This is a genomic window from Rhizobium sp. M10 (assembly GCF_002531955.1).
In the GTDB taxonomy this organism is placed as follows: domain Bacteria; phylum Pseudomonadota; class Alphaproteobacteria; order Rhizobiales; family Rhizobiaceae; genus Rhizobium; species Rhizobium etli_C.
The window spans coordinates 279977-371515 of sequence record NZ_NWTA01000006.1 but is presented as its reverse complement, the minus strand read 5'-3'; the positions used below and the strand labels follow the sequence as shown (position 1 = coordinate 371515).

General features: G+C 60.8%; 85 protein-coding genes. 46 read left to right on the top strand and 39 right to left on the bottom strand.

Annotation, left to right across the window (positions count from 1 at the left end; translation table 11 throughout):
• The first annotated feature begins 179 nt into the window (after positions 1-179).
• A complete protein-coding gene (locus CO671_RS13215) occupies positions 180-2042 on the top strand; it encodes an ABC transporter transmembrane domain-containing protein (RefSeq protein ID WP_245424981.1) in 1863 nt (620 codons plus the stop codon).
• Between the two features lie 16 nt (positions 2043-2058).
• Here CO671_RS13215 and CO671_RS13210 read toward each other — a convergent pair whose 3' ends face one another.
• Positions 2059-2262: a hypothetical protein gene (locus CO671_RS13210; RefSeq protein WP_097606293.1), complete on the bottom strand. Its 204-nt coding sequence runs from the start codon at positions 2260-2262 to the stop codon at positions 2059-2061.
• 127 nt (positions 2263-2389) lie between these two features.
• Between CO671_RS13210 and CO671_RS13205 the strand changes: the two genes are divergently transcribed.
• Positions 2390-2953, top strand: coding sequence for a threonine transporter RhtB (locus CO671_RS13205; RefSeq protein WP_097606324.1), 564 nt, complete (start codon positions 2390-2392; stop codon positions 2951-2953).
• A gap of 40 nt (positions 2954-2993) precedes the next feature.
• Here CO671_RS13205 and CO671_RS13200 read toward each other — a convergent pair whose 3' ends face one another.
• From CO671_RS13200 to CO671_RS13175, 6 genes are all read right to left on the bottom strand, one after another.
• Entirely contained in the window at positions 2994-3452 is a 459-nt protein-coding gene (locus CO671_RS13200) for a pyridoxamine 5'-phosphate oxidase family protein (RefSeq protein ID WP_097606292.1), read from the bottom strand.
• Between the two features lie 193 nt (positions 3453-3645).
• Positions 3646-4560: an SMP-30/gluconolactonase/LRE family protein gene (locus CO671_RS13195; protein WP_097606291.1), complete on the bottom strand. Its 915-nt coding sequence runs from the start codon at positions 4558-4560 to the stop codon at positions 3646-3648.
• Positions 4561-4574: 14 nt separating this feature from the next.
• The gene (locus CO671_RS13190) at positions 4575-5525 is read right to left on the bottom strand and encodes an ABC transporter permease (RefSeq protein WP_097606290.1); all 951 of its coding nucleotides are present in this window, start codon (positions 5523-5525) and stop codon (positions 4575-4577) included.
• Positions 5522-6469 carry an ABC transporter permease gene (locus CO671_RS13185; protein WP_097606289.1) on the bottom strand — a complete coding sequence of 316 codons (948 nt, stop codon included), beginning with the start codon at positions 6467-6469 and terminating at the stop codon, positions 5522-5524. The genes CO671_RS13190 and CO671_RS13185 overlap by 4 nt, the downstream gene beginning before the upstream one ends.
• Entirely contained in the window at positions 6466-7917 is a 1452-nt protein-coding gene (locus CO671_RS13180; RefSeq protein ID WP_097606323.1) for a sugar ABC transporter ATP-binding protein, read from the bottom strand. The genes CO671_RS13185 and CO671_RS13180 overlap by 4 nt, the downstream gene beginning before the upstream one ends.
• 71 nt (positions 7918-7988) lie before the next feature.
• On the bottom strand, positions 7989-9005 hold the full coding sequence (locus CO671_RS13175; protein WP_097606288.1) for an ABC transporter substrate-binding protein: 1017 nt from the start codon (positions 9003-9005) through the stop codon (positions 7989-7991).
• Between the two features lie 275 nt (positions 9006-9280).
• On the opposite strand from CO671_RS13175, the gene CO671_RS13170 reads away from it, so the two are divergent.
• A complete protein-coding gene (locus CO671_RS13170) occupies positions 9281-10525 on the top strand; it encodes a sensor histidine kinase (protein WP_097606287.1) in 1245 nt (414 codons plus the stop codon).
• A gap of 120 nt (positions 10526-10645) precedes the next feature.
• Complete coding sequence (locus tag CO671_RS13160; RefSeq protein WP_064825976.1) at positions 10646-11368, top strand: response regulator transcription factor; 723 nt, start codon at positions 10646-10648, stop codon at positions 11366-11368.
• A 43-nt stretch (positions 11369-11411) separates the two neighbouring features.
• Here CO671_RS13160 and CO671_RS13155 read toward each other — a convergent pair whose 3' ends face one another.
• The 5 genes from CO671_RS13155 to CO671_RS13135 are packed head-to-tail and all read right to left on the bottom strand — an operon-like array spanning position 11412 to position 16682.
• Complete coding sequence (locus CO671_RS13155; RefSeq protein WP_097606286.1) at positions 11412-12137, bottom strand: ribonuclease activity regulator RraA; 726 nt, start codon at positions 12135-12137, stop codon at positions 11412-11414.
• Between the two features lie 13 nt (positions 12138-12150).
• Positions 12151-13887 carry an L-arabinonate dehydratase gene (araD, locus tag CO671_RS13150; protein WP_097606285.1) on the bottom strand — a complete coding sequence of 579 codons (1737 nt, stop codon included), beginning with the start codon at positions 13885-13887 and terminating at the stop codon, positions 12151-12153.
• Positions 13888-13926: 39 nt separating this feature from the next.
• Positions 13927-14796 carry an ABC transporter permease gene (locus tag CO671_RS13145; RefSeq protein WP_097606284.1) on the bottom strand — a complete coding sequence of 290 codons (870 nt, stop codon included), beginning with the start codon at positions 14794-14796 and terminating at the stop codon, positions 13927-13929.
• Between the two features lie 4 nt (positions 14797-14800).
• Positions 14801-15619, bottom strand: a complete 819-nt coding sequence (locus CO671_RS13140) for an ABC transporter ATP-binding protein (protein ID WP_010030576.1) — start codon at positions 15617-15619, stop codon at positions 14801-14803.
• A 58-nt stretch (positions 15620-15677) separates the two neighbouring features.
• Positions 15678-16682, bottom strand: a complete 1005-nt coding sequence (locus CO671_RS13135; protein ID WP_097606283.1) for an ABC transporter substrate-binding protein — start codon at positions 16680-16682, stop codon at positions 15678-15680.
• A 143-nt stretch (positions 16683-16825) separates the two neighbouring features.
• On the opposite strand from CO671_RS13135, the gene CO671_RS13130 reads away from it, so the two are divergent.
• Positions 16826-17518, top strand: a complete 693-nt coding sequence (locus CO671_RS13130) for a GntR family transcriptional regulator (protein WP_064686547.1) — start codon at positions 16826-16828, stop codon at positions 17516-17518.
• 117 nt (positions 17519-17635) lie between these two features.
• Here CO671_RS13130 and CO671_RS13125 read toward each other — a convergent pair whose 3' ends face one another.
• On the bottom strand, positions 17636-18586 hold the full coding sequence (locus tag CO671_RS13125) for a GlxA family transcriptional regulator (RefSeq protein ID WP_245424978.1): 951 nt from the start codon (positions 18584-18586) through the stop codon (positions 17636-17638).
• A gap of 233 nt (positions 18587-18819) precedes the next feature.
• Here CO671_RS13125 and CO671_RS13120 point away from each other — a divergent pair, with 233 nt between their 5' ends.
• The 4 genes from CO671_RS13120 (at position 18820) to CO671_RS13105 (ending at position 22650) form a co-directional block, all read left to right on the top strand.
• On the top strand, positions 18820-19815 hold the full coding sequence (locus tag CO671_RS13120) for an ABC transporter substrate-binding protein (protein WP_097606322.1): 996 nt from the start codon (positions 18820-18822) through the stop codon (positions 19813-19815).
• A 71-nt stretch (positions 19816-19886) separates the two neighbouring features.
• Positions 19887-21938 (top strand): FAD-dependent oxidoreductase, encoded by a 2052-nt coding sequence (locus tag CO671_RS13115; protein WP_097606281.1) that lies wholly within the window; start codon positions 19887-19889, stop codon positions 21936-21938.
• A 105-nt stretch (positions 21939-22043) separates the two neighbouring features.
• Positions 22044-22319, top strand: a complete 276-nt coding sequence (locus CO671_RS13110) for a type II toxin-antitoxin system ParD family antitoxin (RefSeq protein WP_097606321.1) — start codon at positions 22044-22046, stop codon at positions 22317-22319.
• Entirely contained in the window at positions 22306-22650 is a 345-nt protein-coding gene (locus CO671_RS13105; RefSeq protein ID WP_010028042.1) for a type II toxin-antitoxin system RelE/ParE family toxin, read from the top strand. Before CO671_RS13110 ends, CO671_RS13105 begins: the two co-directional genes overlap by 14 nt.
• 307 nt (positions 22651-22957) lie before the next feature.
• Here CO671_RS13105 and CO671_RS13100 read toward each other — a convergent pair whose 3' ends face one another.
• The 6 genes from CO671_RS13100 to CO671_RS13075 all read right to left on the bottom strand — a co-directional run bounded on the left by CO671_RS13100 (position 22958) and on the right by CO671_RS13075 (position 30583).
• A complete protein-coding gene (locus tag CO671_RS13100) occupies positions 22958-24646 on the bottom strand; it encodes a glycoside hydrolase family 32 protein (RefSeq protein ID WP_097606280.1) in 1689 nt (562 codons plus the stop codon).
• 186 nt (positions 24647-24832) lie between these two features.
• Entirely contained in the window at positions 24833-26185 is a 1353-nt protein-coding gene (locus CO671_RS13095) for a NosD domain-containing protein (RefSeq protein ID WP_097606320.1), read from the bottom strand.
• Between the two features lie 103 nt (positions 26186-26288).
• Positions 26289-27431 carry a sn-glycerol-3-phosphate ABC transporter ATP-binding protein UgpC gene (gene ugpC, locus CO671_RS13090; protein WP_097606279.1) on the bottom strand — a complete coding sequence of 381 codons (1143 nt, stop codon included), beginning with the start codon at positions 27429-27431 and terminating at the stop codon, positions 26289-26291.
• Positions 27432-27441: 10 nt separating this feature from the next.
• Positions 27442-28278 (bottom strand): carbohydrate ABC transporter permease, encoded by an 837-nt coding sequence (locus tag CO671_RS13085; protein ID WP_097606278.1) that lies wholly within the window; start codon positions 28276-28278, stop codon positions 27442-27444.
• A complete protein-coding gene (locus tag CO671_RS13080) occupies positions 28271-29152 on the bottom strand; it encodes a sugar ABC transporter permease (protein WP_097606277.1) in 882 nt (293 codons plus the stop codon). The genes CO671_RS13085 and CO671_RS13080 overlap by 8 nt, the downstream gene beginning before the upstream one ends.
• 171 nt (positions 29153-29323) lie before the next feature.
• Positions 29324-30583: a sugar ABC transporter substrate-binding protein gene (locus CO671_RS13075; protein WP_097606276.1), complete on the bottom strand. Its 1260-nt coding sequence runs from the start codon at positions 30581-30583 to the stop codon at positions 29324-29326.
• A 170-nt stretch (positions 30584-30753) separates the two neighbouring features.
• On the opposite strand from CO671_RS13075, the gene CO671_RS13070 reads away from it, so the two are divergent.
• Positions 30754-31770, top strand: coding sequence for a LacI family DNA-binding transcriptional regulator (locus CO671_RS13070; RefSeq protein WP_097606275.1), 1017 nt, complete (start codon positions 30754-30756; stop codon positions 31768-31770).
• A gap of 152 nt (positions 31771-31922) precedes the next feature.
• Here the strand turns inward: CO671_RS13070 and CO671_RS13065 are convergent, their stop codons facing one another.
• Both CO671_RS13065 and CO671_RS13060 read right to left on the bottom strand, forming a co-directional pair.
• Positions 31923-32783 carry an alpha/beta hydrolase gene (locus tag CO671_RS13065; RefSeq protein ID WP_097606274.1) on the bottom strand — a complete coding sequence of 287 codons (861 nt, stop codon included), beginning with the start codon at positions 32781-32783 and terminating at the stop codon, positions 31923-31925.
• On the bottom strand, positions 32780-33361 hold the full coding sequence (locus CO671_RS13060) for a glutathione S-transferase C-terminal domain-containing protein (protein ID WP_097606273.1): 582 nt from the start codon (positions 33359-33361) through the stop codon (positions 32780-32782). The genes CO671_RS13065 and CO671_RS13060 overlap by 4 nt, the downstream gene beginning before the upstream one ends.
• Positions 33362-33700: 339 nt before the next feature.
• Between CO671_RS13060 and CO671_RS34505 the strand changes: the two genes are divergently transcribed.
• The 13 genes from CO671_RS34505 (at position 33701) to CO671_RS12995 (ending at position 50293) form a co-directional block, all read left to right on the top strand.
• The gene (locus CO671_RS34505; protein WP_097606272.1) at positions 33701-36577 is read left to right on the top strand and encodes a helix-turn-helix transcriptional regulator; all 2877 of its coding nucleotides are present in this window, start codon (positions 33701-33703) and stop codon (positions 36575-36577) included.
• A gap of 257 nt (positions 36578-36834) precedes the next feature.
• On the top strand, positions 36835-37836 hold the full coding sequence (locus CO671_RS13050; protein WP_097606271.1) for an IS30 family transposase: 1002 nt from the start codon (positions 36835-36837) through the stop codon (positions 37834-37836).
• Positions 37837-38189: 353 nt separating this feature from the next.
• Positions 38190-39422, top strand: a complete 1233-nt coding sequence (locus CO671_RS13045; RefSeq protein WP_097606270.1) for an HlyD family efflux transporter periplasmic adaptor subunit — start codon at positions 38190-38192, stop codon at positions 39420-39422.
• Complete coding sequence (locus CO671_RS13040; RefSeq protein ID WP_097606269.1) at positions 39404-41398, top strand: glycosyltransferase; 1995 nt, start codon at positions 39404-39406, stop codon at positions 41396-41398. Before CO671_RS13045 ends, CO671_RS13040 begins: the two co-directional genes overlap by 19 nt.
• 304 nt (positions 41399-41702) lie before the next feature.
• Complete coding sequence (locus CO671_RS13035; RefSeq protein ID WP_097606268.1) at positions 41703-42008, top strand: acylphosphatase; 306 nt, start codon at positions 41703-41705, stop codon at positions 42006-42008.
• 119 nt (positions 42009-42127) lie between these two features.
• Positions 42128-42769 (top strand): Rieske 2Fe-2S domain-containing protein, encoded by a 642-nt coding sequence (locus CO671_RS13030; protein WP_097606267.1) that lies wholly within the window; start codon positions 42128-42130, stop codon positions 42767-42769.
• Positions 42766-43608 (top strand): aromatic ring-hydroxylating dioxygenase subunit alpha, encoded by an 843-nt coding sequence (locus tag CO671_RS13025; protein ID WP_097606266.1) that lies wholly within the window; start codon positions 42766-42768, stop codon positions 43606-43608. Before CO671_RS13030 ends, CO671_RS13025 begins: the two co-directional genes overlap by 4 nt.
• Positions 43605-44264: a glutathione S-transferase family protein gene (locus tag CO671_RS13020; protein ID WP_097606265.1), complete on the top strand. Its 660-nt coding sequence runs from the start codon at positions 43605-43607 to the stop codon at positions 44262-44264. The genes CO671_RS13025 and CO671_RS13020 overlap by 4 nt, the downstream gene beginning before the upstream one ends.
• A 1-nt stretch (position 44265) precedes the next feature.
• Entirely contained in the window at positions 44266-45645 is a 1380-nt protein-coding gene (locus CO671_RS13015; protein WP_097606264.1) for an amidohydrolase, read from the top strand.
• Between the two features lie 21 nt (positions 45646-45666).
• Complete coding sequence (locus tag CO671_RS13010) at positions 45667-46767, top strand: BMP family ABC transporter substrate-binding protein (RefSeq protein ID WP_097606263.1); 1101 nt, start codon at positions 45667-45669, stop codon at positions 46765-46767.
• A gap of 3 nt (positions 46768-46770) precedes the next feature.
• Positions 46771-48291: an ABC transporter ATP-binding protein gene (locus CO671_RS13005; protein WP_097606262.1), complete on the top strand. Its 1521-nt coding sequence runs from the start codon at positions 46771-46773 to the stop codon at positions 48289-48291.
• A complete protein-coding gene (locus CO671_RS13000) occupies positions 48288-49385 on the top strand; it encodes an ABC transporter permease (protein WP_097606261.1) in 1098 nt (365 codons plus the stop codon). The genes CO671_RS13005 and CO671_RS13000 overlap by 4 nt, the downstream gene beginning before the upstream one ends.
• Positions 49382-50293, top strand: a complete 912-nt coding sequence (locus tag CO671_RS12995; RefSeq protein ID WP_097606260.1) for an ABC transporter permease — start codon at positions 49382-49384, stop codon at positions 50291-50293. Before CO671_RS13000 ends, CO671_RS12995 begins: the two co-directional genes overlap by 4 nt.
• A 143-nt stretch (positions 50294-50436) precedes the next feature.
• Here CO671_RS12995 and CO671_RS12990 read toward each other — a convergent pair whose 3' ends face one another.
• The 9 genes from CO671_RS12990 to CO671_RS12950 form a co-directional block, all read right to left on the bottom strand.
• Positions 50437-51231 (bottom strand): HAD-IIB family hydrolase, encoded by a 795-nt coding sequence (locus CO671_RS12990; protein ID WP_097606259.1) that lies wholly within the window; start codon positions 51229-51231, stop codon positions 50437-50439.
• Positions 51228-52013 (bottom strand): DeoR/GlpR family DNA-binding transcription regulator, encoded by a 786-nt coding sequence (locus CO671_RS12985; protein ID WP_097606258.1) that lies wholly within the window; start codon positions 52011-52013, stop codon positions 51228-51230. The genes CO671_RS12990 and CO671_RS12985 overlap by 4 nt, the downstream gene beginning before the upstream one ends.
• A gap of 9 nt (positions 52014-52022) precedes the next feature.
• Positions 52023-52772: a glycerophosphoryl diester phosphodiesterase gene (locus tag CO671_RS12980; RefSeq protein WP_097606257.1), complete on the bottom strand. Its 750-nt coding sequence runs from the start codon at positions 52770-52772 to the stop codon at positions 52023-52025.
• Positions 52773-52832: 60 nt separating this feature from the next.
• On the bottom strand, positions 52833-53879 hold the full coding sequence (locus CO671_RS12975) for a sn-glycerol-3-phosphate import ATP-binding protein UgpC (protein ID WP_097606256.1): 1047 nt from the start codon (positions 53877-53879) through the stop codon (positions 52833-52835).
• A 1-nt stretch (position 53880) separates the two neighbouring features.
• Positions 53881-54729: a sn-glycerol-3-phosphate ABC transporter permease UgpE gene (gene ugpE, locus CO671_RS12970; protein WP_097606255.1), complete on the bottom strand. Its 849-nt coding sequence runs from the start codon at positions 54727-54729 to the stop codon at positions 53881-53883.
• 12 nt (positions 54730-54741) lie between these two features.
• Positions 54742-55626 carry a sn-glycerol-3-phosphate ABC transporter permease UgpA gene (ugpA, locus tag CO671_RS12965; RefSeq protein WP_097606254.1) on the bottom strand — a complete coding sequence of 295 codons (885 nt, stop codon included), beginning with the start codon at positions 55624-55626 and terminating at the stop codon, positions 54742-54744.
• Positions 55627-55687: 61 nt separating this feature from the next.
• Complete coding sequence (gene ugpB / locus CO671_RS12960) at positions 55688-57010, bottom strand: sn-glycerol-3-phosphate ABC transporter substrate-binding protein UgpB (protein WP_097606253.1); 1323 nt, start codon at positions 57008-57010, stop codon at positions 55688-55690.
• Positions 57011-57446: 436 nt separating this feature from the next.
• Positions 57447-58169 (bottom strand): ribonuclease activity regulator RraA, encoded by a 723-nt coding sequence (locus tag CO671_RS12955; RefSeq protein WP_097606252.1) that lies wholly within the window; start codon positions 58167-58169, stop codon positions 57447-57449.
• A 72-nt stretch (positions 58170-58241) separates the two neighbouring features.
• Complete coding sequence (locus CO671_RS12950; RefSeq protein WP_097606319.1) at positions 58242-59027, bottom strand: IclR family transcriptional regulator; 786 nt, start codon at positions 59025-59027, stop codon at positions 58242-58244.
• 202 nt (positions 59028-59229) lie between these two features.
• Between CO671_RS12950 and CO671_RS12945 the strand changes: the two genes are divergently transcribed.
• From CO671_RS12945 to CO671_RS12925, 5 genes are read left to right on the top strand one after another with little or no spacing between them, the layout of a single operon-like run.
• Positions 59230-60747, top strand: a complete 1518-nt coding sequence (locus CO671_RS12945; protein ID WP_097606318.1) for an ABC transporter substrate-binding protein — start codon at positions 59230-59232, stop codon at positions 60745-60747.
• 29 nt (positions 60748-60776) lie between these two features.
• A complete protein-coding gene (locus CO671_RS12940) occupies positions 60777-61697 on the top strand; it encodes an ABC transporter permease (protein ID WP_097606251.1) in 921 nt (306 codons plus the stop codon).
• A complete protein-coding gene (locus CO671_RS12935; protein ID WP_097606250.1) occupies positions 61694-62611 on the top strand; it encodes an ABC transporter permease in 918 nt (305 codons plus the stop codon). The genes CO671_RS12940 and CO671_RS12935 overlap by 4 nt, the downstream gene beginning before the upstream one ends.
• Positions 62611-63582 carry an ABC transporter ATP-binding protein gene (locus CO671_RS12930; protein WP_097606249.1) on the top strand — a complete coding sequence of 324 codons (972 nt, stop codon included), beginning with the start codon at positions 62611-62613 and terminating at the stop codon, positions 63580-63582. Before CO671_RS12935 ends, CO671_RS12930 begins: the two co-directional genes overlap by 1 nt.
• Entirely contained in the window at positions 63579-64565 is a 987-nt protein-coding gene (locus CO671_RS12925) for an oligopeptide/dipeptide ABC transporter ATP-binding protein (RefSeq protein ID WP_097606248.1), read from the top strand. The genes CO671_RS12930 and CO671_RS12925 overlap by 4 nt, the downstream gene beginning before the upstream one ends.
• Before the next feature lie 49 nt (positions 64566-64614).
• On the opposite strand, the gene CO671_RS12920 is transcribed toward CO671_RS12925, so the two are convergent.
• Positions 64615-65130: a prepilin peptidase gene (locus CO671_RS12920; RefSeq protein WP_097606247.1), complete on the bottom strand. Its 516-nt coding sequence runs from the start codon at positions 65128-65130 to the stop codon at positions 64615-64617.
• A gap of 260 nt (positions 65131-65390) precedes the next feature.
• On the opposite strand from CO671_RS12920, the gene CO671_RS12915 reads away from it, so the two are divergent.
• The 14 genes from CO671_RS12915 to CO671_RS12850 all read left to right on the top strand — a co-directional run bounded on the left by CO671_RS12915 (position 65391) and on the right by CO671_RS12850 (position 78292).
• Positions 65391-65585, top strand: coding sequence for a hypothetical protein (locus CO671_RS12915; RefSeq protein ID WP_040112809.1), 195 nt, complete (start codon positions 65391-65393; stop codon positions 65583-65585).
• 100 nt (positions 65586-65685) lie between these two features.
• Complete coding sequence (cpaB, locus tag CO671_RS12910; protein WP_097606246.1) at positions 65686-66603, top strand: Flp pilus assembly protein CpaB; 918 nt, start codon at positions 65686-65688, stop codon at positions 66601-66603.
• A gap of 55 nt (positions 66604-66658) precedes the next feature.
• Positions 66659-68149 carry a type II and III secretion system protein family protein gene (locus CO671_RS12905; protein ID WP_097606245.1) on the top strand — a complete coding sequence of 497 codons (1491 nt, stop codon included), beginning with the start codon at positions 66659-66661 and terminating at the stop codon, positions 68147-68149.
• A complete protein-coding gene (locus CO671_RS12900) occupies positions 68133-68438 on the top strand; it encodes a hypothetical protein (protein WP_097606244.1) in 306 nt (101 codons plus the stop codon). The genes CO671_RS12905 and CO671_RS12900 overlap by 17 nt, the downstream gene beginning before the upstream one ends.
• 93 nt (positions 68439-68531) lie before the next feature.
• Positions 68532-70136 carry a TadE/TadG family type IV pilus assembly protein gene (locus CO671_RS12895; RefSeq protein ID WP_097606243.1) on the top strand — a complete coding sequence of 535 codons (1605 nt, stop codon included), beginning with the start codon at positions 68532-68534 and terminating at the stop codon, positions 70134-70136.
• On the top strand, positions 70133-70612 hold the full coding sequence (locus tag CO671_RS12890; RefSeq protein WP_097606242.1) for a TadE/TadG family type IV pilus assembly protein: 480 nt from the start codon (positions 70133-70135) through the stop codon (positions 70610-70612). Before CO671_RS12895 ends, CO671_RS12890 begins: the two co-directional genes overlap by 4 nt.
• Complete coding sequence (locus tag CO671_RS12885; protein WP_097606241.1) at positions 70606-71229, top strand: TadE/TadG family type IV pilus assembly protein; 624 nt, start codon at positions 70606-70608, stop codon at positions 71227-71229. The genes CO671_RS12890 and CO671_RS12885 overlap by 7 nt, the downstream gene beginning before the upstream one ends.
• Positions 71230-71256: 27 nt before the next feature.
• Entirely contained in the window at positions 71257-72399 is a 1143-nt protein-coding gene (locus CO671_RS12880; protein ID WP_097606240.1) for a pilus assembly protein, read from the top strand.
• Positions 72396-72968 (top strand): L,D-transpeptidase, encoded by a 573-nt coding sequence (locus tag CO671_RS12875; RefSeq protein ID WP_097606239.1) that lies wholly within the window; start codon positions 72396-72398, stop codon positions 72966-72968. The genes CO671_RS12880 and CO671_RS12875 overlap by 4 nt, the downstream gene beginning before the upstream one ends.
• Positions 72969-72984: 16 nt before the next feature.
• Positions 72985-74433 carry a CpaF family protein gene (locus CO671_RS12870; RefSeq protein ID WP_097606238.1) on the top strand — a complete coding sequence of 483 codons (1449 nt, stop codon included), beginning with the start codon at positions 72985-72987 and terminating at the stop codon, positions 74431-74433.
• Positions 74430-75383, top strand: a complete 954-nt coding sequence (locus CO671_RS12865; RefSeq protein WP_097606237.1) for a type II secretion system F family protein — start codon at positions 74430-74432, stop codon at positions 75381-75383. The genes CO671_RS12870 and CO671_RS12865 overlap by 4 nt, the downstream gene beginning before the upstream one ends.
• Before the next feature lie 7 nt (positions 75384-75390).
• Positions 75391-76335: a type II secretion system F family protein gene (locus CO671_RS12860; protein WP_097606236.1), complete on the top strand. Its 945-nt coding sequence runs from the start codon at positions 75391-75393 to the stop codon at positions 76333-76335.
• A 15-nt stretch (positions 76336-76350) separates the two neighbouring features.
• Positions 76351-77655: an AAA family ATPase gene (locus tag CO671_RS12855; protein WP_097606235.1), complete on the top strand. Its 1305-nt coding sequence runs from the start codon at positions 76351-76353 to the stop codon at positions 77653-77655.
• 67 nt (positions 77656-77722) lie between these two features.
• On the top strand, positions 77723-78292 hold the full coding sequence (locus tag CO671_RS12850) for a hypothetical protein (protein ID WP_097606234.1): 570 nt from the start codon (positions 77723-77725) through the stop codon (positions 78290-78292).
• A 177-nt stretch (positions 78293-78469) separates the two neighbouring features.
• Here the strand turns inward: CO671_RS12850 and CO671_RS12845 are convergent, their stop codons facing one another.
• Positions 78470-78994 carry a tetratricopeptide repeat protein gene (locus tag CO671_RS12845; protein ID WP_010033834.1) on the bottom strand — a complete coding sequence of 175 codons (525 nt, stop codon included), beginning with the start codon at positions 78992-78994 and terminating at the stop codon, positions 78470-78472.
• 257 nt (positions 78995-79251) lie between these two features.
• Between CO671_RS12845 and CO671_RS12840 the strand changes: the two genes are divergently transcribed.
• The 3 genes from CO671_RS12840 to CO671_RS12830 all read left to right on the top strand — a co-directional run bounded on the left by CO671_RS12840 (position 79252) and on the right by CO671_RS12830 (position 82072).
• A complete protein-coding gene (locus tag CO671_RS12840) occupies positions 79252-79755 on the top strand; it encodes a hypothetical protein (RefSeq protein ID WP_097606233.1) in 504 nt (167 codons plus the stop codon).
• A 123-nt stretch (positions 79756-79878) separates the two neighbouring features.
• The gene (locus CO671_RS12835) at positions 79879-81282 is read left to right on the top strand and encodes a nodulation protein NfeD (protein ID WP_097606232.1); all 1404 of its coding nucleotides are present in this window, start codon (positions 79879-79881) and stop codon (positions 81280-81282) included.
• A gap of 28 nt (positions 81283-81310) precedes the next feature.
• Entirely contained in the window at positions 81311-82072 is a 762-nt protein-coding gene (locus CO671_RS12830) for a slipin family protein (protein ID WP_097606231.1), read from the top strand.
• 47 nt (positions 82073-82119) lie between these two features.
• On the opposite strand, the gene lpdA is transcribed toward CO671_RS12830, so the two are convergent.
• The 7 genes from lpdA to CO671_RS12795 all read right to left on the bottom strand — a co-directional run bounded on the left by lpdA (position 82120) and on the right by CO671_RS12795 (position 90196).
• A complete protein-coding gene (lpdA, locus tag CO671_RS12825; RefSeq protein ID WP_097606230.1) occupies positions 82120-83517 on the bottom strand; it encodes a dihydrolipoyl dehydrogenase in 1398 nt (465 codons plus the stop codon).
• Between the two features lie 3 nt (positions 83518-83520).
• Positions 83521-84762, bottom strand: a complete 1242-nt coding sequence (locus tag CO671_RS12820; protein WP_097606229.1) for a dihydrolipoamide acetyltransferase family protein — start codon at positions 84760-84762, stop codon at positions 83521-83523.
• Positions 84763-84765: 3 nt separating this feature from the next.
• Positions 84766-85779, bottom strand: a complete 1014-nt coding sequence (locus CO671_RS12815) for an alpha-ketoacid dehydrogenase subunit beta (RefSeq protein WP_097606228.1) — start codon at positions 85777-85779, stop codon at positions 84766-84768.
• Between the two features lies 1 nt (position 85780).
• Positions 85781-87013, bottom strand: a complete 1233-nt coding sequence (locus CO671_RS12810; protein WP_097606227.1) for a 3-methyl-2-oxobutanoate dehydrogenase (2-methylpropanoyl-transferring) subunit alpha — start codon at positions 87011-87013, stop codon at positions 85781-85783.
• Positions 87014-87076: 63 nt separating this feature from the next.
• Positions 87077-88204, bottom strand: a complete 1128-nt coding sequence (locus CO671_RS12805) for an acyl-CoA dehydrogenase family protein (protein WP_097606226.1) — start codon at positions 88202-88204, stop codon at positions 87077-87079.
• Positions 88205-88220: 16 nt separating this feature from the next.
• Positions 88221-89408, bottom strand: a complete 1188-nt coding sequence (locus CO671_RS12800; protein WP_097606225.1) for an acetyl-CoA C-acyltransferase — start codon at positions 89406-89408, stop codon at positions 88221-88223.
• Between the two features lie 20 nt (positions 89409-89428).
• On the bottom strand, positions 89429-90196 hold the full coding sequence (locus CO671_RS12795) for a 3-hydroxyacyl-CoA dehydrogenase (RefSeq protein ID WP_097606224.1): 768 nt from the start codon (positions 90194-90196) through the stop codon (positions 89429-89431).
• A gap of 83 nt (positions 90197-90279) precedes the next feature.
• On the opposite strand from CO671_RS12795, the gene CO671_RS12790 reads away from it, so the two are divergent.
• On the top strand, positions 90280-91347 hold the full coding sequence (locus tag CO671_RS12790) for an AraC family transcriptional regulator (RefSeq protein ID WP_097606223.1): 1068 nt from the start codon (positions 90280-90282) through the stop codon (positions 91345-91347).
• Positions 91348-91539 lie beyond the last annotated feature (192 nt).

Below are 91539 nucleotides of genomic sequence, written 5' to 3'. Positions count from 1 at the left end.
TCCGACGCCGATATCGCCCATCTCGTCGACGCCCTGCACTCGCTCTGGTCGCGCTGCGCGCTGGCAAGGATGGTGGCCTGACCACAGGCGAAGATATCGAATATTGATCGCGATCAAGGACATAAGGCTCCTCTCGCGGGACAAAAAACGAAGCAAGCACCGAGGAGACAACGGCGTTGATGATAGCCCCGCACGACCGGCCAGCCGCGATTTCACCAGAAGAAACCTCCGGTATCGGCAAGGAAAGCGAGACCGCATCCTCTTTGCGACATCGAACGCTCGCCCCGCTCTTCAGCCTGCTGCCGCGTCTTCGCCGACATCGGTCGCTCTCGGTTTGCGCTCTGCTGGCGCTCACATCCGCAGCGCTGATCTCACTCGCCCTGCCGATGGCGGTGCGGCGCATGGTCGATCACGGCTTCAGCCAGGCGGACGGAGCTTTCATCAACCGCTACTTCCTCATGCTGATCGCGCTCGCCGTCGCGCTGGCGATCGCAAGCGCCATGCGCTACTACTTCGTCACCACTTTGGGAGAGCGTCTGGTCGCCGACCTTCGCCTCGAGGTCTTCCAACATATCATCCGGCTTCCGGCGGCATTCTTCGACAGAAACCGATCGGGCGAAATTGCCTCGCGCCTTGTGGCGGATGCGACCCAGATCAAATCCGCAATCAGCCTCACCGCATCGGTGGCATTGAGAAATTCGATGCTCTGCCTCGGCGCCCTGGCGATGATGTTCGCGACCAGTCCCAGCCTGTCGGCCATCGCTCTCGGGGCCATTCCGCTGGTGGTGGCCCCGCTCGTCCTGTTCGGTCGCTCGGTGCGAAAGAAATCCCGAATTGCCCAGGATGCGCTTGCCGAGGCATCGGCCTATGCCAGCGAGATCATCGCGGCAAGCCGCACGGTGCAGGCATTCAACGGCGAGGACGCTGCGCGGCAACGATATGGGCGCGATGTCGAACTTTCCTTCGAGCGCACGGTCGCGGCCTCCCGGGCAAGGGCCTTGCTGACGGCTATTGCCATCACGCTGGTCTTCGTCAGCATCGTCGGCGTGTTGTGGCTCGGTGCCCATCAGGTGCTGGCCGGGACGCTTTCGCCCGGCGGCCTCAGCCAATTTCTCATTTACTCGGTCATCGCAGCCGGCTCTCTCGGCTCGCTGTCGGAAGTCTGGGGAGAACTCTCGCAGGCAGCCGGCGCCGCCGGACGGCTGTTCGAGCTCCTGAACGAAAAGATCTGCGAGCGCCAACCGCAAACCTATTTTCCGCTTCGCACGCCTGTCCAGGGCGGCATCGAAATGTGCGACGTGCGCTTTTCCTATCCGGGCGCGCCGGAAAAGGAAGTTCTGAGCGGCCTTTCCTTCCGCGTTTCGCCGGGCGAAACCGTTGCCCTGGTCGGCCCCTCCGGCTCCGGAAAGAGCACGGTTTTCTCCCTGCTCCTCGGCTTCTACGAAAACCAGGCGGGCAGTATTTGCATCGATGGAAGGGAAGTTGGCCTGATCCCCCCGCAGGCGCTGCGCAAGGAGATCGCCATCGTTCCGCAGGACGTGACGATGTTTGCCGCCTCGGTTTACGACAACGTCGCCTTCGGCCGGCCGGACGCGCTGGGCGAGGACGTCACCGCCGCATCGATCCGGGCGCAAGCGCATGGTTTCGTCACGAAGCTGCCGAACGGCTACAACACGGTCCTCGGCGAGCGCGGCCTGACGCTGTCGGGCGGGCAGAGGCAGAGGTTAGCCATCGCCCGGGCCATGCTGAAGAACGCCCCGATCCTGCTGCTGGATGAGGCAACCGCATCGCTCGACGCCGAAAACGAGGCGCTCGTCCAGCGCGGCCTGGAGGAGTTGATGCAGGCGCGCACCACGATCGTCATCGCCCACAGGCTCGCAACCGTATTGAAGGCGGACAGGATCCTGGTGATGGACAAAGGCCAGATCGTGGAAGAGGGGACTCACGCCTCGCTGATGCGCCAGGGTGGCCTTTACACGCGCCTGGCGGAGCTGCAGTTCAAGCTTCCCGCCGGTATCGAACCGGAACAGGACGCAGCGTGAGGGCGAGCATCCTGTGCTATTCCTCCAGGAGGAGAGCCGTCGCGAGATAACCCATGCTGATGGTGCTTGCAAAAAGGTAGATGAACAGAGCCTGCGCGAGATAATTATCGAGCGTGCCTGCCACGGCAAAACCATTCTGCCAAACGAAGAATCCCACGGCGCATCCGATTGCGAACCCCGTGGCCAAGCGCGTGAGCATGAACCTGATCATGCGAGGCATAGCACCACCTCAGACTTAGCCATGATCAATGTCCGGCCGCCGGGAATGTTCCGGCCACAAAATGATTTTTGTCAACGACCGGCGGGAGCGGTCATGCAAGAAGCGGAGGAAACCGGAGACCGTAACAGTGCATCTTCTGCCTTTCGCCGCGGGCGTTTTCACGCTTCTCATCCTGCCTGGGCCGACCAACGCGATATTGGCGATGGCGTCCCAGGGTCTGACCGTCGGGCGCGCGATCGTGCTGCTTGCCACCGTGCTATCCGCCTATCTTGCGATCATCTTTCCGACATCCGGACTGGCTGGCTCTTTTCTCCGCGACTACCCTCTGGTATCGCAAGGCGTTAAACTTGTCTCGGCGACCTGGGTGCTTTACCTGGCGCTTCGGCTCTGGGGCGTCGGATCGAGCCACATCGAGGCCGTGTGTCTACGGCAATTGGCGGTGACGACGTTGTTGAACCCGAAGGCGCTGATCATCGGACTGACGATGGTTCCTCCGGCACAGGACATCACGCCGGCGGCCTCTATCGCTGCCCTCACATCCGCAGTCCTGGCAGCTTCCGCGATCTGGCTATCGGTCGGCAGAGTTATCCTAGGAGGTGAAAAACGGATACCTCTCTTAGCCCGGCGATGCGGATCCTTAACGCTGGTTGCATTCTCCGCCATGCTGACATTCAGCGCCGTTAGCGGATGAAACCTGCGGCACGTGCGCTGCGCGGGAAACCGCTGCCGCGTCACACCGTGCGGGCGCTGGTACCGGAGAGGGTGATTTCCCCATTCTCTTCGCCATCCCAATAGTGAATTGAGACCGCCGACACTTTGATCAGGACGATCCCCGGGGTGTCGGTCCCGTTGGGAAACCAGCGCTTGAGATCCGCAACCCAGTGTTTTTCAAAGGCTGACTTGTCTCGCACCAGAGCGGCGACGCCATTGATTGCAACAAAGATGCCGGGCTTGCCGAAGAGGCTCGGAGGCGCCGTGAACGTCAAGGACACGTTTTCCATGCGCTCGATCTCGGTAATCTTGCGGCTGTCCTCATAGGAGAAGAACCACGAGTTCCCGTCGTACTCGACGTCGCCATTGTTGCTCATCGGCCGGCTTGAGATCCGGCCGGAGCCGGCATTCGTCGAGAACATGCAAAAGTCGATCTTCTTCAGGTGCGAAGAAAGGTCTTCGAGTGTCATGGACGCCATTGTCATCTCCCATGTTTGAATGTGGGGAAATAGCGTGCAGGCTCGCTGATTGTTCCGGCAAGGCATGATCACCAAAACAACTGATGTCCGATTCCACGCCGAATGAGAAAATTCGCCGCGACTGCGGCTCTTCGAAGCCTGCGTCGAGACGCGCCTCTGATGTGTCAATCTCCGCTAAATCGAAGCGGCAAGCTCACAGCATCTGAGCGCCGGTCGTGGCGACATATACCGAATAAACCGAACGTGTCGCGGCGATGAACAGCCGGTTGCGTCTGGGGCCGCCGAAGGTGAGGTTCGCGACAGTCTGAGGCACGCGTATTTTGCCGATCAGTTTCCCCGCCGCGTCGAAGCAATGCACGCCATCACCCGCACTCGACCAGAGGTTACCCTCCACGTCGGTGCGGATTCCGTCCGGAATGCCGTTGTCGATCTGGCAGAAGACCCGGCCGTTGGCGAGCCTGCTGCCGCCGACGACGTCGAAGGCGCGAATGTGACGCGGCAGATGTTCATCGTGGCTTGCTGCCGAATCCGCAACATAAAGCACCGTCTCATCCGGCGAAAAGGCGAGGCCATTCGGCTGAGTGAAATCCGTGACGACAGCCGTAAGCTCGCCGGTCGCCGGATCGAGGCGATAGACATTGCGCGTCGCCTGCTCGGGTTCGGCGCGATAGCCTTCATAGTCGGACATGATGCCGTAGGTCGGATCGGTAAACCAGATCGTGCCGTCCGACTTCACCACCACATCGTTCGGCGAATTGAGCCTCGCTCCCTCGAAACGGTCGGCAAGCACGGTGATCGAGCCGTCGATCTCGGTGCGCGTCACCCGGCGCCCGCCATGTTCGCAGGAGATCAGCCGGCCCTGCCGGTCGCGCGTGTGGCCATTGGCGAAGTTGGACGGGTGCCGGTAGACGGAGACGCCGCCCTCGGGCGTCCACCGCAGCATGCGCTGATTGGGAATGTCGCTCCACAGAAGCTGGTTGGCATCGTTGAACCAGACGGGACCCTCCGCCCAGCGGCAGCCGGAATAGAGTTCGTCGAGGCCGGCGCTCGTCACGATCATCTGCCGGAAGCGGGGGTCGTGAATTTCGTAAATGCTGGCCTCTGCCATGATGGTCTTTCCGTTTATCGCATACCGGCCCGCCGGCCGCCGGCAAGCATGATGACGCTGATGATGATGAGGCCGGTCATGATGAGGCGGATGCCGGCGCCGAGCCCGTAGGTGTTGAGCATGGAAACAACCAGGAACATGAAGAGCGATGCGCCCCAGATGCCGGGTACGTTGGAATCGCCGCCGGCGACCGCCGTGCCGCCGATCACGACGACGGCAATCGAGGTCAGCAGATATTCCGAGCCCATGTTGAGCGCCGCGCCGCCGGAGAAGCAGGCAAGCAGATAACCCGCGACGGAAGCGAGCACGGCACAGAAGAGGTAGGTGACGAAGCGCGTGCCGTCGACCGGTATGCCGGCCATGCGCGCAGCCGGCATGCTCTGGCCGATTGCCGAGATCCAGCGACCGTAGATCGTCTTCTCAAGCAGGAACCAGGCGATCAGCGAGATGAGCAGAGCGACGATCGCCACGTTCGGAATGCCGAGCGTGTTCGACGTGGTGAATTCCGCAAGCAAGCTCGGGGGTTTGATGCGCAGTCCGCGGTTCGTCCAGATCGCCGCGGACTGCACGATGAAGCTCATCGACAGCGTGGCGATGATCGGCGGAATCCTGAGCGCCTTGATGAGCACATAGTTGCCGATGCCGACGGCAAGGCCGATGACGATGGCAATGAGGAGCCCCGGCAGGATCATCCCGTTTTCGACATTCATCAGTTTCAGCGCCACGGTACCGGCCAGCGTCATGGTGGCGGGAACCGAGAGATCGATGTTGCCGGGACCGAGCGTGATGACGAACATCTGGCCGATGCCGACGATGACCGAGAAGGCGGCGAAGGTGAGGGCGGCCTGCGACAGGCCGAGCGTGCTGGCGCCGAAGGTGACCATGATCGTCAGGAACCAGACGACGAAGGCGGCGAGCCATGACCAGATCCAGGGTCTGCCGATAAGGTTGAGGCGAGACGTCATCGGCGTTTCTCCCGCTTCTCCAGGCGGTTCAGCATCAGGCGCAGCGCGAGCACGATGATCAGGATCGCGCCCTGAGCGCCGATCTGCCAGTCGGGCGAGATGCGCAGGAAAGACAGGAAAGAGCCGGCGAGCGTCAGTGTCAGCGCGCCGATGACGGCGCCGATCGGAGAGACGCGGCCGCCGATGAACTCGCCGCCGCCGAGGATGACGCCGGCGATCGACAGAAGCGTGTAGCGCAGCGCGATGTTGGCGTCGGCCGAGGTTGTCAGACCGACGAGGGCGATACCGGCAAGCACGGCGAAGACACCGGCGAGCCCATAGGCGGCGGCGCGGGCGGCGACAATCGACCAGCCGGCGCGCTCAACCGAGCGCTGGTTGCCGCCGATGCCGCGGATCAGCACACCGAGCGAGGAGCGCGTGACGAGAAGATGCGCGACGGCGGCAATGACGATGCTCGCAACGATCGCCATCGGCGCCAGCGGCGGTTTGACGGTCATCAGCCAGCGCACCCAGTCCGGCGCTTGCCCGCCCGGCGCCGGCAGCAGCATGACGGCAAGGCCGCCCCAGACGAAGCTCATACCGAGGGTCACGACGATGGATGGCAGATTGCGCAGATGGATGACGACCCCGAGCGCCGCATAGGCCGCAATCGCGCCGGCGAGGATCAGGATTCCGATGACTGGGGTATCGCGCAGAAACGTGGCGCTGACACAGGCGACGAAGCTGACAAAGGTGCCCATCGACAAATCGAGATCGTTGACGGCCATGACAAGCATCTGGGCGATCGTTGCCAGCGCGATCGGCACAGCCAGATTGAACAGCAGGTTGAGCCCGACATAGCTCATGGCGCGCGGCTGCAGCCAGAAGACGGAGCCAAGCAGCAGGGTCAGCGACAGGGCGGGAATGGTAAGACGCATCGCGTCCGAGGAGAGCCGGAACGTCATGCGGCGACCCCCTCGAAGGAGGCGGCGATGATGTTCGTCTCGTTGACGGCATCGCCGGCGAGTTCCGCGGTGATGCGGCCTTCGCGGAAGACGTAGACGCGGTCGCAGAGGCGGACCTCGTCCATCTCGGTCGAATACCAGATGAAGGTGCGCCCGCGCGACGCTTCCTCGCGGATGATGGCGTAGACTTCCTGCTTGGTTCCGACGTCGACACCGCGCATCGGGTCGTCCATCAGAACGACCGGCGCACGCGTCGAAAGCGCGCGCGCAAACAGCACCTTCTGCTGGTTGCCGCCGGAAAGCGACAGGATAGGGTTCGCCATGTCGGGTGTGCGGATTTCGATCCGCCGCTTCCAGTCGGCGCCCTTCGTCTGCTCTGCGTCCGCGAGGATCAGCCCCCGTCGCGACAGATCGCCGAGCGAGGCGATCGAAAAATTGCGCAGGACGCTCCACAGTTCGAAGACACCGTTGAGACGACGGTCGCCGGCGACGAAGGTGACGAGCGGATCGCGTTCGGGCAGCCAGTTGCTGGCCTGGGCGGCGTGCAAGGCGAGAAGAAGTTCGGTCTGGCCGTGGCCGGCCAGCCCCGCCAGTCCGATGATTTCGCCCTTGCGGGCGGCGAAAGGCCGGCCTGCCGTCTGATGCGACAGAATGAGAGGAGCGTCGGACTGTACCCGCGCCGGGCGATCGCTGGTGTCTTCCCGCGCAACGGTGCCCATGGCCTCCACAAGGCCATGATGGTCAAATTCGCGCGCCGGACGTTCGGCAACAACGCGGCCGTCCTTCATGACGATGATGCGGTCGGCGGTTTCGAGGATCTCGTGCAGGATATGCGAGATGAAGATGACGGAGCCGCCGGCGGCGACGAAGCGGCGGACATGATCCAGCATCTGGCGGGCGAGGCTTGCGTCGAGCGACGAGGTCGGTTCATCGAGGATCACCAGCCGCGGCGCAATACCGGCGTCGGAAAAGGCCATTGATATCTCGACCATCTGCCGCTCGGCGATCGAAAGGTCGCCGACGGCGCGGCCGCTGTCGATGCCATGGCCGGGAAAGACGGCGTCGAGGCTTTTCTCGATAATCCCCGCCGCCCGCCTGCGCCAGCCGAAACCACCGAGATGGCGGTGCATGATGCGCGTATTTTCCGCGATGGAGAGGTTGGGGCAGAGGGACAGTTCCTGGAAGACGCAGCGCACGCCGCGAGCGCGCGCGGCGTTGATGCCGTAACGCTCCAGCCGCTCGCCATCGCTTGCCACGCTTCCTTCATGCGGCGTCAGCCCGCCATTGATCACGCTGACGATCGTCGATTTGCCGGCGCCGTTGTGGCCGACGAGACCGACGCATTCGCCCGGCATGACGCGGAGCGTGACGCCGTCGAGTGCCCTGACGGCGCCGAAGCTCACCTTGGCGTCATCGACGGCGATCACCGCCTGCAAAACGTCATCCATGCTTGCCCGCCACACCTGATCGCAAGGAATGCCGCGCAGCCATTTGCGGCCGCGCGGCAATCGCCGGGAGATTACTTTGCCGACTCGATGACCTTGATCGCGTCTGCCTGCGTGTACTCGACGTTGGCGACGCCGCCGGCCTGGGTATTGGCGAGGTTGGTTTCGAGGTTGTCCTGGTCGATCCGCAGGAAGGGCACGACAAGGTCCTTCTTGACCTGCTTGCCGTCGAGGATCTGCTGGGCCACCCAGAAAGCGAGCGTCGAGACGCCGGGCGCGATGGACACGGACATCGTCTCGTAGCCTTTGGCGTCCTTCTGCTCCTTCCACCACTTCAATTCATCTTCGCGGTTCCCCATGATGATGATCGGCATCTTCCTGTCGGTCGCGGCAATCGCCTGTGCGGCGCCATAACCGTCGCCACCCTGCGTCACCACGCCGACCACGTCGGGCAGGCTCGGCAGGATGCCCGCAACAGCCTTCTGCGCCACGTCCTGCGCCCAATCGCCATGCACGGAGCCGACAATCTTGAACTGCGGGAACTGCTTGACGCCCTCGTGGATGCCGGCCGAGATCTCGTCATCGACGAAGACGCCGGCAAGGCCGCGGATCTCGAGCAGATTGCCGCCCTCTGGGAGTTTCTTCGACAGATACTCCACTTCGCTGCGGCCCATTTCCTTGAAATTGACGGCAATGCGCCAGGCGCAGGGTTCGGTGACGATGCCGTCGAAGGAAACGACGGTGATGCCGGCGTCGCAGGCTTCCTTGACCGCGCCGTTCAGCGCCGTCGGCGAGGCGGCGTTCAGCACGATCGCATCATAACCCTGCAGGATCATGTTCTGAATCTGCGCTGCCTGTTCCGTCGCTTGGTTTTCGGCGGTGGTGAAGGGATCGGCTGCGGCGACGACGCCTGATTTCACGGCCTCGCCCGTCACCTTGCCCCAGCTCGTCAGCATGGCTTGGCGCCACGAGTTGCCGGCATAGTTGTTGGAAAGGGCGATCTTCTTGCCCGAGGTATCGGCAAAGGCAGAAACGGGCATCGCGGCGCAAGCAATAGCGGCCGATGCCAGAAGCATCTTACGAATTGTCATGTCTTCCTCCCTCATGATCGCGCCGGTCGGCCGATCGCTTCACTCCGTTGGACCCAAGGGTCCGAGTGAAAATTGTTCTTGCACTGAGCTTCCTCCTCTCAGTAAGGGCAGGATGGGGGAGATCGGCAGGCCTGTACAGGGGCAAGGCGGCAAGTCGTTTGCGGGATTTGCGCAACAAGCTGCGGGTTTACGCAAGACGGCGGCGTTTCCGCGGCGCTTACTGGGAAAGGATCATGGCAGGTTGAGGAGCCTGTCGTGACGGGGAGGAACTGACAATGCTGCAACATGCACCCGCAGCCCTGTTCGACCATTATCTCGGCATTTCCCGGCTGCTTGCCGGCCAGCTCGATTTCCGCTCGGCGATCCGCTCCGTCGCCGCCGAGGTCGCCCATATCATCCCGCACGATCATCTCGATGTCTGCGTGCTGCTTGAGGGCGGCAACTACCACACGGCCTACGAGACCGGCATCGAGACCGCCTGGGGCGAGATCGCCGGCGCGCCGGTGGTCAACAGCCCCATTCGTTCGCTGCTGTGGGGCGAGGTCGACTTTCTGCTTGCCGACGATGCCATGACGGATCCGCGCTTCCATTTCGAGGGCGCGTTCAAGCGGCCGATCGTCGAACAGTCTCTGAGAAGCCGCCTGCATGTCCCGATGAAGGTGCAGGGCACGATCATCGCAGCGCTGTCCTGCTCGTCTCACAAAGCCGGCGTCTATACGATGGAGGATATCGAGCGCGCCCGCATCATCGCCGATCTGCTGACGCCCTATTTCTTCGCGCTGCAAACGGCCGAACAGGCGCAACGCTCGGCGATCGTGGAGGCGGAGGCCCGCGCCCGTGAGGAGGGGTTGCGGCAAGGCGCCCTGAAACTGACGGAAGCGCTGGAGCAGGAGCGTCAGAGGATCGGCATGGACCTTCACGACCAGACGCTTGCCGACCTGACGCGGCTTGCGCGCCGGATCGATCGGCTGTCGCGCAATGGCGAGGTGACGGCCGAGGCGCTGGAGCCTGTTTCACGATCGCTGCAGCACTGCATGCAGGATCTGCGGCAGATCATCGAGCAGGCCAAACCCTCCGTTCTCCAGCTCTTCGGCCTCGCCCAGGCGATCGAACATCATCTCGATCGATCGACGCGCGATACCGGATCGGCGATCGAATGGGGCCTGGCCGATGAGACGAATGGCGCGCTGGAGCAGCTGGAACCGACCGTCACCGTCGCCTTGTTCCGGATCGCCCAGGAGGCGATCAATAATGCCGTGCGTCATGCCGCGCCCCTGGCAATCATGGTGAGGCTCGAGGCCGACAAGGAACAGCTGTCGATCGAAATTTCCGACGACGGGACAGGGCTCTCCAAGGTCCGGGGACGGATCGGCGGCGGTATCGACAATATGAAAACCCGCGCCCGGCTGATCTCGGCGCGCTTCACGACGGGACCCGGCCATGACAACCGCGGAACCGCGGTCCGCGTCGTGCTGCCGCTAGAACAGGATGATTTTAGGCCGGGTCGGTCTAAAATCTGAATCCTGTTCTAAATTAGAGAGTTAGAGCATGATGTCGTCCGAAAACCGCTCACACTTTTCGGCATCATGCTCTAGCGCCAAATGGGCCGGCGGGCGAACCAAACTGAGGAGCAAGACGAAATGAAGGTTCTGATCGTCGAGGACGACCCGCTGCACCGGTCCTACCTGCACGAGGCGGTCAATGCGGCCCTGCCGGAATGCGATACCGTGATCGAGGCGGAGAATGGAACGGCCGGCGAGAAGCTCGCCCGCGACCATAAATCGGCGCATATCGTTATGGACCTGCAAATGGCCAATAGAAACGGCATAGAGGCGGCGCGTACGATTTGGAAGGAGCGGCCGGAGACACGCATCCTGTTCTGGTCGAATTATTCGGATGAGGCTTATGTGCGCGGCGTCTCGCGCATCGTACCGGATGGCGCGGCCTATGGTTATGTGCTGAAATCCGCTTCCGACGAGCGGCTGAAGCTTGCGCTGCGCTCGATCTTCATCGAGAGCCAATGCGTCATCGACCGCGAAGTTCGCGGCCTGCAGCAGAAGAGCCTCGGCCAGACGAACGGCTTTACCGATTCCGAATACGAGATCCTCGTCGATATCGCGCTCGGCCTGACGGACCGTGCTATCGCCAAACGCCGTGGCCTGTCGCTGCGCAGCGTGCAGAACCGGCTGCAGCAGCTCTATGACAAGCTCGACGTCTATCAAACCGCCGGCGACGACCACGAAGATGGCCGCTTCAACCTGCGCGCCCGCGCCGTGACCATCGCGTTTTTGCGCAAACTGCTGAATTACAGTGCGCTCGAACGGGCCGAGGCGGAGCTGCAGGAGTGGCTCGACGGAAAATAGCCCGGGGGCGGGGCCGATTGAAACGCGGCCCCGTCCGGCTAATTCAGCGGCCGTTTTCCTTTCGCCAGGCCTGGTATTTCTGCTGATGTTCTTCCTTGGTACAGGGGTAAAGGCCGATGATCGTTTCCCCAGCCTTGACCTGCTCGAGGACGAAGTCCTCGTAGCTTTCCATATTCGTGCATTCATCCGCGAGTTCATCAGCCAGATGGGACGGGATGACCATGACGCCGTCGCGGTCGCCGACCAGGACGTCACCGGGAAACACGGCGACATCGCCGCAGGAAATCGGCACATTGATATCGAGCGCCTCGTGCAAAGTGAGATTGGTCGGCGCCGACGGCTTGGCGTAATAGGCCGGCATGTCAAGCGCCCCGATCCCCTCGGCATCACGAAAACCGCCGTCGGAGACGACGCCCGCCGCGCCGCGGAGCGCCAGCCGGGTGATCAGGATGGAACCCGCCGTCGCCGCCCTTGCGTCCTTACGCGCATCCATCACCAGCACTTGCCCGGGAGGGCAGGTTTCCATCGCGACTCTTTGCGGGTGATTTGGGTTCTGAAAAACCGTGATCGGATTGCGGTCCTCGCGAGCGGGAATATAGCGCAGCGTGAATGCCTGTCCGACCATCACCTCGGCTTTGGGCGCCACCGGCACGACCCCCTGGATGAACTGGTTTCGAAGGCCGCGCTTGAAGAGGGCGGTGGCGATCGATGCGGTCGAAATCTTCTTGAACTTCGCCCGGGTCGCATCGCTCAGCACGTAATCGGTCATTCTCATTCCTCCCTCAATAAATATCCGGTTCGCCGGCGCTTTTGCCGAAACCCGTTTCAAGAAAATCGAAGTCACAGCCCTGGTCGGCCTGCGTGACATGGCGGGAAAACATCCAGCCATAACCCCGCTGGAAATGCGGCTCCGGCGCCTTCCAGGCATCTCGGCGGCGGACGAGTTCGGCCTCGTCGACCAGCATGTCGAGCCGGCGGTTGGGCAGGTCGAGGCGGACGATGTCACCGGTTCTCAGCAGCGCCAGAGGTCCGCCGATATAGCTCTCCGGCGATACATGCAGAATGCAGGCGCCGTAGGAGGTGCCGGACATGCGGGCGTCGGAAATGCGCAGCATGTCGCGATGCCCCTGTTTGATCAGCGCCTTCGGGATCGGCAGCATGCCCCATTCCGGAAAACCGGGACCACCGAGCGGCCCGGCATTGCGCAGCACGAGGACGTGGTCGGGCGTGACGTCGAGATTTTCGTCATCGATCGCCTTCTTCATTTCCGGATAGCTGTCGAAAACCAGCGCCGGCCCCTGATGCACATGAAATCTCGGATCGCAGGCCGCAGGTTTCATCACGGCGCCGTTCGGGCAGAGGTTGCCGCGCAGGACGGCGAGTGATCCCTCGTGATAGACCGGATTCGAAAGCGGCCGGATGACATCGTCGTTATAGACCTCGGCACCGATGAGGTTTTCGCCCATGGTCCTTCCGGTGACGGTCATGGCCGTCAGGTCCAGCCGGTCCTCGAGCTGTTTCATCAGCGCCCGCAACCCGCCCGCGTAGAAGAAATCCTCCATCAGATAGTCCTTCCCCGAGGGGCGGACGTTGGCGATGAGCGGCGTCACCCGCCCCAGCAGGTCGAGATCGTCGAGCGTCAGGTTGATGCCGGCACGCCTGGCCATCGCTATCAGATGGACGACGGCGTTGGTGGAACAGCCTGTCGCCATGGCGACGATCGCGGCGTTGCGGCAGGCGGCTTCCGTGACGATCCGGTCGGGCGTCAGATCCTCCCAGACCATTTCGACGGCACGGCGGCCGCAGGCGGCCGACATCCGCTGGTGATTGGCATCGACGGCCGGAATGGATGAGGCGCCCGGAAGCGTCAGCCCCATCGCATCGGCAATCGCGGTCATGGTGCTGGCGGTGCCCATCGTCATGCATGTGCCGGCCGAGCGGGCGATGCCGCCCTGAACGCCGAGCCACTCGGCATCGGTGATGTTGCCGGCGCGGCGCTCGTCCCAATATTTCCAGGCATCCGAGCCGGAACCGAGGATTTTGCCGGCGTAATTGCCGCGCAGCATCGGCCCGGCCGGCAGGTAGATCATCGGCACGCCGGCCGACAGCGCCCCCATGACGAGGCCCGGCGTGGTCTTGTCGCAGCCGCCCATCAGTACGACGCCGTCGAGCGGGTGCGAACGGATCGTCTCCTCCGTCTCCATCGCCAGCATGTTGCGGTAGAGCATGGAGGTGGGCTTCGTGAAACTTTCGTCGACCGACAGCGACGGCATTTCAACCGGGAAGCCGCCGGCCTGCGAGACGCCGCGCTTCACATCCTGCACGCGCTCCTTGAAGTGGGAGTGGCAGGTATTGAGCTCCGACCAGGTATTGAGGATGCCGATGATCGGCTTGTCGCGAAAATCCTCCTCGGCATAACCGAGCTGCATCATGCGCGAGCGGTGGCCGAAGCTGCGCAGGTCATCCGGCGCGAACCATCGCGCACTTCGCAGCGTATCCGGCGTTTTTCTGTGTGTCATGAGGATACCTTCTCGGGATGGGGAAAACCGTTTTCGCGGCTATTCCTTCATTCCCCATTTCTGGATGGTGTGGCGCTCGATCGTCTGGAAGACGAGGTTCTCGACGATCAGGCCGATGATGATCACGGTCAAGAGGCCGGCGAAGACTGCCGGAATATCGAGAAGGTTGCGGTTCTCGAAGATGAACCAGCCAAGGCCTCCCTGGCCCGAGGAGACGCCGAAGACGAGCTCGGCGGCAATCAGCGTGCGCCAGGCGAAGGCCCAGCCGATCTTCAGGCCGGTGAGGATGGAAGGGAAGGCGGCCGGCACGAGGATCCGCAGCACATAGGAAATGCCCGTCAGTCCATAGTTTGCACCGACCATGCGCAAGGTGCGCGAGACCCCGAGGAAACCGGAATGGGTATTCAGCGCCACCGCCCAGAGAACCGAATGCACGAGCACGAAGACGAGGCTGGAGGCGCCGAGGCCGAACCAGATCAGCGCCAGCGGCAGAAGCGATATGGCCGGCAGCGGATTGAACATCGCCGTCATCGTTTCGAGAAAATCCGTGCCGATGCGGGTGTTGATGGCGAGCACGGTCAGGAGTGCGGCGAGCACCGTGCCGAGCGCGTATCCCATGAATAGGATCTGCAGTGTCGTCCAGATGCGGGCCGGCAGCGTGCCGTCGGCGAAACGGTCGATCAGCGTGATGATCGTGTCGCTGAGCGTCGGGAACAGAAGGGGATTGTCGAGATAGGAGGCATAAACCTGCCAGACGATCGCCAGCGTGACGATCAGCAATGTCTTGCGCAGGGCGCCGATGCCCCAGAGCGTTTCGAATGCACTGAGCCTCTGTTCGACCGGTTTGACGTTGTCGTAGGGCTTGGCGGCCTCGACATCGGTCGCAAGAATGATGTTTGCGGACAACATGGCTTTATTCCTTGTGGCCGGGTTCCGAGGAGAACAGCAGGTTATGGATGTCACGCTCGAGGACTGCGGCGCTGCCGTCCTCGTGGCTGACCTTGTCGACATCCACCACTTCCGCCTTGACCCTGCCCGGGTGCGGCGACAGGAGCAGGATCCGGTTCGAGATCTTGATCGCTTCGGCAATCGAATGGGTGACGAAGATGACGGTGAACTTGGTGTCTTCCCAAAGCTGGAGCAGCTCGTCCTGCATCTGCCGGCGGGTGAGGGCATCGAGCGCTGCGAAAGGCTCGTCCATCAGGAGGATATCCGGCTGCATCGCCATGCCACGGGCGATCGCGACGCGCTGCTTCATGCCGCCGGACAGCGTGTGGGGGTAGCTGTCGACGGCGCGGGTCAGCTTCACCTTGTCGATATATTCGCGCGCCAATGCTTCCGCTTGACCCTTCGGCAGCTTGCGGGCGACCAGCAGCGGGAACATGACGTTCTCAAGCACCGTTTTCCAGGGCATCAGCTGGTCGAACTCCTGGAAAACCATCATGCGGTCAGGCCCCGGACACTTCACCTGGCGCCCGTTGATATGGATGGAGCCTGCCGACGGCGTCATGTAGCCGCCGACGGCTTTGAGAAGCGTTGACTTGCCGCAGCCGGACGGTCCGAGCAGCACGAACCTGTCGGATTGGCGGACGGAGAAACTGACGCCCTCGGTGGCGGTGACCAAGAGGTTCGGGGTCTTGTAGCGCAGGGTCACATTGTCGACCTTGAGGAGGGGCTCTCTCTCGGCCGCCGGTGCGGTCTCGTTGCCCGTGCGGGCAATGGCCTGAAGCATTGGAATTACTCCTTGAAGAGGGGGAGCGGCGGCTCTGAAGCGCCGCTCCCGGGTGCCGTCAGTTGCCGTTGAGATAGGCGGAATCGGCCAGGTAATAGTCGGTCCAGGCCTTCGGCATGGTCTTGAGCGTACCGATCTTGTGCAGGTGCTCGGCGAATTTCATCGTGCCCTGCGGGTCGGTGCGCCATTCATCCATGCCCGGCTCCTTCAACATGGCGAGCAGATCATCGAGGCTGGTCTTGTCGCCCGACACCGTCTTGTAAGCTTCAAGGGCTGCCTTGGGGTCTTTCTTGATGAAGGCGACCGCTTCTTCCGTCGCCTCGCGCAGCGCCTTGACGATCTTCGGGTTGGCATCGGCGAATGTCGTGGTGGTGAAGAAGGTCGCCTGCGTCAGCGCGCCTCCGAGGATCTCCTTGGAATCGGTTACCCTGTGCACACCCTGCTGCTTCAGCTCGATATATTGGAAAGGCGGCGCCGCGAAATGGTTCTTCACTTCGTGGTTCGGGTTGGCGATTGCCGCAACCGCGTCCGGATGTCCGAGCTGAACGGTGTTGGAATCGAATGTCTTGACCTTGTCCTCACCGAACATCTTCGCCGCCGCCATCTGCAGCAGGATGGCCTGGGTGGACACGCCGACCGTCGGCACGGCGATCTTGTCGGACGGCGTGATGTCCTTCAGCGACTTGATGCGCGGATCATTGCTGACCATGATCACCGGCTGCGCGGAGCTGGTGATGATCCCCTTCACCTTTCCTCTGGTGCGATCCCAGAGCAGAAGCAGGTTGCCGGTGCCGGTATTGACGATGTCGACGTTGCCGGCAAGCAAGGCATCGGTCTGAGCGCCGCCGCCGCTGAAGGTCCGCCATTCGACAGTCACATCGGCCACACCATCGGCAGCCGCATGTTTTTCGATCAGCTTCTGCGTCTCCATCACATGGCTGGCGAGATAGAGGATGCCCGGCTGGCGGGTGATCGAAATAGCGGTCTTCTCCTGCGCCTGGCTCGCCGAGGCAAGGCCGAGCGTGACGGCCGCAGCCACAAGACAATGTTTTAGAATTTGCATCTGGTCCTCCCAAAGGATGCGGGCATCAGCCCTCTGCCGCCTTTCCCGAGGCGGATTTCGTCATTGAAGCACTAATGCATCAGTGCATCAACCCAAAAAATGTGATTTAGTCGATTTGCACGACGCGAAAACAGGGCAGGGACATGAGCGGAATGGTTCGGGAAAGCCAGTTGGATCGGTCACGACAGGTGGCGCTGCAGATCCACGAGATATTGCGGGCAAGGATATTGACGGTGGAACTTGCGCCGGGGACGGTCCTGTCGCGCGCCTCGCTACAGCTGGAATTCGGGGTCAGTCAGACGCCTGTGCGCGATGCCTTGATGCGGCTTCAGGAGGAAGGACTTGTCGAAGTCTATCCGCAATATGCGACGGTGGTCGCCAAGATCGACACCGACCATGCGCGGCAGGCGCAGTTTCTGCGACTATCAATCGAGCTTGAGGCGGTGCGGCGGCTGACCGAGGAGACGCCGGCTGAGACGGCGGCGGAATTGCGCGAGATCCTGGCGCGGCAGAAGGCGGTCGGGTCCCCGGAGACCTATGACACCTTCGACGACATCGACCGCGATTTTCACCGGAAGCTCTACGAGAGGGCGGGCATATTGCAACTCTGGGCGAATGTCCGGCGCCAGAGCGTGCATCTCGACCGGTTGCGGCGCCTCAACCTCCCGATGCCGGGCAAGATGCAGACGGTCCTGGCCGACCACGAAGCAATCGTCGACGCCATCGCGTCGGGTAAGCCTGAAGCAGCGACGGCGGCGCTCAGAAAACATCTGTCGGGCACGTTGTCGATCATCGATGTGATCCGGGCCCAATACCCGAATTATATTCGCGGCTGACGTTCGAACGACGTCGGCGTGGCGAAAGAGGCTATGCTCGCGCAGCCTTGCGAAAACCCGGATCGCCCGCGGATCGAGGAGCCAGCTGATCCTCAAGCCTGGTCAGACAGGAATGCGTTAGCGCACTCCCAGTTCGCGATGCGACCGGCGGAGTTTTGCCGGCGTGACGTGATAGGTTCGCCGGAACCAGTTCACCAGATGGGCGCAATCTGTAAATCCGCATTCATAGGCGATCTGCGCGATAGATCGGTCGCTGTTGAGCACCATCCATTTCGCCGCCTTCAGGCGCATCCGGCGCCAATATTCGCCTGGAGCGACCTGCAGATGTTTCTGGAAAAGCCGGGAAAGCTCCCGTTCCGATGTACCGACGCCGGCTGCGATATCGGCAAGCGAACAGAGCTCGTACATTTTCTGCCGCATCAGTCCTATCGCATTGGCAACACGACGGTCCCCGCACTTCATGCCGAGATCCGGCTCTTCGATCGCCCCCTGCCTGTCGAAACCGTGATCACCGAGAAGATAGTGAAACGCCTTGTCCGCACGGGACTCGCCGCAGGCATTCGACACCAGATACATTGCAAGCTTGATCGAAGCCAATCCGCCGGGACAGGTTATGATATTTCCGTCAACCACGACGGGCCGGTCGGTGACGGGCGTGATGTCGGGAAAGGTCTGGCGCAACAATCCCGCCAGTGTGAAATGAACCGCGCATCTTTTTCCGGCAAGCAGGCCGGCCTCTGCGAGCACGAAACTTCCCGAGCAGTTGCCGGCCACCGGCACGCCTTGGCGCACAGCATCGGTCACGAAGGCGTAGAGTTCCGGCGGGATCCTGTGGTCGGCGTGGAGAATGCCTCCATGCACGACGATGAAGTCATAATCGCCAGGATCCCCGTACGTCCTGCCCGGCGTCAGCTCCAGGCCGCAACTTGAGCGTATCGGATCGAGATTATGCGACAGCAGCTCCCAGTCACAGTAGATGCGCCGGCTGAAATCGCCTTCATCACCCGCCAGCCGGAGAAAATCCGTGAAGCAGGCAAGCGGCATCAGGGTGAAGTTCGGCGTCGCCACGATCCCCACCCTGAGCGGCGCGGCGATGTCAGGCGGCGGCTTGCTTGGCCCTGATCGGGAATAATCGCGCTGCAGATGAAGGTCCTCCAGGCCATCGAAATTGTCCTAAACGTACAATACCGCGGCGGCCAAGACAAATACCATCGATTTGCGTTGGGAGGCGCGGCGCCGAAGCCCGGAAAACCGGCCCTCCCCACCAAGCACACATGTCAAAAGCGCAAAAGGGGAACATGATGAAGAATCTTCTCGCAGTCTCGACGGTCGCGCTGATCGCCGGCATCGCATCCAACGCCAGCGCCGCTTGCGGCACGGTCAGTGTCGCCAATATGAACTGGCAAAGCGGCGAACTTCTCGCTCACGTCGATAAGTTCATTCTCGAACATGGTTTCGGCTGCCAGGTGGAGTTCGTTCCCGGCGACACGGTGCCGACGATCACCTCGATGGTGGAAAAAGGACAGCCGGACATTGCCGGCGAGGCCTGGGTCGACCTTGTCCCGGAGATCGTCAAGCGCGGCGTCGACGAGGGCAGAATTGTAAATATCGGACCAGCTTTGTCCGATGGCGGCATCCAGGGCTGGTATATACCGAAATTCATCGTCGACGCCCATCCCGAGATCAAGACGGTCGATGACGCCTTCGCACATCCGGAGCTTTTCCCGGCGCCGGAGAACACGTCGAAGGGAGCGGTCTTCAACGGTCCGACAGGATCGGGCGGCTCGGTCGTCAGCGCCCAGCTTTTCAAGGCCTATGGCGGCGAAGCCAAGGGCTTCGACCTCGTCGATCCCGGCACCCAGGCCGGCCTCGACGGCGCCATGGCGCGCGCCTACGAACATAAAGAAGGATGGATGGGCTATTACTGGTCGCCGACCGCCCTTCTCGGGAAGTATTCCATGGTCCGCCTGGAAGCCGGCGTTCCGCATGATGCGGCGGAGTGGAAGCGCTGCAACACCGCTTCGGACTGTCCCGATCCGAAGAAGAACGAGTGGCCGAAGGACCATGTCGTAACACTTGTGTCTGAGAAACTGGCAGCGAGCGGCAATGCCGGCGTCATGGACTATCTCCGCAAGAGATCATGGGACAATCAGACCGTCAGTTCGGTCATGTCCTGGATGACCGATACCCAGGCGGGCGGTGAAGACGGCGCCGTCCACTTTTTCAAAGAGCATCCGGAGATCTGGAAGTCGTGGCTGAGCGCCGACGTGGCGGAAAAAGTCACCGCCGCTCTGTAAATTATAAAAGGCGCGGGCCGGCGAGGCCCGCGCACCCCGCCAGCAGACCGTGAAAGCCGCCAGGATTCAAGATGACGACCTCCTTTCCAAAGACCTTCTCCGAGATCACGCTTGCCGGCCACAGGCTGCGCAACAGGATCGTCTTCGGCGCCCACACGGCAAACATGTCGGTGAACGGGCTGCCGGGCGATCAGACGATCGCCTATTACGTCGAGCGGGCGATCGGCGGGGCGGCGATGATCGTCGTCGAGCCGATGCCTGTGCACCCCGCCACCGTGCTGACGCGCGGCAATTTCCGGACATCGGACGATTCCGTCATCCCGGCATTCCGGAAGTTGACTGAAAATGTGAAGCAGCATGGCGCTGTCGTCGTCCAGCAGCTTTATCATGTCGGCAGCCACGGGGATTCCGACCTTTCCTTTCATGCCCATTGGTCGCCTTCGGGAGGACCAAGCTATCACGACAGCGACGGCTCGCACGCAATGACGGAGCGTGAGATCGAGGAAACCATCGACGCCTTCGTCAAGGCGGCGCTGCGCTGTCGGGCGGCCGGCTTCCACGGCGTCGAGGTCTGGGCCGCCTATGGCGGTCTGCTCGATCAGTTCTGGACGCCGTTCTATAACCGCCGCGAGGATCGCTGGGGCGGCAGCCTCGAGAACAGGACAAGATTCTCCAGGGAAATCCTCGGCCGTATCCGACAGGCCTGCGGTCCTGATTTCATCATCGGCCTGACCGTCAGCGACGAGCCGGGCTGTCCGACGGCCTTGAATCGCGAGCAGTTGACGGAGATCGTTGCCGGCTTGGACGAACAGAGGCTGATCGACTACGTGACCTGCGGCTCGGGCGGATATTTCGACTATGGCAGCCTGATGCCGACCTTTCTCTATCCGGAGCGATTGGGTGTCGAGCTGTCGGCGCGCCTGAAGCAGGTCGTGAGCCATGCGCTGGTCACAGCGGAAAGCCATATTCGAACACCTGAAAACGTGGAAATCACGCTCGGGGAGGGGGCCTCCGATCTGGTGTCCATCGTCCGCGGCCAGATCGCCGACCCCCACCTTGCCAACAAGGCGCGCCTGGGAACGCCCGAGGATATTCGCGGCTGTCTGTCCTGCAATCAGATGTGCTGGGGCCGGCGGTCGCGCGACTATTGGATCAGCTGCCTGATCAACCCTTCCGTCGGGCGTGAGGCCGAATGGGGAGGCGACCGGTTCGAACCTGTCGAAAATCCCCAATCCGTGCTGGTCGTGGGAGGAGGGCCGGCCGGATTGGAAGCTGCGCGTGTGGCCGCCGAAAGGGGCCATCGGGTTATCCTTGCGGAAGCCTCGGACCGGCTCGGCGGCGCATTTCGCCTGGCCGGCGAGCAGCCGCGGCGGGCGCAGATACTGGACCTCATTCGCTGGTACGAAACCCGCTTCGAAAAACTCGGCGTTGATGTCCGCTTCAACAGCTATATCGAGGCAAGCGACGTCGCCGAGATCGGTAGCGACGTGGTGATCCTGGCAACCGGATCGCTGCCGCAGGATTCCGGCTTCCAGAAGGCCTTGCCTGATCGCCCGTCACTCGACGCGATCGAACAGGGAAACGTCTTCTCCGCTGAAAGCGTCATGGCCCGTCAGGCAAGGCTCGGCAAGCGTGTCGTCGTCATCGACGAAACCGGCGGCTGGAAGGGCTGCGGCACCGCCTGGAAGCTTGCCGAGCAGGGGCACGAAGTCGTGCTCGTCACGCCGGACGCGCTCATCGGAAGGGAACTGCAGCGCACATCCGCCGACGTTCCACTGCGCCGGACGCTCAGCATGCTCGGTGTTCAGTTCCGAACGGAAACCAGCATAGAGAGCTGGCAGGGCAACGCCGCAATCCTCGTTTCCCATCTGACGGGGAAGCGGGAGGCGATCGAAGCTGACAGCCTCGTCTTCTCCACGACCAATGCTGCAGCCAACTGGCTCGCTTTGGAACTGGCCGAGCTCGGCATTCCCTTCACCGAGATCGGAGACTGCGTGGCGCCAAGGCAGGCGCCCTACGCATTTTATGAAGGCCGGCGCGCCGGCATGGCGATCGGTGCCGCCGACCCGCAGCCGGCAGGCTCAGCCGCTCGTCGATCCCATGAACCGCCGAATATAGTTTGATCCCCTCGGTCGCGCTTGCACTGCGACCGGAAGCCATGCAGACGATCAAAAACAGCTTGACATATGCGACTGGGTAGCATTCTTTTTGACGTGAAGGAGATCCTCATGAGCGTAAAATCATCGATCTCGCTGACCGAGCAACAGGATGCCTTTGCGCGATCGCTTGTCGATAATGGGCGGTATTCGAGCTTGAGTTCGGTCCTACAGCAAGGTTTGGAACTTCTCAGGCAAAAGACGGAGGCCGAGGCCGCAGAGACGGAAGCTTTGCGGGAACTGATCCGACGGCGGTTGAATGGCCCCGCGCTATCGCATGAAGCCATGGCGGACGCGGTCGACGAGATGATCGACCGGAAACGGCGAGCTCTTCGTGTGGAGACTTGAATACTCCCGCGAAGCGGAGCGGGATTTTGAACTCATTTTCGATCACCTCTTCGCGGCTTACAGCGATCTCGGCGATGATGCGGACGAAGCCCTGGAGCGAGCGGCCGGGCGAATTCGCGAGTTGCGCTCGTCGGTTCAGCGGTTGATTGAAACGCCCCACATCGGAACGTCGCGACCCGATATCTATCCGGGCATCCGTTTTTTGCGGCGGGACAAGGCCGTAATTTGGTTCCTGCCGAAGGAGGACCGCCAGACGATCGTCGTTGCGGCCATCTTCTTCGGCGCGCAGGACCATGTCCGGCACATGCTGAGGCGGTTGCTCGAGAGCTAAAGCCGGCACCATGTTCGAGGTTGAGAAAAGGCTGCCGGTCTAGGACGCAATGTTCGACTTGTCCTCGAGACGGAGCACGGCGGCCTCAGAAAACATCTATCCGGCACGCTATCGATCATCGATGTGATCCGAGCCCAATATCCGAATTATATTCGCGGCTGAAGTTCGAACAATCGGCCCCGCTATCGCAGGCTTTCAAGAGGCAATGCTCCCGCAATCTGGCGGAAGCTATGCCGCTATCCGCCGAAGCGGACCCGCCCGTTGATGCAGGAAGCATATCGACCATTGCATCGCCCACAGGAAGGAATCATTCCGGATGCCTTTCAAATACCTCCACTCGTGCAGAGGATGAGATTTCCAGTCGATCGGGGTCTATGTTCACGTAGCCGCGGCGGGTTCCACAAACCGCTCCGCCATCGGCGAATATCTCGACGATTCCGCGGTCATGAAACAGACGAAGGTCCTTCCCGCCGCCAAGCTCCGCCACGTATTGGATCGAGCCATCGTCCTGGGCGAGCCGGATCGAAAGAATACCGTCGGCGACTCCCACCTCGAAAGCAAGTTCGCCGCCCACCGTCGCGACAAGCCTGCTGCCCTGCAGCGAGCCGGAAAGCCGGATCTCGATCGGACCGCCGGGCAGTGAGTAGCCGCCGATTTGGTCCGCGGCGAGGGGGATGGCGACATAGTGCTCGTCGACCTCGATCGCCGGCAGCATGCATATCTTCTTCTTGTCTTCACTAAGAGTTAGAACGCGGGGCAAGGACATTTCGCCGGAATAGGCTGAACCGTCCGGCTTGCGGTATTCCCAGTTGAAAAGCCATGCAAAGGCGATCTGCCGCCCTTCGGCTTCAAAACTCTGCATCGCGTAATAGTCAGTCCCGAAATCCACCAGTTGCAGCTCGGGCGTATCGGGCACAAAGCGATCGTCGATAAACTCGCCGATCAGGGCGTAGAGGAGATTGTGGCGCCGTGTCGTTGGTTCGATATGGCCCACAAAGCCCATAACCAGAACCCACTTGTCCTCCAGCCGAAAGAAGTCAGGGCATTCCACTGCCCGGGCGCCTTCCTCGCGGAAATTGACGGACGCGCGGTAAAGCAGCCCCAGATACTGCCATTCGAGTCCATCGTCGGAGCCATAAAGCAGCACAGCCGGATCGTCATAAATTGATGCCCCAAGGATCATCCGATAGGCGTTGGCTGCGTCGTCCCACCAGACTTTAGGATCTCGGAAATCATGCTGCACGCCTTCCGGACGGATCTCCAGCACGGTCGCGATCCGCTCGGCGTTGATGAGGTCGCGGCCTGGTTCGGCGATCTTCTGGACTTCGCGGTAATCCGCGAAGAGATCGTAGGCGGGCAGGCGCTCCGTATAATAGAACTTTATCTTTCCGTCCCGATCCCTGAACGCGCTCCCCGAGAACGCGCCACCGGTCGCACCGAGGCGGGCGAGATTCTGTTCCGGTCGCAAGAAGACCGGCATGTGAAGCCACGCACATAGGTCGTGGCTGGTCGCATGCCCCCAATGCATCGGTCCCCAATCCGTGCCGCCGGGGTGGAACTGGTAGAACAGATGCCAGACATCGCCGATCTTGCACAACCCGTTGGGATCATTCATCCAGCCTTTCACCGGCGAGAAGTGCAGGCGTGGCCGTTGCGGGTCGGCTGCACACCAGCTGTCGATTTCGGGTCCGGTGCGCTCCACCAATTGTTCCCCGAATTCCAAAACAGTGATTCCTGTTTTCGAGACTGACCGTGGATCGTAAGCATAGGCCCAGGTGAATTCTGTTCTGCCTTCATGCCATTCGAACTCCACCTCGCCCGCTTCACGATGATGGTAGCTGTAAAATTCCGAAAACTCCGAGAAGCGTTTCACCCCCCACAAGAGCTGGTCACCCTGCAGAATGCGAAATGCGAATTCGTCTGAGCTCGGCTCCTTCGATGTCGCCCAGAATTCAACGCGCGTCCCAAACGCCAATCGCATTTTCTGCCTTCGCATGCTGTTCCTCCACAAAGTGAATGGTCTCGACCCGATACCGCCCGGGCGCACGGCCGCTATCCCGGCCGCGGCCAGTGACTGAGGTGGCATTTCAGTTTTTCTTTTTTCGCTTGGCGTCCGATCAAGAATGAGGAACGGTCGCGTTCAAGGTCCGAGGCCGGCGATCTGAGCCGGGAGCCGCTGCCGCTACCCTATCGCTGGAGTGGCCCGGAACGCATTCATTGTTCTGTCCAACTGAACCTGTTCGTCACTGCCTGAATCGAGCACTGTGTTCCGTACGGAACCCTCTTGGACCTTCACTGCCGTGACTTCGAGCGTCTCCAAATTGCTCGTTGAAAGCAATGCGCCCACTTGTGTTGAAAAGCAGGCACTTTCTGGTGCATCGCTGCTTTGCGATTTTTCGGTCGTGGCCACGATGTGATTATTGGCGATGTAATTTCCGCTCCCGGAAACCAGGTTGATAATCACAGGCTTTGCGGCGATCGGCTTGATATACTGAGTATCGATCGTTTCCGAGATGTGGTTTGCGATGACCGAGTTGTTGCTCCCGTCAATGCGCAAAAGTCCGAACAGATCGTCCAGCCCGTTGTCGTACTTCTGCATTGGCGCCCATGGTTCGCGATCTCGCAACAGGTGATTTGAGGAGACCAAATTCTCGCAGCTGTTATCGGCGAGAACCAACATTCCGGGATAAAAGGAGTGGAATCTATTTCCTGTGACCGCGGAACGGACGACGCCGGAAAAATAGATGCTGCTGGCTCCTCGAGGGAATACGTTGTTTGAGGATATCAGAACACCCCCATAGTTTTCCGCGAAAATGGAATGGCCCCTGTAGCCGGCTCCCACGAAATTATTCGCTATTCTTGACGCCTGCCCCATGCCTTTCAATTCGATGCAGTTGCCGCACTCGGCAATGAAATTGTTATCTATCGCGAGCGCATCTGCATCATGAACAGTCACTCCATGCTCCAGATAGATAAGACCCATCCCGGTTATTCGGAATGAGTCGTTGGCGCTGCCTACATAGATTCCGGTTTTGCCGTTCTTGTATGTATTTTCTGCGTCATGTTGCCCCGAACCATCGTCAATGAAGTGCAGGCCGTCGATGCAGAAGTCGGCAAACTCCACGGAGCTTATGCGAGGATTTCCGGTGCGCTTAACATAAAACGCGGCGCCTGCCGCCTCACCGTCGGCGGCCTCTGGAGATGTGTCGACGAGCACCCGACTTCCGCCCGGCCACACTTCATGCCAGTGTCTCAGCTCGTTTGCGGGTACGTTGAAACGAATGCTCGAAGACGTAAAGCCATGCCCGGAGCCCACGATCTTCAGATAGCTCACGTCGATAACGACTTGAGTGACAAGTCGGTAATCGCCTGGCGGTATATAGATAACCGCTCCAGGTTTTCCGCCGTCATTCAGATCGGATTCGGGTTGTCCTCTTTTGATATCGGCAATGATGCTGTTGATGACCGCTCCAATATCCTCATAGGGATTCCCTGCGGGATATTTCGTTACATCGAAGCAGTTTTCGCTAGCCATTGTTAATGTCTCCTCGGACATTTCTTACTCCACAGCGAGAGTAGACTGATGGTTGCTCGCAAGGCGCCTGGGGAAATGCGTTCAAGCAGCGCTCTGTTTCTGATCACCAGATGCTGGTGCGGGTGTCAGGCCTAAAGAAGTGAAGTTCTTCCGCATCGACAGCGATGCGCGCAACATCACCGGCGCGGACTGTGCTCTTCGGGGAAAAACGGGCGACAGCAGCTTTATCGTTGCCGATGTCGGCGATGGCGTCCGGGTCGCCGGCATCCACCCAAGGCGCGTCGATATTCAGATGCACCATGGATTCAGAACCCAGCGCCTCGACAAGAGTGACCGGGGCCGAGATCTCGGCCGAAGAAGGTCGGATTGCGGCGTCGTTCATGTGCTCAGGCCGGATACCGACAATGACCTGACGGTTAGACGCACCGTTGAGCGAGGGGCGATATTCGAAAACCCGGTCGGGGATTTCGAAACTGTTGTTGCCCAGGGTCACCGTCCTGCCATTCAGAACGGCCTCGTACAAGTTCATCGAGGGCGATCCGATAAAGGCGGCGACAAAGACGTTGTCAGGGCGATTGTACAGGTTTTGCGGCGTGTCGACTTGCTGCAGCACGCCGCCTTTCATGACAGCGACGCGATCACCCATCGTCATCGCCTCGACCTGGTCGTGGGTCACATAGATCGTGGTGACATTCAATTTTCTTTGCAGGCTGGCAATCTCGGCCCGCATCTGCACGCGCAGCTTGGCATCGAGGTTCGACAATGGTTCATCCATCAGGAAGGCTGCCGGCTTGCGGACGATCGCCCGCCCCATGGCGACGCGCTGGCGCTGTCCGCCGGAGAGAAGCGCCGGCTTACGGTCGAGCAATGTCGTCAATTCGAGAATGCGCGCCGCCTCGTTCACGCGGCTGTCGATCTCAGCCTTGGGCAGTCCGGCCATCAGCAACGGAAAGGCGATGTTTTCGCGCACCGTCTTATGCGGATAGAGCGCGTAGGATTGGAAGACCATGGCAATGTCGCGGTCTTTGGGATCTACATCGTTTACGACCCGGCCACCGATCTTGAGTTCACCGCCGGAAATGCTCTCCAGGCCTGCGATCATTCTGAGCGCTGTCGACTTCCCACATCCCGACGGACCGACAAACACCATGAACTCGCCGTCCTTGATATCGAAGTTGAGATCATGCAGAGCGTGAAAGCTGTTTCCGTAGATCTTGTTGATATTGCGCAGTTCTACACCGGCCATGCTGGTCTCCTCATCCCTTCACAGCGCCGAACGTCAGCCCGCCGACGATCTGTTTTTGAAGTGCGAGCGTTACGATGATGACGGGCAGCGAATAGAGCACCGCGGCGGCGGTCATCGCGCCCCACGCAAGCCCGTAGACCGAATTGTATTCGGCAATAACGATCGGTGCCGTCTTGGTCGCTTCCGACGTCAGCAGCAGTGCATAGAGGAACTCGTTCCAGCTGGTGATGAAGGTGAAGAGCGCGGTGACGGCAATTCCGCCGGTCATCACAGGAAGAATGATTTTCCGAAAGGCTTGGAACCGTGTGCAGCCATCCATGCGGGCAGCTTCTTCGAGCTCCTTGGGCACACCTTCGAAAAATGCCGACATCAGCAATAGCGCCAGTGGCACAGCGGCCGATGTGTGCGCGAGAACCAGCCCTGGAATGCTGTCAAGCAGGCCCATGGACTTCAAAAGCTGGAACAGCGGCACGCCCAGCGAGACCGACGGCACCATGCGAGTGACCAAGGCAAAGAGCAGGAAAAGCGTCGTGATCCGGCGGCGATACTGGGTGGCAACGTAGGCGGCCGGCACCGCCACCAGCAGCGAGAGCGCGGTCGACAGTACCGCCACCGTGAGCGAGTTGACGAAAGCTTTCGGCAGCGTCGACGATTGCAAGACTTCCCGAAAATTCTCGAACGATATGACGGCGGGAAAAAAGCTCGGCGGGATCTGCTGGACATCGGCCGCCGGCTTGATCGAGGTCATCAGCAAATAGATGTAAGGCAGCGCGTAGGATAGCACGAGCACTAAGGCCGCGGCGTTGATCAGGACTCCGCTGGTATTGAGGCGAGGCGCTCTATGCATGGGCCGGCCTCCATATCTTCCAATAGGCAACGCCGGCCAGAACCATCATGACGAGGAGGAACAGCGTGCCGGATGCGGAGGCCTCGCCGAGGTCGCCAAACCGAACCATGCGCTGATAGATGTTCATCGAGAACACTTCCGAGGCATGGCGAGGACCGCCCTGTGTCTGGATCCAGATCAGATCGAACGTCTTGGCGGCATCCACGCCCCGCACGATGACCACGACGGCAATGACCGGCCGCATCAGCGGCAGGGTGACATGCCAGAACCGCTTGAGCGCGTTCGCCCCGTCGATCCGGGCCGCCTCGAGAAGGTCCTTGGGGATGTTCGTCAACCCTGCATAGGAGACGAGTGCGACAAAGGAGGTCGTCAGCCATATGTCGGCGAAGGATACGGAATAGATGACGATATCCTCGCTGGAGAGCCAAGCAATCTCGTTGGCGTCGCTGATCAACCCCAGGCGAACCAGCCCGTAGTTCAAGATGCCGATATTGCCGACCAGCAGGAACCGCCACAGCAGGCCGGCGACGATCGGCGGCACCATCAGCGGCAGAGCGAAGATCGTGCGGTGCCAACGGGATTGGCCCACCATGGCCGAGAACAGCAAGGCGGCGCAGAAGCCGAAGGTGAACTCGAAGAAGAGTGCGAAGACCGAATACTGAAGCGTCCGCAGAGCGCTTTCGGCGACGCGCTTCGACGTCAAGGCATCGACATAGTTCTGCAGCCCAACCCATTCGCGGATGTGAGGCGTGATCGTTTCGACCTTGAAGAAGGAATCGAAGATCAGCAGCCCCACGGGGTAGGCGACCAACAAGCCGAGGATCGCAACCGCGGGGGCGAGCATGCAGAGCACAAATCGGTCTTCATCCGACATGTTCGCCTCCGAAAGCTGATGGCGCGGGAGTGACAATGAGCCTCCCGCGAGATTGAGGAAAAGTCGGACTAATGCATGTCGCCCGGAAGTGTGCAGCGGTTCCGGGAGAACGACATGCATAAAACAAAGGCCTAAAGCGCGTTGCATGAATCATATTTGACGCGACGCGCTTTAGTCGAGGATATCCTCGATCGTTTCCTTGGCTTCCGTAAGCACTTCTCCCACGTCCGCCTTGCACGTCAGCGCCTGCTGCACGGCCGGCAGGACAGCCTCGTCGACGATTTCCTGATATTTTTCGTTCATCGGCCGGCCTTGCGTTGCCGGCGCGCTCAACGTTTCAAGCAGCGGCTTGAAATGTTCATAGCCGGGCTTGCCGGCATAGCTGTTATAGGCCGAGTTTGTCGCGGCAAGGCCGAGTTTGGCTTCGATGCCCAATCCATTGTTGGCGATTGCGAAAGCGATGAACTTTTTCGCCGCATCCTTATGCTGGGATGCCGAAGGAATGACATTGTACCACGGACCCGGAATGGCGGCGATGCCTGCATCACCGGCCAACATCGGAGCGACGCCGACTTTGCCGCTGACCTTGGAATCCTCAGGCGTCATCTTGTAGGCGTGAGCCCAGAATTTCATCATCGCTGTCTTGCCCTGATAGAACAGGTTTTGGGCCTCGCCCCAGCCGATTTCGTTGACGTTTTCAGGAACCGAATGATCGGTGCAGTGCGGCGCGATATAGAACTCGAGGGCCTTCTTGTGCGCCTCGTTGTCGATGATGACATTGCCATCCTTGTCAAGGATCACACCGGGCGAGCCCGCCTGCAGCACATGCGCCATCCATTCTTCCGAGAAGGTGCCGATGGTGTCGGTGCCCCAGAAGTCGACCTTGCCGTCGCCGTCAGTGTCGCGCGTGAAGAATTTCGCCATGTCACGCCATTGCTGCCAGGTCTTGGGCGGCGCAAGGGGATACCCATACTTTGCCTGGAACGCTTCCTTTTCCTCGGGCTTATCGAAGAGGTCCTTGCGATAGAAGACGATCTCGGCATTCGCCCAGGCGGGCATTCCGATCATTTTGTCGCCAACCTTTGCGTCGGCAAGCAAAGCCGGCGGCAGATCCTTGCGCACTGTATCGGTAAAGAGGGGCGAGAGGTCATCGACGTGGTTCGCGAACTTCGCGTTCCAGACCACGTCGATCGTCACCACATCGAAGGCCGACGAGCCGGAGGCGATCTCGGCAGAGAACTTGTCGAACACGCCCTGATAGGGAACGACGGTGAATTTGACCTCGATGCCGGTTTCTTTGGTGAACTTTTCGGCCACCGCCTTCTGCAGCATCTCGCCGCCGCCTTCGACAAGGATGTTGATGGTTTCGGCCTTCGCCGCAGCCGCCATGAAGATGAGCGCAAGCGCGCTGGCACCAAGCAATTTCTTCATTGATTCCTCCCTTGCTCGCCTGGGCGCTGGCGTCAGCGCCCTTGCATTCCTGGACCATAATCTGTGTATGACGACGTTGTCAACACGCATTGTCGACGTTGTCATAGAAATATGTCGACGTTGTCAGCTAACTGGTTTAGAACGATTGCCAGCAAGGAGATCGGCGGGACATGGTCAGCATTATCAGCGTCGCGAAAGCGGCCGGGGTTTCGAATAAGACAGTCTCTCGAGTGATTAACGGCGAGCCCTACGTGACGGAGGAAACACGGGAGCGTGTGGAGAAGGCTATTCGGGATCTTGGCTACATCCCCAACATGGCTGCGCGCCTCATACGGTCGAGCCGCTCCAACACCTTCGGCATCATCACCGATTATGTGTCTACCACGCCCTATTCGGTCGACATCGTGCGAGGAATACAGGATTGGGCCAATGCGAACGGGAAGACCATCCTCATGGCCAATACTGGTGGCTCGTCCAAGAGAGAGGCTGAAATCTGGAAAATGTTCCAGTCCCATCGGATCGACGGGGTTCTTTATGTGACGATGTATCGTCGCACCGTGGACCCTGAGGCCGGCGACGTCCGGATTCCGACGGTGATGATCAACTGCAGGCCTCAGACGAACGAACTGTTGCCGTCGATCGAGCCGGATGACTACCAGGGCGCGCAAGATCTTACCCGCTATCTGCTTGACCGGGGTCATCGCAAGATCGGCTACATCCGGCTCAATCCCATCCTGTTGGGTGCGCAGCTGCGCCTCGATGCCTTCCGCAAAACCGCTGCAGACTTCGGCCTTGCCGAGAGCGACCTGAGCATCCGTCTGGGCATGGAAGGGCCTGTTGGAGCGGAGAAGAACTACGTTTTTGCCGTTGCGACAGAGATGCTGCAACAAAAGGATCGGCCGACTGCGATCATGAGCGGCAATGACGAAATGACGATTCAAGTCTACATAGCAGCAATGGCATTGGGTCTGCGCATCCCTGAGGATGTCAGTATTGTCGGCTTTGATGATTTCAGGACGGTTTCCCTGGCGCTGAAGCCGGAACTGACCACTGCGGCCTTGCCTTACTACGATTTAGGTCTGGAAGGGGCGGAATTGTTGAATAGCGTGGTGGCGGGAAACAAGGCTCCGGGCAGCCGCGTTATGCCCTGCAAACTGGTCGAGCGAACGTCGGTGCGATCCGTATAGTCTGACCTCAAGAGGCAGGAGCGCTTAGACCCGCGATCAATTCGGCAAAGCGGTGGTTATGCGGATTTGGCGGGCGCTTGGCACGTCTTCAGGCTGATAGAACTGACCCGTCAGGCTGCCCGGCGAGTCAGGTTCCATAAATCAATGCTACGCTACCTGCACCGCAGGTGCCACCTTCCGACATTGTCGTCGATGGCAGAAATGATTTCTTCCCAGTCGCCGTGATGAAGTTCGTGGCCACCGCCTTCGATCTTCAGCAAACTTGCATCCGTGACGGCGCGCGCGAGTGCCTCGCCGTACGCCAGCGGGAAGACCGGATCGGCCCTGCCATGAACGACGAGTAGAGGCACTTTCATTTCGTTCAGTCGGCCCTGCCAAGTCTCGCCGATTTCAAAGAGGATGCTATGGTTGGTGGCGCTGAGATAGCCTCCGGACCGGTCGAAATCCCGTTCAAGGAAAGCTCGGGTTCGGGCTTCGTCGAATGGATGCGTCGTTCCCGCAGTCAGGCGCGCGTCTTCGACCAGGTAGGCCACCGCGTCTGCCCGATCCGCCCAGTTTGCCTCGACAGACATATGTTCCATCCAGGCCTCGCCGCTGGACGGAAGGCCGGAGGTGTCCATCCCGAGTGGCGAGGTGCTTATCGCCGTCAGCGAAAGCACTCGTTCCGGATGCTTCAGCGCAGCGCCCTGACCGACCATGCCGCCAAGGGAAAAGCCCACGACATGGGCGTTCAAAATCCCGTACCCGTCGAGCACGCGGAACACGTCATCGACGGCGTCATCGAAGGTGTAGCCCGGCTGGCCGGGAGGATATTTCGTCGAAAGACCTGTGTCGCGCTGATCATAACGGATCACGAAAAGGCCCCGATCGGCGAGCCGCTGGCAGAATTCCTGCGGCCACCATAGCATTGAAGCCATGCCACCCATGATCAGGAGCAGCGGCGGCTGGGTTGGATTGCCGAAGCTCTGCGTTGTGAGTTCGACCCCGTCGGTGCGGATAGCAAGCTCGCTCATGCCAGGCCCTCGCGACGCAACGCTGTTTGTACCGCAGGCCTCTTTTCGATCCGCGCGAGGTAGTCGTCAAACGGCTCGGGGAGGGGGAAGCCGAGGTGAGTCGCCCCCCACGCCAATTGAAAGAGATAGGCGTCCGCGACCGTAAAGGTTTCTCCGAAAAGGTAGCCGCGATCCAATCGGCCCGCGAGGAAGCTGAACCAATGCAACAGCTGCTGGCGTGTGGGCTCCCTGACGTTCTCCGGAAGCGCGAGATAGGTGGGGAACCGCTTGTGAATCTCGGTCGCGATAAAGCTCAGCATCTCGATCAGGCGGTAGCGGCCAAGATGGCCCTGCGGCGCAAGTTCGGCCGCGCGGTCGGCGATCCACATCAGGATCGCGACATTTTCCGTCATCACTTCACCGTCGTCGAACATGAGAGCGGGAACATAGCCGGTGGGATTGATGTCCGAGTAGCGGCCCCCGCCTTCAACTAGCTTCGTCTCGAGATCGACCTTGATCAAGTCGAATTGAATTCCAGCCTCCAGCATCGCGATATGATCTGCCAAGCTGGTGAAGCCGGGTGCAGAGTAGAGTTTCATTCAGCCAATCCTTCCTTCGTTTCATGGTCTCAGAAGACGTAGGTTGGGTTGGGCGGCTGCCCGGTCGCCTGTGGGTAGACGTCTTCTTCGTGTCCGCATACTGTGGCTAAGGTGGGGGGTGCCGCATCAGGCATATTGAGTAGGACTGGTGCGAAATGCGCGTCGAGGAGCAGATTAATCATCGGACGATTGAGCACATCTAATCTGGGAGCCCTGAATGATATCGGTGCCAGCCTGCCAACTAGCCGTCAGACCCCACACCCAGCTCCCAATTGTGCGCGCCGGCACGGTTAAAACCTCAACTCGTTAATCTCGGAACTCCAGCTCTCGGAACATTTTTTGTCGACTTTCCGCAAAAGGACGCGGTTCTCGGGCCGAATCGCAGAACTCAATTCGATGGATTCTGCTTTCCGAGACGTCTCGGGCGGTCGGCAGCGTTGCATTCTTCTCGCGGCCGAAGCTGGTGGCGGAAAGAGCCGGTTGGTGGAAGAATTCACAAACCGGCTCTCAGGCCGCGCATTGATCCTTAAGGGTGGGTGCATTGAGCAACAGGAATCGGCGTTACCTTATGCGCCCGCTACAGGTCTGTTGCATGAATTGGCTCGCCTACGCGGCCTGTCCTTGATCAAATCGCTTGTCGGCTGCGAAGGCGCGCGAGAGCTGGCATGGCTCCTTCCTGAACTCGGCGAGCTATCTGAACGATTTGACGCGGGCATCGCAAGGTCGCGGCTTTTCGAGACGTTGCGGAAGCTGTTTGAGGAACTGGCACAGGAGATGCCGCTCGTCGTGGTCATCGAGGACATTCACTGGGCCGATCAGGGAACCTTCGATCTGCTTCGCTTTTTGACGCGGCGACTGATGGACATCCGGCTCATGCTCATCGTTACGTATCGAGCCGAGGAGGCAAGCCGCAACGCACTGCGGACTACCATTGGGGATATCTCTCTTTGCGAGGGCTCCGAGGTGCTTCAACTCCGTCGCCTCACCTATGCAGAGATCGCCGTCCAGCTCGAGGGCTTGCTAGGGCGGCCGCCGAAGCCTGCTGTGATCAACAGTGTCTATGCGCGGGGTTGCGGAATTCCGCTGTTCACCGAGGCCCTCATCGACGCGAGCGGAAGCCTGCGCGCAAATGTCACCGGCTCTCTCAATGACTATCTGCTGAGAGCCGTGAGAGAGGTGCCGCCATCCACCGGCGGATTGTTGAAAGTCATGGCGCTCGGAGGACCGCAAATCACCCATTCGCTTCTTCGCAGCGTGACGAATAAACCAGACCTCGATCTGGTCGAACTGCTGCGCCCTGCGATTTCGGCTGGGATCCTGGTCCCGGATCGAGATGGATATGCGTTCCGCCACGCGCTCATCCACGACGCTGTGCGCGGCGACCTGATCGCTGGCGAAAAGGTGGCCATCCATCGCCTCTACGCCGACGTGCTCGAACGTGGCTCGGTTCCAAGCTACCGCATTTGGCATTCTGTAGCGCTTGCGCGGCACTGGCATGGAGCCGGCCAAGCAGAACGCTGTCTCAAATGGGCTTGGCAAGCTGCGGGGGAAGCCGCTGCCGCTTTCGCCTATATGGACCAGATGGAGATGTTGAAGCTCGTGCTGGCGGCATGGCCGGAGGTCGAAAATGCAAGGCGATTGATCGGAGCGGACCATTGTAAGGTTTTGGAACTCGCCGCTGACGCCGCTTGTTGGGCGGCGGAGGCGGAGCAGGGGCTCGCCTTTGTCGACCGCGCACTCGCTGAACTTGACGCCGATCGGGGTGGTGAGCAGTTGGCGGCACTTCTCCTGCAGCGTGCGGTGATGCGTCAGCATTCGCTCGTCGCAGGCGAGATCGCAGATCTCGAGCGTGCGCTTGACCATGCAGTCGGCCCAACAAGGCTTCGTGCTGACGCATTGGGGCAGTTTTCCCGCGCATTGATCTTGCGGGGGGAGTTCGATCGCGCCAAGCGATTGGGAGAGGAATTGAGGGATCTGGCAGAGAGGCTCGACGATGAGGAATACCGCATCGAAGGCATGATCATTGGGGCGATGCTGAACATGCCCGCGAACGCCTCTTGTATCGATGCTCATCGGATCGTCGTGGGGCGAGCGGAGCAGGCGTCCACCGGCCGAGTCGAGGTCCTTGCGGGCGCAGCGCTGCTGCAGGCCTTACTCGACGCAGGAGAGTATAGTCAGATTATTGAGATTGGACCGGCAATCTTCGCGCGCACGGTCGAGCTCGGGCAGGCAAGGTATATCGGAGCTCTGGTCGGCGCCCCCCTTTGCCGCGCCTATTTAGGCTTGGGCCGGGTCTCCGAGGCCACTGAAACATGCGAACGGATGGCGGCGTTGGATCCGCTGCCACTGGGACTTGTTCACGTCTTCGAATGCCAAGCTGAAATCGCCATCGTGTTAGGAGACGTGGACCGGCTGGCGGCCGCGGTGAGTTCGCTGCGCGATCTTCCGCCCGGCCCCCAAGTTGCCAATCGAATGGCGGCCAATCTTCGTAGATATGAGATCGAAAGCCGAGCTCTCGCGGGCGATCGGGATGGGTCTGCAAGTTCAGCTAAATCCGCCCTGATGTTTCTAAAGACCCAAGGAGGCGTGTCATGGCCGCTCATGGTCTCCGCCATGCGTGTTGCGGTCGATACGCGCCAGAAGGACGTTGTTCTCGAACTCGCAGAGCTCGCTGGCCGCGCTCCGCGACGCAACAAGGTGGAGGACGCCGAAAGTCTGGAAATCTCGGCTGAGATGTCGCGCGCTACGGCCTCTGACATAAATATATGGGAGGCAGTTGCCCGAAGCTGGGCCGATCTGAACCAGCCTTTCCGGCAGGCATACGCCCTTATGCAGGCAGGCGCCGCCGCATTGAACGCCGCCAAGCGAGTACATGCGGCACGCAATTTCCGACAGGCATTTCATCTTGCCCATTCGATTGGCGCGAAACTTCTGTCCGACCAGATTGAGGCCTTCTCTGCGAAGGCCCGGATTGATTTACGGGATGGGGAGGACGATTGTGTTGGAAAAGCGCCATTTGGCCTAACTGATCGGGAACTTGAGGTACTTCGGCTCATCGCGGACGGACAGAGCAACCGCGACATCGCCAGGAATTTGTTTATTTCCTCGAAAACGGCGAGCGTGCACGTGTCCAACATCTTAAGCAAATTATCGGTGCCGAGTCGCGGCGCCGCTGCCGCGATAGCGCACCGGCTGCGGATCGTTGAGCTGACATAGCCGCCAAGTGATGGCCAGCCGTCGCAGCTTTGCGCGCAACCGCCTTCCGCCTCGGAGTGTCGCGGTGCCATAGAGATTCGTCCGGGACATACGATTTCGATCGCTCCAAATCTCTCCAAAGGTTCATCAGTAATGGTCAGCCCGATCCAGCGAGTTCCATAACCTGCATTACGCCAGATTCGCCTCCGCAAAGGTACATTCTATTTCCAAGCGCGACATGCCAGAAAAAACAATGGCTTCCCTTTGGAGATTTTGGAATGTCTCGATGCTATTTGCAATTGACGCTCGCCGACCGACGCCGTCTGCACCAGCTTGTCGAACGTAAGGTGCCGGTCAATGAGATGGCGCGCCAGCTCGGACGACACCGTTCGACGATCTATCGCGAGATCCGGCGCAATACGTTTCATGATCGCGAGCTTCCCGAATATAGCGGCTATTACTCGACGGTTGCCAACGACATCGCCAAGGACCGGCGGCAACGCCTGCGGAAGCTCAGACGGCATCCGCAATTGCGCGAACTGGTCATCGACAGATTGCAGGCCTCCTGGTCGCCCGAGCAGATCGCTGGCCGCCTGTGGGCGGACGGCCTCACTCTCGTTCGGATTTGCGCCGAAACGATCTATCGCTTCGTCTATGGCAAGGAAGATTACGGGTTGGGCCTCTATCGCTACTTGCCCGAAGCGCGCCGCAAACGCCGTCCTCGCGGCTCCAGGAAGCCCCGCGACAGCGTGTTTCCTGGAGCCTACAAGATATCGCAACGGCCTGATTTTATTGGGGATCGATCGCAATTCGGCCATTGGGAGGGCGACCTGCTGATCTTCCGACGTGATATGGGTCCTGCCAACCTCACCTCATTGGTCGAACGCAAAAGCCGTTACACCGTGATGATCAAGAACCAGAGCCGGCACTCGCGGCCGATCATGGACAAGATCATCGAAGCATTCTCTCCTTTGCCGGCATTCGCACGCCAGAGCTTCACCTTCGACCGCGGCACGGAGTTTGCCGGATTCAGGGCTTTGGAAGACGGCATCGGCGCACGCAGCTGGTTCTGCGATCCCAGCGCACCGTGGCAGAAAGGCGCGGTGGAAAACACCAACAAGCGCATCCGGCGCTTCATGCCGGGCGAGACGGACCTGACGGCCGTCTCGCATCATGACCTGATCCAGCTCGCCCGTCAGCTCAACGACCAGCCGAGAAAGTGCCTCGGTTATCGAACGCCGGCCGAGGTCTTCCTCACACATTTGCAAGACGGGGCATGATCCCCTACCCTCAAAAACGGCATGATGCGCTTGGGGTAGATTCTCCAAAAGTTGAAGTGTCCTGTGTCTGCAAAGCAAGAATGTCACTCTCCCCGCGTCAGACCGGCGCCGGGAAATTTGCGGACGGCATTGGACCGCCACGGCCGAAAAATGCCTCACTGTTTCCCCCATCGACAAGGTGCAAGCCTGCGTCGGCGGGCTGGCGGCTACGGCTGTTCCGCCATGCGCCGATTTTGCGACCATCCCTTGTCTACTATTTTTCGATGCGCTAAATTATGCAAGAATGAGTTGCATCCGTTTGTGCCGGCTCGATAGGGACGGATGGCTGCAAAGCGATACCTTCGGATGTCACCATGATCTGGAATCATCGCATTACGCGCATCGTCGTCGGCCTGCTGCTGCTGACACTCGTGACTGTCGTCTCATTGCCGACGATTACCGGCTTTACGAGCCTTGATGGCACGGTCAATGCCCGGTTTGCTGTCGTTAATGCCCCGATCGACGGCACGATTGCGGAAGAACCCCTCAAGGTCGGCAGCCCGGTCAAAGCGGGACAATCGCTCGCAGAAATCAAAAATACGCGCGTCAATCGCGCAATCCTCGCGTCGCTCGAGGCAGATCGCAACACCGCACTCGACCGTGTCGCGGCACTGAAGAAGGAACGGGACGAGCTGTCCGCGCTTCGCGAGGAATTGTCTGCCAGATTGGAGGTCTACAGACAGACCACCATTGCCAATCTCGAACGCGAAGTCGAAATCCTCAGGAAAAAAGTCGAGGTGTCGCAAGCCCAGGATCTGGTCGCGCAGGTCGACCTGGACCGTCGGATGGCACTCAACTCAAAAGGTATTCTGACGCAGAAGCTGGTTGAGGCCGCGCGTGCCGCCGGCGCTGCGACCGGCGGGGAGGTCGAAATCAGCAATCTGACTGTCGATCAGTTGGAACAAAGGCTCAATGCGGTCCGCCAGGGTATCTTTGTCTTCGGCGACGGACAGAATGACGTGCCTTATTCGCGACAGCGTGAAGACGAGGTTGTCGTTCGCATCAACGACTTGAACTCACGCATAGCGGAAAATGAGACACGAGCCGGCGAAGTCCAAAAGCAATTGGTCGAAGAGAGAAACCGCGTCGGCAACCTTGAATCCGCAACCGCAATCGCGCCGTTCGACGGCATTGTCTGGAGCAGGAGTATCGTCAACGGTTCCAACGTCGTGCTGAACAACGAGCTGGTGCGCCTGCTCGACTGCCGAGAGCTGTTTGTGGATATCCTTGTTCCCGAAGTCAACTACGACGAGATCTATCCGGGACTTGTCGCGCAGGTGCGTTTGTTTGGCCGCAGCGATATTTTCCAAGGTACGGTCGTCTCTGTCAGAGGCAGTTCGGCTTCGGTCGAGACCGATTCCTTTGCCGCCAGTTTGCCGCCGTCGACACAGCGCAATGCCCGCATTCGGGTTCACCTCGATCCATCCTTCATGAACGGCGACTTTGCGAACTTCTGCCAGGTGGGGCGCACAGTGCAGGTACGGTTTTCCAAGCGCGGCATCAACGTATCCAACTGGGTCAAAAGCCTGTGGTTCAGTATCTTGTAGCGCTGGCTCCGACCTTTGCCGTTTTGGCCTTCTTTTTCCTGGGGCCGTTCAATTGGTCGCGCCATCACACCTGGACACGGGCGGTGACCTGCGCGTTTGTCGCAGCATTCGCATTGCGATACATGTTCTGGCGCTTGACGGAGACCGTGCTTCCCTATCCCAGCGACGGTCCGAGCTTCTACTGGGTCTGGACCCTCTTTGTCGTCGAGGTTCTCGCCTGCTTCGAAGTCATCCTTTTTCTGGTATTGATGAGCCGCCATGTCGACCGGAGCGCAGAAGCGGACAGGCTGGGTCGTGTTTTCTTCGCGCGCGACAAACGCGAACTGCCGACTGTCGATGTATTCATCCCCACCTATAATGAGCCGCTCGACGTGCTCGAGCGAACCATCATCGGCGCCCGCGCGCTGGATTATCCTGCCGACAAATTGAATGTGTATGTGCTTGACGACCAACGCCGGGACTGGCTGAAGGCCTATTGCGAAGAAAAGAACGTCATCCACGTCACGCGCGGCGACAACAGCCATGCCAAAGCAGGCAATATGAACAATGGGCTGAAGGTCAGCTCGGGCGAGTTCATTGCGATCTTCGACGCCGACTTCGTGCCCTATCGACATTTCCTTCGCCGGACGCTGCCCTTCTTTAGCGATGACAGCATCGGCATCGTCCAGACGCCTCAACATTTCTTCAATGTCGATCCGGTGCAATCAAACCTTGGCCTGGAGAATATCTGGCCGGACGAGCAGCGCCTGTTCTTCGACGAGATCGCGCCCAGCCGAGACGCCTGGGACGTCAGTTTCTGCTGCGGATCATGCTCGATTGCCCGCCGCAAGGCCGTCGACGCAATAGGCGGGTTTCCGACGGAGTCGATCACGGAAGACCTGCTGACAACGCTTTCGATGCTCAACAAAGGCTACAAGACGCGCTACCTGAACGAGCGGCTATCGATGGGACTGGCCGCCGAAAACCTGACCGGTTATTTTGTGCAGCGCGAACGGTGGTGTCAGGGAGGTATTCAAACCCTTTACCTATATAATGGCCCGCTGCGTGGCCCGGGATTGACGCTTTTTCAACGGATCATGTTCCTGCCGGCGTCATGGCTGGTGCAGTATCTGGTCCGCTTCACGATATTGCTCGTCCCCATCGTCTATCTCTGGTTCGGCCTGCTCCCGCTCCATTTCACTGACATAGCCGATTATGTCTCTCACCAGGTGCCACTGCTGGCGGCGTATTTTCTACTCATGCTGTGGGTCACGCCGACCCGTTATCTGCCTGTAGTTTCCAGCGCCGTCGGGACCTTTGCGACATTCCGCATGTTGCCGACCGTGGTCTCCAGCCTGGTGAGACCATTCGGCAAGCCGTTCAGGGTGACACCGAAGGGCAGCGGCAACGAGTTGAACCAGTTCGACCGCTACAGCTTCGCCTGGATCGCGAGCATGATCACGGTCACCGTCCTTGGCCTGCTGGTCAACGTCGTGCCGGAAACGTCGCATGTGCAAGGCCAGTTTTCGCCGGTCGCGGCCTGGTGGTCAGGGATCAATATCGTCGTCCTGCTCATCGCGTCACTGATCTGCTTTGAGAAACCCCGGCGGCTGTTTCATGCGTTCAAGCTCGATGAACCTGCTGTCGTCGACGATGTCCCCGGCCAAATCGTCAGTCTGGCACTGGACAAGGCAGTCGTTGCAGTCCCCACCATGGCCCGATTTCAATCCAAATCGGTCATGCTGAAACTCCCCGGCTTCGCCCCCTTCGAAGCGGAGCTCGGACAGGTCACCCAACGACGGAGAAGCGTAAGCCGCAGCGGCGACAAGCAAGCCTATTACCTGCACCTCTATTTCGAACTCAGCGGCGCTGCCCGCGACAGCATGATCGTAAAACTCTACACCGGTCAATATTCGCGGGACATTCGCGACATCGACAAGGTTGCAGTCTCCATCAATCTGTTGTTGCGGTCATTCGGGCGAACGCGCACGTTGTAGTGCAGCGCATGACATTTGTGGCGCTCTGGCCAGGTCCCACGAACGCTGGGAGCCGATCGTAAACTGGCCAATAGATCGAGATGACGGCGCCTTCAAGGTATGACAGGCCCGGGCTCGGGCTCGCCTCACTGCCTTTCGGCGCGGCGTCGTGGCCAATTCCAATTTCAAATGCACGCCGCCCGCAACCTGACTGGCCGGTCCTGATCTGTGGCAAAAGAGCCAAAAACCTTTCGGCTGCTCATGCCCTTTCACAAATGCACCGAACCTTTATGCTATCGTCATGAGACAGATGAGAGACGCTGCGATGACACGGTCACGACAGGGCGAATTGCGCGAAAGGATCACGATCCTCGGCGACGTCAATGCCGCGTCGTTCGTCCCCTGGATTCACCGTCATGCCGAAAAGCTCGGCCTTTCGCAGCATTTCTTTTACGCCGGCGCTGACCGCGTCGAACTTGAGGTCGCAGGGCCTGTGGAGCTAATCGACATGCTGGAAATGGGATGCTCGCTGGGGCCGATCGATGTCTGGGTCGACGAGATTCAGCGCAGGATTGTAGATCCCGCCGACACACTTCAAATCCCGCGGCATAGCTCGATGCACTTTATTTAATCATTATTGCCAATGCGATTTTTTTATGCAAGCCTCTCTAGGAAACTGAGATTGCAACCTCGGCAGCAGTTTATAGCCAGCGGCGCTAATGCATTGGTAAAATTGAGGAAGTAAAGGTCATGCTCTCTGATACGACCGGCACGTGGACGCCGGTCGCCCTTTCTGCAGATCTGCCGCCGGCAACCGTCATACCGGCATGGACGCCGGCGGGACCCATCGCACTTTGGCGCAGTCAGTCCCGGCGCCTATCGGCATCGTCCGATCGCTGCCCGCATCGTGGAATGCGGTTGTCTCATGGCTTCGTACGAGGCGATGCTCTCTCGTGCATCTATCATGGCTGGAGCTATTCTCCGACGGGACGATGCATCCGTATCCCGGCTCATCCCGATCTTGTCCCGCCGGAAACGATCCGTGTGGCGGTTCAGCAGGTCGAAGAACAAGGCGGCATCATCTGGGTGGCGGTCGGAGAACCGACTGTCGGACCGCCACCCCTCGACCATCTCGTTCCACTCCGTTCGCTGACGCTGGAGACCGATATTGCCGCAATCGAAGCGGCGGCCGGCGGACAAGTTGGTGCGGACGGGCTAATCCCCATTGTCGATTATCCTTGGATCCGGCTGCTGCCTGCGGCGCAGACTGACCGCACGCTCGTCCACGTCCTTGTCGAGCAGGGTCGCAATGTTGCGGATCGGCTCGTGGCGTCGCGCATCGCCGAGACAGTTCGCCGCGGGGCGGAAACAGGCCGGAAGGATGCCGCATGACAGGGGCAGGCGCGATGATCGATCAATGGTACCCGGTCGGCCTCTTCAGCCAGCTCACCAAGGCGGGAAGCGAAACCGCTTTGATGGGCGAGCCGATAGAGGTGACGCGCACGCCGGACGGTGCGGCGCGCGTTACATCGAGCGATGGACGCGCCCTGCCCGTTCGCGTTCGCTACGGCCATGTCTGGTCCTCCCTCGGCAACCCCGCCAAGGAGCTCTTTGCCATTCCCGAGGCGGATCAGCCCGGCCGCCGCTTCGTCGATGTGGGCGTCGTGCGGGTACGCTGTTCTCCTCTGAGAGCGGTCGAGAACTTCCTCGACATCGCGCATTTTCCCTTCGTCCATACGGATATACTCGGCGCCGAGCCGCACACCGAAGTCGAAAGTTACAAGGTCGAAATCCGCGAGGATGAAGTCTGGGCGACGCAGGTGAAATTCTACCAGCCGCAGGCCGCAAAATCGGCGACCGGCGGGATAACCACCGAATATATGTACCGCGTGCCGGCTCCGACCTGCTCGGTGCTCTACAAGACCTGCCCTCCCCACCCGGAGGAATGGGATGTCATTACCCTGTTCGTCCAGCCGCTTGCGGAAGATCTTTGCGACGTGTGGCCGTGGATGGCCCTCTTCGACGACGTCACGCCAATGACAGACCTCATCCATTTTCAGCAGATGATTTTCCTGCAGGATCGGTCGATCCTCGAAAACCAGATCCCGGCGCTTCTGCCGCTCGATCCCGGCATGGAAATTCCGACCCGGGCCGACATGACATCGATCGCTTACCGGCGCTGGCTAAAGCGCCATAACTATCTCTATGGGGCGCAGCTGGTCGCACAATGAAGCTCTACGACTACATCCTCTCGCCGAGCTGCTACAAGATCCGCCTGATGGCTGCGATCCTCGGCGTCAAGCTGGACATCCGGCCGGTCGACTTCCATCCCGGCGCCGAGCATCGCGGCCCTGAACTTCTGGCCCTCAATCCGGCAGGCTCCATCCCGATCCTTGAGGATGGCGACCTCGTCCTGACGGAATCTTCAGCCATCCTTGCCTATCTCGCCGCGCTGAGCGGGCCGGAATGGTTGGGCGCGAGCGCGCCGCAGGAGACGGCGCGCCTGCAGCAATGGCTTTCTTTTTCGCACCGGCTGACGGCCAATCTTGGCGGCGCACGGCTGCATCAGATGCTTCTGCGCCCCGGCAATATCGAGGCCCTACAGGCACAAGGGGTTGCTGCGCTGCGCGAGCTGGAGGCGGGCCTTTTCGAGCAGCGGCTCCGCGGAATTCGGTTCCTGGTATCGGACCGCGCGACCATCGCCGACATCGCCTGCTTCCCCTATGTGGCGCTGGCGCCTGACGGCGGCATATCGCTCGATCCCTATCCGAACATCCGGCTCTGGCTGCGAGCCATCCGCAGCCTTGAGGGTTTCATCGAAATGCCCGGCATCCACCGCCTGCACGAGTTGAAGCCCGATCCTCATGCGGCCGGTCTGGAGAAGTGAGATGGCCGGCTACCTCCTGAAAAACTGCGCAGCCATTATTGTCGACGAAGGCAATGGGCCAACTGTGCGCCGCAATGCGGATCTGCTGACCAATGGTCCGGCAATCCAGGCGATCGGTGCGAATCTGCCGCAAGAGGCGGTGCCGGCCGATACGATCATCCAGGATGCATCCGGCTGGTTTGTCTATCCGGGCCTCGTCAACACCCATCACCACTTCTTTCAATGCTTCGTGCGTAACCGGGCCGATCTCGATTGGACGAAGCTCTCCGTCATCGAATGGCTCGACCGGATCTATCCGATCTTCTCGCGGCTGAACGAGAATTGCTTCTACCATTCCTCGGTCACGGCGATGGCCGAGATGATCAAACATGGCTGCACCACGGCCTTCGACCATCAATATTGTTTCCCCCGGCACGCCGGAAAGCGCCTGATCGATCGCCAGTTCGAGGCGGCCGAACTTCTCGGCATGCGTTTCCACGCAGGACGCGGCGGCAACACGCTGCCGAAGTCCGAGGGCTCCACGATCCCGGACGCCATGCTGGAAACGACGGATGAATTCATCGCCGATTGCGCCCGGCTGATCGACAGCTATCACGATGCCGGCGCCTACAGCATGCGGCAGGTCGTCGTCGCCCCCTGCCAGCCGGTCAATTGCTACCGCGAAACCTTCGTCGAGTCGGTCGCGCTCGCCCGTGATCGCGGCGTCCAATTGCACACGCATGTCGGTGAAGGCGAAAGCCCCGTCATCGAGGCGCGGTACGGGATGCGTACGGTCGACTACTGTGCCGAAATCGGCTTTGCCGGGCCTGACACCTATTATGCTCACTGCTGGGAGCTGACACACGACGAATTGCGCAAGATGGCGGCAAGCGGCACAGGCGTCTCGCATTGCCCCGAGCCGGTCTATCTGGTCGGCGCCGAAGTGACGGACATTCCTGCGATGTCGAATTTCGGCCTGCGCATCGGGCTCGGTTGCGACGGTGCGGCTTCGAACGACAACTCCAACCTCATGCACTGCATCCACTCTGCCTATATGCTGCAATGCCTGACGGCATCGACGCGGGCCCATCCGGTTCCCGCGCCCGTGGATTTCCTGAACTATGCGACCGCGGGCGGCGCAAGTCTGCTAGGTCGCAGCTATATCGGCCGGCTTGCTCCCGGCATGGCCGCCGACCTCTTCGCGATCGATACGAGGCGGATGGATTATGTCGGCACGCGCCACGATCCGTTGAGCCTCATTGCCAAGGTCGGGATCGGCATGCCGACCGATCTAACCATGATCAACGGGCGCATCGTCTGGCAGGGCGGCGAATTTATCGGGCTCGATGAGGCCATGCTTTTCGCCGCCGCGGAGGCGGCGCTCGAGACAGTGAAATTCTGAAAACCAAAAGAGGGAACTGACATGTCCAACGATCTCACCCGCAGAACACTCATGAAGAGCGCGGCGGCTGCCGGTCTCGCGACGGCTTTTGCCGGCCGCTCCGCGGCTGCCGCAGACGAAACGCTCGGCATTGCCCTCGTCGTTCCCTCGCCTGTTGGCGACGTCGGCTGGGGCCATGCGCTTGCCGCCGGCATCGACCCGATCAAGGCCGCTTACGGCGACAAGGTGAAGGTCACGATCATCGAGAACATCGCCGAAGGCCCGGACGCAGACCGCATCATGAACAAGACGGTCGCCGACGGAAACCATTTCCTGATCGCCGGCTCCTTCGGTTATCAGAACGGCGCGCTGCAGATTGCCCGTCGTAATCCCAAGGTGACCGTCCTGCATGCTTCAGGCTTCCAGGTCGCGCCGAATTTCTCGCCCTTCGCCGCCAAATATTTCCAGGGAACTTATCTGCTCGGCATGGCAGCGGCGGCCGTTTCCAAGACAGGCAAGCTAGGCTCGGTTTCGGCTTTCGCCATTCCCGAGCTGATCACCTCAGTCAATGCCTTCACGCTCGGCGCACAGGCCGTCAAGCCCGATGTCGAAGTATCGGTCGTCTGGGTCAATTCCTGGTTCGATCCGGCCAAGGAGCAGGAAGCCGCCAAGGCGCTGATCTCGCAAGGCTGCGACGTGATCTTCTCGAATGCGCAGGATACGCCTTCGGTGATCTCGGCCTGCGAGGACGCCGGCATCTATGCCTTCAATCTCAATTCCTCAATGAAGAAATATGCCGAGAAGACCTATCTCGGCTGCGTCGCCACTGACTGGTCGCCGTTTTTCAAGGCGTCGGTTGATGCGCACCTCGCCGGCACCTTCAAGGGCGCCAATACCTTCCTCGGCGTTGCCGACAAGGTGGTCGAAGTCGTCGATTGGAACCCAGCGATTCCGGCCGATACGATGGCCAAGATCAAGGAGCTCGAGGCAAAGATCGCCGATGGCAGCTTCTCGCCATTCACCGGCCCGATTACCAAGGCTGACGGCAGTGAAGGCGTCGCTTCCGGTGCCACGCTGACGGACGCTGAGATCGTCGCCATGAATTGGCACGTCAAGGGTGTGACGACGCCGTTGCCGAAGTAAGCCATGGTAAACCCGCTTCTGTCGCTGCGCGGCATTTCCAAAAGCTACGGTCAGGTCCATGCCAATCGGCAGATCGACCTCGACGTCGCGGCCGGCTCCATCCATGCAATCCTCGGAGAAAACGGGGCTGGCAAATCGACTCTGATGAAGCTGATCTATGGCGTCGAGCAGCCGGACAGCGGCACGGTCGCATGGAACGGACAGCCAGTCAGCCTTGCCTCTCCCGCAGAGGCAAGGCGCGCCGGCATTGGCATGGTCTTCCAGCATTTCTCGCTGTTCGAGGGTCTGACCGTCGTCGAGAATATCCGCCTGATCGTGTCCGGCAAGAAGAGCGAGCTTGCCGAGCGCGTTCGCAAGCTCGGGCGCGAATTCAGTCTCGAGGTCGATCCTTTCGCCCATGTGCATTCGCTTTCCGTCGGCGAAAGGCAGCGGGTGGAAATCATTCGCTGCCTGATGACCGATCCGAAACTGCTGATCCTCGACGAACCGACGTCGGTACTGCCACCGCAGGCGGTGGAAAAGCTCTTCGAAACATTGCGCCGGCTGCGCGACGGCGGCGTATCCATCCTTTTCATCTCCCACAAGCTCGAAGAGATCCAATCGCTCTGCGATCGCGCGACGATCCTGCGCGGCGGTCGCGTGACCGGTCATGTCGATCCGCGCCAGCATGACGCCCACGAGCTTGCGCGCATGATGATCGGCCGCGCCATGCCCGAACCCATGCCTCCCCTGCCTTTGGCCGAGGGCGAAAAGCGCCTGGAGCTTATCGGCCTCGACTACCGGTCGGATCCTTTCGCCGTGCCGCTCTCCAACGTCAGCCTGACGGTGCACGCCGGTGAAATCCTCGGCATTGCCGGGATTTCGGGGAACGGCCAAAGCGAGCTCGCAGCGTTGATTTCAGGCGAGACCGTCCTGCCGCGCGATCAGTGCGACCAGATCTTCATGATGGGCCGCGATGTCGGCACGCTCGACGCCGCCGCTCGCCGACGGCTCGGCTTCGCATTCGTCCCGGAGGACCGGCTCGGCCGCGGTGCGGTTCCCGAAATGTCGCTTGCCCTCAACAGCCTGCTGACCGCCCATCCGCTCGACCTTGTGAGGCATGGCCTGCTCGACAAAGTACGGGCAAAGAGCTTCACCAATGAATGCATCCGCGACTATGACGTGCGCACCCCCGGCCCCGAGGCGGATGCAGGGTCGCTTTCCGGCGGCAACCTGCAAAAATTCATCGTCGGGCGCGAAATCATGCTGGCGCCGAAGCTTCTTTTCCTGGCCCAGCCGACCTGGGGCGTCGATATCGGTGCGGCCGCGGCAATCCGCAAGCGGCTCATCAGCCTTCGCAATGAAGGCATGGCGATCCTCATCATTTCCGAGGAGCTCGAGGAATTGTTCGAACTCTGCGACTTCATCCAGGTCCTGCACCACGGCACGCTGAGCCCGCCGCTGGTCACGCGCGACACCAGGCCCGAAGAGATCGGCCGTTATATGATCGGAGCCCAGCCGCATCGCGAGAAAGCCCCCGCATGAGCAGAACCTTCCTCGCCCTGCCCACGCTGGTCCGCCGGGAGCGGGCATCGCTTGCCGCCACCCTTCTCGCGCCGCCCTTAGCCCTCATCGTCACCGTCATTCTCAATCTCGGACTTTACGTCGTCATGGGCCGCGATCCGGCTGCGGTCGTCTATGCGATGCTGATCGAGCCCTTCGTCTCGTGGGCGTCGTTCTCCGAAGTTCTCCTCAAGACCGGCCCATTGCTCCTGATCGCGCAGGGGCTTGCAATCGGCTTCCGCGCCAAGGTGTTTAATATCGGGGCTGAAGGACAATTCGTGCTCGGCGCGATTTTCGCCTCCGCCATTCCGATCTGGTGGCCTGGCGCAACAGGACAATGGATCTGGCCGGCAATGCTGCTGCTCGGCACGATAGGCGGTGCATTCTGGGCGTCACTTACCGCCTTCTGGCGCGTCAGGCTCAATGCCAATGAAATCCTCGTATCGCTGATGCTGAGCTTCGTTGCCGTGCAACTCCTCAATTATCTGCTGCTCGGGCCGTGGAAAGATCCGAACGGCTTCAATTTTCCGCAATCCGTCATGTTCCAGTATGACGCGATGGTGCCGATCCTGCTTGAGGGAACGCGCGTCAATGTCTCGCTCATTGTCGCCCTCCTCCTGTCGATTGCCGCCTGGGTCTTCATGCAGAAGAGCTTCATCGGCTACAAATTGCAGGTCGGCGGATTGGCGCCGCGGGCGGCGAGCTATGCCGGATTCACGGAGAGCCGGGCAATCTGGCTTTCCCTGCTGATCGGCGGGGCGGCAGCCGGTCTTGCCGGTGCGGCCGAGGTCGCCGGCCCCCTCGGTCAATTGCAGCGCTCGATCTCCACCGGCTACGGCTATGCGGCAATCATCGTCGCCTATCTCGGCGGCCTTCATCCGATCGGCATCATCATCTCAGCCATTGTCATGGCGGCCCTCTATATCGGCGGTGACAACGCCATGGTTTCGGCCAATCTCCCCGTTGCCGCCGTCCGGGTTTTCCAGGGCAGCCTGCTTCTCGCCTATTTGGTCGCCATCGCCTTCACGCGCTACCGTCTTGCCTGGCGTCCGACGGCAACCAGGAGCGCGACGTGAACGCCATCGAGTTCATCCTCGCCGGAATGCTGGCGGCTGCGACCCCCTTTCTCCTGGCAGCGCTCGGGGAGCTGGTCGCCGAACGCGCCGGGGTTCTCAATCTTGGCGTCGAGGGGCTGATGGCATTCGGCGCCGTCATCGCCTTCATAATCGTCTATCACGGCGGCGGCCATTTTCTGGCTTTCCTCGCTGGCGGCCTCGGCGCCGCCCTCCTGTCGCTGATCTTTGCGGCCATCGTGCTCGGCTTCAACGCAAACCAGGTCGCGACAGGGCTTGCCATCGGGATTCTCGGGCAAGGCCTGTCGGCGCTGTTCGGCAAGACCTACGAGAGCCTGACGGTCAGGGCTCTGCCGAAGATCGCCATTCCCGGCCTTTCCGATCTTCCCGTCATCGGCGGCCTGTTTGTCCAGGATATCGTCGTCTGGCTTTCGCTGGCCGCAACCATCGCGATCTGGGCGATGTTTGCCTATAGCAAGGTTGGTCTGATCATCCGCGCAATAGGCGAAAACCCGAAAGCGGCGCATGCCATCGGCTATCCGGTCATCGCCATCCGCTTCGCCGCGGTCGCATTCGGCGGCATGATGGCAGGCTTTGCCGGTGCCTATGCGGCGACAATCTACACGCCGCTCTGGGCGGACGGGATGATTGCCGGCCGTGGCTGGATCGCGATCGCGCTCGTCGTCTTCGGAACCTGGCTGACCGGCCGCATCTTTCTCGGGGCATGCCTGTTCGGCGCCGTATCGTTGATGGGGCTCGCCGCCCAGGCGACCGGGCTCGACGTCCCCTCGCAGCTGCTGGCATGCCTGCCCTACCTGGTGACGATCATCGTGCTCGGCATCATTTCGGCGGATCGCCGCCTGCTCAAGCTCAACGGCATCGCCTCGCTCGGCGAGCCGTTCGAGCGATAGCGATGATGCTGCGGCGCGCAATGTCATAACCGGGATTCGAATCTTCGTCCGCCATTCCGATGGCGGTTCGGCCTTCGAGCATCCGAGGCGCGGCGCATGGCTTACTCAGCTTGCGCCAGCTTTGGTTGCAGGCTGCTAGCGCCTCATTGACTGGTGCCCATGGCATCCAGGATCGTCCTCGCGATGTCGGCGAAACCAAGCCCTGCGGGCTGGGCGGAGATCCATTTCGGCACATGCTGCAGATGCGGAAGGACAGGAACGATATTGCTGACGCCGAAAGAGTTGGGAATGAAGCCAAACATCGGCGCATCATTTCGAGAATCGCCGACGAATGCGGTCATGAAAGGCAATTCTGCGGGATCGACCCCGAATAGGCCGGTCAGGAGGCGCTCGCTCATGGCGCGTTTGTCATAATCGCCGATCCAGGTGTTGAGGTGGATGGAGCTGATGGCGACGGTCCCGCCCATTGCCCTGATATCGCCCGCCAGCTCCTCGACAGCGCGCGCATCCTGCCCCTGAATGTCGATCGCCACGTCAGCCAGGCGGAACACCTGATCATGGGCAATCCTGAACGTGCCGCCTTTTTCCGAAATCAGATTTTCGATCGCCTTGAGATGCCGGCGTTGACGCTCGCCTTGCAACGCGCCGTCCTCCCAGTAGTCGAAGACAACCTCGCCGCTGCGGCGCGTAACGGCATAGGCACCGCTTTCGCCGATGACCGCGGCGACAGGCCAGGCACGGACGATGTGTTCGCACCACCCAGCTGAACCGCCCGTGACCGGAACGACGGCAATGCCGGCGCGGCTGAGGTCCCAAAGGGCACTATAGGTCTGCGGCAGAAGTTTCCCCTCGGTCGTCAGCGTATCGTCGATATCGGTGAAGAGATAACGCACGTGCTGCAACTCGGCCGCGGATGGCGCCAGATTTACGAACGTCATATCGTCTCCTCGCCGCAGGTCACCACCTCCATGCTGCTCTCGGCGAGCACGCCGGCGACGGATGCATCGGCCGGCAGCCGGTCGGTGTAAAAGCGGGTAATCTTGTTGAAGGGCGCAACGCGCACGCTCGCATGGCGCGTCCACTTGCTGACATCGGCCGCCAAAAGGCGCGTCTGCGCATTCTCCAGCAGCGCATTGGTGATCTGCGCTTCGGCATAGCTGAAGTCCATCAGGCCGGTCAGCGGGTTCAGTGCGCCGGCGCCGACAACCGCATAGGTCGCATAGAATTTCTCGACGAACTTGATCACATCCGTGCCTACGACGTCACGGTCGTCATGACGCAGCAGCCCGCCGGTGAGATGGACTTCGACACTGGGAGATTCGCAAAGCGTCAAGGCGACGTGGATATTGTTGGTGATCACCCTCAGCCCCTGATGATCGCGCAAAGCCTCGGCAACGAACTGAACCGTGCTGCCGATCCCGAGAAACACCGTCGCATCCGCGCCGATATCGGCGGCGACCCGTCTGGCGATCTGTCGCTTGGCACGGCGGTTGAGCTGAGCGCGGGCGTTGAGCGAGATGTTGCTGCCCTCGACCGGCACATCGACGCCACCGTGAAAGCGGCGGGCATGACCGAGATCGCAAAGGGCATTGATATCGCGCCGGATCGTCTGGGTCGTCAGATCGTATCGGCGCGCCAGCTCGTCGATATATTGGACGCCCTCGGTTTCGATCAGCGCCAGTATTTCGCGTTGTCGGCTCGATATGACCCGGCTCCCCATCGCTCTTCCTTACGAGAGATAAACACTCGGATCGTCTGTTATCACACCGGTCAAGCCGGCATGCCAAAATGATGCGAGTTCCCTAGGATCGTTGGAGGTCCAGGCCCGAACCTTGATGCCGTGGCGCACTGCCTCTTCGAGAAAACCGATGCTGAGGGATTTGTAACCAAGATGGACCGTCGTCGCCGGAATCGATTGGAGCACGTCTCTCCAGTCATCCGGCACTTTGCTCCACAGCATGGCGAGCTCGTAGCTTGGGTTGATTTCGTGCATACGCTTGAGTGCTGCAGCGTCGAAGCTCGATATCATGATCTTGGTCTGCGGCGCGCGTGCCCGCAGGTGTTCATCAACCGTTTTCACCAGCTGATCGAGCGATTTGTGATGCGGGTGCTGCTTGATCTCGACATTGGCATTCAGCCCCAGTTCTCCCAAAGCGGATACGACCGCGGCAAGGGTTGGCATGGGTTCGCCCTTGAAGCGGGGATCAAACCATGCGCCCGCGTCGATCTTATCGAGATCGGCCGCACTGAGGTCACCGAGATTGCCCTTCGACGAGGAGCAACGGTCGACCGAAACGTCGTGGATGACGACGGCCGTTCCGTCACCAAGAAGTGCGACATCCAGCTCGACCCATTCAGCCCCCTGCTCGGCCGCCGCCCGAAAAGCGGCGATCGTGTTTTCCGGTGCGATCGCCGATGCGCCTCGATGCGCCTGAACCTCGCTGCGGATGGGTCCGGATCGCTGTTCTGATCTTGTCATTGTCTCGTCTCTTTCGTGACTTCTTGAGGCTCGGAGCACGACGGAGGACGCCTGCGCGTCTCAATCCGTCCGCCTTCCCGTTTTGCTGTTGAAGGGGTGCATCTGATCGATGCGGGCAAAGACATCGATCTGCGCGGTCTCGGGAAAGTCCGGCCGGCCCTGAACGGTCAGGACGATCGTCTGCTGGCCCTCGCCCAATCTGACGTGCAGGTGGCTTTCCCCGCCGATCGGCTCGAGCAGCTCGACGATCGCACTGAGGCGGATGGAGGGCTCGGCGGGCTGTTCGATGAGCAGCGCATCCGGCCGAAGCCCGACTATATCGGTCCCTTCGGGCAATGTGAGGCTTCGATCGGCCCCGACCGTCTTGAATACGTCGATCGGCACCAGGTTCATCGGCGGGGAGCCGATGAAGCCGGCAACGAACAAGCTCGCCGGGCGGTCGTAGACCTCCACCGGCGTTCCGACCTGTTCGACCAGCCCGCCATTCATGACGACGAGCCTGTCGGCGAGCGTCATGGCTTCGAGCTGGTCATGCGTCACATAGATGCTGGTGGTCTTCAGGCGGCGCTGCAGCCGGCGTATTTCGACGCGCATCTGCACGCGCAGCTTGGCATCGAGATTGGACAGAGGCTCATCGAAAAGAAACGCAGCCGGCTCGCGGACGATCGCACGTCCCATCGCGACGCGCTGGCGTTGCCCTCCCGACAATTCGCGTGGCTTGCGGTCGAGCAGCGGTCCGATTTCGAGGATGTCGGCCGCTTCCTTGACGCGGCGATCGATTTCCACGCGCGCCGTGCCACGGTTCTTCAAGCCGTATTCCAGGTTTCCGCGAACCGTCATGTGCGGATAAAGCGCATAGTTCTGGAAGACCATGGCGATGTCGCGCTCTGCCGGCTCTGCCTTGTTCACGTTGCGGCCGGCAATCTCGACTTGCCCGTCGCTGATCGATTCCAATCCGGCAATCATGCGAAGCAAGGTTGATTTGCCGCAGCCGGAAGGGCCGACGAGCACGATGAATTCGCCGTCTGCAACCGCCAGATTGATGCCATTGACGGCGGGAACGGAACCATAGTTTTTCTTGACGTCGACAATATTGATCGTGGCCATTTCATTTCTCCGTTTCGACCAGGCCTTTGACGAAAAGGCGTTGCATGGCGACGATGACGAGGACGGGCGGCAAAGCGGCCAGGATGACCGCCGCCATGACGAGATTCCATCTCGGCTCGGCATCCGCGACTGCCGCCATGCGCTGGATACCCATCACGACGGTGTAGAGGCTCTGGTCGGTGGTGACGATCAGCGGCCACAGATATTGGTTCCAGCCCAGCACGAACAGGATGATGAACAGCGCCGCGATATTGGTCACCGACAGCGGCAGCAGGATATCGCGGAAGAATTTCAGCGGTCCTGCGCCATCGACGCGCGCCGCCTCCATCAGTTCCTCGGGAACGGTGAGGAAAAACTGGCGGAACAGGAAGGTCGCGGTTGCCGATGCGATCAGCGGAATAATGAGCCCGCCATAATTGTTCAGCATTCCGAGGTCGGCGACCACCTTGTAAGTCGGTACGATACGGACCTCGACCGGCAACATCAGGGTGATGAAGATCATCCAGAAGGCGAGCGTGCGAAAGGGAAACCGGAAATAGACAATGGCGAAGGCGGAGAGGATGGAAATGGCAATCTTACCGACCGCGACACCGACCGCCATGATCAACGAGTTGATCATCATCGGCCCGATCGGCGGCGCACCGGAACTTGTCATTCCCGACGACAGCATGGTCGAATAGTTCTCGATGAGGTGCGGTCCCGGCACCAGCGGTACGACGCCGGACAGGAAGTCGTTCGGACCGTGGCTCGATGCGATGAAGGCGATATAGACCGGGAAGACCACGATGGTGACGCCGAGGATCAGGACGAGGTGAGCCAGGACATTCAGGAAGGGACGATTTTCAACCACCTTTGACGCTCCTCAATATTGCACGCGGCGTTCGACGAAGCGGAACTGGATCGCGGTCAGAGCAATCACGATCACCATCAGTATGACCGACTGCGCCGCCGAGGAGCCCAGGTTGAGGCCGATGAAACCGTCGAAATAAACCTTGTAGACCAGAATTTCCGTGGCGCGCGCCGGTCCGCCCTGCGTCGTCGCATGAACGATGCCGAAGGTATCGAACATCGCGTAAACGATGTTGATGACGACCAGATAGAAGGTGGTCGGCGAGATCAAAGGAAAGACGATCGTCCAGAAGCGCTTCACCGGCCCGGCGCCGTCGATGGCGCCTGCTTCCTGAAGCGAGCGCGGCACGGATTGCAGCGCGGCCAGGAAGAACAGAAAGTTATAGGAAATCTGTTTCCAGGTGGCGGCGATGACGATCAGGACCATCGCATCGTTCGGGTTGATCAGATGGTTCCAGTTGACCCCCATGCTGCGCAGCATATAGGCGACGATGCCGATCGAGGGGTTGAACATGAACCACCAGAGAATGCCGGCGATCGCGGGCGCGACGGCGTAAGGCCAGATCAGCAGGGTCGAATAAAGGCGGGACGTGCGCAGCACGCGCATGGCCGCGGCGGCCAGAATAAGGGCAATCGCCGTGGACAAGACCGTCACCAGAACGGCAAAGACCAGGGTGTGGCCAAAGGCGTCCATATAGAGCGGGTCGGCAAAGAGCCGGCGATAATTTTGGAACCAGACGAAGCTCGTTTTGAAACCGAAGGCATCCTGGCGAAGGAACGACTGCCAGAAGGCGGTTGCGGCGGGCCACAGGAAGAAGACCACGGTTATTAGAATCTGGGGAGCAATAAGCAGATAAGGCAAGACCTTATTGGGAAAGACGGTCCGTTTGGTTTGCATGGGCCCTCACTGACTGACGGAGAGGCAGGGGCCGGCCTAGCCGCCCCCTGCCCGGGAGCCCTCAATTGGCGGATTGGAAATCGCGAAGCTGCTCGTTGCCGCGCGCGACAACGGAATCAAGCGCCTCCTTCGCGGTCTTCTTGCCGCCCATCAGTGCCGCGAATTCATCATCGATGATGCCGCGAACCTGGACGTAATTGCCGAAGCGGATACCCTTGGAATTTTCGGTCGGCGTGACCCGCGTCAACTGCTTGATGGCGACATCTGCGCCAGGATTCTTTTCATAAAATCCCTGCTCCTGGCTCAGCTTGTAGGCAGCCTCGGTGATCGGCAGATAGCCTGAGAACTGATGCCAGTCGGCCTGAACTTCCGGCTTCTGCAGATAGGTGTAGAACTTTGCGACACCCTTATATTCTTCCTCCGGACGACCCTTCAGCGTCCAAAGCGTGGCGCCGCCGATGATCGAATTGAGCGGCTGCGCGATGACGTCGTCATAATAGGGAAGCGGTGCGAAGCCGACCTTGAAATTTTTGGCATTGTTGATGACGCCGGCACGGCCGGCCGACGAGTTCATATACATCGCGCACTCCTGCGAATAGAACATCGGAGGGGCATTATCGCCGCCCACAGGTCCGCCGAATTTGAAGAGGCCTTCATCCTGCCACTTCTTCAGGTTCCCCCAGTGGCGGATCGTCAGATCGTTGTTGAAGGTAAATTCCGCGTCCAGGCCGCCGAAGCCGTTTGCCTTGGTGGAGTAAGGCTTGTCATGCAGGGCGTTGAGATTTTCGGTTTGCACCCACGAGATCCAGCCGCTTGTAAACCCGCATTTGGCAGCGCCGGACTTCATGATCGTGCGCGAGAAGGCTTCCACGTCGGCCCAGGTTTTCGGCGGCGTCTCCGGATCAAGCCCGGCTTTCTTGAATACGTCCTTGTTGTAATACAGGATCGGCGTGGAGGAGTTGAAAGGCAGAGACAAGACATTGCCGCTGGTGTCCGAATAGTAGCCCACAACAGGCGCAATGAACTTGTTTTGATCCCAAGGTTCGCCTTGATCCTTCATCAACTGGTACACGGGATAAATGGCGCCCTGGGCCGCCATCATCGTGCCGGTGCCGACTTCATAAACCTGGACGATGGCGGGCTGCTGGTTGGCCCGGAAGGCAGCGATGGCGCCCGTCAGCGTCTCATCGTAATTGCCCTTGAAAACCGGAACGATTTCATAGTCGGACTGAGACGCGTTGAACCCCTTGGCGATTTGCTCCAGCTTCGCGCCGTTCTCGCCGCCCATTGCATGCCACCACTGGATCTTCGTGGCGGCCATTGCTGGCGCAGACAACGACAGGCCGGTCAGTCCTGCGGTCAGGAAAAAAGCGATCTTATTCATGGTCACTCCCACTTTCTCTCGGTCCGCAGCCTCCCGCTCCAGACGCGCGGCAATGGTAGCAGCGGAGTTTCACATTGCAATAACGGAATGTTCAAATGAACATATTGAATACGCGTACACTAAGCGCAGAACGGCTTCTTAGCGTCACAGCGTGATCGGCATGGCCGGCATTCGCCGCCAACCGCTCGAATGCACAGATACAATGTTCAAATGAACGTCTTGTGTCAGTTGCGCAAAAAATATCATTTCTGTCGAGGACGCAGATATTTCCCGCAGCAACGAGGCTGGCCCGCGCCAAGACAAGACGGCCGGCGACATATACGCGTTCAAATATGCGGCACGGTCCCAAGCCCCATCGCCGCATCGATGACCGCTTCACGGCGGGTCGGATGTGCGCGGCTGATGCCAACGACCTTCAGAAAACCCAAACCACGCCTCACACGGCTTGAACACGGGCGTTGCGCCACGCCGCAAACCGCTCGAGCGTTTCTTTGTTGGGCGGATAGACGCCGAGTGTTGGCTTGCCGGATTCGATCTCCTGCTTCAGGAACACCTCCTGCTCCTCCATCGCGACGGCCTCATCGGCGATTTCGCCTACATATTCCCGAGGAATGATGATGACGGCTTCGCTGTCTCCGAAAACGATGTCGTCCGGATAGACCGCAACGCCGCCGCAGGCAATCGGCTGGTTCATATCCGACGCGTGATGGGCAACCAGATTGGCGGGCGCCGCAGGACCCAGGCAATAGGTGGGAAGGCCGAGCTGGGCGATATCGGCGGTGTCGCGAACACCTCCGTCGAGCACGAGACCGGCGCAGCCGCGATAGACAAGGCGACGAGCCAGTACCGCGCCAATGCCGGCGATCTCGGCGATCGAGCGGCAGTCGAACACGAGCACGTGGCCCTCCGGTATCGTGTCGATCGCCTTGCGCTGCTGGTTGGACGGATCGGAACTATAGGTCGAACCGTCGATATCCTCGCGGGCCGGAATATAACGGACGGTGACGGCCGGACCGATCATCGGTTTTTCGGTGGCCGCGAGCGGCCGCACCCCGCGAACAGCGGTGTTCCTCAGCCCCCGCTTCAGCAGCAAACTGCTGAGACTCGCCGAATTCGTCTGCAAAAGTTTGGCATAAACCGATGGGTCCAAAGCGGTCATGAGATCCCTCCCCTTGTTCGGCGGAAGATCTACCATATCAAAGCAATAGTTCAATAGTGGATTTATAGTTTCTTATTTGGACAACGGATGGAGCCCATTGATGGTTTTCGTCAGCGTAGCAGCCGCCTCCAGGACCTCGCGCCGGATCGACCGAGCCCGATCCGGTGTTGCCTCTCCAATGAACGGGACGCTGACGGTGGCGATCAGACGACCTTGATCATCGAATACCGGCGCGGCGAAGGCGCGCAAGCCGAGGTTGGATTCCTGATTGTCCTCAGCGTATCCGTTGCGGCGAATTTCCACGAGCGCCTCTTTCAGCGCCTCCGGATCAGTGATCGTGTAGGGCGTCTTGGCCTCCAGCCCGCTGGCGCAGTAGGCTTCGGCTTCACTATAGTCCGAATAGGCCAGAGCAAGCTTGCCTGCGGCTCCGACGTGCTTGCGCGAGCGCGCGCCGACCTTGATAAACAAAGCATAGTCGCCGGGGCTCGAGGCGGCAAATATCGTCATCATTTCATGCCCCTCGGGCACCGCCAGCTTGAAGGATTCCATTATCCGCTCCGCCGCCGCCGCAAGAATTGGTCTTGCCGCCTCAATGAGCGTCACCCGATCGGCACCGGGCGATATCCGCCGGGCAAGCTCGACGAATTTCGGCCCCAGTTCGTAGGAGGCTCCGCCATTGACCCGCGCGACCAGGCCATGCGCAGTCAGCGAATTCAGAATGCGGTAGACCGTCGAGCGGGGCACATGCAGCTGATCGACCAGAGCCCCAAGGGAAATGCCCGTTTTCGCATCGGCCACCGCCTCAAGCAGATGCGCCGTCTTTTCCACCACGGGAGAACCATGCCTCGGTTCATTCATGAAATTCATATTCCATTAGAGAATTAATCTTCTTGACTTGCCCGGCGTTGACAACCATCTTGTCCACCGCAAGTGTCGTATTTGACACTACGCGCTTGCGGGAGGAAGTAAAGCCGATAGAGCGCCGAACAGGTCCTGCGCAGCCGGAACGGCTGCCGCGAACTGGATGCCGGCGCGCGGCTGGGAACGGGAGGAGGCTTTCATGGCGATAAGGACTATCCACGCATTGGGCATCGGGCTGGCAATCTCCTTGGCGGCGAGCGTCGCAATGCCCGCCTACGCTGCCGAGGACAAGCTGACGGTTGTGGTAACCGACGAACCGAAGTCGCTGGATCCCTGCGACACCGATCTTTCGGGAAACTCCCGCATCCTGCACAACAATATCACTGAGGCGCTGGTCAACCTCAGCCCGCAGGACGGATCCGTCGTTCCAAGCCTTGCCACCGGCTGGCGACAGGTCGATGAGCTGACCTGGGAGTTCAAGCTGCGCGAGGGCGTGGCGTTCCATGACGGCAAGCCGTTCGATTCCGACGCAGTCGTCGCCGCCGTCAAGCGGGCTCAAGACCCGGCACTGGCATGCGAAGTCGGACTGGCCACCTTGAAGGGCGTCAAGCTCAACGCACAGGCCGCCGATCCGACGACCGTCCTCATCAAAACCGACGTCGTCGAACCGATCCTGCCGAACAAGATGTCTGCCGTCGACATTGGTTCACCGGCGACCCCGAACGACGGCAAGACGCGCAGCCCGGCCGGAACGGGGCCTTACAAGCTGGAAGCATGGACGCCAGGCCAGTCCGTAACGCTCACGGCCTATGACGGCTATTGGGGCGATAAGCCGGCGGTCAAAAACGCGACGATCATCTGGCGTGCCGAATCCGCCGTTCGTGCGGCAATGGTGGAGACCGGCGAAGCGCAGATCGCCTATGAGATCGCGCCGCAGGACGGCACGACCGAACAGGACCAGGCCTTTCCGAACGCCGAAACTTCGCTGTTGAGGATCGATGCCCAGGTGGCGCCGCTCGACGACAAACGCGTGCGCGAAGCGCTCAATCTCGCCATCGACCGGGACGGCCTCGTCGGAACCATTTTCCATGGGGACGCCCAGAAGGCGATGCAGGTCGTGCCGCCTTCCGTGTTCGGCTTCAATCCCGACATTCCCGTCTGGACCTATGATCCGGAAAAGGCGAAGTCGCTGCTTGCTGCTGCCAAGGCCGATGGCGTGCCGGTCGAGAAGGAGATCGTCATCTACGGTCGCATCGGCATCTATCCCAACTCCTCCGAAAGCCTGGAGGCCGTTCAGGCGATGCTGGCGGATGCCGGTTTCAATGCGCGGCTTGAAATGCTCGAGACCAGCCCGTGGCTGAAACGGCTTCTGAAGCCGTGGGACAAGGATCGTCAGCCGTCCATCCTGCAGACGCAGATCGACAATGCCGAGGGAGACGCCGTGTTCACTCTGCCCAACCGCTTCACCACCGACGGCAATCAGGCGACAATTGCCGACCCCAAGCTCGACAAGCTGATCGCCGATGGTTCGAAGGCAACCGGCGACGAGCGCAAGACGCTATTCCAGGAAGCTTTCCGATACATCGCCGTCGATGCGGTCAATATCGCGCCGCTCTTCCACATGGTCTCGATTGCCCGCGTCGCAAAGGACGTGAACTACACCCCCGATGTGCAGGCCGGCAACGAGATCAAGCTGAAGTCGATCAGCTATCGCTGATCGCAACCTCTGTCGCCTGAGGAGAGCGGATGTCCCTCACCTATTTCCTGAGACGTGCAGCCTTCGCGGCGCTGGCGCTTGCGGCGCTGATGACGTCCGCCTTCTTCCTCGTGAGGCTGACGGGTGATCCCGTCAATCTCTACCTACCTGTCGACGCCTCGGATGCGGCGCGTGAAGCCATGCGCGTCCGCCTTGGGCTCGATCGTTCACTTCTCGCCCAGTTCTTCGATTGGGGCTGGGATATGCTCAGTCTCGATTTCGGGATGTCCCTCTGGCACCATCGCCCAGCCATGGAGGTGGTGCTGGAAGCGTTGCCGAATACATTGGCGCTCGGCGCCATCGCCTTGGCACTCGCCTTTGCCGCCGCGATCGTCGTCGGCTCGATTGCGGCGGTGAATGCCGGCGGCTGGGTCGACCGGGGCGTCAATCTCCTGTCGCAGGCGGCCGCCAGCGTACCCGATTTCTGGCTCGGCCTGATGGGCGTGCTTCTGTTTGCGGTCACCTTCCGAATTCTGCCGACGTCAGGCTTCGGCGGTCCCGTCTACTGGGTGTTGCCGGTCGCCTGCCTGTTTGCCCGACCTTTCGGAACGCTGGTGCAGATCATCCGCGGCTCGATGATCGAAGCACTGAACGCAACATTCGTCCGCACGGCCCGCGCCAAGGGTGCCCGCGACGGACGCGTCACCTTCGTGCACGCCCTTCGCAACGCGCTCCTTCCGGCAGTCACGGTGACCGGCGATCTCGCCGCGCAGTTCGCCGGCGGCGGCGGTGTCGTCGAAGTGGTCTTCGGCTTTCCCGGCATCGGCAAACTTCTGATCGACGGCATCCTGAAACGCGATTTCGCGATCGTTCAGGCATCGATCTTTGCCGTCGCCGTCGTCATCTTCTTCATCAACATCCTGATCGACATGCTCTATGCCTCGATCGATCCGCGCGTGAGGGTCGAATGACCGACACATCCGCCGAGTTCCTCCCCGCCCGAGAGCGCCGCGGCCGGCGCATCCTCTGGCTCATGCGGGCGCTTTCGGGTGACCCGATGGCGGTGGCGGCAACCATCTGGCTGCTGATTGTCGTTCTTGCCATTGCCGCCGACAGCCTTTCGCTCCTCGGCGAGAACCGCATCTCGCTCAAGGCACGCAACCTGCCGCCCTTCAGCTTCGGGCAGTCCTGGACCTTGTGGCTGGGCGCCGACGCGCTCGGACGCCCTCTCCTCGTCCGTCTCATCGAGGCGGCATCGACGACGATCGGGATCGCTCTCGCCACGGTATTGACGAGCCTGGCCGGCGGGACGCTGCTCGGCGTCGTCGCCGGCTATTTCGGCGGCTTCGTCGGCAGCCTCATCATGCGGATCTGCGACATTATCCTCGGCTTCCCGACGCTGCTGGTCGCCTTGTTCGGCCTCTATCTATTCGGCCCGAGCGTCAGCAACCTCGTGATCGTGCTCGCCGTGACCCGCATGCCGGCCTATATCCGCGTTGCAAGGGCCGAAACGCTGGAGGTCCGCGAGAGGCTTTTCGTCGATGCGGCGCGCGTCTTCGGCGGTGGACCAGCCTGGATCCTGCGCACGCACATTCTCCCGAGCGTTGCGCCGACAATGCTGACGCTCGCCTCCGTCAATCTTGCCATGGTCATGCTGTTCGAATCCGGGCTCAGCTATCTCGGACTTGGCATCCAGCCGCCTTCGGTCAGCTGGGGCCTGATGGTCGCCCAGGGCCAGGGCTACCTGTCCTCCGCCTGGTGGCTCAGCTTCTTCCCCGGCCTCGCCGTCATGTTCACCACCATGTCCTTCAACCTTCTCGCCAACTGGTTCCGGATCGTCAATGATCCGTCGCAGCACTGGCGGCTTGTCAGCCGGAGGCGCTGATGGCCCTTCTCGACGTCAAGGACCTTCAGGTCAGCTTCGACACGGCTGCCGGCCGCATCCTCGCCCTCAACGGCGTTTCCTTTTCGCTTGAGCGCGGCGAGGTTCTGGCGCTTCTGGGAGAAAGCGGCTCGGGAAAGTCGGTGACCGCCTCGGCCATCATGGACCTCGTTCCCAACCCGCCCGGCGCCATCGACCGCGGATCCATCCGCTTCGAGGGCACCGAGTTGCTGCAACTTCCACGCAACGAGCGGCGTGATCTCTGCGGCGACCGCATCGCCCTGATCTTTCAGGACGCGCTGGCGTCGCTCAATCCGGTCTATCCGGTCGGCTGGCAGATCGCCGAGATGTTCCGCATCCATGGGCGCAAGCCGGAAGGCGGTGTGGAAAATGCGGTGATCGGCCTGCTGACGGCGATCGGCATTCCCGACCCCGAACGGCGCGCCAGGCAATATCCGCACGAGTTTTCGGGCGGCATGCGCCAGCGCATCATGATCGCCATGGCCGTGGCGCTCGAACCCGACATCATCATTGCCGACGAGCCGACGACGGCGCTCGACGTTACGATCCAGGCGCAGGTGGTCGAGCTGCTCCGCACGATTCGCGAACGCAGCAATGCCGGCATGATCTTCATCACCCATGATCTCGGCGTGGTGGCCGAGCTCGCAGACCGTGTCGCGGTCATGTATGCCGGCCGCATCGTCGAAACCGCCAGCGTCTTCGAACTCTTCGAGGATGCCCGGCATCCCTACAGCGTCGGGCTGCTTGCCTCGCAGCCGCGCATCGACACCGACGAGGACGAACTGATCCCGATCCCCGGCTCGGCCCCTAATCCTGTCGCCCTGCCGTCCGGCTGTGCCTTCAGGACACGCTGTCCGCGCGCCGAGGGCGTCTGCGCCGAGCTGGCGCCTCGTCTTGAAACCGTCGGGCCAGGCCGCCAGGCCGCCTGCCACTTCCCGGTAGCGCCAGCATGAGCGACCCTCTTCTCAAAGTGCAAAATCTCTCCCGGCATTTCGGCAGTGGCGCAACGGCGGTACGCGCCGTCGATGACGTCAGCTTCGACATCGCCCATGGAGAAACGGTCGGCCTCGTCGGCGAAAGCGGATGCGGCAAGACCTCGCTGGTACGCACACTCCTGAAGCTCGGACCGGCAACGAGCGGCAGCGTCCTGCTCGACGGCGTCGAGACCACCGAGGCGAGCGGCCGCCAGTTGCATGATCTGCGCCGAAAGATGCAGGTCGTCTTCCAGGACCCTTACCAGTCGCTCAATCCGCGCCTGCGGGTCGACCGGTTGATTGCCGAACCTTGGGCGCTGCACCCCGGCGTCCTGCCCAAATCTCGGTGGCGGGAAGAGACGGTCAAGCTGCTCGAATCCGTCGGATTGCGCGCCGAACATGCGGAGCGCTATCCCTCCGAATTTTCGGGAGGCCAGCGTCAGCGGCTCGGCATTGCGCGCGCCCTAACGCTCGATCCGACGCTCCTCGTCTGTGACGAGCCGGTCTCGGCCCTCGACGTCTCGGTCCAGGCGCAGGTCGTCAATCTGCTCGCCAGGCTGAGGCGCGAGCGCAATCTGGCGATGCTGTTCGTCGCCCATGATCTTGCCGTCGTGCGGCATGTCTCGGACCGGGTGATGGTCATGTATCTCGGCAAAATCATTGAAACAGGACCGAAACATTCGATCTTCAGCGCGCCGGCCCATCCCTACACCCAGGCCCTGATGTCGGCGGTCCCGACACCGGATCCGCGGCTTCGCGGACAACGCAGCCGCATCGTTCTGAAAGGCGACCTGCCAAGCCCCGTCGATCCGCCGAGCGGATGCCGGTTTCGAACGCGCTGCTGGAAGGCGACATCGATCTGCGCGGAACAGGAGCCGGCCTTGACGAACAGGACGGCAGCCCCGGGCCTGCTGACCGCCTGCCATCACGCCGATCCGGCTTTTTCCACGACCGCCGGCTGACTACCGGAGCACCCAGGCTTCTCTTGCGAGGAAGCCATGTCCACGCCGGTCACCGTAGCTGCAGAGCCAAAGTAAGGAGCGCGGCGAAAACCATGAGGACGCCGTAAGGTATCTTCCGGCTTGCCCGGATTTCCTCGATGCGCATGAAAAAGGCGAGATGTGCGACGCGCAACGGTACCGGCAGACGCAGGATCAGGAGCGTCATGATGCCGAGGACGAGGAGCAAAAACGAAAACGGCAGCATTCCGTGCCATCCGACAAAAAGGCCGATCGGCAGGAAAAGCTTGGCGTCTCCTGCGCCAAACAGCCGGAACGCCCACAGCACCACTCCAAGCATGAACATCAGCAGACCGGCCCCGACGTCGCCTCCAATTCCGCTTGAAGCAAAGAGTGCCGCGCCGACATCCTCGGAGCCAAGCATCACGGCCACCGCGCGCAGTGCATAAAGTGTCACGAGCGCAAGCACGATCGTGTTGGGGATCTTCCAGGTGCGGAAATCGGTCCAGGCGGCATAGAGAAAAAGTAATACTGATAGTGAGTTAATAAAAACGGCCATTTGCGACATAGGAATCAACCTTTTGGGCTATGATTGGCTACCACGTAACTTCGATTTTCACTCAACTTCGGCAAAATCAGCCGGTTTTTACCGCCTATCCCTGGGCTTTCGTCTTAACCATAAGTATAAATCTCAATTCGTGCGGGTATAAAACAATTGACTAAATTAGAATTAACAGACTATTAATATTCCCAGTCGACGAGGCGGTCTCGACGACAAGGTGGCCGGGGGGATTTACGGCGCACAACTTACCTGGGAGGTAATTCTCGATGAAAGCATTTGTAAACAGCGTACGCGCTTTCGCGCGGGAAGAAGATGGGGTCGCACTCACGGAATACCTCATTCTGCTCGCCTTGCTGGTTGGCGGCGTGATCACGGCGGTGACGTTGGCCGGCACCAACCTGGCTGCCGTTTGGACGGCATGGGCAGGATGGTTCACCACCGAGCTGGCCGTCCCGGCCTGATATTTGGCGCTCGAAGAAGCGAGGGGTTTTTGTTAACCCCTCTCTTCTAAATTAGCATCAATGAATGGATGTATTCCGTTCAGTGTAGTGAGTAACCGTGATGCGTTCTTCAACGATTTTAAGCCTCGTCATTGCGTTTGTGTTCGCGGCAGCAGCAGTTTTCGGTATGCGCGAGTATCTGTCCGATCAGAAGGCCCGACTGCTGGCGATGAACGGTATGAAGGCCGAGGAACGGACACTCGTCGTCGCCGCCAAGCCAATGCGCTTCGGCGACCGGATCCGATCCGAAAATCTCAGGGCCATTCCGTGGCCCTCCAACGAAACACCCGCAGGCTCCTTCGTCAGCATCGAGGCGGTTGTCGGCAACGAAGCCCAGCCGCGTTATGCCATGGCGGCGATCGACCCAGGCGAGCCGGTGTTGTCCTCGAAAATCACCGGTACCGGCGAACGCGCCACGCTGTCGGCGGCGCTCGACCAGGGCATGAAGGCGGTCTCCATCCGCGTCAACGACGTGCTCGGCGTGGCCGGCTTCGTCAGGCCCTCCGATCGCGTCGACGTGCTTCTGACGCGGGTCGTGCGCGGGCCGGCAGGCAACGATCAGACCTTCGTCGATGTGCTTTTGCAAGGCGTCAAGGTGCTGGCGGTGGACCAGACGGCAGACGAGCGTAAGGACGAGCCATCCGTCGTCAAAACCGTGACCTTCGAGGTCACGACCGACGAGGCCCAGCGCCTCACGCTCGGCTCCAGCATCGGCACGCTCTCGCTGGCGCTTCGCAATATCGCCTCCTCCTCTGTCGAGCAAACCCGGCCGATCACCGTCGCCGACCTCGGTGGCGGGGCAATGGCGACGGAGCTCGGCAAGGATTTGGAAAAGAATAAGTTGCCAGAACCGGAAAAACAAGTGCAGATTGTGGAACAAAAGGTCGAGCCGGTGTTGCCGGTCGAGCCGAAGTGGGCGACAGTGGGTGTCTGGAACACGACGAAGCGCGAGGAGCACCGAGTCGGCCTGGTCCAGTGATATTTAGGCGGCATGCCGCAAGTGCGGCTAGCCGAATGAGGGGGCTAAAGCAGGCATGGCGAACGGCAAGAGAAGAATCGCAAGGACGAAAAGCCTTGCGGCACTAGCGGCAATGTTTTCGGCCTGTGTGTGTTTAGGGCCCGGATTTGCCGGCTTCGCCACCGCACAGGAAAAGTCCGTCACGCTCGGCAAATCGGTCCAGCATGTGACATTGCCTCCGAACGAGACGCTGACGCTCAATACCGGCCAGCCCTTCGGCGATCTCGTCATCGGCAGCGCCGACATGATCGACGTGGTGCCGCTTTCCGACCGGTCGCTGTTCATTCGCGGCAAGAAGACCGGCGCCACCAATATCTCGGTCTATGGCGACGACAAGTCGCTTCTCGGCGTCATCGACATCCGCGTCGCCAGCGATTTCAGCGAAGTCGCCTCCGCCATTCGCTCTGCCGCGCCCTCGGCCCGGGTCAGGGTGGTCAACTCCAACGATCGCATTCGCCTGGTAGGCGTGGTCCGGGACGGGATCGAATTGCAGCGGGTGCTGGAAATCGCCCAGTCCTATTCCGAGCAGCCGGTGCTGAACCAGTTGCGCGTCAGTGACAGCCAGCAGGTGATGTTGGAGGTTCGTATCATCGAAGCCTCGCGCCAGACGGGTCGTGACCTCGGGATCGGGTGGTCCGGGTACGGCAACAACAACCGCATCGGCAAGGCAACGACCAGCCAGGGTATTACCGTGAACGACAACGGTGGCCTATCCCGTACCCTCCTTGACCCCAAAGGTGCGGCAACAGGTATGCTGCCCTTCGGCCAGTTGATCGCCAAAGTGCTGGAAATCTCGGGCGGCCACATCGACGTGGTCATCAACGCGCTCGAGCAGAAGGGATTGGTGCGCCGCCTGGCGCAGCCGAACCTGATCGCCATGAGCGGCTCGACCGCCAGCTTCCATGCCGGTGGTGAAGTGCCGATCCTGAAGACGACGAATAACGGCTCGACGGTGGCCACCGAGACGGACTATCGCCCCTTCGGTGTGCGGCTGACCTTCAAGCCGGTCGTGCTTGACGACGGCGTCATCAATCTGGAGATCGAGCCTGAAGTTTCCGAGCTTGATCCGTCGATCAACGTCAACGGCAATCCGGGTTTCATTTCGCGCGCTGCCAGCACCACGGTCGCGCTTCGCGACGGCCAGAGCTTTGCTATGGCCGGCCTGCTGCAGTCGATCAATGCCAAGGACATCCAGCAAATGCCGGGCCTCGGGCAGATACCGGTCCTCGGCGCACTGTTCCGTTCGACGAGTTTCCAGAAGAGGGAATCCGACCTCGTTATCGTCGTCACCCCGCACATCGTGCGACCGGCCCGACCGGGTGAGGATCTCTACAGTCCGCTCGATCAGACGCGTTCATCCAACGACGTCGAGCTTTTCGCGCTCGGCGTCATGGAAGTCGACAAGGACATGCTCCGACGCTTTCGCAATGGTGTAGGTGTGACTGGGCCTTATGGTCATCGTCTCGACCTGAACCAGGGAGGCAAAGTCGTTGTTAGAAAACGCTAAGCGGGTCCTTCTCGTCCTTGCAGCCGTCGGCCTCGCTTCGGGCTGCGCCGACTACATGAACAATCGCGACACGATCACCTTCGGGGCCGGCAATGCCGTGGAAGCAAACAAGGCCATCCATATCGAGGACCCCTTCCCGCCGGAAGCCCAGCGAACCCGAATCGCAAGCGACGGCAAGCTGATCCGCAGGGTGGTCACTCAGTATCAGAACGGCGGGCTTGGCGTTGTTCAGCCGTCGCCGGCCACGGGGGCTAATGGGGCGTCCAACGGGGCGACCGCCAGCCAGTAGCTGGCGAAAGGCATGAACGGCGGCAGCGCGCCGGAAGGGAAAATGCACAAAATGGGGTCGTCACGGCAATAGCGCCGTGATGGGGGTATGCCAATGCTGAGCAGGATTGTCAGACGGTTCTGGAACGATCATCGTGGCTATGTCATCGCCTTGACGCTCATCGCCATGCCAATGCTTCTCGGCTTTTCGCTGCTGATCATCGATGTCGGCCGCAGCAGCAACCTGCATACCGATCTCCAGAACGCCGTCGATGCGATGGCGCTGGCCGGAGCCCGTGAACTTGATGGGCGTGACGATGCCATTACCCGGGCGCAGACGGCGATCGAGAAAATCTCCAATAGCGCGGCTTTCTCCGGGGGTGGGACCGGCATGTCGCTCGGCTCGCATATATCAGTGACCTATGACGCCGGAAACGATGCCGGGAGCACGGTCACAGTGCTTTTTCTGAAGGACATCCCGGCCAACGACGACACGCCCATCCCCTCTTCGATGGAAACGACCGTGGCCAGCGAAGCTTCCTATGCCTGGGTCATCGCCAAGCCGCAGGCGATGCAGACGATCTTTCCGATCCCGGTCGGCTTCACCCGCAATACGATCAACGTCGCTGCCGACGCCGTGGCGGTCTACCACGCCAGCGCCTGCGATGTGACGCCGATCTTTATCTGCAATCCGTTCGAGCCAGTGGGGAACACGAGTGAAAGCGCCAGCGAGGATGCAGCGACGGCCTTGCACACCAATTTTGCAGCCGGCAATCTCTATGGGCGACAGATCGAGCTTCACAGCACCGCGGCGTCCAATCCAGGTCCCGGCAATTTCGGGTTCCTCCGGACCCCCTTGGGCAATGGCGCGTCCGTGCTGGCGGAGGCTCTTGCCACCGGCAATCCCGGTACCTGCTACACACAGGACAGCCTCGATACGGAGACCGGCGCAAAGGCGGGGCCTGTTGAGGATGGCGTGAATACCCGCTTCGGCTTTTACTCCTCATCGTTCAACAAGGTGAACGGAGATTATCGTTACCGGCCTGCCCAAAACATACGTTCGGCTCAATCGATCAGCGGCAAGGGAAAAAACAGCTGCGATGGCTACGATCCTGTCATGGTCGGAGATGTTGTCGGCGATGCGACCAAGGCTCTGCCGCTAGGCTACGGAGCGTCCATGACCTCGCTTGGTGGCGGCAAGATCAGCAGCGGCAACAATTGGCAGTACAACACCTATTGGAATGTCGCGCAGGGAACGGCTGTGCCCTCGGTGAGCACGGTTCTCAGCAACTACTCCAGTTATCCCCCGCAGGCGACCGGAACACCGAGCCAACCCTCCGCTTACGATGTTTATCGTTACGAGCTTGCAACCCCGTCTTTCATCAGCCATGCCTCGGCCAATGGAGAGACCGGAACACCGGCAACGGGCGGCCAGTGCTATAGCGGCCCGGATCTTTCGAACTATACGGCGGCCGAATTTGGTGATCGCCGCGAGATCTTCTCGGCCATTGTCAATTGCGGCTATGAAGCCTCGGTCGGCCACCTGAACGGTCACAAGGCCACGCGCGCCGTGGCCTTCGCGCGCATGTTCCTGACCAAGCCGGCGATAAAGGCCGCCAGCGAACGATACCTTTCCCTGGAGATGATCGACATCACCGGCAAGGGTGGCCGCGGTACGCTGGACGAATTCCTGCGGGAAGAAGCGGAGCTGGTCAGATGATGGCGCTCCGCAATTTTATCCGGCATCGGCTTTGCCTCGGCTTCTGGCGCCGGGAGGAAGGCGCAGTGCTTGCCGAAGCGCTGCTCGCAATCCCCTTTGTGACGCTCTTTGCGGCGGGGATACTGGAGTTTGGCAGCATCTTCTGGCAGCGCATGCAGATCGACGCAGGCTTGCGCGATGCCGGGCGTTACCTCTCGCGATGCCGACCGGCGTCGGGAACCTATGTGCCGACATGTAATCAGACGACTGCGAAGACGATCGCCTTTTACGGAACGCAAACACCCGCGGCAGACGCTGCACCCCGCGTTCCCGACTGGAAGGACCCTGCCGACATCACCATCACTGCACCCGACGCGGACGGCAACATTACCCTTTCGACTGCTCACCTCTACAAGAGTTCGCCGGTGTTCGGCTTTCTCGGAATCGATGCCATCACGATCAGTTCCTTCCATGAAGAGAGATACATCGGATGGTGATCTCTAGGGCAATCAAGTCATTCTGGCAGGATAGCAGTGGTGCCAGCCTCGTCGAAGCCCTGCTGACCTTTCCGATCGTCATGCTGGTATTCGCCGCCTTCATCGAGTTCGGCTATGCCATGTCGCAGTGGAACCAGACGGTCAAGGCACTGCAATATGGTGCCCGTTTGGCCGCGGTATCCGATCCGCTGACGACGAATTTCGATGCCGTTTTCCCGATCGAAGCTGCCGATCCACTCAACAACGGCAAAGCGGCGCCGAACGATGCAACAATATCCTCGACCTGCGGACCGGCCCTTGCGAACTGCACGGCGGCATTGAACCGGATCGTTCGGGGAAGCGACGGCCTTTGCCAAGCAGGAACTGATCCGTACCCCGGCATTTGCGATCTCAACTGGCGCATCCAGCCGCAGAACCTGATGGTCACCTATCAGCGATCTGGGCTCGGCTATTGGGGACGGCCGGACGGACCCGTGCTGACGATGCGGCTGGAGGTGCGCGACATCACCTTCGATCTGCCGATCCTCGGCGGCCTGTTGGGACTGAACGATATCACCGTCCCGGCTCATCCGGTGACGATCACGACGGAAGACCTGAAGACCTGTTCAACCTGCTGACCCCTTGTTACGCGTAGGAAAGCGAAAATGACAGCTCACATGAACATTGCCGCATCCACCAAGATTCTGGTCCTCTCGGACGACGCGGCGGCAGCGAGCTTCATGCTCGATACCTTCGGATCGCTTTCGCGTTACGATGTCCGCCATCTCTCGTTGAAGGCGCTCGGAGAAAAAGGCAGGTTCGATCCGACGCAGTTCGACCTGATCGTTCTCGACCTCGACAAGGGCGAATTGCTGCACCATCCGGAAGTCTTCGCATTTCGCACCAGCTATCGGGACATCCCGCTTGTCGTCGTTTCCGAAAATCTGCCGGACGACATGCTGCGGCTGCTCTTCCGCCTGAACGGCAATGACTGGCTGAAGAAGCCGCTCGAGCGGCGCGCACTGATCGACATGATTTCCACCCATGCGCCAGGCACGGGGGCGAGCGACAGCCGAGTGCACGCCGTGGTCTCGGCCGTCGGCGGCGCCGGCGCCAGCATGATCGCCGCATCGCTCGCGCATGTGCTGGCCCAGCCGACCAAGAATTCCACGCCGCGGGTGGACTTGTTCGACGCGGATTTCTGCGCCGGGATGCTTGGCTACTATCTCAACCTTGTCAACGACTACGACTTAAAACCGGTCATCGCCAATCCTTCCCGGGTCGATCTGGAATTCATCGATCTGGTCAGAAAGCGTCATCCGGGAGGCTTTTCACTGCTGTCCTTCAAGCAGCCATCAGTCCTTCTGACGCCGAAGGGCGGTGAACTCGTGCTGCGCATGCTCGACGTGGCCGCCTTCGAGAGCGACCACACGGTCATCGACATTCCCTATTATGACACGCCGTGGAAATACGACGTGCTCACTTCGGTCAACAGCATCTGCATCGTCACCGAGATGACGGTCCCCGCGCTTTCTCAGGCCAAGGATTTGTTTGCCACTCTGGTACGGCTGCGCGGCAGTTCGGAGCAGATATTCATCGTCATCAACAAATACCGCGCCAAGCTTTTCGGGCTCGGCGTGCGCCGGCAACAAACGGAGAAGATATTCAAGGATATCCCGACGCATGTCATTGCGGATGACTGGGATACGTTGAGCGAGGCGGCCAACCGTGGCGTGCTGCCATTTCAAGTGAATTCCCGGGCGCGCTTCTGCGGTGCGGTCGGCAAACTCGGAGCCCTGGTGCGATGAAGGCGATCGACAGTGGGCGCATAAGGTCCCGCGCTGCCGATGTGGGCCTAGTGGTTTTGGCAATTCTGGCCGCTGTCGGCGATGCCGCGGCAGGCGGGCTTGTGCCACGCAGCCTCGGGCCGACGACTAGCGCCGCGGTGACGATCGAAAAGAACTATGCGCCGGGGACAATCGTCATCGTCAGCGGCAATCGTACGCTGGATCTCGTCATCTCCGAAGGACACGCGATCCGCTACAAAATCGGCGTCGGACGAGACGGATTTCGCTGGAGCGGTACCGTCAAGGTTGGACGCAAGGCTGAGTGGCCTGACTGGCGCCCGCCTGCCGAGATGAAGGCGCGCTCAGCTGGACTTCCGGACCTGGTGCCTGCCGGGCCGCTCAATCCATTGGGCGCTCGCGGGATCTATCTCTACAAGGACAGGGCCGACACGCTCTACCGCATTCATGGAACGAACGAGCAGTCGACGGTCGGCGGTTTTGCGTCATCGGGCTGTTTTCGCATGAGCAATGCCGACGTCATCGATCTCTACGAGAGGGTGAAAGTCGGTTCCACGGTCATTGTAAAATAGTTCAGGGGTGGGAAGCATGGCGAACGGCATCATGGGGCGTTTCTACAAGCAGCAGGAACCTGAAAGCCGGGAACATCTGGAGGCGGCCGACCCGTCTCCAGTCGGCGCTGTTCAGAACATGCCTGTCCAACCGGCCCCTGGCAGCGCCACGGCGAGTGGCGAAGAGGCTTCGCTCGGGGCGGACATGGTGTCCGAGCGGGTCAATCTGCACCGCTACCTGCTCGATCGCATCAACCTCGGGATCCTCGACACGCTCGACAACGAGGAGATCGCCACCGAAATCAGGCCATTGGTCAAGGACTATATCCGGAGCAACAACTTTCCGCTGAATGCCAAGGAAATCAATGATCTGATCCGCGATATCACCGACGAGATGCTGGGGCTCGGACCGATCGAGCCGCTGCTGGCCGACGACAGCATCGCCGATATTCTCATCAACGGCTACAACAGCGTCTATGTCGAGCGGAGCGGCAAGCTCGAGGGCACCGCGGTGCGGTTCAAAGACGAGGACCATCTGCTTCGGGTGATCAACAAGATCGTCTCGGCGGTTGGCCGCCGCGTCGACGAGTCAACGCCGATGGTTGACGCCCGCCTCAAGGATGGCTCACGTGTCAACGTCGCCATCAGGCCGATCTCGGTCGATGGACCGCTCGTTTCCATTCGAAAATTCACCCGCAAGCCGCTGACAATGGAACGCCTCGTGCAATATGGCGCCATGGCCGATGCGATGCGCATCCTTCTCAGCGCCGCGGTCAAGGGCAAGGTGTCCATGGTGATTTCCGGCGGCACCGGTTCCGGCAAGACCACCTTGCTCAACGCTCTCTCGTCGCAGATTTCTCCAAAGGAGCGGCTGATCACCATCGAGGATGCGGCCGAGCTTCAACTGCAGCAGCCACATGTCGGACGTTTGGAAACCCGACCGCCAACGCTCGACGGACGCAACGAGATCCGCCAGCGCGAGCTTTTGAAAAACGCCCTGCGCATGCGTCCCGACCGCATCATCGTCGGCGAAGTCCGCGGCGACGAGGCGTTCGACATGCTGCAGGCGATGAATACCGGTCACGAGGGGTCGATGACGACGATTCACGCCAACACGCCCCGCGACGCTGTCGGTCGGCTTGAGCAGATGGTCGGCATGGCCGGGATGCCGATGTCGCAGTTGAGCATTCGCTCGCAGATTTCGTCCGCCATCACCGTCATCGTGCAGGTCCAGCGCCTGAGCGACGGCAGCCGCAAAGTTGTCTCGATTTCCGAGATCACCGGCATGGAGGGCGAAGTCGTGCAGATGCAGGAGATTATGAAATTCAAGAAAATCGGCACCGATGAAGGCGGGCGGATCCATGGAGAATTCCGCGCCACCGGCATTCGGCCGCGGTTTGTCGAGGAATTTGCCGAACTCGGGATCGAGATCCCCGTGGCGATTTTTGATCCCGGTAAACCGCTGCAAACGGGACCTGTTCAATGATCCTCACTCTGCTTTACGCTGCCGTTTTCACTGCTGCCCTTGTTGCTGTCGAAGCGATCATGCGCGGCTACTTCAAGACATCCGAACGCCACCGCGCTGTGAACCATCGGCTGAGCTTGCTCGAGGTCAGCGATGATCATCGTAAGACCTATAGCGATATGCTCAAGGAGCGCGGCGTCGCCGGCAGTTGGCGGCAAATCCCCGCGATGCAGCGACTGCTGCAATTCTACGCCCAGTCGGGAATCAAGTTCGATGCCAGGCGATTTGCTCTCTTCACAATCGCGGGCGCACTCTTAACGTGGCTGGTCGTTCAGTTTCTCGTGCCGAGCACTCTGTTTAGAGTACCCGTCTTTCTCCTGATCTGCCTCCTCATCCCTGCACTCGTCGTCTGGCGCGCCCGGGCGCGCCGCATGAAAAAATTCGAACTGAAGCTTCCTGAAGCGCTCGATGTCGCCAATCGCAGCTTGGCCGCCGGCCACCCGCTGCCGGCGGCGATTGCCTTGGTGGGACGCGAGATGCCTGATCCGATCGGCACCGAGTTCGGCCTCCTCTCGGATGAACTCACCTACGGCGTGACGCTGGACGATGCCCTTGTCAACTTGGCGGACCGGGTCGGCGTCGAGGATCTGAACCTGCTTGCGATATCGCTGAGCGTACAGGCGGGAACCGGCGGAAATCTGGTGGAGATCTTGCAGAACCTTTCGAAGACGCTGCGGGACCGGACAATGCTCAGGGCAAAGGTCAGGGCAATTTCCTCGGAAGGACGCATCACGGCGATCTTCATGTCGGTCTATCCGTTTCTGCTCTACGCGATGATCAAGGCGTTGTCGCCGACCTACTTCGATCCTGTCTGGGACAGCGGCCACGGAGCCGCCGTGGTGTGCGTTTTGCTGGCCATCATGGCGATCGGGAATGTCATTCTCTACAAGATGGTCAACTTTGAGTACTGAGGCGGTCATGTCGAGTGAGTATGGAATCTACCTCATCGTCTTCTTAGCAGTGCTGATCTTTACGGCAGCAGCCTCGGAACTGTTTTTTCGACAGCGCGAGGTCTCGGTTCGGGTGTCGAAGAGCTCGGCGGCGGCCGGCGAGGAATTCCACCTTGGCGATACGACGATTGCCGATCTCGGCGAGGCGGAAAACCGCCTGATCCGTCGATACTTCGAGATTACGCGACGTGACACGAATGCGAACTCCACTCAGAACCGGCTGATTCGGGCGGGGTATTTCGCTGCCGGCGCCGTGACCACCTTCCAGGTGGTTCGCGCGGCGGTCTGTATCAGCGTGCTCGTCGCGGCGGTCTGGGCCCTAAACCGGGTCGCGCCTGATATGTCGCGGATGGCGACCCTGATCGTTGCCATGTTTGCTGCGGGCATGACCTTCATTCTGGTCAACATCTATATCGACCGGCGGGGCGCCGCCAAGGAGAGGGAATACCGCCGCCTCTTTCCCGATTTCATGGATATGCTGATCGTCTGCCTCGATGCGGGGATGAGCATCGAGGCGGCGGCGAACCGTGTTGCCCGGGAATTCGTCGACAAGCAGCAGGACTTCGGCCTGCATCTGTCGATCATGATGCTGGAAGTGCGGGGCGGCCGGCGATTGCGCGAGGCGCTCGCGAACCTTGCCACCCGCCTGAGGATTGACGAGGCCCGGGCCCTTTCCGTTCTGTTCCGCCAATCGGAAGAGCTCGGGACCAGCGTAACGCAGACGCTGCGGGTCTACAGCAAGGAAATGCGCGACCTGCGTATTGTTCGCGCGGAGGAAAAGGCGAACGCTCTGCCGGTCAAGATGCTGCTGCCGCTCGGCGCATTCCTTTTTCCGGTAAGCCTCATCATCGTTCTCGTTCCCATTGTCATCCGTGTCGTCAGTCTTCTCATCGGCATGAAACCCGGCGGTTGAGCCAAGCGAGGTCGTATGCAGTATTCGCTCGAACAGAATCGTAACGATGCCATCATCTCCCTCGATCCGCGTATGCCGGTGGCACCGGCAAGCATCGAACAAGCGGGACTGGATCCGTCGTTCCTGCTTCGGCTGGCGTCAAAATGTGCGGCCGAGCAGGATACAACTACGGCATCTCATCTGGCCGACCGGATGAAATTGCCGAAAGTGATCGTCAATATCCTGATCAAGGAACTCGTGAAACTCGCATACCTCGAGGCTCGCGGCTTGGCCGGTGAGGATGTGAGATCCGATGTTCGATACGCGCTGTCGATGAAGGGGTTCGAATATGCCCACGCGGCGTCGCGTCAATGCCAATATGTCGGACCGGCGCCGGTGTCGCTGGACGCCTTCTGCCGACAAATCGACTTGCAGTCCATCCATTCCGAGCGCGTGACCCCGGAGCGGCTGACCGAGAGCCTTGACGGGCTGGTGCTCTCGGACGCCCTTGTCGAAAAGCTCGGCCCGGCCCTGAATTCCGGGCGCTCAATCCTGCTTTACGGGCCACCCGGCAACGGAAAGACGAGCATCGCCGAGCGGACGTCGCACCTGTTTCGCCAAACCATCTGGGTGCCTTATGCCATCGAGGTCGGCGGCCATGTCATCAGCTTCTATGATGAAGCAGTGCATCACCCCGCATCGGAGGCTGGCACAGAATCCCGTCCCAAAGGCGATCAACGATGGATCGAATGCCGCCGTCCGGTGATCAAGACCGGCGGGGAATTGACCCTCGATCAGCTCGATCTCACCTTCAACGCGGGACCGAATGTCTATGAAGCGCCGATACACTTGAAGGCGTCCGGCGGCGTTTTCATCATCGACGACTTCGGGCGCCAACAGGTGGCGCCGCAGGCGCTCATCAATCGCTGGATTGTGCCGCTCGAGCGCGGCTATGACTTCCTGACGCTGCACACCGGCAAGAAGTTCAAGGTTCCCTTTGACGAGCTGGTCGTATTTTCGACCAATATCGCACCGAAGGACCTTTCCGACGAGGCCGGCTTGCGGCGCCTCAAGTACAAGATCTTTGTGAACACTCCGTCGCGCGACGAATATATCAGAATTTTCAAATCCTATGCGAGCGGCACCGGATTGACTATCTGTGATCCGGACCTGCACCTGTTCTACGATCGCAAGTACAAAGACGATGTGCTAGCGTCTTGCTATCATCCGAAATATCTTTTGGATTTCGTCGGTTCTTACTGCGAGTTCAACGGCATAGCGAGAATCGCCTCGCTCGATATGCTCGAACGGGCCTGGGAAGGTGTATTCACGTCGGAGTGATTGCGGGCTTGACGCCGAGCACGGCGCCTGAATCTATCCAATTAACGATTTACGGGGGAGTAAACGAATGACCAGCATCCCGAGCATCGAAGGCGAAGCAGGTGGCGTGAGACCAAGTAATACGCGAGCAATTGAGCCGAAATCCTCCAGAAACCCGCTGCTCGTCGGTCTGCTGCTCATGCTCTTGCCTGTGAATGCTGGCGTTCTCATCTATACGGCCAAAAACTCAGCGGATGTGCGCGAGAGCCGCGAGACCATCGCCGCCCTGAAAAGGTCCATCGATGGCCTGAGAGGACAAATGGAAAAGCAGTCGGACAAGATCGCGAGCAACGCCAAGGCCGACGAACTCGCCGCTATCCGTCAGGAAATGGAAAGCCTGCAAAAGGCGATACTTTCGACGAATGAACGGATGCGCAACGACATAGGCGGTACACGCATGGGGTCAGCTTTGGTGCTGAGCGCACCCGGCAAGGAACCAGCACAATTTTTCGCACCCCACGCTGTGCCAGCGGAGACTCAAAATCCAGACAGCACTCTTGCGTCCATCCAAGCCGAGGGCATTGCAGTCAATAACCTGCCGCGTTACGAACGCACACTATCGCCGGAAGGACAGCTCATCCTTCGGAAGGCACGGTAGACACCGGCTTCAGCGAAATCTTCAAAGCAATCGGTGGTCGCCGCCGCGCCGATGCTCGCGATGCGGCAACGGCGCTCTTAAAGCTCTTTGTTTTTATGCATGTCGTTGTCCTGGAACCGCTGCACACTTCCGGGCGACATGCATTCGCTTGATGCAGATTGCCAAATCGCCGAAGGTCTATCCCCGCTGAGGGTGATTCACGCTGTTCTTCATCAATTCGAGATTACGGGCAGTGACTTCGTTCCCGGGATCAAGCTCGTAGGCTTTCAGGAAATACCGTCTGGCAGTGCGCAAGTCACCGCGTAAAAGGTGAGAATATCCGATATTGTTGTAGTAGACGGGGGTGTTGCCGATCATTCGCGAGAGCTGCTGGTAGGCGCGGTCGGACGTGTCGAAGCGGGCAACCATGTCGGCCGAGGCCGCCAAACCTAGCCAAGCGGCCGGATCCTCCGGAAAGACGTCGACCGCTCGCTTGTAAATGGCGTAGGATTTTCCGTAGTTCTTTTCCTGAAACTGCAGTTTCCCGTTGGTTATCAACTCGTCGTTCTTGTAGAAGGCGACGGCCGAGTCATCCTCAAGGGTCTTTGCACTATCGCCATAGGCAGCAAGACCATCAACGCCGGATGACTGGCAACCAGCCAAAATTGCTCCAGTCGCTATCAAAAACGCAATGCATTTAGTTCCAGCTCTGATCTGCAACATTCAACTTGATCCCCCATCAGACATTCTTTACCTGAGATTCGGATGCGCTCACCGAAAATCATCGTAAAAAAAAGCTAACAACTCCAGAATTTGAGCAAATAGTCGCAAAAAAACGACAGATGCGGTCTTCGCCGGAACGCGCAAAGGTGATACACGCCAACTATCCAAAGTTGGTATCATGTGCCCGGTGATTCTCAGAGTAGAAAATTAATCCACGTCGCCTACCCTTTTCGTCAGGTCAAAGGATGGTACGCCCTATGCGGATCGCTATTTTCACGATGATGCGACTTGGGCCATCGCTGGCTTACGCGACAGCATCGATCTTCGTTCTCAGCATGCTGCTCTTGGAAAGCTTCCCCTCAAGCGCCTCCGCCTGGTGGCTGCATATGACTATTCTTCCTGTCATGCGCGAGCCGATCCATCTGCTTTTGGCGGTACCCGGCATTGGAATTTGGAGCGCCATGGCCCTGCTGACGCTTGCATCGATTTTCGGGATTCGAGTGGCCTTGCAACCGCAGCGACACCACCGGTCAGGATTCATCCATGCCCATATCGCGCTGATCGCGACCGGTCTGACCATGGGGCGGGCAGCAGTTGCGCAAGCCGGCCTTTCGGATTTTACGCTGCCTCAATTTCAGCGGGGCGACTGGTCGTTCCTGCCGCTATCCTACTCACCGCTTGGGACCTTTCTTTTTATATCGGTGTTTTTGGCCTGCATCTGCTGCCATGTGAGAATCATCAAGAGCACACTGTCCGCGTGATAGGAAAGGGTCGAACGCCCCTGCTCAATAACCATCGGTAGAGTCTCGGCGTTCTTCGCTTGTTCGTAAACATCAGACGCCCTCTTTCTTTTTCTTTGTAATTTCCGACATATATAAAATATCATGTACGTTCCGCAGATTGTCACGCGGGGATTAAGGTGTTGGCGATGGCAACCGCCAATCTTCACTTTGTTGTTTTTGCTGCTCTCAGCTTGGGGCTTCGTCGCACAATCGGCGTCTGACCGTGTGTCTGTCGTTCTCAAGGTGAACGGCGCCATTGGGCCCGCGATAGCCGACTACGTAAAGCGAGGCATTGAGCGTGCTGGCGAACGTGGGGCGGTCTTGATCATTCTGCAAATGGACACACCAGGTGGCCTTGACAGCTCCATGCGGGAAATCATTCGCGCGATCCTTGCCTCGCCGGTGCCTGTCGCGAGCTTCGTCGCGCCAAGCGGGGCACGGGCTGCCAGCGCCGGCACCTATATTCTCTACGCGAGCCACATTGCGGTCATGGCACCTGGGACCAATCTAGGTGCGGCGACACCAATCGCGCTCGGCGTAAAGCCTTTCGGCGGTGATGAGGAACCCGAAAAGAAGCCGGGCGAAGCTGGCGGCAAGCCGGCAGAAGCTCCAGGCGATGCCCGCGACGCAAAAGCCGTTAACGACGCAGTCGCTTATATTCGCGGGCTTGCGGAATTGCGCGGTCGCAACGCCGACTGGGCAGAGCGTGCTGTCCGCGAAGCTGCGAGCCTTTCATCCACTGCGGCAGTGCGCGAACATGCCGTCGATTTCGCTGCAGTTGATGTCACCGATCTCCTTGCAAAGGCACAAGGGCACGTGGTGCGGGTCGGTCAAACGGAGGTCCGGCTCGATACCGCCGGTTTGGCCGTGCAGGAATTCGAGCCCGACTGGCGCACGCGCCTGCTTTCCGTCATTACCGATCCGAACATCGCGATCATCCTGATGATGGTCGGTATCTATGGCCTGATCTTCGAATTTCTTGCACCCGGGACAATGCTTCCTGGCACGATCGGCGGCATCTGCCTCCTCCTTGGTCTCTATGCCCTGGCATTGCTGCCGGTGAGTTTTGCCGCCCTTGGGCTTATTTTCCTCGGCGTCGGTTTGACTGTGGCTGAGGCGCATTCGCCAAGCTTCGGCGCTTTGGGGATTGGCGGCGGGGTAGCCGTGATCCTGGGAGCAACCATTTTGTTTGATCCCGATATACCCGGCCTGGAAGTGTCGCGCCCCCTACTGGGCGCAATTGCATTTGCGATTCTTGCCTTTAGCCTTGTCGTTGCTCGCCTGGCATTCACCTCGCGCTCGCACCAGGTTGCCACCGGTGCAGAGGAGATGATCGGCATATCAGGTAAAGTCGAGAGTTGGACGGGGCTCACGGGGTACGTCATTGCGCATGGCGAACGCTGGAAGGCGGTTTCCGCAGAACCCCTTGTTGCTGGTGACCTTGTCAGCGTGATCGGCCGCAATGGGCTGGCGCTCGAAGTCGCCAGCCGTCCAAAGGACACCTAACGGCGCTCAGGAAGCAGGAGGAGGAGTCATGGATATGTTTGCAGATCTTGCCTTCTATTCGGTGATCATTGTCATTGCGGTCGCCATCCTCGCATCCGCGGTTAAGATCCTGAGGGAATATGAACGCGGCGTCGTGTTCACACTTGGCCGCTTTACCGGAGTCAAGGGACCCGGCTTGATTCTGCTCATCCCCTATGTCCAGCAGATGATCCGAGTCGACTTGCGCACGCGCGTACTCGATGTCCCCAGCCAGGACGTCATCTCACATGACAATGTCTCGGTTCGTGTCAGCGCGGTGATCTATTTCAGGGTTATTGACCCCGAGAAGTCGACAATACAGGTCGAGGATTTCATGATGGCAACAAGCCAGCTTGCCCAGACGACGTTGCGCTCCGTGCTCGGCAAGCACGACCTCGATGAAATGCTGGCAGAACGTGACAGGCTCAACTCGGATATTCAGGAAATCCTTGACACTCAGACCGATGCTTGGGGAATTAAAGTAGCCACTGTCGAGATCAAACATGTTGACATCAACGAGTCGATGATCCGCGCAATTGCTCGCCAAGCGGAAGCCGAACGCGAACGCCGCGCAAAAGTTATCAATGCCGAGGGCGAACAGCAGGCTGCAGCGAAGCTGCTGGAAGCGGCCGAAATTCTGGCCAAGCAGCCGGAGGCGATGCAACTTCGTTATTTGAGCACTTTGAACGTCATCGCCAGCGAGAAGACTTCGACGATTTTATTTCCCTTCCCGATGGAGTTGGGCAATCTGATGGCCATTAAGCCCAAGTGATCGACCGAAGCGGAACGCCGCCACCCCCTTGTCTTGGCCAACTCGGCTCAGACGTGCAAAGCGTTCCCCAAAGCTTTTAGCGCTGCCTCCATCACCGCTTCACTGCGGGTCGGATGGGCGTGGATGGTGCCCGCAATATCCTCCAGGCGCGCGCCCATTTCGATCGCCAGGGCAAAAGCCGCTGACAGTTCGGAAACGCCTGCTCCGACCGCCTGCAGGCCGAGAACGAGGTTGGTGTCGGCACGGGCGACGACGCGCACGAAACCCTCCTCCGAGACCATCGTCATTGCCCGCCCATTGGCGCTGAACGGAAACTGGCCGGTGCGGATTTTGTAGCCTTGCGCCTGCGCCTCCGCCGGCGAGAGACCGGCGCTGACGATCTCGGGATCGGTGAAGCAGATGGCGGGGATGCAGCGCTTGTCCCAGGCGCGCTTCTTGCCGGCGATGATCTCCGCCACCATCTCCCCTTGCGCCATGGCCCGGTGGGCCAGCATCGGTTCGCCGGTCACGTCGCCGATCGCATAGATGCCGCGCATCGAGGTGCGGCAGCGATCATCGATCCTGAGATAGGGACCGGCGCGATCGAGATCGAGTTCCTCGAGACCGGATCCCGCCGTTCGCGGCCGGCGGCCGACGGTCACGAGGATGCGGTCGGCCGACAGGCTTTCTCTCCGGCCATCGGAGGTTTCGACAAGCAGCGCCTCACCATTGTCGGCAAGGCCCCTCGCCTTCGCGCCTGTCAGCACCCGGATGCCGCTTTCGGTGAGCTTGCGCATGACGGGCCGTACGAGTTCGGCATCATAGAGCGGCAGCACCTGCTGCGTCGCCTCGACCACCGCCACTTCCGATCCCATCTTGGCGAAGGCCATTCCGAGCTCCAGCCCGATATAACCGCCGCCGACCACGACCAGCTTCTTCGGCAACTCCGTCAGCGACAGCGCCTCCGTCGAGGAAATGACGCGGCCGCCGAATGGCAGGTTGGCAAGCTCGACCGGATCGGAGCCGGTGGCGATCACCACGGTCTCGGCGCGGATGATCTGCTGGCCGGTTTCCGTCTCCACCTCCACCGTCTTGCCGTCGCGAAAGTGAGCCCGGCCATGAACGATCTTGACCCGCGCCTTCTGCAACAGCCCGGAAACGCCGCCTGTGAGCCGGCCGACGATGCCGTCCTTCCAGGCGATCGTCCTGCCAAGATCGATCGAGGCGCCTTCGATACGGATGCCCATCGGGTTCTTGCCGGCGAGCATCTTTTGCGTGGCGTCGAACTCCTCGGCCGCATGGATCAAAGCCTTGGAAGGAATGCAGCCGACCGTCAGGCAGGTGCCGCCCGGCTTGCCGGCCTCGACGATGACGGTATCAATGCCGAGCTGCCCGGCGCGGATGGCGCAGACATAACCGCCCGGGCCGGCGCCGATGACGAGGAGTTTGCAGACAATTTCCTTCATGGATCAGCCTTCGATGAAAATGAGCGCCGGCGTTTCGAGGAGTGTGCGGATGCGTTGCACGAAGGTCGCCGCATCCCAACCGTCGATGATGCGATGATCGAAGCTCGAGGAGAGGTTCATCATCTTGCGCGGCACGAACTGGGTGCCATCCCAGACGGGGCGCGTGGCGATCTTGTTGACGCCGATGATCGCCACTTCGGGATGATTGATGACGGGCGTCGAGACGATGCCGCCGAGCGCCCCCAGCGAGCTGATGGTGATGGTCGAGCCGGAAAGTTCGTCGCGCGTCGCGGTCCCCGAGCGCGCCGCCTCCGCCAGCCGGTTCATTTCGGCGGCGCAATCCCAGATGCCGCGGGCTTCCGCATGCCGCACCACCGGCACGGTGAGCCCGGCCGGTGTCTGCGTAGCAATGCCGATATGCACGGCGCCGTGGCGGGTAATGATGCCGGCATCGTCGTCAAAGGTGGCGTTGACCTCGGGCTGCTCGGAAAGCGCCTTGACCAGCGCCCGCATCAGGAAGGGCAGAACCGTCAGCTTCGGATGATCCGGCCTGCGGTCGCCGTTCATCGTGACGCGCAGTTCCTCGAGCGCGGTCATATCGACTTCCTCCACATAGGTGATGTGGGGAATGCGCGAGGTGGACAGCACCATTTTCTCGGCAATGCGGCGGCGCAGGCCGGTCAGCTTGATCTCTTCGGTCGCCGTCTTCCTGGCAAAACCGCCCTTCATGGGCGCGGGCGTCGTTCCCTGCGACAGGGACTGTTCGACATCTTCGCGCAGGATGCGACCGGCAGGCCCGGTGCCCTGCACCTGTCTGAGATCGACACCGCTCTCTCTGGCGAAGAGCCGCACGGAAGGCGCGGCAAGCGGCTTTTCGACCGGCGCGGGAGCCGGCGCAGGTACAGGAGCCGGCGCTGCCGGGACGGGCTTGGCAATCTCGGCCTTTGGCGTTTCGGCGACCGGCGTCTGCTCGATCTGTGCGCGCGGCGCCTCGTCGGTTTCCCCCGCCGTCTCGATCCGCACCAGCGGCGCCTTCACGGCGATGCGGTCTCCGATCTCGCCGGCGAGCCAGATGACGGTGCCATTGACGGGTGACGGAATTTCCACCGTCGCCTTGTCTGTCATGACGGCAGCGATCACCATGTCCTCGCGGACCGGATCTCCTGTCTTCACGTGCCATTCCACAAGCTCGGCCTCGGCGACCCCTTCCCCGACATCCGGCATCTTGATGATGAATTCGCCCATGGCTCAGGCCTCCATGACTTCGGCAAGCGCCCGCCCGACGCGGCCGGGACCGGGGAAATAATCCCATTCCTGCGCATGCGGGTAAGGCGTATCCCAGCCGGCGACGCGCACGACAGGCGCTTCGAGATGATAGAAGCAATGTTCCTGCACCAGCGACACGACCTCGGCGCCGAAGCCAGAGGTCAAGGTCGCCTCATGCACGACGACGCAGCGCCCTGTTTTGGCGACCGATTTGACGATCGTATCGAGATCGAGGGGCAGCAGGCTCCTCAGATCGATCACCTCGGCATCGATGCCGGCATCGTCTGCCGCCGCCAGCGCCACATGCACCATGGTGCCATAGGCAACCACGGTCACCGCAGAGCCGGCGCGCCGCACTTCGGCCTTGCCGATCGGGATAGTGTAATGGCCGTCGGGCACCTCTCCGAGGTCGTGTTTCGACCAGGGTGTGACCGGCCGCTCGTGATGGCCGTCGAAGGGACCGTTATAGAGCCGCTTCGGCTCCAGGAACATGACGGGATCAGGATCCTCGATCGCCGCGATCAGCAGGCCTTTGGCGTCATAGGGATTGGAGGGCACGATCACCTTCAGCCCGCAGACATGGGTGAATAGCGCTTCCGGGCTCTGGCTGTGCGTCTGGCCGCCGAAGATGCCGCCGCCGGTCGGCATACGCACGACGATTGGGCACGTAAAATCGCCATTGGAGCGGTAGCGGATACGCGCTGCCTCCTGCGTCAGCTGGTCATAGGCGGGATACATGTAATCGGCGAACTGGATTTCGACGCAGGGCTTCAGCCCGTAGGCGGCCATGCCAATCGCCGTGCCGACGATGCCGGACTCGCTGATCGGCGTATCGAAGCAGCGCGTCCTGCCGTATTTTGCCTGCAGGCCCTGGGTGCAGCGGAAAACGCCGCCGAAATAGCCGACATCCTCGCCGAAGACGACGACATTGTCGTCCTTCGCCATCGAGACGTCCATGGCGCTGCGCACGGCCTCGATCATCGTCATTCTGGCCATGTCAGTACCCCGCCTTCTGCCGCTGGCGGCGGATATGCGCCGGCATCTCGGCATAGACACCTTCGAATATGTCGCGCACCGAAGGTCTGCCGCCGGCATGCAGCGTGCCGTGCGCCTCTGCCTGGCGCTGCGCCTCGATCACTTCGTCCATGATTTCGGCTTCCGCCTGGACGTGCCGTTCCTCCGACCAGGCGCCCTTGACGATCAGATGTTTCTTCAGGCGCAGCACGGGGTCGCCGAGCGGCCAGGCTTCCGATTCCGTCTTTGGCCGATAGGCGCTCGGATCGTCGGAGGTGGAGTGGGCGCCGACACGGTAGGTCACATGTTCGATCAGCGTCGGGCCGAGATTGCGCCGCGCCCGCTCCGCGGCCCAGCGGGAGACGGCATGGACCGCGAGGTAATCGTTTCCGTCGACCCTCAGCGCCGGAATGCCGAAGCCGAGGCCGCGAGCGGCAAAGGTGCCGGAGCCGCCGCGGGCGATGCCCTGGAAGGTCGAGATCGCCCACTGATTGTTGACGATGTTGAGGATCACGGGCGCCTTGTAGGTGGAGGCGAAAACGAGCGCCGAATGGAAATCCGATTCCGCCGTCGATCCATCGCCAATCCAGGCAGCGGCAATCCGGCTGTCGTTTTTGATCGCCGAGGCCATCGCCCAGCCGACGGCCTGTACATATTGGGTGGCGAGATTGCCGGAGATGGTGAAGAAGCCGTGCTCCTTTGAGGAATACATGATCGGCAGCTGCCGGCCGTGCAGTGGATCGCTCTCGTTCGAATAGATCTGGTTCATCATCTCGACCATCGGATAGTCGTCAGCGATCAACAGGCCCGCCTGGCGATAGGTCGGGAAATTCATGTCTCCCTTGTTGAGGGCCTTGCGGAAGGCGCAGCTGACGGCTTCTTCGCCGAGATGCTGCATGTAGAACGATGTCTTGCCCTGGCGCTGCGCCATCAGCATGCGGGCGTCGAAGGCGCGCAGCTTCATCATGTTGCGCAGCCCGGTCAGCAATTCCTCGTCGGAGAGCGATCCTGCCCAGGGACCGACCGCCTCGCCGTCGCGGTTCAAGACGCGGATGATCGAATAGGCAAGCTCGCGGATTTCTTCCGAGGCGACATCCACCTCCGGCCGCGGCACGGAGCCGGCCTTGGCGATCTTGACGTTGGAAAAGTCGGGCTGGCCGCCGGGGCGGACAGCGGGTTCGGGGACGTGCAGGCTCAAACAAGCGGAATCCACCATGTCTTTTCTTTCCTCCCTTTGCCGGCCGTGCGTCCCTCCCCGGAAACAGCGCCGGTACGGTTCTTATAGATTGCGGGCGATCACCATGCGCTGCACGTCGCTTGTTCCCTCGTAGATCTGGCAGATGCGCACATCGCGATAGATGCGCTCGACCGGATAATCGGCCATATAGCCGTAGCCGCCATGGATCTGGATCGCATCGGAGCAGACGCGCTCGGCCATTTCCGAGGCAAAGAGCTTCGCCATCGACGCTTCCGCCAGGCAGGGCATTTCGGCCTCCCTCAAGGCGGCCGCATACAAGACCAGCTGGCGCGCCGCCTCGATCCGCACCGCCATATCGGCCAGGCGGAAGGCGACGGCCTGGTGCTCGAAAATCGGCTTGCCGAAGGCCGTTCGCTCTTTGGCATAGTCGCGCGCCGCCTCGAACGCCGCCCGTGCCATGCCGACCGCCTGCGCGGCAATGCCGATCCGCCCGCCCTCGAGATTGGCGAGCGCGATGCGATAGCCTTCGCCTTCCGCACCGAGCCTCAAAGCGACGGGAATGCGCATGGCGTTGAAGGCGATCTGGCAGGTATCGGTGGAATGCAGCCCGAGCTTTTCCTCGACGCGGATCACCTCGTAGCCCGGCGTCTCCGTCGGCACGATAAAGGCGGTGATGCCCTTCTTGCCGGCATCCGGATCGGTGACGGCAAAGACGATAATGACATTGCCGTTCTTTCCCGACGTGATGAACTGCTTGGCGCCATCGATCACATAGTGGTCGCCGTCAAGCCGCGCCCGGGTCTTCAGGTTGGAGGCGTCGGAACCCGCCTGCGGCTCGGTCAGCGCAAAACCGCCGATCCACTCGCCGCTTGCCAGTTTCGGCAGGAAGCGCTGGCGCTGCTCCTCGGTGCCGAATTTCAGGATCGGCACGCAGCCGACGGAGGAGTGCACGCTCATGATCGTCGAACAGGGTCCGTCGCCGGCGGCGATCTCCTCGAGTGCGGCGGCATAGGCGACCACGCCGGTATCCGAACCGCCATAGGCCTCCGGCACCAGCATGCCGAGCAGCCCGAGTTCGCCCATCTCCTTCAATTCGTCGCGCGGAAAAAGATGCTCCCGGTCGCGTTTGGCCGCTCCCGGCGCCAGCCGGTCGCGGGCAAAGTCGCGGGCGAGATCGGCGATCTGCTGCTGAAGGTCGGAAAGGATCATGTGGCTGCCCTCCCCGCTAGTGCCGCTCGATGGCGACGGCCGTCGCCTCGCCGCCGCCGATACAGAGCGCGGCCATGCCGCGCTTCAGATCGTAGCGCTCCAGCGCCGAAAGCAGCGTCACCAGAATCCGGGCACCCGACGCGCCGATCGGATGGCCGAGCGCACAGGCGCCGCCATGCACGTTCACCTTCTCATGCGGCAGATCGAGATCGCGCATCGCAGCCATGGCGACGACGGCGAAAGCCTCGTTGATCTCGAAGAGATCGACGTCGGAAAGCGCCAGGCCGGTGCGGTCGGAGAGCTTCTGCAGGGCGCCGATCGGCGCGGTGGCGAAAAGATTGGGCGCCTGTGAATGCGTGGCGTGGCCGAGGATCGTGGCGAGCGGCGTCAGACCGCGACGCTCGGCCTGCGAGCGGCGCATCAGCACCAGGGCTGCCGCGCCGTCGGAGATCGAGCTGGAATTGGCCGCCGTCACCGTGCCACCCTCGCGGAAGGCGGGTTTCAGCGTCGGAATTTTGTCGAGCTTGGCCTTGCCCGGCTGTTCGTCGCGGCGCGCCACCTGCTCGGCTTTGCCCGATTTCACCGTCACCGGCACGATCTCGCTTTCGAAACTGCCCTCCGCGATCGCCTTCTGCGCCCGCGTCAGGGAGGCGATGGCGTAGTTGTCCTGCGCCTCGCGCGTGAACTGATAGGCCTCGGCGCAATCCTCCGCGAAGCTGCCCATCAAACGCCCCTTGTCATAAGCATCCTCCAGCCCGTCGAGGAACATATGATCCACGACACGCCCATGGCCGAGCCTGTAGCCGCCGCGGGCCCTGTCAAGGAGATAGGGCGCGTTGGTCATGCTTTCCATGCCGCCGGCGACCGCCACCGAGGCGCTGCCGGCGGCAATCAGGTCATGCGCCATCATCACCGCCTTCATGCCCGAGCCGCACATCTTGTTGACGGTGCTGGCGCCGGTCGAAAACGGCAGGCCGGCATGGACGGCCGCCTGGCGTGCCGGCGCCTGCCCCTGCCCCGCCGGCAGCACGCAGCCGAAGACGACCTCCTCGATCGCCTCGGCCTCGACGCCGCTGCGCTCAAGTGCCGCGCGGATCGCCGTTGCGCCAAGCTCGGGCGCCGCCGCATCCTTCAGCTCTCCCTGAAAGCTGCCGATCGGGGTGCGTGCCGCACCAATGATGACGATAGGGTCCTGCAATGACATCTTTCCTCCTCGGGCGATGCTTAACGCGCGCCCATCCGCAATGCGCCGTCGAGGCGGATGACCTCGCCGTTCAGCATGTTGTTTTCAAAGATATGGCGCACCAGCCCGGCAAATTCCGCCGGCCGGCCAAGCCGCGGCGGAAAGGGCACGCTCTTGCCGAGCGCTTCCTGCACCTCCGCCGGCATATCAGCCATCATCGGCGTCTCGAAAATGCCGGGCGCAATCGACACGACCCGGATGCCGTGCCGGGCAAGTTCGCGGGCGATCGGCAAGGTCAGCGCCGCCACCCCGCCCTTGGAGGCGGCATAGGCCGCCTGACCGATCTGCCCGTCGAAGGCGGCGACCGAGGCCGTGTTGACGATGACCCCGCGTTCGCCTTCCGCATCCGGCTCCATGTTCCGGATTGCGGCTGCGGCAAGCCGGATCATGTTGAAGGTGCCGACGAGATTGATGCCGAGCGTGCGCGCAAAACTCTCCAGCCGGTGCGGTCCGTCGCGGCCGATCACCTTTTCAGCCGGCGCAACACCGGCGCAATTCACCAATCCGCGCAAGCCCCCGAAGGCTTCCACCGCAGCGGCGACCACCGCCGCTCCTTCCTCGCCATCGCTCACATCGGCCTTGACGAAGCGAACCTCGCTGCCGAACTCCCGGGCGATCTCTTCGCCCGCTTCCGCATTGAGATCGGCGATCGTCACGCGCCCTCCTGCTTCGACGAGCATGCGCGCTGTTGCGGCACCGAGCCCAGAGCCGCCGCCGGTGACGATGAAACTTGATCCTCGGATCAGCATGGATCTCTTCTCCTCGCCGCCGGTCCATCTCCTCCAGATAGTGTCGGCAGGCAGGATTCTATTCGTTCCGGCTATTGCAAGCGATGACAGAACTGCTCCATAATTTCGGCCAGTTTTGCCATAGCGAGGATCCGATGGCCGAGATCGAGCGACGCATGATCGCGCCGGGTTTCGTCGAGGAGGCGCTCGACAGCCTGCGGCGACTCGGCAAGCCGACCGCACCGATCCTCGCCCGCGTCGGCATGGCATCGACGATCGACCAGCCGGTTTCGGCGGAGACCTACGGCGCGCTGTGGCTGGCAATCGCTGCCGAACTCGACGACGAATTCTTCGGCATGGGCGCGAGGCCGATGCGCAGCGGCAGCTTCACCTTGCTCTGCCATTGCGTGCTGCATGCGCCGACGCTCGGTCACGCATTGCGCCGGGCGCTGCGCTTCCTCGATGTCGTGCTCGACGATCCCCGAGGGCGGCTCGTCATCCGCGATGGTCTCGCCGAAGTCGAGCTCAGCGATGCCGGCGGCCCGCGTTCGGCCTTCGCCTATCGGACCTACTGGATCATCCTGCACGGCATCATCTGCTGGCTGGTCGGCCGGCGTATTCCGATCCGCCTCGTCGATTTCCGCTGCGCCGAACCCAAGCAGGAAGCCGACTATCGGCTCTTCTTCGGCGCGCCCGTACGTTTCTCCCAACCAATCAGCCGCCTCGGCTTCGACAGCGCCATGCTCGACCTGCCGATCTCCCGCAGCCAGCAGGCGCTCAAACAATTCCTGCGCGGCGCACCCGCCAATATTCTGGTGCGCTACCGTTACGACGCCGGCATCGCCGCCGCCGTGCGCCGCCGCTTGAGCCAGGCCACGCCCTCTACCTGGCGAAGCTTCGCGGAACTCGCCGCCGACATGCGCATGCCGCCGTCTACGCTGCGCCACCGCCTGCACGACGAGGGACAAAGCTATGCCGCCATCAAGGACGATATCCGCCGTGATCTCGCCGTCGACCTGCTGCTGAACACAGCGAAGACCATCGGCGAGATCGCCGTGCAGCTCGGCTATTCAGAGCCCAGCGCCTTTTTCCGGGCCTTCCGGAAATGGATGGGCAAGAGCCCGGAGGCTTTCCGGCGAGAGGAGGCGGGTGAACAAGATCGCGAGCGGTAGCATAGAATCTTGATCAGCGCTGCGATCTGGCGCTGGCCGTCCAACACGTTCCCTCATGCCTGTACTCGTCACGGGCATCCAGCGCGCCCAAGTCCTTGGGCGCAAGAGACGCCTTCAAAAAATGAGTCATTCACCGCGCGGACGCGCGGTGGCTGGATGCCTGTGACAAGCACAGGCATGAGGGAGGTACGG

Bases quoted from the DNA above. Each gene is read 5' to 3' on its own strand.
- CO671_RS13215 (WP_245424981.1), top strand. From the start codon at position 180: ATGATAGCCCCGCACGACCGGCCAGCCGCGATTTCACCAGAAGAAACC.
- CO671_RS13210 (WP_097606293.1), bottom strand. From the start codon at position 2,262: ATGCCTCGCATGATCAGGTTCATGCTCACGCGCTTGGCCACGGGGTTC.
- CO671_RS13200 (WP_097606292.1), bottom strand. From the start codon at position 3,452: ATGGCGTCCATGACACTCGAAGACCTTTCTTCGCACCTGAAGAAGATC.
- CO671_RS13195 (WP_097606291.1), bottom strand. From the start codon at position 4,560: ATGGCAGAGGCCAGCATTTACGAAATTCACGACCCCCGCTTCCGGCAG.
- CO671_RS13190 (WP_097606290.1), bottom strand. From the start codon at position 5,525: ATGACGTCTCGCCTCAACCTTATCGGCAGACCCTGGATCTGGTCATGG.
- CO671_RS13185 (WP_097606289.1), bottom strand. From the start codon at position 6,469: ATGACGTTCCGGCTCTCCTCGGACGCGATGCGTCTTACCATTCCCGCC.
- CO671_RS13180 (WP_097606323.1), bottom strand. From the start codon at position 7,917: ATGGATGACGTTTTGCAGGCGGTGATCGCCGTCGATGACGCCAAGGTG.
- CO671_RS13175 (WP_097606288.1), bottom strand. From the start codon at position 9,005: ATGACAATTCGTAAGATGCTTCTGGCATCGGCCGCTATTGCTTGCGCC.
- CO671_RS13170 (WP_097606287.1), top strand. From the start codon at position 9,281: ATGCTGCAACATGCACCCGCAGCCCTGTTCGACCATTATCTCGGCATT.
- CO671_RS13160 (WP_064825976.1), top strand. From the start codon at position 10,646: ATGAAGGTTCTGATCGTCGAGGACGACCCGCTGCACCGGTCCTACCTG.
- CO671_RS13155 (WP_097606286.1), bottom strand. From the start codon at position 12,137: ATGACCGATTACGTGCTGAGCGATGCGACCCGGGCGAAGTTCAAGAAG.
- araD (WP_097606285.1), bottom strand. From the start codon at position 13,887: ATGACACACAGAAAAACGCCGGATACGCTGCGAAGTGCGCGATGGTTC.
- CO671_RS13145 (WP_097606284.1), bottom strand. From the start codon at position 14,796: ATGTTGTCCGCAAACATCATTCTTGCGACCGATGTCGAGGCCGCCAAG.
- CO671_RS13140 (WP_010030576.1), bottom strand. From the start codon at position 15,619: ATGCTTCAGGCCATTGCCCGCACGGGCAACGAGACCGCACCGGCGGCC.
- CO671_RS13135 (WP_097606283.1), bottom strand. From the start codon at position 16,682: ATGCAAATTCTAAAACATTGTCTTGTGGCTGCGGCCGTCACGCTCGGC.
- CO671_RS13130 (WP_064686547.1), top strand. From the start codon at position 16,826: ATGAGCGGAATGGTTCGGGAAAGCCAGTTGGATCGGTCACGACAGGTG.
- CO671_RS13120 (WP_097606322.1), top strand. From the start codon at position 18,820: ATGAAGAATCTTCTCGCAGTCTCGACGGTCGCGCTGATCGCCGGCATC.
- CO671_RS13115 (WP_097606281.1), top strand. From the start codon at position 19,887: ATGACGACCTCCTTTCCAAAGACCTTCTCCGAGATCACGCTTGCCGGC.
- CO671_RS13110 (WP_097606321.1), top strand. From the start codon at position 22,044: ATGAGCGTAAAATCATCGATCTCGCTGACCGAGCAACAGGATGCCTTT.
- CO671_RS13100 (WP_097606280.1), bottom strand. From the start codon at position 24,646: ATGCGAAGGCAGAAAATGCGATTGGCGTTTGGGACGCGCGTTGAATTC.
- CO671_RS13095 (WP_097606320.1), bottom strand. From the start codon at position 26,185: ATGGCTAGCGAAAACTGCTTCGATGTAACGAAATATCCCGCAGGGAAT.
- ugpC (WP_097606279.1), bottom strand. From the start codon at position 27,431: ATGGCCGGTGTAGAACTGCGCAATATCAACAAGATCTACGGAAACAGC.
- CO671_RS13085 (WP_097606278.1), bottom strand. From the start codon at position 28,278: ATGCATAGAGCGCCTCGCCTCAATACCAGCGGAGTCCTGATCAACGCC.
- CO671_RS13080 (WP_097606277.1), bottom strand. From the start codon at position 29,152: ATGTCGGATGAAGACCGATTTGTGCTCTGCATGCTCGCCCCCGCGGTT.
- CO671_RS13075 (WP_097606276.1), bottom strand. From the start codon at position 30,583: ATGAAGAAATTGCTTGGTGCCAGCGCGCTTGCGCTCATCTTCATGGCG.
- CO671_RS13070 (WP_097606275.1), top strand. From the start codon at position 30,754: ATGGTCAGCATTATCAGCGTCGCGAAAGCGGCCGGGGTTTCGAATAAG.
- CO671_RS13065 (WP_097606274.1), bottom strand. From the start codon at position 32,783: ATGAGCGAGCTTGCTATCCGCACCGACGGGGTCGAACTCACAACGCAG.
- CO671_RS13060 (WP_097606273.1), bottom strand. From the start codon at position 33,361: ATGAAACTCTACTCTGCACCCGGCTTCACCAGCTTGGCAGATCATATC.
- CO671_RS13050 (WP_097606271.1), top strand. From the start codon at position 36,835: ATGTCTCGATGCTATTTGCAATTGACGCTCGCCGACCGACGCCGTCTG.
- CO671_RS13045 (WP_097606270.1), top strand. From the start codon at position 38,190: ATGATCTGGAATCATCGCATTACGCGCATCGTCGTCGGCCTGCTGCTG.
- CO671_RS13035 (WP_097606268.1), top strand. From the start codon at position 41,703: ATGACACGGTCACGACAGGGCGAATTGCGCGAAAGGATCACGATCCTC.
- CO671_RS13030 (WP_097606267.1), top strand. From the start codon at position 42,128: ATGCTCTCTGATACGACCGGCACGTGGACGCCGGTCGCCCTTTCTGCA.
- CO671_RS13025 (WP_097606266.1), top strand. From the start codon at position 42,766: ATGACAGGGGCAGGCGCGATGATCGATCAATGGTACCCGGTCGGCCTC.
- CO671_RS13020 (WP_097606265.1), top strand. From the start codon at position 43,605: ATGAAGCTCTACGACTACATCCTCTCGCCGAGCTGCTACAAGATCCGC.
- CO671_RS13015 (WP_097606264.1), top strand. From the start codon at position 44,266: ATGGCCGGCTACCTCCTGAAAAACTGCGCAGCCATTATTGTCGACGAA.
- CO671_RS13010 (WP_097606263.1), top strand. From the start codon at position 45,667: ATGTCCAACGATCTCACCCGCAGAACACTCATGAAGAGCGCGGCGGCT.
- CO671_RS13005 (WP_097606262.1), top strand. From the start codon at position 46,771: ATGGTAAACCCGCTTCTGTCGCTGCGCGGCATTTCCAAAAGCTACGGT.
- CO671_RS13000 (WP_097606261.1), top strand. From the start codon at position 48,288: ATGAGCAGAACCTTCCTCGCCCTGCCCACGCTGGTCCGCCGGGAGCGG.
- CO671_RS12990 (WP_097606259.1), bottom strand. From the start codon at position 51,231: ATGACGTTCGTAAATCTGGCGCCATCCGCGGCCGAGTTGCAGCACGTG.
- CO671_RS12985 (WP_097606258.1), bottom strand. From the start codon at position 52,013: ATGGGGAGCCGGGTCATATCGAGCCGACAACGCGAAATACTGGCGCTG.
- CO671_RS12980 (WP_097606257.1), bottom strand. From the start codon at position 52,772: ATGACAAGATCAGAACAGCGATCCGGACCCATCCGCAGCGAGGTTCAG.
- CO671_RS12975 (WP_097606256.1), bottom strand. From the start codon at position 53,879: ATGGCCACGATCAATATTGTCGACGTCAAGAAAAACTATGGTTCCGTT.
- ugpA (WP_097606254.1), bottom strand. From the start codon at position 55,626: ATGCAAACCAAACGGACCGTCTTTCCCAATAAGGTCTTGCCTTATCTG.
- ugpB (WP_097606253.1), bottom strand. From the start codon at position 57,010: ATGAATAAGATCGCTTTTTTCCTGACCGCAGGACTGACCGGCCTGTCG.
- CO671_RS12955 (WP_097606252.1), bottom strand. From the start codon at position 58,169: ATGACCGCTTTGGACCCATCGGTTTATGCCAAACTTTTGCAGACGAAT.
- CO671_RS12950 (WP_097606319.1), bottom strand. From the start codon at position 59,027: ATGAATGAACCGAGGCATGGTTCTCCCGTGGTGGAAAAGACGGCGCAT.
- CO671_RS12945 (WP_097606318.1), top strand. From the start codon at position 59,230: ATGGCGATAAGGACTATCCACGCATTGGGCATCGGGCTGGCAATCTCC.
- CO671_RS12940 (WP_097606251.1), top strand. From the start codon at position 60,777: ATGTCCCTCACCTATTTCCTGAGACGTGCAGCCTTCGCGGCGCTGGCG.
- CO671_RS12935 (WP_097606250.1), top strand. From the start codon at position 61,694: ATGACCGACACATCCGCCGAGTTCCTCCCCGCCCGAGAGCGCCGCGGC.
- CO671_RS12930 (WP_097606249.1), top strand. From the start codon at position 62,611: ATGGCCCTTCTCGACGTCAAGGACCTTCAGGTCAGCTTCGACACGGCT.
- CO671_RS12925 (WP_097606248.1), top strand. From the start codon at position 63,579: ATGAGCGACCCTCTTCTCAAAGTGCAAAATCTCTCCCGGCATTTCGGC.
- CO671_RS12920 (WP_097606247.1), bottom strand. From the start codon at position 65,130: ATGTCGCAAATGGCCGTTTTTATTAACTCACTATCAGTATTACTTTTT.
- CO671_RS12915 (WP_040112809.1), top strand. From the start codon at position 65,391: ATGAAAGCATTTGTAAACAGCGTACGCGCTTTCGCGCGGGAAGAAGAT.
- cpaB (WP_097606246.1), top strand. From the start codon at position 65,686: ATGCGTTCTTCAACGATTTTAAGCCTCGTCATTGCGTTTGTGTTCGCG.
- CO671_RS12905 (WP_097606245.1), top strand. From the start codon at position 66,659: ATGGCGAACGGCAAGAGAAGAATCGCAAGGACGAAAAGCCTTGCGGCA.
- CO671_RS12895 (WP_097606243.1), top strand. From the start codon at position 68,532: ATGCTGAGCAGGATTGTCAGACGGTTCTGGAACGATCATCGTGGCTAT.
- CO671_RS12890 (WP_097606242.1), top strand. From the start codon at position 70,133: ATGATGGCGCTCCGCAATTTTATCCGGCATCGGCTTTGCCTCGGCTTC.
- CO671_RS12885 (WP_097606241.1), top strand. From the start codon at position 70,606: ATGGTGATCTCTAGGGCAATCAAGTCATTCTGGCAGGATAGCAGTGGT.
- CO671_RS12880 (WP_097606240.1), top strand. From the start codon at position 71,257: ATGACAGCTCACATGAACATTGCCGCATCCACCAAGATTCTGGTCCTC.
- CO671_RS12875 (WP_097606239.1), top strand. From the start codon at position 72,396: ATGAAGGCGATCGACAGTGGGCGCATAAGGTCCCGCGCTGCCGATGTG.
- CO671_RS12870 (WP_097606238.1), top strand. From the start codon at position 72,985: ATGGCGAACGGCATCATGGGGCGTTTCTACAAGCAGCAGGAACCTGAA.
- CO671_RS12865 (WP_097606237.1), top strand. From the start codon at position 74,430: ATGATCCTCACTCTGCTTTACGCTGCCGTTTTCACTGCTGCCCTTGTT.
- CO671_RS12860 (WP_097606236.1), top strand. From the start codon at position 75,391: ATGTCGAGTGAGTATGGAATCTACCTCATCGTCTTCTTAGCAGTGCTG.
- CO671_RS12855 (WP_097606235.1), top strand. From the start codon at position 76,351: ATGCAGTATTCGCTCGAACAGAATCGTAACGATGCCATCATCTCCCTC.
- CO671_RS12850 (WP_097606234.1), top strand. From the start codon at position 77,723: ATGACCAGCATCCCGAGCATCGAAGGCGAAGCAGGTGGCGTGAGACCA.
- CO671_RS12845 (WP_010033834.1), bottom strand. From the start codon at position 78,994: ATGTTGCAGATCAGAGCTGGAACTAAATGCATTGCGTTTTTGATAGCG.
- CO671_RS12840 (WP_097606233.1), top strand. From the start codon at position 79,252: ATGCGGATCGCTATTTTCACGATGATGCGACTTGGGCCATCGCTGGCT.
- CO671_RS12835 (WP_097606232.1), top strand. From the start codon at position 79,879: ATGTACGTTCCGCAGATTGTCACGCGGGGATTAAGGTGTTGGCGATGG.
- CO671_RS12830 (WP_097606231.1), top strand. From the start codon at position 81,311: ATGGATATGTTTGCAGATCTTGCCTTCTATTCGGTGATCATTGTCATT.
- lpdA (WP_097606230.1), bottom strand. From the start codon at position 83,517: ATGAAGGAAATTGTCTGCAAACTCCTCGTCATCGGCGCCGGCCCGGGC.
- CO671_RS12820 (WP_097606229.1), bottom strand. From the start codon at position 84,762: ATGGGCGAATTCATCATCAAGATGCCGGATGTCGGGGAAGGGGTCGCC.
- CO671_RS12815 (WP_097606228.1), bottom strand. From the start codon at position 85,779: ATGGCCAGAATGACGATGATCGAGGCCGTGCGCAGCGCCATGGACGTC.
- CO671_RS12810 (WP_097606227.1), bottom strand. From the start codon at position 87,013: ATGGTGGATTCCGCTTGTTTGAGCCTGCACGTCCCCGAACCCGCTGTC.
- CO671_RS12805 (WP_097606226.1), bottom strand. From the start codon at position 88,204: ATGATCCTTTCCGACCTTCAGCAGCAGATCGCCGATCTCGCCCGCGAC.
- CO671_RS12800 (WP_097606225.1), bottom strand. From the start codon at position 89,408: ATGTCATTGCAGGACCCTATCGTCATCATTGGTGCGGCACGCACCCCG.
- CO671_RS12795 (WP_097606224.1), bottom strand. From the start codon at position 90,196: ATGCTGATCCGAGGATCAAGTTTCATCGTCACCGGCGGCGGCTCTGGG.
- CO671_RS12790 (WP_097606223.1), top strand. From the start codon at position 90,280: ATGACAGAACTGCTCCATAATTTCGGCCAGTTTTGCCATAGCGAGGAT.